Below are 115,343 nucleotides of genomic sequence, written 5' to 3' on the forward strand. Positions count from 1 at the left end.
GCTCGCGGGTCCCTGTCCTGATGCTCACCGCGCGGGGCGAGGACGTCGACCGCATCGTCGGCCTCGAGATGGGCGCCGACGACTACCTGCCGAAGCCGTTCAACCCGCGCGAGCTGGTCGCCCGCGTGCGGGCGCTCCACCGGCGCGCCTCTCACGCTGGCGCGGCGGCTGGGCCGGGCGCGGCGGCCGGTCCTTCCGCCGCCGAGGCGCAGGGCGCGCTGACGGTCGACGATCTCGAGGTGCTCCCCGCCGCGCGGCGCGTCCGTGTCCGCGGCGAGGAGGTCCGGCTCACCACGGCCGAATTCGACCTGCTCGAGGTCCTGGCGCGGCAGGCGGGGACGGTGGTCTCGCGCGAGGATCTCGCGCGGCGCGTCCTCGGACGCCGGCTCGCGGCGTACGACCGCGGCATCGACATGCACGTCTCGAACCTCCGCCGCAAGCTCGGGCCCGGGCCTGGCGGCGGCGAGCGCATCAAGACGGTCCGCAACGCGGGCTACATCCTCGCGCGGGAGCGCGCGTGAAGCGCTTCCTCCCCGGAGGGCGGCCGTGAAGAGCCTCTTTTTGCGCCTCCTCGTCTCGCTGTGGCTCGCCATGGCGCTGCTCGTCGGCCTGCTCGCGGTGATCCACGGCTGGGCGTTCTCCGCCGAGCCGAGCGGGCTGCGCCGCCGGCTGAACACGCGCAGCGTCGAGCTCCGGGCGGAGGGCGCGCTCGCCTGCGCGCGGGAAGGGCTCCCCGGCTGCGAGCAGCGCCTCGCGCCGCTCGATCCGCGGGATCAGCGCGTCGCTGTCTACCGGGCCGGCGCGCTCGTCATGGGCGAGCCCGTCGAGGGCGCGCCGCTCGCCGAGGACAGGGCGAGGCGCTCGGCCGACGGCATCGCCATCGAGGTCGGCGAGGAGCGGGAGCTCGTCGCGGTCGTCCTGCGCCGCGACCCTGCTCTCGCCGCGGTCGCGGCCGGTCCGGTCCGGTCGCCGTGGATGTTCTTCATCGTGCCGGAGACGTTGCCCCAGCGGCTCCTCGCGATCGTCGCCGTCACCGGGCTCGTCGCGGTGCTCCTCGCGCGGTACCTGTCCCGTCCGATCCGCATCCTGCGCGGCGCCACCCAGCGGATGGCCGCGGGCGATCTCTCGGTGCGCGTCGCGCAGAAGCTCGCGGGCGCGGACGGCGAGACGCTGGCGCTCGGGCGCGACATGGACCGGATGGCCGAGCGCATCGACGAGCTCCTGGAGACGCAGCGCCGGCTCCTTCGCGACGTCTCTCACGAGCTCCGGTCGCCGCTCGCGCGGCTCAACATCGCGCTCGAGCTCGTCCGCCGGCGCTCGCCGCCGGACGTGGAGCCTGCGTTCGACCGGATCGAGCGGGAGACGGAGCGGCTCAACGGGATGATCGGCGAGCTGCTCACGCTGAGCCGCCTGGAGTCGGGCCGGGGCATGGAGCGCACCGAGCGGGTCGATCTCGCGGCGCTCCTGGAGCAGCTGGTCGAGGACGCCGCGTTCGAGGCCGAGCAGCGGGGTTGCTCGGTCGAGCTCGGGGCGCGCGACGCGTGCTCGCTGGACGGGAACGAGGAGCTCCTCCGGCGCGCCATCGAGAACGTCGTGCGCAACGCGGTGCGCTTCACCGAGCCGGGCACCGCGGTCCGCGTCGATCTCGAGTGCTCCGGCGGGACGGCCGAGGTGCGCGTCCGCGATCGCGGCCCGGGCGTCCCGGAGGGCGCGCTCGCGGACATCTGGAGGCCGTTCTACCGGGTCGACGACCACAGGGCGCGCGGCGCGGGCGGCACGGGGATCGGGCTGGCCATCACGCAGCGGGCGGTGCGGATCCACGGCGGCGAAGTCGAGGCGAGGAACGCGGACGGCGGCGGGCTCGAGGTCGCGCTGCGGCTGCCGGTCGGCGCGGGGGGCTGAGCGGGGGGCTGGCGGGCAGGATCGACCCGCCCCCCCCTCCGAGGCCGTCCTTTTCGATCCCAGATCGATCGGCCCCCCTCCCGAGCCGGCCCCGCCACGTCGCGACCTCTCCGCGCCGCCTTCCGAGGCCTCCTCTCTCGGTCCCGCCCCAACCCGCCCCCCTGCCGAGGCGACGCCGCCACGTCGCGACCTCTCCGCGCCGCCTTCCGAAGCCACCTCTCTCGGTCCCACACCGACCCGCCCGCCTTCCAAGGCGATATCCCGCACGAGACGCCCCCTCCAGGCCCGCTCCCCTACCCTCCCTCCATTCCGGACGATTCAAACCGCATGCAAGAGCCCAGCTCCCGTGCGAACACCGCACGAAACCGGCGCAACACCGCCCTTGACGGACGACACGACAGGACTTCCCTTGCCTGTTCGTCAGCAATGCGCCCTCAGGCATTGCCCTTATCACCCCATCAGGAGGTGTCTCTCATGCTGAAGCATCTGAATATCGACGAGATGGTCGCGCTCCTCTCCCCGTGGGTCGAGGACCCGGAGCAACGCCGGCTGTTCCTGGCGATCCCCGAGATCGCGGCGCTCCACCCGCGGGTCGTGGAGGCCCACGAGGCTGTGCTCGCGGTCCAGCCGAGCAGCGGCGGAGACCGCATGTCGTCGAAGCTGCGCGCCATCATCGACGAGACCAGCGAGGTCGATCGGCGCCACGACCATCTCGCGCGGGCCGTATCCTACGGTATCGACGCGCACCGCGAGCTCTGCCTCGCCGAAGCGCCCTCGGACGCCTCCCGCGCCGCGCAGTGCGATGCCGTCCAGAAGCAGCTCTTCCCGGGCGGCCTGTCCATCGTCAACGCCTCGACGCTCGCCGAGGCGGGCAACACAACGCGCATCGCTCGCCTCCTCGAGGACGAGCCCGGGATCGCCGGCTTCCTCAGGTCCGTCCCCGCCCACGGCAAGGCGTCGCTGCTCGATGTCGTGAAGCGCTGGCTCGCCAAGGGCCGGGAGCTCCAGACGCTCGAGCGCGCCCGCGCGGAGATCGAGGCCACCGAGACCACCGCCCCCGCCAGCAAGACCACGATCCAGGCCGCGCGCAGCCAGTGGTTCAAGATCGTGGCGCTCGTGCTCTCCAACCTCGAGCTCTCGCGCGCTCCGGCGCGCGATATCGAGATCATCCGCGGGCCCGTGCTCCGGGCCTCGAGCCGCGCGGGCAAGCGCTACGCGAACAGCAAGCCGGCGCAGGCTCCGCAAGAGGAGGACGACGCGGGCATCCCCGCCACCGAGCCGAGCGGAGCCCCGCCGGGGGAGCCTGGTGAAGGCGTGCGCGGCGACGCGAGCGCGCTGGTCTCTCTCGGCGGGACGCGGTAGGAGGGCGCCATGCTCAAGCACAACAGCTACTTCAACGGCAACGTCCAGAGCGTCGGCTTCGAGCGCCATGGGCGCCGGCAGACGGTGGGTGTCATCGACACCGGCGAGTTCCACTTCTCGACCGAGGCGCCGGAGCGGATGACGGTCGTCGCCGGGGAGCTCGCGATCCGCATCGACGGCTCCACGGAATGGCGTGCCTATCCGGCAGGGACGTCGTTCGAGGTGGCAGGCAAGAGCGGCTTCGACGTCAGGGCCACCCAGCCCACCGGCTACTTCTGCGAGTTCCTCTGAGCGCGCCGGCGGCGTAGAGCGGGCTAGGCGTCCAGCCAGCGCCGCTCCAGCTCCAGCGTGGCCACGTTGTCCGGCACATTGCCGAGGAACTTCCCGCGCCACACCGGATCGCCGATCTTTCGCGCCCGCTCGAGCAGGCGCTCCCGCGCCGAGGCGATCGCCATCACCGCCTCCCGCCGGTGGCCGCAGGCCGAGAGCGCCTCGGCGTGCGAGAGGCGCACCAGCGACTCGCCCACCTCGGCCCCCATCGACTCCAGCAGGCAGAGCGCCTCGGTCGTCGCCGCGAGCGCGTCCACCGCCTGCCCCGCGTCGAGCAGCGCCCGCCCGAGCACCGCGTACGCGAAGGCCCGCAAGGGCGGCGCGCCGTACAGGATCGCGACCGCGGCGCGCGCCTCGCGCTCGGCCCCCCCGAGATCGCCCGCCTGGAGCACGATCCTCGCGAGGCACGCCCGCCCGGCGCCCTCCCCGCGCGCGTCGCCGAGGCGCTGGGACGTCGCGATCGCCTCCTCCGCCGTCCGCCGCGCTTCCTCGACGAGGCCCTGCTGCGCGAGCACCGGACCGAGGTTGAGGAGCGCGCCGAGCCGGACGTCCGACAGGCCCATCCGCTCCGCGTCCGCGAGCGACGCGCGCAGCGCCGCGTCGGCGCCCTCGAAATCGCCGAGCTCCGCGTAGCAGGAGCCCAGGTTGTTCCTCGCCCAGCAGGCGTTGCGGCGATCCCCCGCGTGCTCGAACGCCGCGAGCGCCGCCTCGAAGCCCGCGAGGCACGCGCCGGGATCGCCGACCGCCATCGCCCGGTACGCGCGCGCCTCGTGGAGCCGCGCCAGCACCTCGACCTCCTGCTCGGTCTCCTCGGCGTCCTGCTCGATCCCGTCGAGCAGCTCGTCCGCGAGCTGGTACCGCCCTCCGAACACGAGCCGCCCGGCGCCCGCGCACAGGCACACGCTGCGCGCGGGGCGCGCCGAGCGCCGCGCCTCGGTGCCCTGCGCCAGGCGCAGCAGGCCCTCGACCTGGTCGTGGTTGCCGCGCTTCGAGGCCGCGAGGATCACCTGCGTGAGCGCCGAGAACCACGGCGCCGACCCGGGCGCGAGCCGCTCCAGGGCCTCGGTCCCCCGCCGCTCCGCAAGCGCGAACTCGCCCCGCCAGAGGTGCGCCTCCGCCTGGCAGAGCCGCAGCGCCCCGGCCGTCGCCTTCGAGGCGCCGCGCGCGATGCCGCGCTCGACGCGCTCGATCGCCGCGCCCAGGTCGCTCCCGAGCAGCGCCTGCTCGGCCGCGCGCAGGGTCGCCGCCGCGGCCCGCGCCGGCTCGCCGCCGCGCTCGAAATGCTCGGCCAGGGCCATCGGATCCGCCACGCCCGTCCGCTCGAGCCACTCGCCGGCGAGCCGGTGGCCGAGGCGGCGATCGTGATCGGTCAGCATCCCGTACGCCGCCTCGCGCACGAGCGCGTGCCGGAACCGGTACTCGGCCGCCTCCGGCGCGCCTTCCACCGAACGCCGGACGATGAGCTCCCGCACCTCGAGCTCGGCGAGCAGCGGCTCGACCTCCGCCCGGCCGACCAGCGCGGCGACCCCGCTCCGCGAGAAGGTCTCGCCGAAGATCGCCCCGGCCCGCAGCGCGCGCCGCGCGCCCACGTCGAGCGCGTCGAGCTCCGCCTGCACCATCGCCAGCACCGTCTCGGGCAGGTCCACGCCCTTGCCCGCCGCCGCCGCGCGGATCTGCTCCTCGAGGTAGAAGGCGTTGCCGTCCGCGCGCTCGACCAGCGTCGCCACGAGCGCCGGGCTCTCGCGCTCGCCGAGCACCTGGCGCACGAGCCGCTCGCTCGACCGGCGCGAGATCCCCGCGAGGCGGAGCTTGTGCCCGCGCCGCTCGTCCCACAGCTTCGGGAAGAGCTCGTGCACCTCGGGCCGGCCGAGCGCCATGACCATGAACGGCCGGTCCTTCAGGTTCCGGAGCGCGGCGTCGACCATCGTGACCGTGGGCAGATCGCCCCAGTGCAGGTCCTCGAGCACGAGGAGGACCGGCTGCACCGCGCACTCGGCGCGCAGGAAGTCCTCCCAGGCGAGGCGCAGCTGATCGCCCATGAGCATCGGGTTGCGCCGCGCCGCCCGGAGCTGCACGTCATCGTCCGGGAACGGCGCGCCGACGAGCTCGCCGAGGAACGTCGCGACCCGCGCGGCGTCGAGCGCCGCGTGCCGCTCGACCCGCGCCCGCACCTTGCGCCGCCGCTCCTCGACGGGATCGGCGTCCGTGAGGCCGATCGCCCGCCGGAGCGCGTGCGCGAGCAGGCCGAAGGCCGACCCGGCGCTCATCGGATCCACCTGGCCGAGCCACACCTCGACCGGCTCGCCGTCCTCCCGGATCGCGCGGACGAGCTCGTGGCGGAGCCGCGACTTGCCGATGCCCGCCGGCCCCGTGACGAGCACGACGCTCGGGGTCGACTCCTCGATGCAGCGGGCGAGCTCGTCCCGGATCAGCGCGAGCTCCCGCTCGCGCCCGACGCACGACGTGGCCTTGCCGAGCACGTGGGGCGGCGCCTCCGGCTCCTCGCGCGCGCCGTGGAGCCAGGGGCCACCCCCGTCGGACGTGATCTCGAACCGCGCGCCGAGCAGGCCCGCCGTCACCTCGTCGATGCGGATCGCCGGCGCGCGGGACGTCGCTCGGCCCTCGGGGAGCAGCTGGACCACGCGGTCGATGAGGTCGCCGATCGGCATGCGCGAGGCGATCTCCGCCCTGCCCGTGACGACCGCGACCGGCGCGCCGCCGAGGAGCGCCTGGACGGCGAGCGCGCAGCGGGCGGCCCGGGCCGCGAGGTCGGTCGTCGCGCCGGCGCCGGACAGCACGACGAGCGGCAGCCGCGCGTCGACGAGCTCGAGCTGACCCTTGTAGCGCGCCGCCGTGGTCGAGAGCGCCTGCGCGCGCGCCTGCTCGTCGACCTCGGGGGGAGACGGATCGGCGGCGGAGAGGCCGTCGCGCGCGAGGACGAGGCACATCACCTTGCGCTCGCCGGTCGTGAGCTCCGGCGGGCGGACGGACATCGCGGGCGGGCGGACGGAGATCGCCGCGGGATCCATGAGCCCGGCGAGCTCGATCGCGACCGCGTTGCCGTCGCTCGGCCGCCCCTCGGGCGACTTCGACAGCATCCGCTGGACCAGCGCGTCGAGCGCCTCGGGCACGTCGTCGCGGAGCCACCGGAGCGACGGCGGCTCCTCGATCAGCACCTTGACGAGCACGGCGAGCCCGCGCGCGCCGCGGAACGGGGCGCGCCCCGAGATGCACTTGTAGAGCAGGCAGCCGAGCGCGAAGACGTCGGCGCGCGCGTCGACATGCGCCTCGCCGCGGGCCTGCTCCGGCGCCATGTAGCCGGGGGTGCCGAGGATGGCGCCGGGCATGGTGAGCTGCTGGTCGATGCCGGACATCCGGACGACACCGAAATCGATGAGCGTGATGCGGTCGATGGTGCCGCCGACGAGGAGCAGGTTGCTCGGCTTGAGATCGCGGTGAACGACGCCGAGCCGGTGCACGGAGCCGAGGGTGGTCGCGACGCGCCGGGCGAGCTTGAGGCTCTCCTCCAGGGTGAACGTCTGCCGGGCAAGGCGCTGGGAGAGGGTCTCGCCGGTGAGCCACTCCATGGCGAGGTAGGGGTGGCCGTGCTCCGTGCGGCCGTGCGAGATGTACCGCACCACCCCCGGCACCCGCAGCGTGGCGAGCGCCTGCGCCTCGCGCGCGAGGCGGTTCGAGTCCTGGGAGGCGGCGTTCTGGAGGACCTTGAGGGCGATGGTCTCGCCGGTCTTGAGGTCGCGCGAGCGAAAGACGTGGCCCATGCCGCCGGCGCCCGCGAGCTCCATGATCTCGAACCGGCCGTCGATGACGTCTCCCGCTCGCATTGCCTGCCGTCGCTCCGGATCGTCCGCCCTGTGTGGAGCTACGCGAAGTTCACCTGAATGGCCAGCGGTTCGGGGTTACTGGCGTGTCCCCGGAAGCGGGCGCCGCGAGGCGCCGCCGCCGTCATGCAATCACCACCGATTGCCGCGCTCCGGTGCGCATCGTCACCAGAGAGCGCGGCCAGGGGCAACTCTGCAGCGTCGAAGCGCCGGCGGCCCCCGGCCACGAGGGCAGTCCGGTGCTCCACCGCCGTCCACCGGAGCGCGCTCCGACGAGGCACCCGCTCGGCGCTCCGGCGGCGCGCGACGAGGGCAATGCGGCACACCGGCGCGGCCCAGCCGCTGAGACCGGCGCGGCCGCGGCGACCCAGGCGCTGGCCGCTCCCGCCGCGGCGACGCGCCTCGGCCGGCGGCCCGCGCCCCGGACCGCCTTCGCCCCGTTGTCCCGCGGCCGCGCCCCATTTTTCCCCGTCCCGTGCCCCGCGGCTTTTTCGTCCAGGCGACCTCGGGTGCGACGGGCGGCCGATGTGAAGCGGCGCGCGCCGGAAAACAAAAAAACAAGGCGCGGGAGCCCTTCGTCGTGTGACGCTGCGCGCGGCGCTTCCTCTGTCGCGTCTGCGTGATAAATGAGCTTGTCTGGGGAGAGGGGGGAGGCGACCGGAACGCGCTGGACCCCCTTTGTCAAGCGAAGGAGGCCGCTCTTGTCAATCGTGCCCGGAACCGTTCTGCTCCAGCGCTACCACGTGGTACGTCATCTCCGCCGCGAAGGCCTCGGTGAGGTGTTCAGCGCCGAGGACGCGAGCACCGGCCGGCGCGTCGCGGTCAAGGTGCTCGGGGAGCCCCCGGTGCGCCAGGAGCCGGGAGGCGTGCTCAACACGCCAGAGCGCATGCCCCAGCAGGAGGCCGAGGCGCGCTTCCGGCGAGAGGCGGTGGCGTGCGAGCGGCTGCGGGGCCCGCACACACTGCCGTCGCTCGACGGCGGCAAGGACCCGGCGCACGGTCCTCTCCTCGTGTTCGAGCTGCGCGAGGGGGAGCTCCTCAGCGAGCGCATCTCCCGGCAGGGGCCACTCCCGTTCAGCGCCGTTCACCCGCTGGGCGGGCAGCTCTGGTCGGCGATCGCCGAGCTGCACGAGATTGGCATCATCCACCGCGACATCAGCTCCGCGAACGTGCTGCTCGACCAGGGTCCTGACGGCGAGCGGCTGACGCTCCTGGATCTCGGCTCGTGCAAGCTCCCTCCCGGGCTCTCCGACGCGGCGCCGACGTTACCGAGCCGGTGTCTCGGCGATTTCAGGTTCGCGCCGCCCGAGCAGCTCACGAAGGGGAAGACGGTGGATCACCGGGCCGACCTCTATGCGGCCATGACGGTGATCTTTCACGCGCTTACCGGCGAGCTCCCCTACGCCGCGCGCAATCTGATGATGCTCGCCGATCTCAAGACGAGGACGCCGCCGCGCCGCCTGGGCAGCCTGATGCCTCCGCCGGTCGACCGGGAGATCGAGGTGTTCGTGAACAGGGGTCTGGCGCACAGCCCGGACCGCCGCTTCGCGAGCATCGCCGAGGTGATCCAGGGCTGGCAGGCGCTGAGCCCCGCCACCTGAACGTCTCGACGGCTCTCGCGCGGCCCCACCGCCGCTGAAGGCTGGACACCCGGCCTCCCGATTCCACCGCAGCGTCCCCGCACCGACAGGAAGGCGCCCGGACAGCGCCGCGCGCTTCCTGCCTTCCTGCTCCCCCGCCCGATTTCTCCGCGAGGCCAGGCGCCCCTGCCCGGCCGAGGCCGCCGGTCCGCCGGCGAGCTCAGCTGGGCGGCGGAATCCCCTGCCGCCGGCCGCGCCCCCAGGCCCCGTCGCTCCGCGGCGTATGCGTCCGACAGCGCGCGCCGGCCTGGGCGGCGCTTCACCAGCGCTGCCCCGGCGTTCCGGAGCAGGGCTCCCCCGTCGACGCTCCGTTCGACCAGCAGCCGTCACCGACCATTGCGACAACGTCCCTCTTTTTCTCACCATCATCGCTTCCGAACAGCGTTTACCGCACAGGCCGGTTCCTCTGCGATGCGAGGACGGTTGCCGTCGGGTGCTTTACCCGAACGAGCCGCGTTATCCCGGAGCAAGCGGCGATTTCGCGCGCTTCGTCGTCACGGGAAAAGGGCGGGCCTTACCGCCTGGCGTCTGACGAGGAATACGCACCTTCGATCAAGAAACTGCATCTCACAGCATTGCAGAGGGTGAGCACGCATGTTAATCCCGGGTGCGCTCGTCGCCGCGCCCTCTCGCGCGGCGCCAGGGCAACTGGATCGGCGTGCCGCTCGTTTTGAGCATGTTGCGCATGTTGCGCACGTTGCGCACGTTGCGCAGGTGTCCGCGAGGCGTCTTTCGCCTCTCCGGGGCCGCCGCGGTGTACCTCGGGACCGGCGCATTCCGGGCCGGCACGCCGTCTGGGATCTCTCAACCCTTGCCGCCACCACGCTATGACGACAACTACCTACCGCTATGTCTTCCTGGGGCTCTCCATCACGTCTTCGTGGGGCAACGGCCACGCCACGACGTACAGAGCGCTCCTCCGGGCGCTCGCGTCGCGCGGCCACCGGATGCTCTTTCTGGAGCGGAACCTCCCCATCTACGATCAGCACCGCGACCTGCCCAACCCGCCTTACGGCACGACCGAGCAGTACTCGAGCATTACCGAGCTCCGCGATAGATTCTCACGCGCCGTGCGCGAAGCCGATCTCGTGATCGTCGGCTCCTTCGTACCGGAAGGGGCGACGGTCGGGGCATGGATCACGGAAGAGGCCCGCGGAAAGGCCGCGTTCTACGATCTGGACACCCCCGTCACGCTGGGCCGGCTGGCGCACGGGGATCATGCGTACCTGACGCCGGCGCTGATCCCGCGGTATGATCTCTATCTGTCGGCGACGGGGGGCCCGACGCTGGAGCGGCTGGAGCGCAGCCACGGCGCGGTGCGCGCGCGGGCGCTCTACTGCTCGGCGGACACGGACGTGTACCATCCCCAGCCGGCGCCGATGCGCTGGGATCTCGGCTACCTCGGGACCTACAGCGACGACCGGCAGGCGGCCGTCGAGCGGCTCCTCCTCGAGCCGGCGCGGCGCATGCGCCGCGGGCGCTTCGCGGTGGCGGGCGCGCAGTACCCGGCGTCGCTCACGTGGCCGGAGAACGTCTCCCGGACGGAGCACCTCCCGCCGGACGAGCACCGCATCTTCTACAACTCGCAGCGTTTCACGCTGAACCTGACCCGCCGTGCGATGGTCGAGTCCGGGTGGTCGCCGAGCGCGCGCCTGTTCGAGGCGGCCGCGTGCGGGACCCCTGTCCTGAGCGACGCCTGGCCGGGTATCGAGACGTTCTTCCAGCCCGGCGAGGAGATCCTGCTCGTGCGCTCGCCGGAGGACGTGCTCCGGAAGCTCAGGGAGATGAAGGAGGACAAGCGCCTCACGCTGGGCCAGCGGGCGAGGCAGCGCGTCTTTGCCGAGCACACCGCGATGCACCGGGCCGAGGCGTTCGAGCGCTACACCCGCGAGGTGCTCGAGGCCGCCAGCCGGACGCGCGCGCGCCGCGAGCGCGACGGGCAGCTCACGGCGTCACAGGTCGAGAGCCAGAGCGGCTGACGCTTTGGCCTGGCCGCCCGCCTGCTCCCCTTGCCGCTGGGGGCGGCGCGCAGTAGGCCAGGCAGGTGCGCTCCACGCCGCTTCACCCCGTCGCCCGGCTGCCTGAAGAGTGGTCGGTCTCGCTGGCTGCCCGCGGAGAGCGGTCGTTCACGGCGAAGCAGGTATTCCAGTGGATCCATCGCCGCGGCGTCCTCGATCCGGCCGCGATGACGAACCTCCCGGCGCGGCTGCGCGAGCACCTCGCCGCGGAGGGGCTGGGTGAGGTGCTGACGCCCGAGCGGGTTCATCGCTCCGAGGACGGCACGCGCAAGCTGCTCCTGCGCCTCCGCGACGGCGCGACCATCGAGACGGTCCTGCTCCCGTCGGTGTCGGGCCCCGGCTCGCACGCGCAGCTCGACGCCGACGCGGCGGCGGCCGACGACGAGGACGACGATGCGGCCGCGGAGGCGGACGCCGCGCCGCGCGTCCGCGTCACCCAGTGCATCTCGACGCAGGTCGGCTGCGCCATGGGGTGCGGCTTCTGCGCGAGCGGCGTGGCGGGGCTCAAGCGCCACCTCGGGGCCGAGGAGATCGCGGGCCAGGTGCTCCTCGGGCGGGCGATGCTCGAGGAGGGCGAGGAGCTCCGCAACGTCGTGTACATGGGCATGGGCGAGCCGCTCCACAACTACGAAGCGACCGCTCGCTCGCTGCGCCTGCTCACGCACCCGGAAGGGATCAACCTCTCGACGCGGCGGGTCACGGTGTCCACGTCGGGCCTCGTGCCCGAGATCGCGCGGCTCGGAGCGGATTTTGGCGGGCAGATCGCGCTGGCGATCTCGCTGCACGCCGCGGACGACGAGACGCGCTCGGCGCTGATGCCCATCAACCGCAAGCACCCGCTCGACGAGCTGCTCGCGGCGCTGCGCGCTTACCCGCTGCCGCGGCGCCGGCGCATCACCATCGAATACACGCTCGTCGCCGGGCAGAACGACGATCCCGCCGAGGCGCGGCGGCTGGCGAAGCTCCTGCGCGGGCTCCCGGTGAAGATCAACCTCATCCCGATGAACCCGATCGAGGCCTCCTCGCTGGGTCCGCCGGCCCAGGAGCGCGTGGCGGCGTTCCAGGAGGTGCTCACCCAGGCGGGATACTCCTGCTTCGTTCGCCGCCGGCGCGGCGATGACGTCTCGGCGGCCTGCGGGCAGCTCGTGCTGCTCGGGGCCAAGCCGAAGGTGCGGCGGGCGCTCGGCTGACGCTCGCGCGCGCCGCCCCCCCGGGAGCGCGCGAGCGAGCGCCGCCTGCAGCGGGCGTCTTGACGCGCCGCCGCGCGGGGGCGTAGCTGTCGGCCGTGTTGAAGAAGATCCTCGTCGCCAACCGTGGAGAGATCGCCTGCCGCGTCCTCCGGACCTGCAAACGGCTCGGGATCGCGACGGTCGCCGTGTACTCCGACGCGGACGCGAGCGCGCCGCACGTCGCGATGGCCGACGAGGCGGTGCGCATCGGGCCGCCGCCGGTCCGGGACAGCTACCTGGTCATCCATGCGATCGTCGAGGCGGCCCGCGCGACGGGCGCCGACGGCATCCACCCCGGGTACGGGCTGCTCAGCGAGAACCAGGCCTTCGCCGAGGCCGTCGTCGAGGCCGGCGTCACGTTCATCGGCCCGCCGCCCGCGGTGCTCCACGCCTTCGGCGACAAGATCCTCGCGCGGGATCACGCGCGCGCGGCCGACGTCTTCCCGCCGCCGGGCACGGGCGGTCCGGTCGACCCCGCCGACGTCGAGGCCGCCCAGCGCGCCGCCGAGAGCATCGGCTTCCCGCTGCTCGTCAAGGCCGCGGGCGGCGGCGGCGGCATCGGCATGCAGATCGTCACCGATCCGGGCAAGCTGTCGCGCGCCCTCACCGCGTGCTCCGACCGCGGCCGCGCGGCGTTCGGGGACCCGCGCGTGTACATGGAGCGGTACATCGAGCGCCCGCGCCACATCGAGGTGCAGGTGCTCTGCGACGGGCAGGGCGGCGCCGTCGCGCTCGGCGAGCGCGAGTGCAGCGCGCAGCGCCGGCACCAGAAGATCGTCGAGGAGACCCCGTCGCCGGCCGCGTTCTTCCAGGGAGCGGCGGGCGAGGTCCGCCGGAAGGAGCTGCACGACAGCGCCCTCCGGGTCGTGACGGCCGCCGGCTACGTGGGCGCGGGTACCGTCGAGTTCGTCGCGGCGGAGAGCGGCGAGCTCTTCTTCCTGGAGGTCAACGCGCGGCTCCAGGTCGAGCACTGCATCACGGAGATGTGCACCGGGCTCGACCTGGTCGAGCACCAGATCCGCATCGCGTCGGGCGAGCCGCTCGCGCCGGAGGTCCGGAGCCACACCTACCGCGGCCACGCCATCGAGGCGCGCCTCTACGCGGAGGATCCGGCGAAGAAGTTCGCCCCCCAGCCCGGCCGCATCACCGCGCTCCGCTGGCCGGCCGCCGGCGACGACCTGCGGATCGAGACCGGCGTCGCCGAGGGGCTCGAGGTGACGCCGTTCTACGACCCGCTGCTCGCCAAGATCGTCGCCCACGGCCCGACCCGCGACGAGGCGATCGCTCGCCTCGACCGGGCGCTCGCGGAGACGACGATCGAGCTCACCGGTCCGGCCGGGCCCGCCGCGACCAACCTCGCGTTCCTCCGCCAGATCCTGCAGGACGGTGATTTCCGCGGCGGGCAGTACGACACGCGCTTCGCCGAGGCGCTCGCCGCCGGCAAGAAGGTGGGCTGACGCTCGGCCGAGCGGACTGAGCGGTCCGAGCTGGCCGGGAGCCGCCGGCAACGTAGGCGCCGGGCCGGCGGGCCAGCGCGCGGCGGTCGCCGCCCACGCTGCCGCCGCGCGGAATCGCGCGCTCGTGGTGCAAACCACGGCCGGCATGAACTAAATACCAGGCGTGAGCCACGACTTCGTCCTCGAGCCCGCCGAACGCTGGCTTTCCCACGACCCCGATCCGGAGACCCAGAGCGAGCTGCGCCGGCTCATCGACGCGGCCAGGGCAGGCGAGGACGGCGTCCGCGCCGAGCTCGCCGAGCGCTTCGCCGGCCCGCTGGAGTTCGGCACCGCGGGCATCCGCGGCGTCCTCGGGGCCGGCGAGAGCCGGATGAACCGCGCCGTCATCCTCCGCACGACCGCGGGGCTCGCCCGTCACCTCCTCGAAGCGCTCGGCGACAAGGCGCGGAGCGCCGGCGTCGTCATCGGCTACGACGGCCGCCGGATGAGCCGAGAGTTCGCGGAGGACACCGCCTGCGCCCTCGCCGCCGCGGGCATCCCGAGCCACCTCTCGCCCGTCCCCTGCCCCACGCCCGTCGCGGCGTTCGCGGTCGGCCACCTCGGCGCGGCCGCGGGCGTGATGGTGACGGCGAGCCACAACCCGCCCGAGTACAACGGCTTCAAGGTGTACTGGGACAACGCCGCGCAGATCATCCCACCCCATGACACCGGCATCGCGACGGCGATCGACGCCTCGCCGCCGGCGGATCAGGTCCCCCGCATGCCTCTCGACGAGGCGAGGAGGCTCGGGCTGGTGCGCGACTTCCCCGAGGAGCTGGAGCGGAGCTACCTCGGCGCGATCCGCGGCCTCGCGGTGCGGAGCGACGGGGATCGCGACCTCTGCATCGTGTACACGCCGCTTCACGGCGTCGGCAATCGCCTGGTCCGCCAGGCGCTCGGCGAAGCCGGCTTCACGCGCGTGGCGAGCGTGCCCGAGCAGGCCGAGCCGGATGGCGGGTTCCCCACGGTCGCGTTCCCGAACCCCGAGGAGAAGGGCGCCATGGACCTGGCGTTCGCCCTCGCGAAGCGGGAGGGCGCCGACCTCGTCCTCGCCAACGATCCCGACGTCGACCGGCTCGCCGTGGCGGTGAGGCGCCCTGACGGCGAGTACGTGCAGCTCACGGGCAACCAGGTCGGCGTGCTCCTCGGCAATTACCTGCTCACCGAGGGCCGCGCGCAGGGCGCGGACGAGCGCCGGCTCGTGCTGGCGTCCTGCGTCTCGACTCCGATGCTGGGCGTCATCGCCGCGGCGCTCGGGGTTCACTACGAGGAGACCCTGACCGGGTTCAAGTGGATCGCCAACCGGGCGATGGACATCGAGCGCTCGACCGGGGCCCGCTTCGTGTTCGGCTTCGAGGAGGCGCTCGGCTACACCGTCGGCCCGGTCGTGCGCGACAAGGACGGCATCAGCGCCGCGGCGCTGGTCGCCGAGCTCGCGGCGGTGCGCAAGGCCGAGGGCAGGACCCTGCTGGACGAGCTCCAGGCGATCACCCGCAAGTACGGCCTCTACATGAGCGGGCAGCGCTCGTACACCCTGCGCGGCGTCGACGGCCTCGACAAGATCGCCGCGATCATGGCCGCGCTAAGGAAGAGCCCGCCGGCCGCGATCGGGGGCGTCCCCGTGGTGGCGTGGCGCGATTTCGAGGCGCGCACGCGCACCACGAGCGACGGCCTGGTCGAGCCGCTCGTGCTGCCTCCGAGCAACGTGCTCGTGTACGAGCTCGACGACGGGAGCCGGCTCATCGCCCGCCCGAGCGGGACGGAGCCGAAGATCAAGTTCTACTTCGACGTGCGCGAGGAGGTCGCCGCGGACGAGCCGCTGGCCGACGCCGAGGCCCGCGCGGCGGCGCGGCTCGACGCCCTGGCCCTGGCGTTCTCGGGCCTCGCCGGCATCGGCTGAGGGGGAGCGGCCCCGTCAGCCGCCCGGGCTGCGGAAGGCGGCGCGGCCGACGAAGAACGGGCCCATCTGGCTGATGAACTCCGAGGTCTGGCGGGTCTTCCGCATCGTCTGCACGATGTGGGAGAGCGGGTGGAGCTCCTTGCCGACGAGCCCGATCACGAACTCGTTGTCGCGGGCGTCGAGGCCGTGGCACGCGAGGCGGATGTCGTGGGCGAGGTCCTGGGCGCCATAGGCCCTGCCGATGGTGCCGTGCTCGCGCAGGATGCTCCCTTGCTCGCGCCCCTCGAGCTTCGAGAACGCGCCGCTGCGGCGGAGCGGATACCACACCGCCCACGGCCAGGCGGGGTTCAAGACGGTCTCCGCCGGGCGCCGGAGCAGCCAGAAGTCGAGATCCTGCTCGTAGCCGGTCGAGTACGTGCGCCCCAGCATCGTGAAATCGGGGCGAAGCTCCAGGGCCCGGAGCTCGCTGCGGTTGAGCGCCGGGCGGACGGTCTGGACGAAGACGGCGGGGTCCTCCGCCCACGTGAGCACGGCGATCCCGCGCGGATCGTTGATGTCCTCGTAGACGACCGCGCCGACGCGCTGCGACGCGAGCGCCTGGCCGGCTGCGCGGGTCAGCTCCGCCGGATCGGCGTCGCCGGGGCAACGGAACACGAGCAGCTGCATGAACAGCCGGCCGTCGATTACCTGCGGCCGGCCGTCGCGCGGCGCCCCCCGCTCGGCGACGTCGATGTGCGGCAGCTCGGGCTCCGCGTGGCCGGCGGCGGGCCGGCCCGTGGTGGGTTCGCTCATGGGCGTAGGGGTACCGAGGTTCGGGGAGGACGGCAACTGCCAGGCGCAGCCACCTCCGCAGGCGACGCGCAGCCCCCGCCGTGAGCGCCCGTCGCCGCTGCGAGCCCCCGTCGCCGCGACGAGCGCCCGTCGACGGCCACGACGACCGACGAGCGCGGCGCGAAATCACGTAATGCGCATCACACCATTGCGCGCGCAGACGTCTGCGGCGGTCGCGGGGGGTCTGGCGTCTCGGGTCGAAAGGAGAGCTGGACAACCGGCGTGATCTTGCGCAGGGCCACGTCGGCTCGTGTCGCACGGCTGCTCCCACGTAATCATCTCTTGCCATCGAGCCCGACTCACGCTCCCCTGCAAGGTACAACCACGACTCCTGGAGTTGCCCCGACGATGTGCTCCCGGGCAGGGTTTCCCGTCCGAGGGTACGTGCGCCGCGCCCTCGATCGGGCTCAGCTTCGCCGGGGCCTTCCCGCCGTAGGTTCGCCGCGATGAAGACGCACGAGACGAAGACCAAGACCTCGATCCCCGCCGGTAGATGCAAAGGAACGTTGCTGGTCAACCTCCGGTCGTTCGTCACGACGACCCGCGACGCCGGTGCATGGGAGCGCCTGGTGACGTCGCTGCCCAAGTCAGACCGGGACGTACTCTCTCAGCCGCTGCTCGCGAGCAGCTGGTATCCGATCGGCGTCTGGAACCGCGCCTTGCGAACGCACGCGCGGACTGCGAGCGACCAAACCGCTGAGCTCAAGCGGTTTGCCCGCTACGTCGCGGATCGCGACCTCAATACGGTGTTGAAGTTCGCGCTCTCGATCGCCATGCCCGACACGATCGTCGCCCGGACTGGAATGTTCTGGTCGCGCTACTTCGACTCCGGGAAGGTCTTCCCGCGCATGGTGAAGCCGCGGGAGTGGGTGCTGACCATCACAGGCCCGACCGGGGACGACGAGGGGCCTTCCGCGATGAACTGCGGAGAAGGCGTCTGCGGCTGGGTCGAGCAGGCGCTCCTCCTGTGCGGTGCATCCACCCCCAAGGTAACCCACCAGCGGTGCCGGTTCCGCGGCGCGACGGAGTGCCTCTCCGAGGTCGTATGGTGAGCGACCTGAGCGAGATCGGCCCTCTTGTCGTTGCGGCGGCGCCCTCGTTTGCCTATTGACTTGCTCCTTCACCTTGATCCAGACTGGATGCAGGCAGGACACATGTACACGAAGCCTCCCATGGTGAGGTCCTCGCGCTGCCCCTCTCGTCCTTCGTGCTCGGGGTCAGCATCGTGCCTGCTCTGCGGATTGTCTCCTGACGGCCGCTGACCGGTCGGCGTGCGGAGATTCGGTGGGGTAGAGACCGGCGGGCAGCCACGAGGCAGATTGACCCAGCAACCCTACAGGTAATTTCATGCTGTCACCTCGCTCGCAGCGGCATAAGGAAGTCAAGGACAGCCTTCAGGCGACGCCGCACCCGGTCTGGGTCGAGGACATGCTCGAATCTCTGGCCGACCAGTGGAAGGCCGCGGTCTACACGCCGCCGATCGCGCAGACGATGACGGAGCCGGTCGATCAGGAGATGTGGAAGGGGCTCCTCCGGGAGTTCTTCTGCGTGGTCGAGGCGTTCCCGAAGTACATGGGGCTCAGCCTCGCCAAGACGACCTATGGCCAGTCGCCGCGCGACTCCCTGGTGCGAGACTGGCTCATCGGCAACATCCGGGTCGAGGCGCTGCACGTGCGCTGGTACCTCGACTGGGCGGCGTGGCACGGGCACAGCACCTCGGACATCACGAGCCACCGCCCGAGCCCGGAGATCGCGTCGCTCTTCGAGTGGCTCTGGTCGGTGTCCTACCGCGGCTCCCTCGCGGAGGCGGTCGGCGCGGTGAACTATGCGATCGAGGGGGTCATCGGCGAGTGTTCTCGCGTTGTGCTGCCGAGCTTTACGAAGCTCTATGGCGAGGGGAGCAAGTCGCTGACGTGGCTCGCCGCGCATGCGAACTACGATGATGCCCACCCGCGCGAGGCGCTCGAGATCGTGAAGCTCGCGACCACCTCCGCCGAGGAGATCCGCCGGGTGCATTCGAGCATCTCCCGCTCGCTCGAGCTGTTCGAGAAAGCGTTCAGGGCCTGCAGCGTCCCGCACCGCGGCGGCAGCTGACGCGGGCACCTCCTGGCAGCGCCGCGCACGACCGGCGCCGAGCCCCAGCGGAGATACGAGATCTCCGAAGAAACCTCATAGAACACAAGGCGAGCGCCCCGCGGTGCCGGCGCGTGACGGCGGTAGAAATCGCCGGGATTCCTGCCCTGCGGCACCACGCAGCACGCGAGAGACGGACCGGCTCGAGGCGAGAAACCTCGGAGATGCCAAGATCGCCAGTCGGCCTTCTCCCCTTCTCCTAGCCTCTTCGCCGTTCGACTCATCGACCAGCGCCGCCCCCGCGAAGCGCCGGCCAGGCCCGCCCCCTGCTGCGGTTTCCCCCCGCCCCCTGCTGCGGTTTCCCCCCACCGCCCCGCTGTCCGCCGGGGCAGAGCGGCGGTCTCTCGCACAGGAGACGGGCCCAGATCGGCGTTTTCGGCGCGCAAGCGCACTCCTGTGCGCTGAGCACCGAAAACGCCGAGGTGGGCCCGTATCCGAAGCGAGTGACCGCCGCTCTAGCGGCCGTAGACGGCTTTGCGGACCTTCTTCTTGAGATCGTCGAGCACGAAGGGCTTCGTGATGTAATGGCGTGCGCCCGCCTGGATGCCGGCGATGACGTCCATCGGATCCGACTTGGCGGTCAGGAAGATGATCGGCACCCGGCGCGTCGGCTCGTGCTCGCGGAGCCGCTTCGTCATGCTCACGCCGTCGAGCTTCGGCATCATGATGTCCACGATCACCAGATCGGGCCGCGGCTCCTGCTGGGCCAGCGCGAGCCCATCGACCCCGTTTGTCGCGACCACGGTGTCGAACTCGTCGCCGAGGAACCGGGCGATCATCGCCGCCGTGTCCTGCTCGTCCTCCACCACCAGGATTCTCTTCTTCGTCACGGTCACCATCGGCGCCGAGAAAGATAGCGCGGAGCGGACGATGCGGGCGGTGTGCCGGGATTTTTTTCCGAAGAACGTTGGAAACACATCGATTTTATTCACCGACAGCGCAAGCGCCGTCTGCGCCGGAGGCGTTCAGCGAGGAGGGCGTGCGGCGCCGACGCACGGATTTCGCCCGGAGCAGGGCTGTCTCAGGCACACCGCTCGGCGTCCGAGGGTCAGGTCGCGCGGGCGGCCGCGCGCTCGAGGAGCGAGGCGAGGCGATCGAGCGGCATCGGCTCCACGAACGTGCTGCCGATGTCCCGCATCAGCACCGTCCGGACCGACGAGCCCCGGCGCTTCTTGTCGAGCGACAGGAAGCGCAGCGCGGCGGAGACCGGCTCGTCCTCGATCCGGGTGGGCAGACCGAGCCGCGCGAGCAAGCGGGTCGCCCGGTCGGCCGCCGCGCGATCGGTCACGCCCAGCGCGCAGCCGACGCGGAACATGGCGACCATGCCGAGCGCCACCGCCTCGCCGTGCGTCAGCCGGACGAACCCCCCCTCGGCCTCGAGGGCGTGCCCCAGCGTGTGGCCGAGGTTCAGGAGGGCGCGGTCGCCCGACTCGCGCTCGTCGCGGGCGACGATGGCCGCCTTCACGGCGATCGAGCGGCGGATGATCTCGGCGAGCAGGCCGGGGTCGCGCGCGAGGACGCGGTCGGCCTCGCGCTCGAGCAGCGTGAGCAGCTCCGGATCGCCGATGCAGGCCGACTTCACCACCTCCGCGAGCCCGCTCCGGTAGGCGCGGTCGGTCTCGGTGGCGAGCGCCGCCGGGCTCGCGACGACCGCGGACGGCTGGTGGAACGTTCCGACGGCGTTCTTCGCGGGGCCGAGGTCGACCCCCGTCTTGCCGCCTACCGAGGCGTCGACCATCGCGAGGAGCGTGGTCGGCGCCGCGACCCAGCGGACGCCCCGCAGCAGCGTGGACGCAGCGAACCCGCCGATGTCGGTCACCACACCCCCGCCCTGCGCGAGCACCACCGCCCCGCGATCGGCGCCCGCGTCGATCATCGCCGTCAGCGCCGCCTCGACGGCCGCGAGCCGCTTGTGCTCCTCGCCGGGCTTGAGCACCGTGACGGCCGCGGCCGGCGTCCCCTGCGCCGCGAGCGCGGCGAGCAGCGGCGCGCCCCAGAGGCGGCTCACGTTCTCGTCCGTGACGACGAAGACGGACGTCGGCGCCAGCGCAGCGATGGCGTCCGCCGTGGACGCCGCCCCGTCGGAGGCGATGCGCACCGCGTAGCTCTTGTCGCCGAGCGGCACGAAGAGCGGGCGATCCGCGTAGGCGCGGAGGACCCGCGCCGCGACGTCCGCGGGGGAGACGCCGTCGGTCACGACGCGCGCGTGGGCCTCGGCATAGACGGGGGCGCGCGCGGCCAGGAGCTCTCGGATGCGCGCCTCGCGATCCGGCGCGCCATCGAGGAGCGGGCGGTTGCCGTTCGGCGTGCGCGCGGCGATCGTGCGCGGGGTGGCGGTGAGCGCGACGACGCAGCCGCGCTCGAGCGCCTCGGCGCGCAGCGCGGGATCGACCAGGGCGCCGCCGCCGAGGGCGATGATGCGCGGGCCGCGCGCCGCGAGGAGCCGGCGCAGGGTCGCCGCCTCCAGCGCGCGGAAGCCAGCCTCGCCGCGCTTGGCGAAGAGCGACGGGACGCTCTCGCCGGCCTCCTGCACGATGGCGTCGTCGAGATCGAGGAACGGGAGCCCGGTGCGCGCGGCGGCGATGCGGCCCACGGTGGACTTGCCTGCCCCCATGAAGCCGGTGAGCAGGAGCGGAGGTGCGTCGGGAAGGAATTCCATGGCCTTCAGTAAGAGCGGACTTGCTGGAGGTAGCCGTCGACGTTGCGCGAGAGCTCCGTGAGGCTGTCGCCGCCGAATTTCTCGAGCAGGGCGGCGGCGAGCGTGATCGCCACCATCGCCTCGCCGACGACCGAGGCGGCCGCGACGGCGCAGACGTCGCTGCGCTCGAAGGCGGCGTCGAACTGCTCCTTGGTGCGCACGTCGACCGACGGGAGCGCGCGCTTGAGCGTCGCGATCGGCTTCATGGCGGCGCGGCAGATGAGCGGCATGCCGTTCGTGATGCCGCCCTCGAGGCCGCCGGCGCGGTTCGACGGGCGGGTGAACGCGTGCGCCCCCTGATCGTAGGCGATGGGGTCGTGCACCTCGGAGCCCGAGATGCGCGCGGCCTCGAAGCCGATGCCGATCTCGACGCCCTTGATCGCCTGGACGCTCATCAGCGCCTGCGCGAGCCGTCCGTCGAGCTTGCGGTCCCACTGCACGTGGCTCCCGAGCCCGGGCGGCAGGCCCGTGGCGATCACCTCGAAGACGCCGCCGAGCGTGTCGCCCCGGTGCGCGGCCTCGCGGATGGCGTCGCGCATCGCCTGCGCGGCAGCGGCGTCGACGCACGCGAGATCCGAGGCGCGGGCGCGCTCCCGGAGCTCGGCGAGCGGGAGCTCACCCCCGCCCGAGGCGGCGGAGGTCGGCGACGCCACCGGGCCGATCGACAGGACGTGGGCGAAGACCTCGACGCCGACAGACCGGAGGAGCTTGCGGCAAACGCCGCCCACCGCGACCCGCGCCGCGGTCTCGCGCGCGCTCGCCCGCTCGAGCACGTCGCGCAGGTCCCGCCGGGCGTACTTCAGGCCGCCGGCCAGATCCGCGTGGCCAGGGCGCGGGCGGGTCAGCGCCTCGGGCGGCTCGGGGAACGGCTCGGGGCCCATCCGCCCTGCCCAGCTCGCGTGATCGCGGTTCTCGATCACCATGGCGATGGGGCCGCCGAGCGTCTCGCCGCCGCGCACGCCGGCGACGAGGCGGACGCGATCGGTCTCGATCTTCATCCGCCCGCCGCGCCCGTAGCCGCGCTGGCGACGCGCCAGATCCTCGTCGATGTCCTCCGCGAGGAGCGGCATGCCCGCCGGAATACCCTCGACGGTCGCCACGAGCTCCGGCCCGTGCGACTCGCCGGCCGAAAGCCACCTGAGCTGCGTCATCGTGTGGAAAACCTCCTCCGCGCCCGGAGCCCCGGGCGAAGCTTGCTGCGTATTACAGGTCGATCTGCTCCACGTCGACGCCTTGGGCGGAAAATGGGGAAGAATGGCCAGCGGCGTCTCCGCCAACCTGGGTCGGAGAGCGGACAGCGGAGCCAGCCTGGGTCGGGGAGCGCACGGCGCCGTCCGCGACGACCGGCTCCCCGAGGAACCTGGCCGCCACGGTGGCGAAGCTCTTCGGTAGATCCGTGACGAGGAGCGAGAGGCCGCCCGGCGTGCTCCGGGAGGTCGCGAGCCCCCGCTCGGCGAGGAACGAGGCCACCTCCTCCGCGGTCGCCGACGCGCTGTCCACGATCGGGAGGGGGCCGCCGGCGAGCGACGCCGTCTCGGCCTCGATCGCGGCGCGGAGGAGCGGGAAGTGCGTGCACCCGAGCACGATCGAGCGGGCGCCCGCGCCGATGAGCGGCTCCAGGTACCGCCGCGCGACGAGCCGCGGGACCTCGCCCTCGATCCATCCCTCCTCCGCCAGCGAGACGAGCAGCGGAGCCGCCTGGCCGGCGACCTCGGTGCGGGTGCTGAGCGACGCCACGGCGCGGGGATAGGCGCCGGACGCGATGGTCCCGGCCGTCCCGAGCACGCCGATCGTCGCGCCGCGCGACGCCGCGACGGCAGCGCGGGCGCCGGGCAGGATGACCCCGAGGACGGGCAGGTCGAGCTCGACCCGGAGCATGTCGATCGCGACGGCGCTCACCGTGTTGCACGCGACCACGATCGCCTTGACGCCGCGGCCGATGAGCACGCGCGCGCAGCCGAGCGCGTAGCGGACCACCGTCTCCGGCGACCGCGTGCCGTACGGGACCCGCGCCGTGTCGCCCAGGTAGACGATGTCCTCCGCCGGGCAGCGCCTGCGCAGCGCGCGCACGACCGTGAGGCCGCCGAGGCCCGAGTCGAACACGCCGAGCGGCGCGTCGCTGTGGGAGGTCACGGCTCCTCGATGCGGAACAGGTGCACCGGCTCGCGGAGGAACTGCTCGCGCGCGATCGCGTCGAGCGCGCTCCGCACGAGCCCCTCCCGCGCGTCATGCGTGATGAGCACGACGTCCACCGCGGGCTGACGAGCGGCCGCCCCGCCCGCGGGCGCCGCGCCCGAGCCCGAGTTCGTCGGCCCCTGCTGCACGATCTGCTCGATGCTGACGCCCGCGTCGCCGAGCGCGCCGGCGAGGCGCCCCATGACGCCGGGCCGGTCCTCGACCGCGAAGCGCAGGTAGTACCGGGAGACGATCTCGCCGAGCGGGCGGACCGCGCGGGGCTTGATCGACATGCCGCGGCCCTGCATGCCCGCGACGCCCGACGCGATCGAGCGCGCGACGTCGAGGATGTCGGAGACGACGCTGACCGCGGTCGGCAGGTCGCCGGCGCCGCGGCCGTAGACCAGCGACGGGCCGACGGCGCGCCCCTCGAGCAGCACGGCGTTGAGCACGCCGGAGACGTTGGCGAGCACGCTCTGCTTCGGGATCAGCGTGGGGTGCACGCGCAGCTCGATGGAATCGCCGAGGTCGCGGCCGATCGCCAGGTGCTTGATGGTGTAGCCGAACCGATCGGCGTAGCGGTGATCGGCCTCCTCGATGCTCCGGATCCCGGAGGTGTGCACGTCGGCGCTGTCGACCTGCGCCCCGAAGGCGAGCATCGCCAGGACGATCAGCTTGTGCGCGGCGTCGTGGCCGTCGACGTCGAGCGACGGGTCGGCCTCGGCGTAGCCGAGCGCCTGCGCCTCGCGCAGCGCGGCGTCGAACGACGCGCCCGTGTCGCGCATGCGCGTGAGGATGTAGTTGCAGGTGCCGTTCAGGATCGCGGTGACGCGCTCGACCCAGTCGCTCGCGAACGCGTCCCGGAGCGTCCGGATGATCGGGATGCCGCCGCCGACCGCCCCCTCGAACGCGAGGTCGACCTGGCGCGCCGAGGCCCGCGCGAGGAGCGCGGGGCCGTGGGCGGCGAGCAGCAGCTTGTTCGCGGTGACCACGCCCTTGCCGCGGTCGATGGCGCGCTCGATCAGCGCGCGCGCGGGCGTCTCGCCGCCCATCACCTCGACGACGACGTCGATCGAGGGGTCGTCGACGACCTCCTCGGGGTTCGTGGTGAGCACGCCGCGATCCAGGGCGGCGACGCGCTCCTTCTCGAGGTCGCGCACGACCACGCGCTTCACGACGAGGGGGACGCCCGCGCGCTCCGCCAGATAACCGGAGTTCTCGGCCAGGAGGCGCAGGACGCCGCCGCCGACCGTCCCGCAGCCGAGGAGCCCGATCTGGATCGGGGCGCCCCCGCGGAGGCGCCTGCGATCGCTGGCGGCGTGAGGTTCAGGGTTCAAGTTCAAGGGCGGACCGCCTTCCGTCTTCATGCGCGCGGAGCTTAGCGCTTCTCGCGCCGATAGGTGACGCCTATGCTGCGCTGGCCATGACGGAAAAGGGCGTTCTGGGCGACGAGTTCAGGTTCCACGTGGGCGAGGACGGGGGCGCCGTGGAGCGGGGGCCGCTGCTCCCGCTGCGCGTGCTCGTCGTCGCCGATCTCACCCCGCGCGATCCGCACAACGCCGGCGCGAGCCCGCCCGCGGGCGCGATCCGCGTCGACGCGAGCCGCTTCGATAACCTCTTCACGATGCTCCGGCCACGGCTCGCGATCGAGGTGCCGAGCGTGCTCGCGGCGGGCCGGGCGGTGCGCGTCGACCTCGCGCCCGCCGGGCTGAAGAGCTTCCGGCCCGACGCGCTGTGCGCCGAGGTGCCGCTGCTGCGCTCGTTGCTCGACGGCCGCCGGGTCCTGGATCGGCTGCGCGACGGCTCGGCCACGCTCGACCAAGCGCGCGCCGAGCTCGATCGGCTCTGGGGCGGCTCCCCGCTGGTGCGCGACATCCTGGGCCTCCTCCCGGAGCGCCGGGACGCCTCGCCCGACCGCTCCGCGCCCGCCGCGGAGCGGCCCGCGGCGCCGGCGCCCGCGCCCGGCTCGGACGTGGACGCGCTGCTCTCGATGGTCGACCTCGGCGGGGGCGAGGGCGCCGAGGCGGCGCCCCCACCCGCGACGCCGGGCAGCCTCGATCAGAAGCCGGCGGAGGCAGGGCGGTTCTCGGAGCTCATCGCGACCGTGGCGGCGAGCGCCCGCCCGCGCGCGGGCCAGCCCGCTCGGCCAGCGGAGGCGCTCGCGCAGATCGAGCGCGCGATCGGCGCGCAGCTCGGCGCGATCCTGCAGCACCCCGAGGTGCGGCGCCTCGAGGAGGCGTGGCGCGGGCTGAGCCTGCTCGTGGAGCGCGCGAAGGCGGCGGAGGGCGTCCGGTTCGACGTCGTCAGCGCGCGCCCGGACGAGGCGGCCGGGGCGCTCGCGCGGGTGCTCGCGCAGACGGCGAGCTCCGAGCCGCCGGCGTCGGTCGCCATCGTGGACGTCGCGATCGACGGCAGCGCCGCGTCGCTCGCGCGGCTCGAGGAGATCGCGCGCGTCGCCGAGGCGCACGCGCTCCCCGCCGTCGTGAACGGCGACGCGCGCCTGCTCGGGGTCGACGATCTCGGCGGCGTCGAGCGGCTCGACAACAAGGCCGCGCTGTTCCGGGCGCCACACCGAGCGCCGTGGCGCTCCGCTGCAGCGCGGCATGGCGCGCGGTGGGTCGCGATCGCGATGAACCGCGTGCTCGGCCGGATGCCATACGACCGGACGACCTCCCGGATCCGGGAAGCGGCGATCGCCGAGCAGCCCGGCGATGAGGGCGGCCGCGTCTGGATCTCGCCGGCGTACGTCGTCGGCGCGCTGATCGCGGGGAGCTTCCGCGAGACGGCGTGGCCCTGCCGCGTCACGGGCGCGAAGGGCGGCGGCACGCTCGGGGACCTGCCGGTGCACGAGGTCAAGGGCGCGTACGAGGGCGACGAGGGCGTCGCGATCCCGACCGAGGCGTTCGTGTCCACGGACACCCAGCGCGAGCTCTCGAAGAGCGGCGTGCTCCTGCTCGCGTCGGCCCCGAACAGCGACGCGGTGTACGTCCTCGCCGCGCCGACGGCCTACGTCCCGCCGGAGAAGCTCACGTACGACAGCCCGACGGCCGAGCCGGACGAGCGCCTCGAGCGCGTCTCGCTCGTCGATCAGCTCTTCGTCGCGCGCGTCGTCCAGTTCCTGCGCGCGCTCTGCTCGAAGCTGCCCCCGGACAGCGATCCGGCGGAGGTCCAGCCGGTCGTCGAGGGTGCCCTCTGGGCGCTGTTCGAGAACGCGCCGCCCGCCAGCATCGAGCTCACCGTCAAGGCGGGCCGCGGCGAGGGCGGCGCGCAGATCGCGGTCACGGTGCGCCCGCGCCGCTTCCTGGGCGTCGGGCTCGACGAGGTGTCGCTGGAGATGCCGCTCGGCTGAGCCCACGGCCCCGGATTGACGCCGCCCGGCGCGCGGGGGAGGATCACCGGCATGCGGCTCCGCGTCGCGATCCTCCTCGCTGTCCTGAGCACCCTCGTGACCACGTGCCAGCGGCCTGCGGCGCCGCAAGCGCCGACGTCCGACTGCGGCTGCCGCAAGAAGTAGCCCGGCGCCCATCGCGGGACGACGGGTCACGTCGCGCGGTTCCGGACGCGCGGCATTGCCATGCACGTCGAGCGTCTCTCACGAAGACGCGAGGACCGGATCGTGAGCGGTGCTCTTTCTCACACCCGCGGCGGAGCGGCCACCCGCCAGCGGGCGGCGGCGCCTCGATACGGCCTCTCCGCGCCTGTCGCGCCGGAGGTCCATCTTTGATGGCGACGAAGAGCGCAGGAGTGATGGTCGCTTTCATCTCGACGGAGCGCGTGGAGTTGCGTAGTTGCGCAGCTGCTCAGTCGGGCCTCGGCGGGTCGCGCGCGATGTGCGCAGCGCGCGCAACGCAGGTTGAGCGCCTCATCACGAAGCGAGCATTGCGCCGGCCTTGCAGTCCTCAGGGGCGGCCCGAGGATTGCAATCCAGGCGGCTCCATGAAGCCTTGCACCCAGGAGGACATCCGCTCCAATCGCCCGTTCGCCGGCCGCAGGGCGGTGGTGATCGGTGGGAGCATCGCGGGCCTGGTCGCAGCCCGCGTGCTCGCCGACCATTTCGGCGAGGTGGCCGTCGTCGAGCGTGACGCCATCCCGGATGACCTCCGCGAGGCCCGCAAGGGGGTGCCCCAGGCTCGCCAGCTCCACGGGCTGCTCGCCCAGGGAGAGCGGATCCTGAACGACCTGTTCCCCGGCTTCACCGGGGATTTGCTCCAGGACGGAGCCATCGCGTACGACTTCGGGCTCGGCCTGGCGTGGCACCACCACGGCGCCTGGAAGCCGCGCTTCGAGACGGGGGTGCGGACCGTGTGCATGACCCGTCCGCTGCTCGAGGCGCACGTGCGCCGCCGCGCGTTCGCGCTGCCCAGGGTGCGGCGCCTGGACCAGCGCGAGGTGGTGGAGCTCTCGGCGTCTCGCGATCGCTCCCGGATCACGGGCGTCGTGCTCCGGCAACGCGACGAAGGCGGCCGGATCGAGCGGCTGCCGGCGGAGCTCGTGGTGGACGCCAGCGGGCGCGGCTCGCGCGCGCCGGCGTGGCTCGAGGCGCTCGGCTACCGGCGGCCCGACGAGTCGACCATCCAGGTCCGGGTGGGGTACGCCAGCCGGCAGTACCGGCCACGGGATCCGGCGCAGCTCCCGTGGAAGTCGCTGTACGTCCTCGGCTCGCCGTCCGACAGCCGGCGCTTCGGCTGCATCGCGCCGATCGAGGGCGGGCGCTGGATCGTGGTGCTGGCGGGCCTGTTCGGCGATCACCCGCCCGCCGATCCCGAGGGCTTCCTGGAGTTCGCCCGGGGCCTGCCCAACGACGCGCTCTACCGGGCGCTGCTCGGGGCCGAGCCGGTGACGGACGTCGCCGTCTCCAAGTTCCCGGCGCACCTCCGGCGGCACTACGAGCGCATGGCGCGGATGCCCGAGGGGCTCGCCGTGCTGGGCGACGCGCTCGCCAGCTTCAACCCCGTTTACGGCCAGGGGATGACGTCGGCCTGCCTCCAGGCGCTGGCGCTCGACGCCGCGCTCAAGGAGCACCGCCGCCGCGCGGGGCGCGGCGCGATCGCGGGCCTCACCCGCCGCTACCACGCGGCCGCGGCGAGGGCGGTCGACCTGCCGTGGCGGATGTCCACGGGGGAAGACCTCGCCTACCCCGAGACCAGGGGCCGGCGGCCGTTCCTCCAGCCGATCATGCGCTGGTACACCGGGATGCTGCACCGGGCCGCGCAGGTCGATCGCGAGGTCTACGTGCGCTTCGTGCGCGCGTTGCACATGCTCGACGGGCCGGAGGCGCTCCTGGATCCTCGCTTGATCCTGCGCGTGCTTCGCGCGGGGCGGTCAGGGTCACTTCCGGAGGTGGCCGCGGCCGGCGCGGCCCACCGAGGGAAGCCCGAATGACGCATGAATAGCTGAGCCCGCCGCCTCGCTCCGGTCGCGTGATGATGGCGACGGCTCCGCGCCGCGCGAGGCCCGTGTCGGCGGGACAAACGCGCCGTGGTGCCGTGTCGACAGGCATCCTCCGGCGGGGGGCCGCCCCGCGCGGCTGCAGAGCGTTGCCTGGCCGTCGTGTTCTGGTAAGACGTGCGCGCCTTTACCCACGACGGATCGGCTCGCGAGGCGGCTCCTCGCGGAGGCAGGACATGACCGACTCGATGAATGCGCTCCTGGAGCTCGTCGCCCGCGATCGAGAGCACGACTGCGATGGGGTTGGCCACGTGAACGTCTGCGTGCGGGTGGTCGGCGTCGCAGAGCTGCCGACGCGCGCCGGCCACTTCCGCATCGTGGCGTTCTGGAACAACCGAGACGCCAAGGAGCACATCGCGATGGTGCACGGCGACGTCATCGGCGCCTCGAACGTACCGACGCGGCTGCACTCCGAGTGCGTGACAGGCGACGTCATGGGCTCGCTGCGCTGCGACTGCCGCGATCAGCTCCTCGAAGGGTTGAAGAAGATCCAGAGCATGGATCGGGGCATCCTGCTCTATCTGCGCCAGGAGGGCCGAGGGATCGGGCTCATCAACAAGATCCGGGCCTACGCGCTGCAGGACCAGGGGCTCGACACGGTCGAGGCCAACCTGGCGCTCGGTTTCAGGGACGATGAGCGCGACTATGCCGTCGCGGCGCACATGCTGCGCAGCCTGAACGTGAGATCGATCGAGCTCATCACGAACAACCCCAACAAGGTCCAGCAGCTGACGCAATACGGAGTCTCCGTGGCCGGGCGCATCCCGCACGTGATACCGCCGAACGATCACAACCGCTTCTACCTGGAGACCAAGGCGAAGCGGTCGGGGCATTTCATCGACACGTGGGGCAAGCCGCACCTGGTCGAGCAGAGCGATCCGGTCGTGGTCGACGGGATGGCCCCCCCGGAATCCGAGCCGGCGCCCGCGGGCTGAGTCCCTGCGGGCGCGGGGGCCCAGGCTCAGCCGCCGTTGCGGCCGCGAGCCTCCATCGATGCCCGTCCGGCGCTACGGCGGCGCCGCGCGGCGGTGTCGAGATCGTCTCATGGCGCGGCGCCGGTCAGGCGGCGAACCCGGTCCGCGTGGGGGCTCGCCGGGAAATGCGAGAGGAAATCCCCGGCGCGGGCGCGCGCCTGGTCGGCGCGCCCGCTGCGCAGCAGCGCGTCGATCGCGACGATCTCCCGCTCGGCCGCGAGGCGCCCCTCCGGGAACTCGGCCCGGTGCTCGTCGAGCAGGGCGAGCGGCGCCTCCGGCGATCGCGCGAGCACCGCCCTGATCTCCGCGAGCCGCCCGGCCTCCCGGAGCAGCTCGTCGCGCTCCAGCAGCGCGGCCGCCGTCGCGGCGGGCCGAAGCGTGGGCTCGCCCTGAACGGCGCTCCCCTGGGGCAGCTCCCGGCCCACGCCGGGCGCGGACCGAGGCGGCAGCTCGGCGCCGAGCGCCGGCACGGGCGCCCCGAGCGCTTGATCGCTGCAACCTGCGAGGAGGGCGAGGAGCGGGGCGGCGAGGCCTCCCGCGATCCACCGGGTGTGTGACGAATGGTGAACGACATGCATGTCGTCGACTCCTTCATGGGGCCGAGCTGGCGGAACCCCGCCGAGACGGGCCCGCGAAAACGCGCGTGCCCATCGCGGGACCGCAGCTCGCCGTCGCCATGGCCGCCAGCGCGGCACGGCGTATTCGACGTAATGAGCTAGCGCTCCAGCAACGACGGCCCGAGCACCAGCATTCCTAGCTGACAGGCGTATTGTAAAAATGAACTATCGCTTTGTCAACACTGCTTACTTACGCCGTCCGAAAGCAGCGCTGCCGCTTGCCGATGGCCGAAATCGCCCTACTCGGCTCAGAAGGCGCCGGCGACGCCCACGCCCGCGCCCACCGGCGCGAGCGAGAGGCGAAAACGCCGGGTGCCAGAGCTGGCAACGCCCGGGCGCGGGGCATGAAACAGAGCCGGGATCAGCACGCCGGAGGCGGCGCCGAATACGGCGCCCGTGAGCACATCGGTGAAATAATGGCGATCGCCGGCGATGCGCAGGTAGCCGGAGAGCGCGGCGATCGCCATTCCGTTCGCCCATACCCACGGCGCAGCGCGATAGCCGCGCATCGACGCCACGGTGCCGCTCGCGGCGGCGAGCGAGAAGACGGCCGTGGAATGGCCGGAGAAGAACGAGAGATCGTCGTCGTGCGGGAGCGGACCCGATGTGCCCTCGCCGCGGAGCACATCCGGGTTGTCATGATGGGCATAGGGCCGCTGGCGGCCGACGATGTACTTGGTGATCTGGTTCATGTTCATCGCCACCACCATCGCTTCGGTGACGATCACGAGATCGGCGGCGATGTTGTCGGAGCGGCCGTCGTACCACGCGGCGAGCGCCGTGAGGCCCAGCGCTGCAGCGGGCGCGACGCCGAGGACCGTCACGTTGCTGAGATCATGAGCGGTGTTCGGGTTGCCTCCCCAGACCAGCGCGTCGCGGATCGACGTGTCGAGGGCGTTGGTCGTGCACCAGCGGCACGATTCGGGGGCGAGGCCCTTCTTCGCGAGCTCGGACGCGATCCATGCGGCGCCGCCGACGACGGTGATGGGCAGATCGATCTCGGGCCGGTACGTGAGCTCGGGGGACGGGTCGGCGGCAGCGGCCGGCGAGGACGAGACGGCGACGAGGAAGGCGGACAGCGCGAGCGCGGCGGTAGCACGCATGAGGGGCGCAAGCGTAGCCGGGGCGGAGGGGCACGGGAATCCGTCGCGGGCGTCAGGCGCGCGACGGCCCCGGCGTGGCGAGGAGCAGCCCGTCGAGCAGGCGCGCGTGGGCGTCGTCGACCAGGTTCCGGAGCGCCGTCGGCCCGGCCTTGGAAAGGGCTCCCGACGCAGCGAGGGTCGCGAGGCCGTGGTGCATCGCCCAGATCGGGACCGCGAGCGCCCACGGATCGCCGGGCGGGAACGCGCCGGCGCGCTGCGCCTCCTCGATGAACCCGAGGAGCACCCCCAGGTTCTGCGAGGTGGCCGCCGCGACCCGCGGGTCGTCCACGTCCACCTCGCCGGAGTACATCACGTGGAAGGGCGCGGGGTGCTCCAGCGCGAAGGCGACGTAGGCGAAGCCGGCGGCCAGGAACCGCGCCCGAAGGTCGCCCCCGGCGCCCTCGAGGGCGGCCGAGATCCGCGCGCCGAGCGCCGCGCTCGCCTGGACCGAGAGCTCGGTCATCAAGGCGCGCTTGTCCGCGAAGTGGCGGTAAGGCGCGGCGTGCGAGACGCCGATGCGCCGCGCGACCTCGCGCAGCGTGAAGCTCGCGTTCCCTTGCTCCTCGATCAGCGAGAGCGCCTCCTCCAGCACGGCGCGCCGGAGGTCGCCGTGGTGGTAGGGCCGGTCGACGGGGCGCGGCGCAGGCGCGGGTGAAGGACGCGACGCGGGCGCGGGTGAAGGGCGCGACGCGGTTGCGGGTGAGGTGCGCGCGCTCGGACGGCGGCGCCTTGCAGGGGAAGCCACAGCGCAGGCGCACGATACCACGAAGGCCGCGGTCCCACCGAGCCGCGGGGCCCGGGATCGCGGATGCAGGGCCGCGAGCTCAGGAGCTGCAGGCAACCGCGAAGAAAATGTAGGCAGTGGAAACTTTCTCTATGTTGTCAGTGTCATCATCGGGCGCGCGGGCGGCCGGTGGCCGGCGCGCTGCACCTGATCCAGGAAAGGAGCCCCGTATGTCCGAGCCCCGTCGATCCCCCGAGCGCGAACGCCTCCTTGCCGCCGTGGAGCGCGTCCGCGGCGTCGCCACCGCCCACGCCGAGGCGTCCGAGCGGCTGCGCACGCTCGCGCCCGCGGTCGTCGACGCCCTGCAATCGAGCGGCCTGCTCGCGATGGCCGCGCCGCGCGCGCTCGGCGGCGTCGAGAGCGACCCGCTGACGCAGGTCGAGGTCTTCGAGGCGATGGCGCGCGCGGACGCGTCGGCGGGGTGGTCGCTGATGATCAGCGCGCTGCTCGCCGCGCTCGCCGGGGGCACCCTGCCGGACGAGGGGGCCCGCCAGGTGTTCGCAGGGCCGTTCCCGACGTTCGCGGGGCTCCAGATTCCGACCGGCCTCGCGCGGCGCGTCTCCGGGGGGTACGCGCTCGAGGGCCGCTGGGCCTTCGGCAGCGGCGTGCGGCACGCGTCGTGGGTGTTCACCTGCGCCATCGTGGCCCCGGAGGGCGGGGCCCCTCCGGCGGGGCCGCCCGAGATGATCAGCCTCGCTGTCCCGCGCGAGCAGGTGGTGATCGAGGACACGTGGGACGTGGCCGGCCTGCGCGGCACGGGGAGCGACCACTACCGGATCGAGGGCGCGCTCGTGCCCGAGGCGCGGACGTGCCCCTTCCCCGCGGCGCCTCGGCGGCGCGGCGGCGCGCTGGTCTCGCTGCCGTTGCTTGCCCTGCTCGCGGCCGGTCACGTCGGCTTTGCGCTCGGCGTCGGGCAGCGCGCGCTCGACGAGATCGCCGCGGTCGCCCCGCGCCGCGTGAAGGCGTGGCCGCAGCTCGCGCTGGGCAGCCACGCGGCCTTCCACATGGACCTCGGGCGCGCGGAGGCGAAGCTCGCGGCGGCGCGGGCCTATGCGTTCGACGTGCTCGGGCGGATGTGGGACCAGGCGCGCGCTGGAGAGGCGCTCTCGATCGAGGACTGGGCGGCGATCCGGCTCGTCCAGACGTATGTGACCGACGTCGCCGCGGAGGTCACGGGCTTCGCCTATCGGGCCGGCGGCGGGGGCGCGCTCTACGCGGCGAGCCCGCTGCAGCGGTGCTTCCGGGACATCCACGCGGCGACGCAGCACATCGCCGCGACCGACGACGCCTACGAGTTCGCGGGGCGCGCGCGGCTGGGGATCGCCGAGCTGCACCCGATGCTCGCGCCGCGACCGCCCTCGGGCGGCGGGTTAGCTCGACAGGGCGGCTGAGCGACGCGCTCTCAGCCAGCCTCCGGCCACGCCGGCTGATCGCCGAGGATGCGCGGCTTGTGGCGCTCCAGATAAGCGCGACACCAGGCGTCCGGCGCCTCGCGCCGGCTGACCCGGCGGATCGCCGTGTAGAGCACGAGCTCGCGCAGCTTCATGAACCGATCCATCTCCGCCAGCCACCGCGCGGAGAGCGCGTTCTCCCGGGCGTAGCCGTCCAGGAACCTGTCGCGGAACATCCGGAGGAGCTCGGGCGGCCGCCCGGGGCCGAGCGGGTCGATCGCGACATAGAAGAGGACGATCCCGAGATCGCTCGCGAACCACTCGTAGGCGCAGTCGTCGAAATCGATCAGCGTCAGCGCGCCGCCGTCCTTGAGCACGTTCCCGAAGTGGGCGTCGGTGTGCACAAGGCCGAAGGCGTCGCGGTCCGTCGGCAAGGCCCGGAGCTCCGCGATGAGCCGCTCCAGCCGACCGCCGATCGGGTCGCGCTCGTCCTCCGGCAAGAGCTCCCGCGCGCCGGTGAAGTCGCCGTCCTCATGCCACGCATGACGCCGCCTCGCCGACGGCGGAACATACACCTTGGTCGCGGCGTGCAGTCGCCCCAGGAGCCGCCCCCACGCGGTCGCCACGTCCGGCGTCAGATCGTCGGCAGAGAGCCGAGCGCCTGGCGCCTTCGCGTACGCGCGCACGCAGACGGCCTGGCCGGGCCCGCCGAGCAACGCCGCGTAGCTGCCGTCAGCGGCCCGGATCGCCGGGGCGGCGCGGACGCCATTGGCTGTCAGGTACTCCAGCCATTCACACTCCGCCTCGACGGCGTCCAGGGACCTGCGCCCGGGATCCCCGAGCTTCAGGACGAAGGTACCGTCGCCCCGCCGTGCTTCGAAGACGTGGCTCTCGAAGCCGCCGATGTGCCGGCAGGTCGCCGGATCGAGCCCGTAGAGCGCAAGAGCGCGATCGAGGAGGGCGGGATCTACGGGAGTCGTATCGTCCGCTCCAGAGGGCAGCCCTGCGGTCAGGGCTGGCTGCCTTCCGGCGGGCACGCGACCCTCTGGGGCGGCGGTGGGTTGCACATGACGACCACGGGAGGGCCGCCGTCGCGAGAGGGCTGAGGCGGCGGGCAGGTGTTCGGGAGAAACTGCCTGCACGTGCCGTCCGGACCCCGGACCACCCTTCCCCCCTGCGCGGGCTGCGGAAGCGGTCGCTCCTCGCCCTGCGCCGCCGTCGCCCCTGCGCCATGGGATGCACCGGACGCGGCCGGCGCCGACGTCGTTCCGGCGTCCCGCGACGTCTCCGGTGCCGCCGCGTCCTGCGTCTCGGTCGTCCCGGCGTCGCTGGACGTGGCCGCATCCCCCACGCCAGACGAATACGTCAGCGGGGAATCCAGGCGCGGCGGGTTGGCGATCAGCTCCGGCGGATCGGGCGGCGGCTGGGCTGTGCCACAAGCCGTCGCGCCGCCGGCCACCGTGATGACGAACGAGGACGCGAGCACGCGGCGGCGCCGGCGTGACGGGAGCTTCATGGCGACCATCCTAGACCGATGGCCCAATCCACGTCACCCGAACGGCGATCGCTGCGGCGCGCTCCGCGCGCGATCGAGCTCGCTCATGCCGCAGGCGGATGGCGTGCCGTGCGCCTGAGCTGCACGGACAGGAGCCGCGGCGGGTCGCTCCTGGCGGCCTCCGCGTCGCGCCACTCGCCCAGGTGAACGAGCTCGAACCCGGCCCCCAGGCCACCGTTCACGTACTGTGACACGTCATGCAGGAACGCGGTCACACGCTCCGGCTGGCCGGTCTCCGGGTTGACGAAATTGGCCTGCCCCCCGCGCATCTGTCGCACGGGGTGCAGCTCGCACAGGAAGAGCTCTCCTCCCGCGCGCAAGACGCGGGCAGCCTCGGCGAAGACCTCGTCGATGTGCTCGATGTGCTCCAGCACGAGCATGGCAATCACGACGTCCGACGAGCCCTCCGCAAGAGGCCAGGAATCGCGGATGTCGTGCTGTACGAACCGGACGCGGGGAGAAGACACGCGGGCCCTCGCGCGACGCAACATCCCCTCGGAGAAATCCAGCGCGAGGACGCTCCTCGCGTGCTCGTCGAGCCACTGCGTGTTGCGCCCGGTGCCGCAGCCGATCTCGAGCACGTCCCGGCCAGCCAGCGCCAGGCCGCGCTGCCGGACGACCTCGGCCGCCAGCTCGCGGGTCCGGTTGAAATCGTCATCGTACGTCGCGGCCCAGCGATCGTAGGCCGTGGCGATCTCGGGCTTGTCTGGAGAGCTGGACATGAGCTCGCTCGGCATCCTGTGTCGTTCACCCGCCCAAGGACACGCCGTCGACCAGGATCGCGAAGGCCTCCCGGTCTGCCGAACGCCCTCGACGCTGGGGAGTCTATCGGGGGGACGGCGGCCGTGTCAACAGCACATCACCGGAGCATTCCAGTGGCGAGACCCACCGCAGAGGCAGTCTCGGACCGGCGCAGCGACAGCCGCTGCAACTACAAGCTGAGCTCGCTCAGCCCCGGATGCTCGTCGGGTCGCCGCCCGAGCGGCCAGTGGAACTTCCGCTCCTCCGCCGCGATCCGCACGTCATTGATGCTCGCCTCGCGCCGCCGCATCAGCCCCTGCGCATCGAACTCCCACTGCTCGTTGCCATGGGACCGGTACCAGTTGCCGCTGTCGTCGTGCCATTCATAAGCGAAGCGCACCGCGATCCGGTCCCCGGTGAACGCCCAGACCTCCTTGATCAGGCGGTAGTCCAGCTCCCGCTGCCATTTGCGGTGCAGAAACGCCTCGATCGCCGCGCGCCCCTGGAAGAACTCCGCCCGGTTCCGCCAGCGGCTATCGACCGTGTAGGCCTGAGCCACGCGCGCGGGATCCCGACTGTTCCAGGCGTCCTCCGCCAGCCGCGCTTTCCGGGCGGCGGTCTCTGCAGTGAAGGGCGGCAGCGGCGGGCGCGACACGACAGGATCTTCGCTCAAGGTGCACCTGAACGAACCTTCCTCGAATCTCCCATCCCCGGCAACCCCTTTTCACGCGAAGCTCCCCAGGGCCGTACCGCGGACCGGCCGCTCCCGTCCCGCCATCGGCGCGCGTCCGTCGCTCGAGCGCGCCGCCCCGCGGGACCCCCCTGCCCGCTCCGGTGCAGGCGCCGTGGGAGCGGCCACGACGCTTGGCGCTCGCGCCGGCGGCGAGAGCTCGTTAGAGTCGCTCCACGCTCCGAGGAGCCTGTGCGCTCGAGAGGGATCCGATGACCATTCCGTTGACGTGCGTCTTCATCTCACTTCTCTTGATCTACGTGGCCCGCCTGTTCGTCGCCAGGGCGCAGTCACAGCAGCCCGAGGGCCTGGACAACCGCAACCCGCGCGACCAGCAGGCCAAGCTCACCGGCGTCGGGCGCCGCGCCCTCGCCGCCCACCAGAACGCCTTCGAGGGGTTTGCGCCCTTCGCCGCCGCCGTCTTCACGGCCCACCTCGCGGGCGCCGACGCTCGCTGGAGCGCCACCCTCGCCGTCACCCACGTCGCCGCGCGCGTTCTCTATCTGGTCATGTACATCGGCGACAAGGCCTCTGCCCGGACCGCTGTCTGGATCATCGGCTTCGCCGCCACCGTGGGCCTCTTCCTCCTGAAGTGGCTGGTCTGAACGCCGCAGCGCCGGCGCGGCGGGGGCGCCGTGGCAGGCTCAGCGCGGCAGGGGCATCCACGCGCCGTCCGTCGGGACGTGGACCTGCGCGGGCAGGTTCTTCGAGGCGGCGCGCTGGGTGAACGCCGTCACGGGCTCGCGGTAATGGGCGAACGTGGTGTGGTGGATGGGGATCACGTGGCGGGCGCGGAGCAGCGCGGCGGCGGCGACCGCCTCCTCCGCGTCCATCGTGCGGAGGCCGCGCGCGCCGTCGACGCCGACCGCGCCGAGGTGCGGGAGCCAGAGATCGATGGGCGCGAAGCGGGCCGCCACCGCGCGCATCGGCTCGGTGAAGACCGAATCGCCGGTCCAGTAGATCGAATAGGGCGCCGCGCCCTCCCAGCGGAGCACATAGCCGTTGCCCTTGCCGAGCGTCGCGTCGAGCGCCGCATCGTGGGAGTGGTTCGCCGGGACGGCGAGGATCCTCAGGCGGCCGGCGCGGGTCGGGAGCACGGCCTCGTTGTCCCAATCGAGCGGCGTCAGCTTCGTGAATCCGGCGGCGCGCGCCGCGCCGACCGCGTCGGGAGGGAGGACGAAGGTGACGTCCTTCGGGAGCGTCTCCCTCGCGACGGCGTCGAAATGGTCAGCATGGTTGTGGCTGAGGAGGATGACGTCGAGGTGCCCGAGCGGCTCCGCCGGAGGATCGGTATAGCGGGCGACCGGCGCGTTCTCGACGCCGGTCGACGGGTGTTTGGGGAGCACGAACGCCGCTGGGCCGCGCGGGCCAAGGACGGGATCGGTGAGCAGCCGGAGGCCGTCGCGCTCGAGGATCGCCGTCGGGCCGCCGCGCCACTGGAGGCGCCCGCTCGAGGCCTCGGCCGCGGCGGCTTCGCCGGCCGGCGGCGCGATCGCGGCGGCCGCGCCGGCCGGCGGCGCGCTGGCTCCGCCGCGGTCCGGCGAAGCACAGGCCGTCAGGGAGAGCGCGAGCAGCGCGGCGACCACCGAGCCCACGGGCGCCCGCGGCCTGCGCGGGCGACCCATCGAGGGCGCGCCTGCGCCGGGCTCGGCCCCGGCGGGCTGCGGGAGCTGCTCGGCACGTCCATTCCACCTGCTCGGGACACCCGTGATGCGGTTCATCGTCGTCGCCTTCCTGGCCGCGCTGTTGCAATGAGGTTCTCGGCGAGGGACCGCGCGCGCGCGGCGGCGCCCGGCCCCCCTTCGCGGACGGCGGTCACGATCGCGCCGTCGATCAGCAGCAGGATCTGCGGCGCCAGCGCGCTGGCCGAAGGCACGCCGGCCTCGCGCAAGAGCCGCTCGAAATAGTCGATGAGCCGCTGCTTGTGGCGCTGCGCGGCTTCGTGCGCTGGGTGGCTCCGGCTCGCGACCTCGACCATCGTGTTGAGGAACGCGCAGCCGCGAAAGTCGTCCGCGGCGAACAGCTCGGCGAGCGCGTCGAAGACCGCGAGCGGCCGGTCCCGCGGATCGTCCGCGACCGCCTCGACTCGCCCGGCCAGCCACTCGCGAAAGCGCGCGTCGCGCGCGTCCAGCACCGCCACGAGCAGTTCGTCCTTCGTCGGGAAGTGGCGGTAGAAGGTGGCCTTGGCGACGTCCGCCTCGGCGATCAAACGATCGACGCCGACGGCGCGATACCCCTCGGCGTAGAAGAGGCGCTCCGCGACCTCGAGGATGTGGCTACGCGCGTCCCGCACGACCCTGCTTTAGACAGACAGGTCTGTCTTGTCAAGGGCCGCCGGCGCGCGGTCCGCCGAGAAGGCCGCGGCAAGGTCGTCGTCCGGGTGCTCGCCGGGAACTTCACCACCGGCTTCGAGGCCGCGCTGCGCGGCCTGGAGCGCGTCGTCGCGCGCCAGCAGACTCCTCCCGAGCGCCGCCGGAAGGCATTACAATGCCCGCGATCCGCGCAATCCAGCCGATCATTGCCTGCCCGGCTCAAGCCGTCACACGGCCATGCTCGCGCCAGAACGGCGCCTCGGGCCAGCGCTGCTCGTCGGCATAGTGCGCGATCAGGCGCTGGCGATAGAGCCGGCGCATTTCCAGGAGACGCGCAGCGTAGGCCCGCAGCGGCCCGAGCTCCCCGCGCATCGCCGCGGGGATCGCGCGCGCCACTTCCGTGCCGCCGTGCAGCGCCGCGAGGATGCCCTGCGCGGCGGCCGGATCGAAGCTGAGCGCCGCATCGCCGCAAGCCACCCAGCCGGGTCCGTAGACCGGCTCTAGCCAAGCGCCGCAGGCGTCATGGCCGCTCAGCGGCGCGTCGAACACCGCGCCGGGGAAAGCAGCCGCCACATGGCGCGTATCGGCCAGCGCTGCGCGCCATTCCTCGGGCCGCGCCAGCAGCCGCGCCGCCTCGTGGGGCCGGGAATGCAGCATGAAGACCGGCGCACCATCGGGCAGCAGCGCCGCGTACCACCAGCCCTGCGGCACCGTCTCCACGAGCGTGCGGTTCAGGCGATAGGCCGGATCCGGACGGGCGCGGCCGACCACCGCGACGAGCGCCTCGTCGCGCCGCCTCGTCGCGCCGAGCCGGCGCGCGAGCGACGCGGCTCGCCCGCTGGCGTCGACCAGGAAGGACACGCGCCATTCGGCGCCGCCTCGGCTCCAGAGCCGCCAGCGCGTATCGTCCCGCGCTACCCGCGCCAGATTCAGCGGCAATGCCCGAGCGCCGGCAGCCAGCGCGGCGGACACCAGCTCGGCTTCGAAGGCGGCACGATCGAGGCGCCAACCAGGTCCATCTGGCTCGCTCAAAAAATCGCGGTAAATCGGCTCAGGCCAACCCCAGACCGAGATGTTGCCGCCGACATGCGTGTGCCGGCCGCTGTCGCCGGGCAGCGGCAGACCGCATGCGCGCAGCAGACGCACCGCCGCGCCGGGCAGGGCCTCGCCGGGCTTGGCCGGGGCGGCGCCGTCAACAAGCCTCGAGTCGCAGAGCAGCACCGACAGGCCGGCGCGGGCGAGCAGACAGGCCGCCACCGCGCCGGCCGGGCCGGCGCCGGCCACCGCTACGTCGCAGGAGGCGGCCGATCCGCTCATCGGCGGAAGCGGATCCGGACGGCGGCGAAGGCGTTCATATGTTCCTCGTCCTCCCAGCCCGCCCGCTGTGCCGGGCTGGGCGGCCCCACTGGCATCCCCTCGGCCTTCTCGCGCAGCACGTGCGCGCGTTGTTGGGAGATGCTCTCCACATAGATCACCTGTGGGAAATCCGGATCGTCGGGGATGCCCGGCCGCGCCTCCACAACGCCCATGTCTGCGAAATGCGCCACCATCTGCATCATCGCCGCCACCGGATCGCGCGCCGTGCCGCGGGTCCAGAAGGCGCGGTAGTTGAAAGCGGCGAGGCGCTCCTCGCGGCTCCTCGTGGTGTCCACCACGACCTTGTATTCCTCCTCGGTCAGCACCTGATTCGGTACCCGGGCCGGCCAGAAGGAGGGGATGTAGGGGTCGAAGCCCGGCGGATACCCCGAGCGGCAGAAGGTGGTGTCGCCCTGCCAGGGAAGCGCCATCCAGCGACTGATGGTGCCGGCAGTCTGGTCGTAGAGCGGACCGCCCGGAGCCATCGCGCTCTCCGGCGTCAGCTCGCTGCCGAAATCAAGCGGCACCGTCCCCTCGGGCGCCAGGCGGAACCGGAAAGGCGCCTCGTACATGCTGGTATGGCGCAGCGGCCAGGTCATCTCGCAGCCCGGATGAAACGCATCGGCGAGGCAGAAGTGCAGCGCCGCCTTGTCGAGCATCGCCGGCTGCTCGGCCAGCGGCACGTCATCGATGCTCTGCGGCGGCACCGCGCCGCGGTGCCAGTCGGCGATGAAGTCCCCGTCCACCCAGCGCTGCAGGTGCACCTGCTGCACCCAGGGTAGATCCAGCAAATTGCGCGGCGAATTCTCGGTGGAGGAGCCGAAGGCGTCACCGTACAGATAGGGCCACATGCGCGGCTGGTAGTCCGACGTCTCGTGGGGCCGGAACGAGTTCATGATGACACGCCGCAGCTCGCTCCAGGTGTCGTTCGGACCGCCGGCGTCCGCCTCCGAAGGCGCCTGCGCGAGCTTGTCGACGAAAGCGAGATCTTCGAAATCCATCGGCCCCCCCTTGCCGAACATCGCGGCGAAGCCCTTGTTCACCCATTGCAGGCTCGACAGCCGCCGCAGGAATGGCAAGATGTCTCTGGCGAACGACGTGGTCTGCGGCATCGACATCCAGCCGCAGGCGATGTAGCAATCCACGAGCATGTCGTGCATGGTTCGCCAGCCGACCACGTTGGTGCCGTAGTTCGGCGGCGCACAGACCACCCAGGCATGCTGCACCGGCACGGCGCGGCCGTTGATCGACACCGTGGCGGTCACCGGACCGTCGGAGATGTCGTCGTACCATTGATCGGCGTTGTTGAAGCTCTTCTTGTCGGCCGGCACGTAGACCGGTGCGTTGGTGGGCGAGCCGGACTTGCCATGCCCGCCCAGCACGAGGAGGCGTCCGCTGTCGTCGGTGCGGATCTCGCCCAGCGGCACGTTCACGCCCATGAACTGGCCGGTATCGAAGCTGTGCTCGCCGCCGCCCGACACGGATTTGCCGCTGATGCTCCGCGGCCCAGGATCGATCGCCAGCGCGGCGCGGTCTCCCCCTTTCACCTTCGGGTTACGCAGGGGCACGCTGGTGCCGGCGGCGTCCGGGATATCGAGCGCCATGTCGAATTGGTACCATTGCGCCTTGCGGTTGGCCAGACGCACGGTCCACTCGATAGTTGCGTTGTCAGCCGTGAGCTCCCTCACGACCTCACCAGCGGCGTTGTAGCCGTAGATGCGGAACTGCGCCGCCTCGCGCTTCAGCGCGCCGGCGGCGTCGCGGTGAAAGCCTGGGGCGAAGGGGGAAGGCTCGGTCACCTGGGGACCGATATAGTACTCGCTCAGGCTGTCGCCGACGCGGCAGATGCCGATCGCGGGGTGGATCGCGGCGCGCACGATCACGCTGTCCTTGGCCGGCGGCCAGTCGCCGCTCGGCTTGGGTCGGTCCGGCTCGCCGGTGGGCACGCCGTTGGCGTCGCGCCGCACCTGCGCGGAAGCCGCATAGACGTCGCGCCGCGCCTCGGCGATGGACCCCTGCGGGCGGTGCTCCTCCGTGACGCGCCAGATGTTCCACGACAGGTTCTCGCCATACTCCGGTTGGCTTCGCACCGTGATGTCCTGCTGCTCCAGGATCAGATCGGCGAGGTGCACCGGCGGGCTGGCCTCCTCGGTCCAGGGGATCATTGCGTCGTCGAGCGGTTGGGTGTCTGGATTCGTGCGGAGCTGGGCGCAGAATTTGAACGTCACCGGCCCGGCCTTCAGCCGCGCCTCGAGATCGGCGGCCAGATACGTGGGATCGGCCGGCGGGGTCTCGGGCGCGGGCACCTCGATGGTGGGCTCCAGCTTGTACTTCACATAGTCGTTCGGGCCGAAGGAGAAAGGCAGGCCGCTCCAGTACGACGTGCCGAGCACGCTGCCCACCGGCTTGGCCATCTCATCGAGGATCTTCTTCGTCTCGGGATGGTCCTTGAGATAGCTGTCGTAATCGTGGTTCACCACGCCGGCGCGTGTGAACTCGCACATGTCCTTGGCGGTCGCGACGAAGAACACGCTCATGTTCTGCATGATGAAGTCGAACGTGGTGTCCTCCGGCTCGCCGAATATCTTCGCGCCCGGCACACCGAACAGCTTGATGGCGATGCCCAGCGTGGTCTTGTAATCGTTGCCGGTGGGCAGCGTGTCGGAGGAGAAGCGCAGCCACGCCTTGTATTCGCGACCGGCGAACAGGCCAACACGGTATGTCTCGGGCAGATCCTGCTTGATACGGAAGGTGGCGTGCACCACGCCATGCGGCTTCAAAAAGACCGGCCGCAGAGCCGGGCATTGTCCGGCCTTGATACGGCCCGTCTGTACCATGTCGACGAACATTTGTACGAGCGAGCCGACCGGATCGGCGGCGCAATCGATGGTGGGCGCGGCGACGACCTTCGAGCTGCTGGACGCGGAGTCGACTGCTTCGAGGCGGAGGCGGTGGGTCATGCCTGGCTCCTTGGCAATGAAGGCAATGCAGGAGACAGTACCGCGATCTCGACGTCAAGCTGCTGGACGGCGAGCTCGGGGCGTCCCCTTTCTCCACCATCGCTGCGCGCATGACACGGCTGTTCCTTCGCACAGCCGCCGGACCGACCAGGACCAGGACACGCCGTGCTCCAGCAGCGGATAGCCGTGGACAGGATCAGCGTCCGAGCAGGCCGCCATGGCGCGCCGGCAGCCCCGCTCGGTACCCCGCGCGGCCGAGCGCCGGTGCGCGGCGGACAACCTCACTCACACCGGCGCCGCGCCGTCAGGGGACGTTCATCTCGAACGCGACGCTGTAGTTCGGCTGGGCCTTGCCCGTCGTCGAGCCGACGAAAGGATCGGAGTCGCGCAGCTGACCCCAGCGGATCGTGCCGCCCGTCATCGACGTCCCGTCGGTCGTCATCGCATAGCCGACCATCACGCCGGACGCGGGGAGGTTCCGCGCGGTGATCTGCACCGAATCGCCGGAGATCTCCACGCCGCTGATCGGGATCCGGGAGTTGCCGCTCCAGAGCTCGAAGCCGCGGCCCTGCGCCCACTCCGTGAACGCGGTCTGGTGGGGAGACGGCAGCGCGCTGTCCCAGGCGAGCGGCGGCACAGGGACATGGAAGTGCACGGTGACGACGTCGCCGCTGCGCTCGACGCGCGTCGGCTGGAGCGGCTGCCAGTCCTTCCCGAGGACGACCTTCTCGAAGTAGATCTGGCCGAATTTCTCGCCGAGCTGCTGGTAGCCGTTCGCGTTCAGGTGGATGTGATCGTTCGCATACGGATACTGGTACTTCGGACCCGAGCAGACGATATCGCCCGGGTGATCGACGCCCACGCGCCACTGCGCCTGCGTCGACGTCGACCGCGTGCCGGCGTCGGTGTGCACCGAGTTCTGCTGGGACACGAGCAGGGGGATGCTCCGCGACTGGCCGGTGATCCGGAGGAGATCCTGGTTGTAGTCGGACCACAGCTTTACCAGTTCATCCTCGTAGGTCGCGCTGCCGGCGTCGGACTCGCCGTGCGTGATCACGATGGCGCCGACGCCGTACGTCTTGCCGGCCTCCCTGGCGAGGCGCGCGATGGCCTCCGCCTCGAACAGCGTCGCCGCGTAGGCGCGGCCCATCGACGTGTCGCCCGTGGCCGTCTGGGTGGCGCCCTTCCGGAGGACGCTCATCGGCTGCCCGCTCTCGCCGACGACGGTGTGCACCGTGACGTGGTCGCCGCCGGCGGATGCCTCCGCGAGGGACGAGATCTGGTCGGCCATGGCCGTGTGCGGCGTCTCGCCATAGATGTTCTTCGGGTAAGCGCTGGGGTAGGTCGTCGCGAACCCGCGGATCGGCTCGACGAGCGGCACCAGGGAGAGGGCCGTGCTCGCCGCATCGAAGGGGGGAACGCTCGCGTTCCCGAGGGACAGCTTGAGGTTGTGAAAGCGCTGCGTCGTGGTGCGGGGCGGCGTGCCCTCCGCGCCGACCGAGAGGCTCTGTCCCGTGCCGACGATGCCGCTCCAGTCCCAGAGCGGCGCCGGCGGCGCGCCGCCGCCTCCCTCTCCAGCGCCGCCAGCGCCGCCGGTGCCTGCCGCGCCGCCGCCCCCTTCGCCGGCGCCGCCGGTGCCCGCCGCGCCGCCGGTGCCGCTCGCGCTGCCCGTCGCGCCCTGACCGCCAGCGCCGCCGGAGCCGCTCGCGCTGCTCGTCGCGCCCTGACCGCCGGCGCCGTGACCGCCGGCGCCAGAGGACGTCCCGTCCGACGAGTCGCATCCGAACGCCGCGAGGAGGAGAGCGAGAGTGCCTGACGAACCGAGGCTCAAGAACGAAGATTGTCGCATGTTGGCTCCTTGCCGCTGCACGAGCGGGCCGGGTGATCGCGCGGCCCGGAGCGTTGATCGTCAGGCCGCGTGGTGGAAACCACGACCGGCCATAGCACGGAGGCGCAGAAAAACTGAACCGATTCAGTTGATGAGGACCTCAACCTCGGTCGGAAGCTCCTCCGGGGCGTCGAGCCCGGGGGGCAACCTCCTCGCGAGCGCCTCTTCGTGCCGGCGCGATGCCTCGATCTCTGCGCGTCCCGGCGGCGCGTCGCCGTCAGCCGTCGGCGCGCACCGCGGGGAGCGGGCGGCGCCGGCAGCTCACCTCGATGAGGATGTCGCCGGGCGCCTTGAAATAGAACATCACGCCGCGGCCGTTCTCGCTCACGGGGCCGCTGTCGACGCCCGCCGCGACGATCGCCGCGTGCTTGTCGTACACGGTGGCCACGTCGCCGACGATGAAGCCGATGTGGAAGCCCTCCGGATAAGGGGCGTCCGCCTCGCGCCGCCGCTGTAGGACGAGCGTGAAGTCGCCGGGCCCCGTGAGGATGGCGATCGCCGGCGAGTGCCGGTTGCCGTGGACCTCGAACTGGAAGTGCCGCTCGAAGAACGCGGCCGTTTCGAGGACGTCGGGGACCTGGAGATCGATGTGATTGAGCTGCATGGGAGCCTCCACGGAGGACGCACGTGCGTCCAAGTGCCGTGGGACCTCACTCCGTGGTGGAGGGGACATGGGCTCCCGTCATGGGAGTGGCCGGGGCTCGCCTGAACCGGCCTACCTCTTTCGGCGACGGAGAAGATAGCGAAGCGATCGCGACCTGGCAACGTCCCGCGAGACGTCGACGCGCCAGCGTGGCGGTCGAGGGGAGCGCCGCGCGCGCTCGGCGAGGCGAGGGGTGGGCGAGCCAGCTCGGCGCGCGAGCGTTGCCGCGCAGGAGGCGCCGCTCGGCAAGCCGGGCACGGCGCCGTGCTCTTGCCCACAGGATCGCTCGTCGATCGATCGGTTGACGACCCCCCCGAGGAGGAGCGTTCCGCTACCAACGTACCCGCCGGCACTCGGCATCCGTGGTGTTTCCAAGGAGCATCAGCGGCACAACTCGGCTGGCGCAAATGTCGCAAGCGGGAGCAGCCATGTGCGGCAAGCATTTGATCGCCAGTTTTGCCCTGCTCTCACTCTCATCCTGCGTAGGTGACTTGAGTGAGGACGCGGCCGACGAGACGAGCGAGGAACCGAACGCTGCTACTGCAAGCGAGGGAGCGGACGAGGCCAAACCGCGAGATACCTTCGAGCTTACGCTGTGCAACGCCATCGCCGCAGACAGGGTGGCGGTCAAGGAAGCATTCTGTCGCTCGCTCACGGAAAGCGACCAACGGGGACGTTGTTGGTCGCATCGCTTCGACAAGCCCATCAAGTGGATCAACTGGTGCGTCTACGAATATTAGCTACCCTGCGTGGGTGGCTCGACAAAAATACAAGGTCATAGCCGTTCGTCGGTACAGCGTCGAAGATGAACCAGGTCGGGAGATCGTCCTGAAGATCGGCGAACCAATACAACCTGCCTCGCCCAGCGGCTCGTGGACGTGCCCTGTGTTTCTTGATGGGCTGGATCCGGACATCCAGTATGCCGAAGGGGTCGACGCCGTTCAGGCAATCCAAAGTGCCATGCGGTATGCGCGTCACGCGCTCGATAGATGCGGGCTGCCGATCACATGGCTGGGTCAGGAGCCCGGGGACATCGGGCTGCCGCTTCCTATAGATGGTCCATTTGGGCTCTGGTTTCAGCGCAGACTAGAGAAGCTCGTAGATGATGAAACGGAGCGCGTGGGCGAGATCGTGGCTGCGGTTGTCAAGGAGCGCGCATGGAAGAAGCGCGGGCGTTGAGGCTCGCTCGGTCTGGTGCTCCCCGCTTCCGCGGACACCTCCGACGGCACCAGAACGTAGGGAGGGCAGTCAAGCCCGAGTTCAGGGCGGGGGCGGTACGGCTGGCGAAGGCGGGCGGCCGGCGCATCGACAGGCGGCGAAGGACCTCGACCTGACCGAGACGGCGGAACCTCAACCTCGGTGGGTGGCGGCGGTGGCGGTGCCTCAACCTGGGTCGGATTCAATCCTACGACGCACGGTCGCGTTGGCGATGTGCGTGCAATTCTACGTGAGGAGATGGAGCGTGCCGGTCTCTGACGGTAGACTCGGAGCATGCCCGAGCCTCTGAACTGTCCCGCCGAGGAGCGGGACGACTGCCCCTACGACGAGAACGGCGTGGACCGCTCCCTCGTCCGCTGGATGCTCAGCCTTTCCCCTACGGAGCGTCTGGCGCAGGTGCAGAGCTCGATCGATCTGATCATGAGCGTGCGTGAGCCACCCGCGCGCTGACCTGACCTCCGGATCGGGGGCATCAAGCAGCGGACTCGTGTTGAAGGCCGACGAGCATGCGCCCGAAGTCGCAGAGCGCCGAGGCGCCGCCGAGGCGCAGGATGAGCTGGAGGACGGCGTCGGCGTGGAGGTAGTGCTCCGACGGCAGGTAGGCGAACAGGGCGGGATCGCTGATGTCGATGGTGCGTCGCCACGCGTCGGCGCGTGCGCGCGCCGACCAGATCGCCCGGAGCGCGGCGTCGGGCAGGCTCGCCAGGGTGTCGCAGAGCACGCCGTCCTTCGCGTCCGGCTGCGCGAGAACGGCGCGCACGGCGGCGTCGATCTCCGGCGCGAGGGCCGCGCGCTCGGCCTCGGACAGCGACACCGCCTCGCTGGCTTACCAGCGGAGCCGCTGCTCGGGCGACAGCTCTCTTCCCGCGCCTCCGGCATCGGGTTCGGCGGCGCTCGGCGAGGCGTCGTATCCGCCCTCACATGCGGGCGACGACGCGCTGGCATACACCTCGAGCAAGGCGTGGACCTCCCATGGCAAGGTCTTCTGCCGCCAGGATGTCCAATCGAAGAACTCCGCCCCTTCCTCCAGCGCCCAGCGCGCTGCCGGCTCCCGCCGGGATGCCGGCAGCGCGGCCCAAACCGGATCCGGAATAGCCATCAGCCGATGGCTTGCCTGCGTCCTGCCGATCTGCCCTTCCGCGACCGCGTGGAGCACCCGCCCGGCGAGCTCCACGGCGCGCGCCGCCGGGACCAGCGGCATCACCGCGGCGATCGCCTCGACACGATCCTCCTCGCTGAGGTGGTCGCACGTCTCCACCTCCGCCAGCACCTCGTCCACGAGCGCCGCGCGATGTTCGCCCTCGGCGAGCGACGCCGCGGTGGTGAAGAGCCCCCTCAGCCGCACGCGCCCGCCGCGCTCCCGCACCTCGTCGAGGTAGAGCGAGAGGAGGACGCCGCGGGGCGCTCCGGTGGCGAGCTGCGTGGCGCGCCCCAGCGTGTGGAGGATCTCCAGGTCGGCCGGCCGCTCCCGGCGCGCGAGCGCCTCCCGCAGGTGCCCGCGCTGCTCCTCGGGGGAGAACAGCTCGGCGAATGCAGGGGAGTCGTAGAGCTCCTCGCCGCTCTGGAGCAGCGCCCGGGCGAGCCGGGCGCGCCGCTCGCCCTCGAGCGGGCGCGCGAACTCCATCACGAGCGCCAGGTAGTCGCCGGTGGCGTGGTGCTCGGCGAACTCCAGCACCGATTCGAAGCCTCGATCCGTGCGAATCCTGTCGGCGTGCGTCGGGCCGAACAGCAGCCGTCCGAGCCGCGACTCCGCCGTTTCGACGGGGGGTGTCGCCCGGCGCACCTCGGCCTCCCTCACCGCCTGCGCCACGCGCTCGCCCAGCACCGCGCGCTCGCGCTCGGTGAGCGACGGCCCATGATCCGCGGCCCAGTCCGCGATCCATTCGAGCGCATCCGAGGCGGCGTCGCCGAGCGGCTCGATCCGGCGAAACGCCTCGTGAAACAGCGCCGGCGCCCGCGGCTCTCCGAGGCGCGCCGCGACGCGCAGGAGGGCGCTTGCCGCCGTGACCGGGTTGGCCTCGCCGCGCGCGCACGCGAGCGCCTCGTCCGCGAGCGCCGGGCACACCGCCACCACCTTCCCGAGCGCCGCAGGCACGTACCGGCTCGTTCGAGCGCGCTCCAGCGCGATCCGCGCGATCCGCGCGCGCGACTCGACCGGATGCTGGCGCGCCACGGACAGCAGATCATCGACGTTGACGAGCCCCTGGGACTCGGCCTCCGACGCCTCGAGCATCCCCGCGACCGCGAACGCTTCTGCAGCGCGTTTGCGCGCCGAGAACCCGTAGAACGACCCGCCTTCCGCCTCCCGGGCCTCCAGGGCCGCGCGCAGCCGGACGATCTCGCCGCGCGCCCGCTCGCGATCTCGGGCCGGCACGAGCGGGAGGAAATCGCACCCCACGAGGAACGCCACGACAGGCTCCGCCCCGAGGAGCCACGCCTCGAGCTCCGAGAAGGCGCGCGCGATCGCCGCCTCGGAGAGATACGGCGCGCACGAGCGCAGCGCCTCGCCGCGGCGCGCGCTCAGAGCGCGGATCGCGCCGAGCGCCGCGTCGGGCTGCCCGGCGCGCGCGAGGCGCACCGCGACCGCGGCCAGCGCCGCCTCGTCGGCGAACCACTCCGCGCCATCGCCGGGCTGCGGCTGCCGTACGAGCGCGAGCACGGCGCAAAGCGAGGCATCGGGAAACACCCGAAGGTGGTGAAGGACGAACACGTGACGGCCCACGAAGTCGATGCGCCGGAGCCCGTCGATCGCCTCCTCCGCGCTCCACAGCCCGGTCTCCACCGCTTTCACGCGCAGGCTGAACGGGACATCGTTTTCGGCCCAGTAGGTGCGCTCCACGATCTCCCTCGCCTGGAGCTGCCGCAGCATCGCCCCGGCGCGCGCTCGCTCGGAGTCGGCCTCTTCGAAGGACAGATCCGCGAGGCGCCACTCGTCGAGCGAGCGTGCCAGAGCATCTTTCCCGGGCGAGATCTCCATCAGCGATTCCGTCGCGTGCAGCGCGGCACGAGCATCCTTCCCCGCGCTCCTGCTGCCGCACCGGCAGTTCCACCATGAAGGGTGCCCACGGCCTGCCGGCCCCCGCATGCTAGGCTCGGAGCATGCCCGAGCCTCTGAACCCTCCCGCCGAGGAGCTGGACGACAGCCCCTACGACGAGAACGGCGTGGACCGCTCCCTCGTCCGCTGGATGCTCAGCCTGTCCCCCACGGAGCGGCTGGCGCAGGTGCAGAGCTCGATCGATTTGATCATGAGCGTGCGTGAGCCCCCCGATGGCGCTCGCTGACATCCTTCGCGCGCTTGTGCACCGCAATGTCGAGTTCATCGTTGTGGGCGGGATGGCTGCAGCGTTGCAGGGCGCCCCGGTGACTACCATCGACATCGACATCGTGTACTCCCGCTCGGACGACAACATCGTCCGGCTCATGGCCGCCCAGGCAGACCTTGAAGCCGTCTTCCGCACCGACCCACGACGGCTCGTCCCGAACGAGTCGCACCTCCGCTCGACCGCACACAAGCTGCTCCAGACGAAGCACGGGGTCCTCGACGTGCTGGCAACGATCGAGGAATCGACGTGCTACGAAGATCTCCTGCCCGATTCCACGGTACTCGAGGTAGCCGGCGTGCTGGTCCGCGTCCTGTCGCTGGAACGGCTGATCGAGGTCAAGGCGAAGCTGACCCGGCCCAAGGATCGGGCGATGCTCCTGCTGCTACAGGCGACCCTCGACGAGAAGCGTCGAGCGCACTGACCTCACATCCAGCAACACCATCACCCCTCATCCACCTTCTACTGCCTCACCGGCAGCTCCACCACGAAGCTCGCCCCCTCCCCCTGCGCGCTCTCCACCGTCACCACCCCGCCGTGCGCCTCGACGACGCTCTTCACGATCGCCAGCCCGAGCCCCGTCCCGTCGCGGCCCTCGTCGGTCGTGAAGAACCTGTCGAAGATCCTCGGCAGGTGCTGCGGCGGCACCCCCGGCCCGCGGTCACGCACCGAGATCCTCGCCGTCCTCTCCCCTTCCCGCCCCTCCCCGCCCTCCACGGTCACCACCACCGCCTCTCCCGGCGGCGAGAACTTCACCGCGTTGTCGACGAGGTTCAAGAGCGCCGTCTCCAGGTCCGTCTGCCGCGCCCGGAGCAGCCGTGTCCGCATCTCGTACCGCAGCTCCACCGGCTGCCCCGGGCTCGCGCGCCGCTCCACAACGCGCGCCACGAGCGCCTCCAGATCGAGCACCGTCATCGCCTCGCTCGAGGCCTCGATCCGGCTCAGCTCCAGCAGCCGCGACACGAGCCGGTCGAGCCGCGCCACGTCGAGCTCGATGTTCCGCAAAAAGCGCCGCCGCGCCTCCAGATCGTCCGCCGCCCCCTCGTCGAGCAGCTCGGCGGCGCCCCGGATCGACGTCAGCGGCGACTTGAACTCGTGCGCCACATCGGCCGCAAAATCCGAGATGTAGCGCAGCCGCGCCCCCAGCCGCTCGTTCATCGCAGCGAACGACGCGCCGAGCTCGCGGATCTCGCCGGTCCCCGACACGGGCACCACGACGTCGCGCTCGCCGGCCGCGATGCGCTTCGCCGCGCGCGACAGCTTGCCGAGCGGCCTCGAGATCGACCACGCGAGCGCCAGCGTGACGAGGCCCGTGAACAGGCTCGCGACCACGAGGACCCGGATGAGCCCGGAGCGGATCCGGTGCAGCTCGACCAGCACCGGCTGCGTCGAGCGGACCACGTAGACCGCGCCGACCACCTCGCCGCCCCGCCGGATCGGCTCGGCCAGGAACAGGAACACCGCCGGCTGCCGCTCCCGCACGCGCGTCCATGCGCCGCGGCGCCCGGCGAGCGCCTCGCGCACCTCCGGGCGGTCCCCGACCTCGGGCCAGCTCTCGCGCGCGTTCTCGCCGAAGCGGCGCACCCCGTTGGCGAAATCCGCGAGGCCCGACGAGCCCTGTCCACGGCCGCTCGTCGAGAGAAGACGTGGAACCGCCGGCTCGGGCCCCTCGGGCGGGCCGTTCTCGTGCGAGTCCACGACGACCCCGCCCGCCCTGTCGAGGATCCGGACACGCGTGCGCGTGTGCCTCGCGGCCAGGGTCAAGACGTAGCGGTGATCGAGCGCGCCAAGCTCGACACCCCGGTCGAGATCCGATCCGAGCATCGCCGCGACAAGGACCGCCTGGTTCGCCATGTCGCGCTCCAGTGAGCCGAGCAGCTGCCGCTCGTAGAGGCGCGCGAACTCGAGCCCCGCCACCGGCACGAGCAGCACCACCAGGTTCACGACCAGCAGCCGGACGCGGATCCGGCCGAGCTCCCAGCGCAGGCGCTCGATCATCGTGGGGCCCGGCATCGCGGCCCGGCTACGCCCCCTGCAGCTTGTAACCGACGCCGTGGACGGTCGCGATCGGATCGCCGCCAAGCACGCGGAACTTCGCACGAATCCGGCGAACATGCGTGTCGATGGTGCGCTCCGTGATCAGGTTGTCGTAGCGGTAGGCGCGCTGCATGAGCTGCCCGCGCGAGAGCACCACCCCGGGCCGCTCCAGCAGCGCGCCGAGCACGCCGAGCTCCGTCGCCGTGAGCGACACCGGCTGGCCGAGGTACCGCGCCTCGTGACGCTCGGTGTCGACCTCGATCGGGCCGTGGCGGAGGACCGCGGCGCGCGCGCCGGTGGGCGCCGGCGCGGGCGGGGGCGCCTCGGTCCGGCGGAGCAGCGCGCGCACCCGCGCCACGAGCTCCCGCGGCGAGAACGGCTTCGTGAGGTAGTCGTCGCCGCCGAGCTCCAGGCCGACGATCCGGTCGACCTCGTCGGCGCGCGCCGACAGGAACAGGATCGGCGTCCTGCTCCCGGCGCGCAGCCGCCGGCACACCTCGAGGCCGTCGAGCTCGGGGAGCATCACGTCCAGCACCACGAGGTCCACCGTGCCCGCCCCCGCCGCCTCGACGGCGGCGCGCCCGTCGGCCACCGCCGTCACGGCGTACCCCTCCTTTTGCAGGGCGTAGAGCAGCACCTCGCGGATGCGCGCCTCATCGTCGACGACCAGGATGTGCTTGCTCACGTCGCGATCGGTCCCTCTGTTCCGGCGTCGTGCGCGTCGATCGCCGCGCCGAGGCCCTCCACGCGCGCCCAGACCTCGGACACGATACCACCGACGCCCTCGACCGAGGATCCGGCGAAGCGCGCCAGCACGAGCTGCGTGCGCAGCGCCTGGACGAGATCCGCGAGCTCCTCGAGGGCGCGGGCGTCGCGGTCGCGCATCGCCCGCAGCCGCCGGATGTTCTCGAGGTGGAGGTGCGCCGTCGCCAGCGACCGCGCGCCCGCGCCGCCGCCGCCCCGCTCGATCTCCGCGACGCGCGCCGCGGCGGCGCCCTCGTCGAAGCCGCTCTGGCGCAGCAGCGCGTCGAGCTCCGCGTGGCGGGCGGCGGCGCGCGCCACCTCGGCCTCGATCCGCGATGCCGCCTCGCGCGACAGGAGCGCCTCGAACGAGGTGCCAGCGCACGCGCTGACCCCCTCGCGCAGCGCGCCCAGGACGCGCGCGGCGGCATCGCCCGCGGCGCCGCCCGCGCGCCCGCCGCCCTCCCCGCGGCCCGCCGTGAGCGCGACGGGCGCCCAGATGGGCCAGAGCGGCACGCAGAGCGCCGCGGAGAGGGCGGCGCGGCGGCGCGCGCCGTGGCCGTCAGGGCGCGCGGCGCGGTAGACCGCCACGGCGCACGCGAGCCCCGCGATCAGGTACAGGACCGCCAGGTCGCGCAGGCTCATTGCTCGCTCCCCGTCAGGCCGTCGCGCGCGTCGCCGTCCTCGTTTTCGTACGGGTAGGGGTAGCCGTGCGGGTAGTCGTCTGGATCGGGCGGATGCCCGTGGTCGTCATAGATCCCGCGCGCAGATCGGAAGCTCCGGAAGAGCGCGTCGTAGAAGCTCCCCTCGCTGGCGCGCAGGAAGGGGACCGCCTTCTCGCTCGGCCGCCCGAGGTAGGGCCGGAGGATCCACGCGGCCTGACCGCCGACGGCGAAGAAGACGGCCATGAAGGCGACCGCAGTGAGCCAGCGGCCCCGGCCCGCGCCGATGCCCCGCACGAGCACGCTGAACGCCGCGAGGCCCGCGACGGCGTAGGCGAGCCAGGCGGCGACCGAGGACGCGTGGTAGCCGAGCCCCACGTCGATGGCCAGCCAGAGCACGGGCGCGAACGCGAGCAGCACGAGCGACGAGCGGCCCGCCGAGGCGAGGGCGAGCGCGATGACGGACCGCATGGGCCACGGGCGGCCGAGCACGGCCGAGAACGCGTGAAACGCCGGGGCCGAGAGCGCGAGCGTGATCAACATCGCCAGCGGCACCTTGATGGCCGCATAGACGATCTGCTCCCTGCCGCGGAAGCTGCCGATCACGCCGCCGAACACGGCCGAGCCGAGGGCGATGGCGCCGAGCGACGCGAGCGCGATGGCGCGGATGTCCCTGTCTTCACGGCAGCTTGCGGCCACCTCGGCGGGCGCCCGGAGGAGACGGCTCACGACGGAGGCGCTCACGAGACACCCCCGTTCAGGATCGGGAGCGTCTCCGCCCACACGCGCAGGGCGAGCACCACGGCGAACACCGCGAACCCGACGAGCGCCGCGGTCGCCCCGGAGAGCCTGACGAGACCGCCGTCGCGCCGGAGCGCCGCGCCGAGGTCGCGCAGCAAGAAGCCGACGCCGACCACGCCGCCCACCGCGAGGCCGAGCAGCCCCATGAGGGCCGCCGTCACGTCCGACCCGCTCGTGACAACGAAGAGCGCCGAGGCGGGCGCAAGGCCGCCGAGCACGAGGCCCGTCGAGGCGGCGGCGCGCGCCGTCGCCGACAGCGCGCGGGGCGGATCGAGCGGCGCATCGAAGAGGGTCAGCACGATCGTGAGCGCCGGCACGCCGACGCAGGCGACGGCGACCATGGCCGCAGGGACACCGGCGGCGTGGTGGGCGAACGACGCGCCGCCCTGCCGCGCGCCGAGCGCCAGGCCGTACAGCGAGGCGAGGCCGACGCCGACGCCGAACCTGGACAGGTCGCCGCGGAGGTCCGAGGCCGGCCGCTCCGCGAGGAGGGCGGCCGTCCAGCTGCGGTGTCCGGCGCCTGCGGTGGGCTCCGCGGCGGTGCCGGGCACAGGGGCCGCGGGGGCGTCGTCTCGACGCTCCGCGGGATCTTTTGCGCCGGCGTCCGTGCCGGCCTCGGGCGATGACGTTACGGGGAGACAGGTAGCTTGCGCCTGCACAAGGACCTCCATGGGGGTGAGCGCTGCGCGGCCTGGTCACGGCCGCCGCAGACCTCCCTGGGCGTACCCCCCGGGTGAGGCGCACCCGCGCGCCCGACGAGGAACAGACGCGGAGAGGTTGTGGCGAAGACGTGGCGATGGCGCGCGCCCTCCGGAGCGCCCCGGGGCCGGGACCGCCGGCACCCGAGGAGCCCTCCACGGGAGGTCTCCCGCAACGGTCCACACGCACATCACAGCCTCTGAGCGCCCGACTCCGGCGATCCATCGACATGTAGATTGGTGTGCGCCAAACCACACATTGCCGTTTTGTACGCGACGGATCGATGCTTGGCGCGCGGCACTCGCGAGGGAGGAAGTAATGAAGATCGACCTGTTCACAGAGATGCAGAGTCCCCGTCCGTGGTCGGAGGACCACGAGCACAGGGTCATCATGAACACCCTCGAGCAGGCGAAGCTCGCCGATCGGCTCGGGTACGGCTGCTGGTGGCAGGTCGAGCACCATACGGCCGAGGAGTTCAGCTACTCGTCGGCGCCGGAGGTGATGCTCGCGGCGATCTCGCAGCACACGACGTCGATCCGGCTCGGGCACTCCTCGGTGCTGTCGCCGTTCCGGTTCAACCACCCCATCCGCGTCGCCGAGCGCGCGGCCATGCTCGATCACCTGAGCGGCGGGCGCCTGGAGCTCGGCCTGGCCCGCTCGACCATCCCGGAGTGGCGCACGTTCAACATCCCTCCGGACCGGACGCGCGATCAGATGCAGCAGGCGTTCGAGATGATCCCGAAGATGTGGACGCAGGAGCGGTTCTCCTGGAAGAGCGAGGACGCCGAGATCAACAACGTGCCCATCATCCCGAAGCCGTACCAGAAGCCCCACCCGCCCCTCTGGCAGGCCTGCTCGAGCCTGGCCTCGTTCGAGCAGGCCGGGCGCAACGGGGTCGGCGCGCTCGGCGTCACGCTGTGGGCGCCGCCCGACCAGGTGAAGGAGTGGATCGGCATCTACCGTGAGGCCATCCGCCGGTGTGAGCGCCCCGTCGGCGCGTTCATCAACAACCAGGTCGGGTTCTTCACGTTCGCTCATTGCGCCGAGACGGACCAGCAGGCCATGGAGAACGGCGCCGCCTCCGCGGCCGCGTGGTACACGAACGGGTCCTTCACGTTCTTCGAGGCGAAGGAGCACTTCCTGCGGACCCACGCCGAGGAGCAGGCGCTGGCCAAGGACCCGGCGGGCGGCGGCCTCGTGGGCCAGCTCCTGCGCGACCGCGCGGGGAAGACGCCGGCCGAGACCAAGGCCAACGCGGTCCTCGCCCGCATCATGCAGAACGAAGAGGTCCCGAACGAGGAGGTGTTCGACGCCCTGAAGGAGCAGAACTCGCTCATCGTCGGCAGCCCGGAGACGTGCCGGCAGAAGATCAAATTCTACCAGGACCTCGGCATCGATCGCCTGCTGAGCTTCCAGCAGGTCGGGCGCCTGTCGCACGAGCAGGTCATGAGCAGCATTCGCCAGATCGGCAAGCTCATCCCCGAGTTCGACAAGCCCTAGTTCCGTGAATCAGAAATCCCGTCTCGACGCCGTGGCCGCGCCGCATCACGGACACGGAGCGAGATCGGGCGGATATCCACTACGGAGAGGGCGCGGAAACAGCCAATCATCGCTGTTTTATGCATCATCGAGCTCTCCCACTTTTTGTTCCAGATGGGTGGATTGAGGGTTCCGCCGCCCGCCTTTCTCGACCTTGTCGTTGATCCTCCAGGCGCGGAAGTGGGCACCGTCCACGACGGCGACGAGCGAGCGCTTCCGTGCGCTGCGGCATGAGAGGTCGGTCGAGCGGTGGGCGGCGACGACGTTCACGAGCCAGCATGCGGGGCAGGTCCTGCCACGATATCATCGACAGCGAGGCGCCGGTGTGGGGTGCGGCGCGCGCTGGGGATCTACGGCGGAAGATGGATGATGTCCGGCGCCTCTTCCGCTCAAAGCGATGGGCGCCCATCATGGCAGCATCTGTCGCACATCATCCACAGTGGGGCTCCTGTGCACACCACCATTCCCGTCTGCTCCGATCCAGGGGCTTCGTCCCGTTACGCCATCATTGAGGTCCTCTACGAGGGGTCAGACACCCTTCTTTACCGGGGTGTGCGCGAAGACGACGGCCTTCCCGTGGTGCTCAAGGTCCTCCGGCGCGATCACGCGAGCCCCCGTGCCCTCGAGCGGCTGCGTCACGAGTACGATGTCGCCCGGGCGCTCGAGACCACGGCCATCGTCAAGCCCTATGCGCTCGAGATGCTCGGCGATCAGCCGGCGCTGGTCCTGGAGGATTTCGGCGGCGTGTCGCTCGATCGGCTCCAGGAAGGGCCGATGCCGCTCGAGCGCTTCTTCCCCCTCGCCGTCCGCCTGGTGGAGGCGCTCGCCGAGGTGCATCGACACGGCGTCGTTCACAAGGATATCAAGCCTCAGAACCTGCTCCTCCACCCCGCCACCGGCGAGGTGAAGATCACCGATCTGGGGATTGCGTCCCGGATCCCCCGCGAGCTCCAGCACCTCGAGCACGCCGGGCTCATCGAGGGGACCCTGGCGTACATGGCCCCGGAGCAGACAGGCCGGATGAACCGCTGGATCGACGAGCGGACCGATCTCTACTCCCTCGGCGTCGTCTTCCACGAGATGCTGACGGGCACCCTGCCGTTCCGGGCCAGCGATCCCGTCGCGTGGGTCTATTGCCACATTGCCCAGAGGCCGCTCCCGCCGCACACGCTCGTCCCTTCGATTCCCCCGCTCCTGTCGGAGGTCGTGCTCAAGCTGCTCTCCAAGGCCGCCGAGGAGCGTTACCAGAGCGCGGCCGGCCTGCGGCACGATCTGGCCGAGTGCTTCGCGAGGTGGCGGACGAGCGGCGCCATTCCGCCCTTCGCGCTCGGGGAGCGCGACGTCTCCGACCGGTTCCAGGTGCCGCAGCGGCTGTACAGCCGCGAGCGCGAGGTGGAGGCGCTGCTCGGCGCGTTCGAGCGGGTGGTGGCGCAGAGCCGGCCAGAGCTCGTGCTCGTATCGGGCTATGCGGGCATCGGGAAATCGTCGCTCGTCGCCGAGCTGCACCGGCCGATCGTGAGGGAGCGGGGGTTCTTCCTCTCCGGCAAGTTCGATCAAACCGCGAAGGACGTCCCCTACCGCGCCTTCCTTCAGGCGTTCCAGGCGCTTTTTCAGGAGATCCTCGGCGCGAGCGAGGAGCAGGTCGAGCGCTGGAGGCAGCGTTTCCGGGAGGCCCTCGGCGAAAGCGGCAGGCTGCTCGCCGACGTGCTCCCCGAGCTCACGCTGCTCCTCGGCCCCCAGCCGCCCGTGCCCGAGCTGCCGCCCGCCGAGGCCCAGAGCCGGCTGCTCGCGACGCTCCAGCGCTTCGTCGCGGCGTGCGCCCGGAAGGAGCACCCCGTGGCGCTCTTCCTCGACGATCTGCAGTGGGCCGACGCGGCCAGTCTCCAGCTGCTCGAGCAGCTCGCCACCTACGCCGGGCCCGCGCACCTGCTGCTGATCGGCGCATACCGCGACAACGAGGTCGGCCCCGCGCACCCGCTGCGGCTCACGCTGGCCGAGGTGCGGCAGCACGGCGCCGCTGTCTCCGAGCTCGTCCTCGAACCGCTCTCCACCGCCCACGTCGGGGCGCTCGTCGCCGAGACGGTCCACGCGCCCGAAGGCCAGGTCGAGCCGCTCTCGCAGCTGGTCTACGAGAAGACCGGCGGTAATCCGTTCTTCGTGCTCCAGTTCCTGATCGCGCTGCACCAGGAGGGGCTCATCGCCTTCGACGCGGACGCGGGCAGGTGGCGGTGGGACATCGCCGCGATCCGCGACAAGGGGTTCACCGACAACGTCGTCGAGCTGATGGCGGGCAAGCTGAAGCGGCTCTCGGTCCCGACGCGGGACGCGCTCAAGCTCGCCGCGTGCCTCGGCAGCAGCTTGGATCTCGACACCCTCGCGCTGGTCGCGGGCCGGAAAGCGGCGGAGCTCCGCGACGCGCTCGAGGAGGCCGTGCGGGAGGGGCTGCTCCTCCGCCGAGGCGACGCCTATCGATTTCTTCACGACCGGGTGCAGCAAGCCGCTTACTCGCTCATCCCGGCGGGACAGCTCGCCGAGATGCACCTTTGGATCGGCCGGCTGCTCCTCAGGGCGCAGCGCGCGGAGGAGCGCGACGAGGCGCTCTTCGACGTCGTCGGCCACCTCAACCGCGGCGCCGCGCTCATCCGTTCTCGGGCGGAGCGGCACGAGGTCGCGGCGCTGAACCTCCGCGCCGGCAGGAAGGCCAAGGCCGCCGCGGCCTTCCAGTCCGCCGCCGCGCTCTTCGCCGCGGGCCTTTCCCTGCTCGCGCCGGACTCTTGGGAGACGCAACACGAGCTGACCTACGACCTGACGCTCGAGCGCGCGCACGTCGCGTACATCACCGGCGGCTTCGACGAGGCCGAGCGGCTCCTGGAAGAGCTCCGCGCTCGCGCGAGGACCCGGCGCGAGACGGCCGCCGTCGTCGAGCTCGTCCTTGCCTTCTATCAGACCCGCGGGCAATACGCCCGCGCGGTGGAGATCGGCCTCTCGTGGCTCCGCGCCTGCGACATCGATCTGCCGCTGCATCCCTCAGGCGCACAGATTGACGAGGAGACCGAGAGGGTCTGGCAGGCCCTGGGCGACCGGGCCATCGAGGACCTGATCCATCTGCCCCCCATGACGAACCCGGAGATCGAGATCACGATGGGCGTGCTGCAGCGCATAGTCCTCCCAGCGGTCTTCGTGGACCCGGACCTGCACGTTCTCGTCGTCCTGCGCATGGTCCAGCTCAGCCTGCGCCACGGCAGCGCCGAGAGCTCCGCGTATGCGTACACTGCCTTCGCGAGGGTGATCGGCCCGACGTTCGGGCGATACCAGGAGGCCTATCGGTTCGGCAAGCTCGGCTGCGACCTGGCGGACAGGAGCGGCCTCCTCACCACGAAATCGGTGGTGATCAACCTCTTCGGACAGCATGTCGTCTTCTGGACACGCCACTACCGAGAGACGTATCCGTACACGCGCGCCGGCTTCAGCGCCGCGGTCGAGTCCGGCGATCTGAACAACGCGTGCTTCAGCTGCCTCTGGGCCGCGGTGTTCCGGCTGCTCTCTGGCGAGCCGCTGGAGGACGTGCTCCGCGAGGTCGACGAGCGTCTCGGCTTCGTGCGCAGCGCCGGTTACGCGTTCGCGCACATCGCCCTCCTCAGCGACCACGCCATGCTCCAGACGCTGCGCGGGAGGCCGGTCCGCTTCTCGATGCTGGACGGGTCCGATCTGGATCCGCCGGCCTTCGAGGCGCAGCTGGAGGAGGGGGATCTGCAGGGCGTTCGCGCTCTCTATTACAGCTTGAAGGCGCAGGCGCTCTTCGTGCTTGGCTCTCCCAGGGAGGCGTCCGCGGCGGCGACCCGCGTGATGGTCGAGAACCCCTTCAGGATCGCGCCGTACCCGCTCATCGCCGAGAACTTCTACTATCTCGCGCTCTCGCTCGCGGCCCTCTTCGACGAGGCGCACGAGGCGGGGCCCTCCCCGCCGCGGGCGCTCCCCGAGCGGCTCCTCGAGTGCGAGCGGCAGCTCGGCGAGTGGGCCAGGAGCGGCCCCGATAACTTCCTCCACAAGCACGCCCTGGTCCGCGCCGAGATCGCCCGGCTCCGGGGGCACGAGCCGGAGGCCATCCGGCACTACGAGCAGGCCATCGCGTCGGCGCGGGAGGGCGGTTTCATCCAGCACGAGGCCATCGCCAGCGAGCTCGCCGCGGGGTTCTACCGCGCGCGCGACCTCGCGACGCCCGCCGACTGCTACCTGCGCAAGGCCCGCGCCGGCTACTTCACGTGGGGCGCCCACGCCAAGGTGGAGCAGCTCGACCAGCGCTACCCCCATCTCGCCCCGCGCAAGCCGATCGCGCCCACCGTCACCTTCGCCGTCCGGGCCGAGCAGTTCGACGTCCTGTCGGTGGTGAAGGCGTCGCAGAGCATCTCCGGCGAGCTCAAGCTCCCGCGGCTGCTCGAGACGCTGCTGCGCATCGTGGTCGAGCACGCGGGCGCCGAGAAGGGACATGTGCTCCTGCTCCGGGAGGATCGCCTGTCGACCGCGGCGGCGATCGAGACACCTGGGGGCGCGGTGCGGCTGCTCGACGCGGGCGAGGCGCCTTCGGCCGCGCTGCCGCGGTCCGTCCTCAACTACGTTCGCCGAAGCCACGAGCGCGTGCTGCTCGACGACGCCGCCGCCCGGCACCCGTTCATGGAGGACGAGTATTTCAGTCACAAGCGCCCGAAATCGGTGCTGTGCCTGCCGATCGTGCACCAGGCCCGGCTCATCGGCCTGCTCTACCTGGAGAACAACCTCGTCACCGGCGCCTTCACTCCCGGGCGGCTCAGCGTCGTCGAGCTGCTCGCCTCGCAGTCGGCCATCTCGCTGGAGAACGCCCTGCTCTATGCCGAGGTGGAGCAGGAGAACGCCGAGCGGCGGCGCGCGGAACAGGCGCTCAAGGCCAATCAGGAGATGCTCCAGGCCATCGTCGACAACTCGGCGGCGGCCGTCTACATCAAGGATCGCGACGGCCGACATCTGCTCGCCAACCGGCACGTGGGCAACCTCCTGGGCGTGCCGAGCGAGCAGCTCCTTGGGAGGACCAATGCCGAGCTCTTCCCTGCTCCCATCGCCGAAATGGTCCGCGAGCACGACCGGAAGGTGCTCGACGCGGGCGTGCCGATGGAGTGGGAGGAGGAGATCCCGCTGGAGGACGGGCTCCACACCTTCCTGTCGGTCAAATTCCCTCTCGGCGAGGGGCCCGCGCCCCGCGCGCTCGGCGGCATCTCCACCGACATCACCGAGCGCAAGCGGACCGAGCAGGCCGTGCGCTTCCTGGCCGAGGCGAGCTGCAAGCTGATGGCCCTCGGCTACGGCGCGACGTTCGAGAGCGTGGCGCAGCTCCCGGTGCCCGAGCTCTCGGATCAGTGCGTCGTCGAGGTGCTCTTCGAGGGCAGGACGCCGGACTGGACGGTCACGGCAGGGGTGCCCGGCGAGCAGCTGGAAGCGCTGAAGGACGCGCTGCGCCTGCTGGCAGAGGCGTCGCCGGCCGGAGCCGAGGGCGAAGCCGGCCGCGTCACGCCGCTGCTCCAGCAGGTGGGTTCGCTCGACCCGCGGGTCAGGCCTCTCTGGGAGCAGCTCGGCGTTCATGCGTTCCTGCGGGTCCCGATGGCCGCGCGGGACCGGTACTTCGGCGTCATGACCCTGCTGGCGACCGCTCCCGAGCGCCGTTATGGCCCCGCCGAGCTGCGGCTGGCCGAGGAGCTGGGGTGCCGCGCGGCGCTCGTGCTCGACAACACCCGACTGTATACCGAGGCCCAGGAGGCGATCCAGCGGCGGGACGAGTTCCTCGTCGTCGCCTCTCACGAGCTCAAGACCCCGCTGACCTCGCTGCAGATGCAGGTGCAGGCGGTCGAGCGCCTGCTGCGCCGCCGTTCGCTCGCGGAGCTCCCCGCGGAGCGGATCGAGTCGATGTTCCAGATCCTCGGCCGCCAGACGTCGCGGCTCGGGCGCCTGGTCGACGAGTTGCTCGACGTCACGCGGCTGAACGCCGGGCGGCTGACGCTCGCGCGCGCGGAGGTCGATCTGGCGGCGCTGGCGCACGAGGTCGTCGAGCGGATGCGGCCGCAGCTCGCGGCGTCCCACTGCCGGACGCAGCTCGATCTGGAAGGGCCCGTGGTCGGGCAGTGGGATCCGGCTCGCTTGGATCAGGTCGTCATCAACCTCCTGTCGAACGCGATGAAGTACGGCGCAGGCAGCCCCATCCTCGTCGGCGTGCGGCGGCAGGCCGATCGCGCGCTGCTCGTCGTCCGCGATGAGGGGATCGGGATCGCGGAGGCCGATCAGAGCAGGATCTTCGAGCGCTTCGAGCGCGCGGTGTCGGTGCGCAACTTCGGCGGCCTCGGGCTCGGGCTCTACATCGCACGCGCGATCGTGGCGTCGCACGGCGGATCCATCCGGGTGGAGAGCAAGCCGGGCGCGGGCGCGACGTTCGTGGTGGAGCTCCCGCTGAACCCGCCGGAGGCGGACGAACGCGGCGTCGAGCCAGCCTAGCCCGAGTTTCGCAAACATGAAGGGCTGAGCGGCGCGGAACGCACGGAGGCGAAGCTGAGCGTGGCCGCCGTCACGCCGCCGCCGGTCCCGGCGATGAACTTCGGGATCGGGTGCGCCCAGAAGGGGAACCGGATCTGTCCCCGCTCGTACGCCTGCTCGATCGTCTGCACGTTGCCTTCGAGCTGGCCGGTGAAGCCCCGGGGCCTTCCCCGGCGGGTCGACGATCTGCCGAGGGATAGCTCCCGTCTTGCCGGAGAGGTCGCTCGATCAAAATCGACCGACGAGGCCGAGCCCGGCGCTGCTCGGTCCGAGCGCCATCGGCGTCGGGAGCACGAACGGCTGGTTGACGTCGTCGCGGACCAGCACCCTTCGCGGCACGACGAGGCCTGGCACGAGCAGGGCGGCTCCCGTGATCTGGACGAGCCCGTCGAGGACGAGCGCCATGGTCTCGAGGTCGTCCTGCCGGGTCGTGGCCAGGGTGATGAAGGGGCCCGCGCACGGCACGAACAGCGCCGCGTAACCCGGGGAGCCGCGGTATACCGCATCGCCGCCGCCGATCGCGGTGAACAGGTAGACGGTTCCGAAGACGATCGCGCCGCTGATCACGAGCCCCTTGCGGACGCGCGTCTCCGGATGATAGCCGGGCAGCACCGGCTCGCCCTCCCTCCAGGGGAGCACCTTCGGGCCCGCGGGCGGGGCGCCGTAAAGGCCCGGAGGCGGAGGAGCCTGCAGCGCAGGCAGGGATTGTGTCTGCATGGCCGGCGCAGCAGGCGGTGCGTCGTCGTCCGCGCGCGCCTGCCCGGAGCCGGAGGCAGAGACGACAACCCCGGTCGCGACAGCGAGCGACCATCGTTCAAGCGATCGTCGATTCCACATATCAACCCACCCTCGCATGCGCCGTGATCTCGCGCCCGGAGCGACCGACAGACGATGATACACGAGGAGGCTTTGATCATAGCCTTAACATTCACACTGGCATCCGCGCCCCGCGCGTCGCAGCACGAGTGTGCGCGCGCACGCACATGCACCGTCCATGTCCGTCGCGCCGCTACGTACCGGTGGAGCGCGCGATCTCACCCTTCGCGATCGCGCGCAGGCAGGCACCGCGGCGCCTCACGGATCACCAGCCTCCGGCGGCGGAGCAGCCATATCTGAAGGAATCGTCGAGCTATCGTCGAACTCCTCGAAGGAGCGCGGAGACGTCGAGCTATGGTCGTCGAACTCGTCGCGGAGGAGCGCGGAAAGGGAATTCCTTCTGACCGGCTCATAGAACGGATCGCTTTCACCGAGGCGGATCATGGAACGCAGGTAAGGATCGAGCTCACCGGGCTCGAACCGACAGAGCCCGATCGCATGCCAGAAGGCGCGCCATCGATGCTCGCTCCAGGCATCGTCATCGACACTACCGTACAGTTTTGTCGCGCCAACCGGCATCGCCGTGATCCCCCCGTTGCGCGCCAGCCGAACGCCGGGCAACGGCTGCGCAATCACACAGCACGCGACGTGCCCGCCCCCTCACGTCGCGGGGCTGGACAGGCGCGCGAATGTTCGCTAGGCTGCACCTCGATGTCCGTCCCTCGCGCGCGCTCCCTACGCCCCTGCCTAGGCCTACGGCCCGGGGGCCTTTGCGCGCGCTGCTGACGACGTCGCTCCTCGCAGTACGGCCCCCCTCGGTTTCCTTGGTCCCGATGGGGGTCCTCCGCCGCGTCGTCGTGTCGTGACGACTCCCATCGCCAGCTTTCAGGGAGTCCTGTCATGTCCACGATGCCTGTCCACAAGTACAAGCCCTTTCAGCCCATCCATCTGCCCGATCGCCGCTGGCCCAGCCGCGTGATCGAGAGCGCGCCGCGCTGGTGCAGCGTGGACCTGCGCGACGGCAACCAGGCCCTGGTCGAGCCCATGGGCCTCGAGCGCAAGCTCCGCATGTGGCACGAGCTCCTGCGCATGGGGTTCAAGGAGATCGAGGTGGGCTTCCCCAGCGCATCGCAGCCCGACTTCGACTTCGTGCGCTGGATCATCGACCAGGGGCTCATCCCGGACGACGTGACGATCCAGGTGCTCACCCAGGCGCGCGCCGAGCTGATCGAGCGCACCTTCGAGGCCATCCGCGGGGCGCGCCGCGCCATCGTCCACCTCTACAACTCCACCTCCACGCTCCAGCGGCGCGTGGTGTTCGGCCTGGATCGCGCGGGCATCGTCGAGATCGCCGTGCGCGGGGCCCGGCTCGTGAAGGAGCTCGCGGCGCGGTCGCCCGGGACCGAGGTCGCGCTGGAGTACTCCCCCGAGAGCTTCACGGGCACCGAGCTCGATTTCGCGAAGGAGATCTGCGAGGCCGTGATGGACGTCTGGGAGCCCACGCCATCACGGAAGATCATCCTGAACCTGCCCGCCACCGTCGAGATGTCGACGCCCAACGTGTACGCGGATCAGATCGAGTGGATGCACAGGAACCTGAAGCAGCGCGACAGCATCGTGCTGAGCGTGCACCCGCACAACGACCGCGGCACCGCCGTGGCCGCGGCGGAGCTGGCCGTGATGGCGGGCGCCGATCGCGTCGAGGGCACGCTGTTCGGGAACGGCGAGCGCACGGGCAACGTCGACGTCGTGACGCTGGCGCTCAACCTGATGTCCCAGGGCGTGGATCCCGAGCTCGAGATCCATGACGTCCAGTCGATCAAGGAGACGGTCGAGCACTGCAACCGCCTGCCGGTCCACCCGCGCCACCCGTACGTCGGCGAGCTCGTGTACACGGCCTTCTCCGGGTCGCACCAGGACGCGATCAAGAAGGGGTTCAAGGCGCTGCGCGAGGGCGGGAGCCCGCTCTGGGAGGTGCCGTACCTGCCCATCGATCCGCAGGACGTCGGCCGCAGCTACGAGGCGGTGATCCGCGTGAACAGCCAGTCGGGCAAGGGCGGCGTGGCCTACGTGCTCGAGCACGACCACGGCTACACGCTGCCGAGGGGGCTCGCCGTCGAGGTGAGCCAGGCCGTGCAGCGCAGGGCGGAGCGGACCGAGGGCGAGGTGCAGAAGGCCGAGATCCTGGCGATCTTCGAGCGGGAGTACGTGAACCGCGCAGGGCCGCTCCGCGTCACCCGGTACAGGCGCGTCGGCCAGAGCGCGGACGAACGACACGAGTTCCATGTGCAGATCCGAGGCGCCGCCCACGTACTGAGCGCCGCCGGCGGCAGTCCCGTCGAGGCGCTCGCGAGCGCGCTCTCGCGCCACGCGGGGATCGCGATCGCGGTGGAAGAGCACGCGGCGCACGCGCTCCCGAGGAGCGCCGGCGACGAGACGGCGGCTTACGTGGCCATCTCGGTCGGGCGCAAGCGCAGCTTCGGGGCGGGGACGCACGGGGACGCCGACATGGCGTCGCTCGCCGCCGTGGCGTCCGCGTGGAACCGCGCGCGGCCGGCGGATGCGGCGCAGCTCGCGGCGGCAGCGGAGTGAGCGGGCGCGCGGTCGCTCAACCTCGCCGGAGGCGCCCGCGCAGCGCGACGAAGCGCCTGGACGCGCGCGCGCGCGGTGCTACCCTCGCGCGCCGACGGCGGAGCTCCTCCGGCGGGTCCGGCAGCGCGGCCACAGACGGCAGACGCGGGAACCAGCAGGGGCGACGTTGCAGACGCCACGTTCCCTTATGACGCCTTCTCCCCCACGCCGCATCCCGAGCTGCCTGTGGACACGCACCTCCGGTGCCTCACTCCAGCGCGCGAGCGGGGGGACCTGGGCAGGGTGCGCCTGCGGTGCCGGGCGTATCCGTCGAGCTCTGGAAGCAGGACTGGCTGCGCTGGAACACAACGAGACAATCAAGGTGAGTGAATGAGCAAGGTGGAAAATCCGGCACTGAGAGGGTTCAACCCCGATCCGTCGATCGTTCGCGTGGGCGACGATTACTACATCGCGACCTCGACGTTCGAGTGGTACCCGGGCGTCCAGATCTCCCACTCGAAAGACCTCGTCAACTGGCGGGTGGTCGCGCGGCCGCTGGAGCGGTACTCGCAGCTGGACATGCGCGGCAACCCCAACTCCGGCGGGATCTGGGCGCCGTGCCTGACCTACGCGGACGGCTTGTTTCACCTCATCTACACGAATTCGCGACGCTGGGCGGGGTCGTTCAAGGACGTCCACAACTACCTGGTCACCGCGCCTTCCATCACCGGGCCGTGGTCGGAGCCCGTGTACCTGAACAGCTCGGGGTTCGATCCTTCGCTGTTCCACGACGACGACGGCCGCAAGTGGCTTGTGAACATGGTGTGGGATCACCGGCCGGGCAACAACCCGTTCGGTGGGATCTTGCTCCAGGAGTACAGCCCGAAGGAGAAGAAGCTCGTCGGTCCGGTGGAGAACATCTTCCGAGGCACGGCGCTCGGGCTCGTGGAGGGGCCGCACCTCTACAAGCGAGACGGCTACTACTACCTGCTCACCGCGGAGGGTGGCACGTTCATCACGCACGCCGCGACGGTGGCCCGCTCTCGCTCGATCCACGGCCCTTACGAGGTCATGCCCAACAATCCGCTCATCTCCAGCGCGTCCCACCCCGAGCTGCAGCTCCAGAGCGCCGGTCACGGTAGCTTCGTGGAGAACAAGGACGGCTCGTGGGTGTTCGCGCACCTGTGCCGTCGCCCGCTGAAGAATGGCCGGTCGACGCTGGGACGCGAGACGGCGCTCCAGGGGATCACCTGGGTCGAGGGGTGGCCGCGGCTGACTTCGGGCGGGCAGGTTCCGCTGGACGTCTACGAGGGGCCGAACCTGGCTCGCCACGAATGGCCGAAGACACCCGAGCGCGACGACTTCGACAAGCCCGCGCTGGGGATCGAGTGGCAGTCGCCGCGCGTGCGGCCGGCAGACGTGAGCAGCCTCGCCGCCCGACCCGGGTACCTGCGCCTGATCGGGCGCGAGAGCATCACCTCGAACTTCGAGCAGAGCCTCGTCGCGAAGCGCCAGCAGGCCAAGCACGTGCAAGCGACGACGTGCATGCAATTCGCCCCTCAGCACTTCCAGCAGATGGCGGGCATCGTTGCGTTCTACAGCACGGACTCGTTCTACTATCTCTACGTCTCGCGGGCGGAGCACGCCGAGAAGGCCCTTTCGCTCATGAAGTGCGAGCGGGGGAACCTGACGTTCCCGGTCGAGAAGGAGTACGTGCTGGACGGGGCGGAGAACATCTTCCTGCGGCTCGAGATCAAGGACGATCGGATATCGTTCTTCTACTCGCGGGATGGCGTCACCTACCACACGGTGGGGTGGGAGCACGACGCGTCGATCCTGTCGGACGAGCACGCGGTGCCCTGTGGGTTCACGGGCAATTTCGTCGGGATGGCGTGCCAGGACCTGGCCGGCACACGCCTGCACGCGGACTTCGACTGGTTCGACTACCGCGAGATCGGGTGACGTCCACACAGGCGACAGCCTAAGGAATCCCCTTAAATTCTTCGGCAAATTCACAGGGAGGCGAGGAGACGGGGAGGGAAATTTTCAAATACTCCCTGACTCCCCACCTCCCTGTTCAATTTCTCCGCTGAAAAGGGCTGCTAATAGGCCGGCTCCGGCGCGCGCTCCTTGCCACGGAGGTGGATCTGGAGCGTCAGCATCCACGCAGTCGGCGCCGCGACGAGCACGTGCGGCGACGGCGGCGGGGGCGCGCTGTCCTTCACGAAGCTCGAGGCGTAGACGTACTGCGCGTCGTAATACTGCAGGCCGAGGAGGTTCGTGCCGTTCAGGGCGAGCTCCATGCCGCGCCACCCGACCGCCGCGACGGCATCGAGGCTGACAGCGTCCTTGCCGTCCCGCCCGCCCGGGAGGGAGCGACCCGCCATGCCCTCGACGCCGGCGCCCACGCGGACCGTCACCTCCTTGCCGGAGAGCCGGCCGACGACCCCCGAGGCGAACACGTCGTCGCGCAGGACGAACGCCGGCGCATAGGGCACCGGGTCGCCCTCCGCGAAGCGCGCGTCGGACCCGGTGAAGCGAGCGTGGGTGTACGTCCCGCTCAGGTGCGCGCCGAACGGGCCGGAGCGCGCGCTCATCACGACCTGCGCGCCTGCGCGCACCGACGGCGGGGCCTCGACGTGCTGCCGGGACGCCGCGTCGAACACGCGGTCATTGCCGAGCCACGAGCCGAACCCCACGGCCGAGCCCTGGAAGGTCTTGCCAGCCTTGAGCCGGACGCCCGCCTCGACGCTGCGCACCTTGGTGAACGGCACGCGCTCGCCCTCGTCGAGGTCGCGCGCCTGCGGGGAACGGAACCCCTCGCCGTAGCTCGCCACGAGGTGCACACCGCCGCTGACCGCGATGTCGGCCATGGCCTTGCTCGACACGACGAAGCCCTGCGCGGTGCGCTCGAGCCCGGCGTTGCTCGTGCGATCCCGCACGCCGTACGAGAGCGAGTCGAGGCGCGCGCCGCCACGGACGACCACGCGCTTGATCGGGTAGAGCGAGAGATCGGCATAGGCGGCCACGTTCGTGGCGTCGATCGTTGCGTCGACGAGCGCGGCGTTCTTCGTGCCGTCCTCGAACAGGCGCGCGTCGGTCTGGTCGACCGTGTCCACGCGCGCGTAGGCGCCCATCTCGATGGAATCGCGCTTCGAGGTGATCTCGACGCCATGGCGGTAAAGCACCGTGAGGCCGAAGGTCGAGGCGTCGTTCACCATCTCGCTGTCGTCGCTCCGGACGATCGGCTCGCCGGCGAGCTGGTCGAGCGCGTACCCGGTGAGGTTCTGGTGAAACGTCGTCTTGGTCTTGCCCGCGAAGCCGCCGATGCCCATCGTGCCCTCGCCGAGGCTCCACAGGACATCGGAGCCGACGAGCGCCTGCGATGTCCTATCGCGGCCGAGCGGCCGCTGCGCCGCGTAGGGGTCGGCGCCCCGCTCCACGGGGCCCTGCGGCAGGTAGCCGGGAAAGTCGAAGCGCGCCGAGCCGATGGCCACCGTCGCGCGGAACTGGACCTGGTTTTCGCCCCCGCCGAGCTGCCCGACGAAGGAGCTGCGCTCGCCGCCGCGCACGCCGCCCGGCCCGTCCGTGGCGTCGGTCTCGAAGGCCGCGAACGTGTCCATCATCTCGTCGTGCTCGGGCGCAAACGCGATGAGGACACGCCTCGTCCCGAACGAGCCGACTCCCCCCTTCAACCAGAAGCCCGGCGCCTCCAGGCCGAGATCCATGCGGAGCGAGCCGGCGACACCGAAATCGCCTTGCCTCGGGTCGTGAGGGCCGCTGGCGATCCGGACGGAACGGACCACCTCCGGCATGATGAGGCGCATGTCGGCATATCCAGGAGCACGGATGTGCGAGACCTGGTTCATCGGGATGTTGCCGGCGAAGATCTCGACGTCTTGACCCGAGGTGCCGTCGAAGCCGCGCAGCGACAGGTGCGGCGCGCGACCGGGCAGGCCGCGATCGCTCATGAAGACGCCCGGGAGGACCCGCAGCACGTCGGCGACCGAGCCGTGCGGCGCCGCGGCGAGGACCTGCGCGTCCGCCTCGACGTCGGAGGCGCTCCGGGCCGGCGACTTCGCCCGCACCCTCACCTCGAGGGGCTCGTCCTTGGGGGCACAGGCGTCGATCTCGGCCTGGGTCGCCGCCTCGCGGACGCACCGCTCGTAGCTGTCGGCGCGGGCCACCGACGGCCACAGCGAGGCACAGAGGAGCGGGACGGCGACGGCCAGCGCTCCTGTCGGCCCGAGCCGCCGTGATGGCCATCCCCTCGAGCCCCGTCCCCCGCGGTGCCTCATGAGGCGATGATACAGACAACGAGGCCGGAGCTTGGGTGAGAAGCGTGGGAAGCGTGGGAAGCGCGGGAGGCGCGCGTCATGACCTTGCGACCTCGCGCCTCGCCCGACGTCGCCGGGTAAGCGTGCCGCGATCGATTGGATTTCGATTCCAGCCAACGGCCCGCGCGGGCCGCGCGGCGGAGACGTGGCCGGATTGACGGCCGTGTGGAGCGCGTTTATCCGTGCGCTGATGGCCCCGAGCTCTCCCTTGCCCGCGCAGCCGCGGACGATCGCCGAGGACGCGCGGCGGGGATCCCCGGGCGCCGCTCCGCCGAGCCCGGAGGCCGCGCTCATCGCGCGGGCGGTGGCGGGAGAGCCGGCCGCGGTGAGGGCGCTCGTCGACCTGCTGACGCCCACCATCCAGGAGCGGGTGATGCGGCCGCTGCTCCGCCGCCGGCGGGCCGCGGGGCACCGCGACGTCCGGCAGGAGGTCGAGGACCTGACCCAGAGCGTGTTCCTCTCGCTCTTCGCGGACGGCGGGCGCACGCTGCGCCAGTGGGACGCCGGCCGGGGGCTGCCGCTCACGAGCTTCGTGGGGCTCGTGGCCGAGCGCGAGGCGTGCTCGATCCTGCGCAGCCGCCGCAGGAACCCCTGGACCGAGCAGCCCACCGAGGACGACGCGCTCGAGCGCGCGGACGGCGCCTCCGTGTCGCCGGAGCCCGCGGCGATCTCGCGGGAGCTGCTCGCGGCGATCGCGCGAACGCTCCGCGATCGGCTGAGCGAGCGCGGGATGGAGCTCTTCTACCTGCTGCTCGTCGACGAGCGATCCACCGAGGAAGCGTGCACCATCACGGGCATGACGGCGGACGCCGTGTATGCGTGGCGGAGCCGCATCGCCCGGCTCGTCCGGCAGATCGCCGCGGAGCTCGCGGCCGAAGCAGAGCCGAGAGGGCGCGGCGCCTCGCCGAGCGCGGCGAGCCCGGGAGGGGGACGATGAACGGCGACGATCTGCTGAAGGCGCTGGCGCGCGCCGCGCGCGAGCACGACCGGGCGAGCGATCCGCGCTGGTCAGCGAGGGCGCTGGGGACGCTCGAGGCCGGCGAGCGCGATGCGCTGGAGGCCGAGGCGCAGCGCTCTCCGGAGGACCGCGAGGCGTGGGAGGCGTCACGCCCGCTGGACGGCGAGGCGCGGGCGAGGATCGCAGACCGGATCCTGGCCGGGCTGCAGGCGAGCGCGGGCGAGCGAGGCGCGGAGACGGGAGGCGCCGCCGCGGCGGCAGGCCCGTCACCTCCGGGACAGCGCGCGGCGGCGGCGCGCGGCGGCCAGGTGCTCCCGCTCCCGCGAAAGCCGGGCCGAGCGCCCTGGCGGATCGCGGCGACGGCCCTGGCGGCGGCCGCCGCGGCGGTCCTCGTCGTGCGGCTCTCGCTGGAGGGCGACAGGCACCATCCGCGCGGCCTGCTCGACGATCCGGGCGCGGTGGCCATGCTCCCGGTGCCCGCCTACGCCATGACGCTCGCAGGCGGCGAGGTCCGCGAGCGCTCCGCCTCCAGCGGCGCCGACGCGACCGCGCGGCTCGGGCCCGGATCGAGGCTCGAGATCACCCTGCGGCCCGCAACCCGGGTCGACGGCCCCGTCGCGGTGCGCGCCTTCCTGATCCAGGGCGAAACGGCGCGCCCCTGGGACGTGCACGCCGACCTCTCGGAGCAGGGCGCTGCGCGCATCGAAGGCGACACGGAGACGCTCTTCCCTGGAGTGCCCGAGGGCGAGTGGGAGATCGCGATCGCGATCGGACGGCCGGCGGCGCTGCCAGACAGCGCGGCCGGACTGGCGCACGCGCGGCCGTCCGAAGAAGAAAAAGATAATAAATTCAGAATCTTGCGATTCAACGTGCTCCTCCTGCCGCGCGCAGCGCCGCCCCCCCTCCCCACCGCCCGACCCGCCGCGCCCTCGAAGGACCCATGACGCGCTGGCGAGCGCTCCGGCCCGCGCTGGGCGCAGCGATCCTCGGCGCGGCGGCGCTGGCGCCGGGATGCGACGCGCGCCGCCCGACGGGGACCGCGGCCGCGGCGACCTCCGGGGCGTCCGCGGCCCTGGCGACCGCCGCGGCGCCCGCGCCGCCCCTCGAGGTGGAGTTCGCCGGCTGCAGCGCCGTGCACGCCGGACCCGCCTGCGCGCTTCCAGACGACCGGACCCTCCGCATCTGGGTGAAGGCCCCCGCGGACGCCCGCGTCGCGATCGCCGCCGACGCGGCCGCCGCGGCGGACACCCCGCTCTCCGCGCTCGATGGGGCACGCGTCCAGGGAGGCGTGCTGGCGCGCGTCCCCGTCCCGGAGGGCGCCCGCGCCCTCTCGGTGACCGCCGAGCGGGGCGGCGGGCGCGCGTCGTTCCGCCTGGAGCTCCGCCCGGCCATCGACGCGCCCCGGCTGAAGGAAGCCGAGGCGCTGCGCCGGAGCGGCGACCTCGACGCGGCGTCCTCGGCGCTCGACGCGCTGGCGTCCGGCGCGGACCCCGCCGTCCAGGCCCTGGCGATCGGCAAGCGCGCGCGCGTGGACCTCGCGCGCGGCAGGATCCCGGAGGCGATCGCGGGCTTCGAGGCGTCGATCCGGGCGCACCGGGCGGCGGGGCGGATCTCCGACGAGTTCCTCGACCGCTTCGCGCTCTCGTACGCGCTCCTCTTCAACGGGCGCAGGTTCGCGGAGGCGCGGGCGGCGCTCGACGCGCTCGGGCCGCTCGAGGCGAGCCATCCGGAAGGGCGCGCGGTGAAGCCGTACTACGCGGCGCTGCTCGCGTCCGAGGCGGGCGACCTGCGCGCGGCGCTCCGGCAGCTGGACGCGTCGGCGGCGGGCGCGGAGCGCCTCGGCCTGAGCGACCACCGGCTGCACGTGCTTCAGGAGCGCGCCGACGTGCTCCAGACCCTGGGCCGACCGCTGGAGGCGCGGGCGCTGCTGCGCGACGTGCAGGCGTCCTCCCCCGCCGGGAGGGCCCCGTGCGAGCGCGCCTCCCTGCTGAACGACCTCGGCTGGAACGCCCTGCAGGTCGCCTGGGCGAGCGGCGGGTCCAGCGGGCCGCCCGAGGGCGCCGAGCGGCCTCGAGCCCTCGCGGACGCCGAGTCGCCGCTCACGGCCGCGCTCGATCTGTACGGGGCCGCGTGCCCGAAGCCGGCGAAGCGCGCGAACGCGCTGACGAACCTGGCCCTCGCCAAGCTGGAAGCCGGCCAGACGGACGCGGCGCGCGCCCTCCTCGACGAGGCCCGGCGGACGGACGCGCGCCCCGACGCCGGCGTGGCGATGTACTGGCTCGAGATCGAGGGGCGCGTCGCGCTGGGCAGCGGCGATCCAGCGAGCGCGCTGGAGATCTACGGCCGGCTCGCGCGGCTCGCGGACGCGAGCGAGCTGCCGGAGGGCCGCTACCGCGCGGCGCTCGGCCGCGGGCGCGCGCTCGAGGCGATGGGGCGGCTCGACATGGCCGCCGTGGCCTACGAGCAAGCGGAGGAGCTGCGGGGCGACCTCGGCGCGCTCGTGCCGCTCGGGCAGGGCCGGGGCGGTTACCTCGGCCGCCTCGAGGAGAGCGCGCGGCGGCTCGTCGACCTCCTGCTCCGGCGCGATCCGCGCCGCGCCGCGCGCGCCGCGCGGCGATCACGCGCGCGGGCGCTCGCGGCGCTCCGCTGGATCGACCGCATCGAGGCGCTCGGCGGCGAGGAGCGGGCGCGCTGGGAGCGCGCCCTCGCGGCGTACCACGACGCGCGGGCGGCCTTCGACGAGGAGGGGCGCGACGACTGGCGGCTCTCGTCCGACGAGCTCGAGGCGGTCCGTGTCGCCCGGGCTGCGCACGGGCGGTCGATCCGCGCGCGGCTGGAGGAGGCGCTGCTCCTGGTGCGACAGGGGGAGCCCGCGGCGGTGGAGGTCGAGGCGGCGCCGGCGCTGGACGAGGGCGAGCTGATGCTCGTGGTCCATCCGATCCGCGAAGGATGGGCCGGCTTCGCCGTCACCGGCGGCGGCGTCGTGGCCAGGCGGCTGCCGGCGCTCGACGCCTCGGCCCCCGCCGCGGCGCTGGCCCCGCGGCTGCTCGCGCCGTTCGATGCGCAGCTGCGCGCCGCGACGCGCCTCCGCGTCGCCGCCCATGGCGAGCTCGCTCGCGTCGACTTCCACGCCCTGCCCTGGGACGGCGCGCCGCTCGTCGCGCGCATGCCGGTGACGTACGGCCTGGATCTGCCCCGGGGCGGCCCGCGGCCCGCGGAGGGCGCCGGCGCGGGGCGAGCGCCGGAGCGCGCGCTCGTCGTCGCGGATCCGCGGCGCGATCTGCCGGCCGCGCGGCGCGAGGCGGACGCGGTCGCGGCGGCGCTCACCGGCAAGGGGCTGCGCGTCGAGCGGCTGTCGGGCGGGCTCGCCACGCGCCGCGCGGTGGCCGGCGCGCTGGAGGAGCCCGGGCTCGCGCTCTTCCACTACGCGGGCCACGGCGTCTTCGGGGGCCTCGACGGCTGGGACAGCAGCCTCGCCCTCTCCGGCGGGAGCGAGCTCGCCGTGGGCGACATCCTGGCGCTGCGCCGAGCGCCCGCGCGGGCGGTCCTGTCCGGCTGCGACACGGCGCGCACGGAGGCGGCGCCCGGGGCGCGGGGGCTCGGGCTCGGCCTGGCCCAGGCGCTGCTGATCGCCGGGGCGCGCTCGGTGATCGCGGCGTCGCGCCCGGTCGACGACGCGCTGGCTGAGCGGGTGATGGCCGCGCTCTACGCCGGCGAGCGGGGAGAGCCGGGCGAGCAGCTCCGCGAGGCGACCCTCGCGGCGCTGCGCGCGGATCCGTCGAGCGACTGGGCGAGCTTCCGGGCGCTGGTCCCCTGACAGCCCCGGAGAACGCTCGAGATCTGTCAGAGGCCGGGAGGCGACGGCGAAGAACAGCTCGACCCCGGAGACGGCCTACGGAGGATGTGAACGATGCGTACCTCGATTTTCGGTCTGAGCGCCCTTGTCCTCACCGCGTGCGGTCCATCGATGGACGCCACGCCCGTCGAGTCGGCCACGGAGACCGGCCAGGCGGCGCAGGCGCTGTCATTCGGTACGCGGCCGCAGCCGCAACGCCGGATCAAGGACGAGCCCATGCAACCGGCAGATCCTCAGTGCGGCGCGTGCGCGGCGTACGTCCTGAGCGCTCGGACGCTGTACCTGTTCATCGCGCAGAGGGAGTCGATGCCCAACGTCTCGATGACGCTTTACTCGACGAGGGGTGTGCCGCTCGCGACCTACAAGGTCGCTCCGAAGCCCGACGGCTCCGCGAAGGCCCTCTACGCCCTGAACCAGGGGCTCGTCAAAGACGTGGGATGGGCCACCGTGCGATGGCTGGACGAGGGCGTGACGCATGAGCTCCGCGCAGGCGTGCAGACGACGTGGGGCGGGTGGGCCGTCCTGGGCCAGCAATGACGGTCGGAGGCTGAAGAGAGGTCGCGCGCAGGGCCGTCGGAGCGAAGAGCGACGGCCCGCGCCGCACAGGCGCTGCGCGAGAGACCGCGACGGCGCCTGCCAGGGTTGGCGGGCGCCGTCGCTCGAGGTGGCCAGCGATGACGCCGCTCGTCAGCGCCGCGGCGTCACCTCGAGAACCGCCCCCTTCATGGATGGAAGTTCACCGGCACCTTGTTGCTCGCGCCGCTCCCGTTGCGCACGCGGATGTACCCGGGGCCGACGCCGCTCGGGACCTGCACCGTGAGGCTCGTCGCGCCGATGCTGGTCGGGCTGGCGAGGGCGGTGTGCGTGGCGTCCACGAACTCGACCTGCGCGCCGGGCCCGAAGCCCGAGCCGGTCAGGCCCACCGTCGTGTTCCAGTGCATGACGTCGGCGTTGTTGAAGTCGAGCCAGAGCCCGCCGCGCACGAACACGCCGGACGAGAGCATCGGGCTCTCCTGGAGGATCATCTGCTCGTGATCGAGGAAGTCGGTCGTCGGATAGTCGCCGTGCCACGCCATGATCGTCGTGCCCGAGTAGCCGTCCGGGTGGTGCAGGCCGAACGAGTGCCCGAGCTCGTGGGCGACGGTCCCCTTCGGCACGCCGCCGCTGCACTGCCACGTGGCGTATCCGCAGTGGAGCGCGAGCGGCTCCCGCACGCCGGAGAGGGGCTCCAGCACCCAGTCGCCCACGAGGGCGAACCCGGTGTAGTCGCCATAGAGGTTGGCGCCCGCCCAGCCGCCGCCGCCCTGCGCGAAGACCAGCGTGGACTGCCGCGCCGGGAAGCCGCCGACGGCCTGTGACACCGCGTTGAGCCAGTTCGGGAGCTCCTGCGGGTTGCTCTGGCAGGCGCTCGTCGGCGTCGGGCCGCAGCGCATGGTCAGGTAGTTCTGGGACGAGCGCACCGGCTGGACGAAGCCCACCAGGTGGAACGAGCCGCCCGACTCCTCGCGGTACCAGCCGCGCAGCTCGTCGAGGTACGTGTTGATGGCGTCGACGTACTCCTGGTGATACGGCTGGTCGCTCGGATAGACGTAATACGCCCTCACCGGGTAGACCTCGCCCCCCGCGAGCTGCGCCACCTGCGCGTCGCTCAGGGCCTGCTGGTAGAGGCGGACCTCGTCGATCAGGCCATTGTAGGCGTTCCAGCTGGGGTGTCCGCCGATGACGATCGGCCGCGTCGATTGCTGAAGCGCGCCCGACGCGGGCGTCGACGCGCGGAGCACGCCGTTGACGTAGAGCTTGAGCGCCGCGCCGTCGTACACGCCGGCGACGTGCGCCCACGCGTTGGCGACGGCCGGGGCATGGACGATCGCGCGCCGGCCGGCGCCTCCGTCGGGGAAGGCCACGGAGAAGAAGTACTTGCCGTTGTCGATGCCGAGCAGGAACGAGTCCGCGGCGTACCACTGGTTGACGATGGTGCGGCTGCCCGTCACGCTCCGCGGGTTGACCCAGGCCGCCGCCGTGATCCGGTCCTGGAAGTGGAGGTAGCTCCTCCCCTCGCTGCTGATCTCCACACGATCCCCTGCCCCGTCGAAATCACCGGCCGACAGGGACCATCCGGGGCTGCAAAGGCGGCGGCCGGACATCACGCCGAACGCCCCCCGGCCCGAGTCCTCGCGAACGCGCGTGATCGCGCCGGCCGCGCAGGTGTCGAAGCTCCAGTAGGCCGCCGGCGTCGGCAAGCTGGCCCGGTCCGCGACGAGCGGGCCAGAGGCCGCGGCTATCGTCTCGTCTTCAGGCTCATCGGCAGGACCGGCCGCGACGCAGCCCGCGAGGCTCGCCGCCAGGGTGAGGACGATCGATCGAGATACCGTGAGCATGGGGGTCCGCATGGGAAGGGATGCCTTTCTCGCCTGGAGCGCGCGCTCTCCTCGTCGGAGCGCGCGGCGCGCCGGCGGCGCCAGTGCCGTGAAAGAAGGCAGCGCTCAGGGGTTCGTCCCGAGCCGTCCGCCTGCCTGCCTGTTACTTCGCCGCGGCTCCCCGGGGCCTGACATGGACCGAGAAAAAAATGATGGCCGGGGCTCCACCCGAGAGAAGAGGCCGGGCGGTCGCGCCGCCGGCCAGGTGCGCCGAGCCCAGGCCCTCAGGCCCGGGCGCTGTACGGGCAGCCGTGAGCTCGCATGGCGGCCGCCGCGGGCTCCGTCACCGCAGGCTCCGCCGCCGCGGGCTCCTCCCGCCCTGCCGGCGCCGCGCGTACGGCGCTCGACGGCTCCCGCCGTTTCAGGATCATGCGCATCCCGTTCACCGGCTGCAGCGAGATGAAGCCGCGGCAACGCGGGTCGAAGCCGGGGACCAGCCGGAGCCGATAACGCTGCAGCGCCATCGCGACCATGATCTTGCCCTCCAGCTGCCCCATGAACTCCCCCAGGCAGATCCGCTGGCCGGCGCCGAAGGGGATGAAGGCGAGCTTGTCGTCCGCGCTCCGCCGGTGGTTCGCGAAGCGCTCGGGCTTGAACTCCAGCGGATCGCTCCAGAACTCCGGGTGCCGGTGCGTGACCCACGGGACGATGGCCACCGTCGATCCCGCGGCGACCTGGTAACCGCCGAGGGCGTCGTCCTCCCGCGGGCTGCGGAGGATGAACGGCACGGAGGGCAGGAGCCGGAGGCACTCGTTGAAGACCATGGTGAGGTAAGGCATCGACTCGATGTCCCTGGCCGTCGGAGACCGGCCGCCGAGGACGCGATCGATCTCGTCGGTGAGGCGGGCGCACACCTCGGGGTGCTGCGCGATCTGGTACAGCGCCCACGAGGCGGTGACGCTCGATGTCTCGTGCCCGACCATCAGGATGGTCTTGATCTCGTCCCGCAGCTGCGCGCGGTCCATCTTGGCGCCGGTCTCGGGGTCGACGGAGTTCATGAGGCGGACGAGCACGTTGTCCTCGCCGCCCGCGCCGCGCTGGTAGCCGTCGATGATGCCGTCGATCACGGTGTGCACGCGGTCCATGGCCCGGCGGAAGCGCAGGTGGCTGGGCAGCGGCCAGGACAGGGGCGGGTTGACCAGCGAGTACATCCGCTTGAGCGCGATCGAGAGCGCATATTTGAACGCCTCGCGGACGGTGTCCGTGTGGGCCTCCAGCGCGGCGCCGAAGAACGCCTCGCCCGCGATGCCGAACGTCACGTCCATCATGTCGTCGTTGATGTCCCGCTCGAACTCGCCCGGCTGGGCGTCCCAGCGCCGCAGCACGGCGTCCATGTGGTCGACGATGAGGGGGACGAACTTGAGCGTGTTGGCGTGGTTGAACTGGGGCTGCACGTGCCTGCGCTGGCGCCGCCAGAGCTCGCCTTCGCTGTTCACGAGGCCCCAGCCCAGCACGGGCGCGAGCTCGTGGTAGCGCTTCCCCTTGGGGTAGTTCCGGGCGTTCGTGCGAAGGACGTGCGCGATGTCGTTCGGATGAAACGCCATGACGAAGTCCTCGGCCCCGGGCGCCCGCAGGCGCACGACGTCGCCATAGCGCGCGAAGAGGTCCTCGTAATGACGCATGTTACCGGTCCTGAAATTCGCCAGGTACCGCAGGCTGGCGAGCGGGCCAGGGCCCGGGGGCTGCCGATCGAGCGTGGCACTCATGATTCCTCCTTCTTCGCGAGCTCCAAGGAAGCTGACGTGAGCTGTTCCGCGCGGACCGGCGCCGGGCGCACCCCGGCGCCGGTCACCGTCATCGCCGCGGTCAGATGCACAGCGAGCCTCCGCCGTCGACGGTGAGCGTCGCGCCGTTGATCCTCCGCGCCCCGTCCGAGAGCAGCAGCAGGACGGCCTCGGCGACGTCGTCCTCGGTGCAGAGCCGGCCGCCCGGCGTGCGCGACTCCCAGTACGGGAGGATCCGCTCGTGATCCGGGTAGTTGCTCGTCACATGGCCGTAGATCGGCCCGGCGGAGACGCAGTTGACCTGCACGTTGCGCGGGGCGAGCTCGACGGCGAGCGCGCGCGTGAGCGACTCCACCGCCGCCTTCACGGCGCCCATGGCGCCGAAGTGCTCGAGGTACCTCGACGAGCCGTTCGACGAGAGCGCGACGATCCGCCCGCCGCCGTGGCGCTCCATCAGGCGCGCCGCGCGCATGGCGCACAGGTGGTAGCCGATGACGTTCGTGCGGAAGGCCAGCTCCCAGTGCTCCGGGGTCGTCTGCTCGAGGGGGCCGAAGCGGCCGTTCGACGCGTTGCTGACGAAGTGGTCCAGCTCGCCGACGTCGCGCGCGATCGCGTCGAAGAGCCTGTCGATGTGCGCGGGGTTGGCGACCGAGCCCCAGACGTGCACCGCGTCGCCGCCGGCCCCGCGGATCTCGTCGGCGACCGCCTCGCCGTCGTCCCGCGAGTGGAAGCTGTTGACGACGACCCGCGCGCCGGCGCGCCCGAGCTTCGCGGCGATGGCGCGGCCCAGCCCGCGGCTCGATCCGGTCACGAGGACCGTCTTGCCCGCGAGCGCCACCCCGGGGGCAGGGAGCGCCCGCTGCGCCGCGGGGGCCAGAGGGGCGCGCGCCGCGGTGACCGGCGCGGGCGGCGCGGATTCGACGAGGCGCGCGAGATCGCCGACCGTGCGGGCCTCGTCGAGCGCCACTTCGAGCGCGCCCGGCTGGGCGCCGCGCTGCCAGAGGAGCGCGCGGAGCTCGTCGCGGCGGCGGCGGTCGACCCCGAGGTCCTCCTCGAGCCGCGCGTCGGGGACGAGCAGATCGACCGGGTGGCGGGTCGCGTCCGCGAGCGCCTGGACCACGACGTGGAGCGCCTCGCCCGCGTGGCCATTGGCGTGCCTTCCGGCCTCCATATGGCCATTGGCGTGCCTTCCGGCCTCCACGTGGCCATTGGCGTGCCTTCCGGCCTCCACGTGGCCATTGGCGTGCCTTCCGGCTTCCACATGACCATTGGCGTGCCCTTCAGCTTCCACGTGGCCATTGGCATGCGCTCTGGCCTCGACATGGCCATTGGCGTGGTTTCCGGTCTCCACGTGACCCTCGGCGTGCTCTCCGGCCTCCGCGCTCGCCGCGATCGTTCGCGACAGGAACTCGCTGACGCGGGCCACCGTGCGCAGCTCGTCGGGCGCCGCCTTGAGGGCGTTCGGGAGACCGAAATCCGCGCGCAGCGTCGCGAGGATCTCGCCGCGCTTCACGGAGTCGATGCCGAGGTCCTGCTCCAGATCGGCGTCGGCGACGACGACCGCGTCGGGGTAGCGCGTCATGCGCACGAAGACGGAGCGAACATGGTCGAGGAGATCATGAGATTGCATCGTCGAAACCTCGTATTTGGTAAGTGCCATTCATCCGAGAGCGGCGACCGGCGGGACCGGGACGGCCGCGACGAGCGCGAACGCACCGGTCAGCACGGCCCGGCCGAAGAACTGCCCGCCCCGCGCGCCCAGCGCGAAGGAGCGGACCGAGGGCTGCGCGAGGCGCGCGCCCCCCGGCGGGAACGCGACGTCGATGTCCTGGAACGAGAACCGCGCCGGCAGCGCGAGCGCCCCCGTCTTGTAGAGCGCCTCCTTGGCGCTCCAGAGCAACGTCTCGAGGGCGGCGCGCGGGGCGCCCGCCGCGGCGCCCCGCGCGAGGCCCTCGCGCTCGCGCGGGGTGAAGTGCTCGTCGGCGAAGCTCGCCGCGCGCGCCTCGACCCGCTCGACGTCGACGCCGACCGCGCGCGCGGTGGTGACCGCGGCCGCCGCGAGCTCGCCCGCGTGCGAGAGCGACAGCGCGAACGCGCCGTCCTCGAAGCGCGGGCGACGGCCGCACGGCCCCGTCACCGCGCAGGCGAGGTAGTCGGCGCGCGGGTGCGCCTCGAGCGAGGCCGCGTCCAGCGCGACCAGCGGCGCGCCGCGGCCGGCGGCGAGCTCGAGGCGCAGCCACTTCGCCGCGACGCGCGCGCACGCGGACTGCGCCCGCCGGGCCGCGACGCGCTGCGCGGCGCACGCGCGGCGCTCGCCGGCCGTCAGGTAGGGCTCGAGGCGCGCCGCGGCCTCGGCGTCCGCCCGCGCGACCGCGATCGCGAGCGGCGGCGTCACGGCGCCCCCAGCGTCAGCGTCGCCTGCGCCGCCGGGCGGGCGTCCGCGGCCACGCGCCCCACGGCGCGCCCCTCGAGCCCCTCGACCTCCAGAAGCACGCCGCCCGAGGGGTCGAGCGCCTGCGCCCACGCGCCGAGGACGCGGTCGCCCGCCGCGGTCGGGACCGTGGCGACGAGCCGGATGGGGACGCCCGCGTCGCGGAGCGCGAGGTCGTTGGCCGCCGTCCCGAAGCGGATCCGGTCGACGCCGCCCGCGGCGCACACCGGGAACGCGCCCGCCTCGTCGCGGCGCAGGGTGCCCAGCGACAGGAGCGCGTCGAGCAGCAGGAACGGCGTGGCGGCCCCGCGCTGCCCTGCGAGGGCGCCGTCGGTCGTGAGGCGGAACCGGGCCTCCTTGAGCGCGGCCCCGAGCACGAAGGTGCCGAGGTGATCGAACCAGCCCGCGTGCCGGACAGGCGAGCCAGGGTTCGCGTAGGGGTCGCGCACCAGGGGCCCGTCGACCCGGCCGACGTGCCGCGGAGCCAGGCCGTCGCGGTCGACGTGGATCGGGCCGAGCTCGACCACGCAGGTCGCGAAGACCACGCCGGCGCGGAGGGTCACGCCCGACCGGTGGACGAAGTCGCCGCGCACCTCGACGGCGCACGCGACGCGGCCGCCGGCGAGGCGCTCGCGGCGGATCGTCACCGCGCGCACGTCGCGCGGCGCGTCGTCGGCGAGGCGCAGGAACTCGAGGAAGCGCACGTCGCGGACCTCGCGGACGAGCGCGCCGCCGCCCGAGGTCGCGAGCGCGTGCCGGACGGCCAGGTCGACGAGGAACGCCCCGGCAGCGACGGCGCTCGAGCGCGCCCGGTGGTCGGAGAGCCACGGATCGACGCGTGGATCGAGCGTCCACGCGCTCGCGGACGCGCCGTCCGCCGCGACCACCACATCCGACGCATCCGCCTCGACGATGCGGGGGGCGAAGCGCTCGATCTCGCCGTCGCTGAGCAGGACCTGGGCCGCGCCGGCGGGCGGCTCGGCGACGACGTCGAGGAAGATCTGCCTCCCCTCCTCCGGCTCGACGCCCCGGAGCCCGCGCGCCGCGCCGAGCGCGCTGTACTCGGACCCGGCGGTCATACCGACGCCGTTCCAGCCGAGCCACGCGATGCTCGACCACGGGCCCGCGCCCGCCTCGGCGGCGAAGTACGCCGCCGCGCGGTTCATCGCCTCGTTCGCCGCGCCGTAGTCCGGCTGCCCGTCGTTGCCGAGCACGCTGAACGCCGAGGTGACGAGGTGGACGTGCGGGCGCGCGTCGGGCAGGTGGCGCGCGAGGGCGCGGCGGAGGTGGGCGAGGCCGGCGAGCTTCGTGTCGACGATCCGCTCGAACAGATCGAGCGGCTTCGACGTGAGCCGGCTCGACACCTGGATGCCGGCGCCGTGCACGACCAGATCGACCCGGCCGTACGCCGCCGCGACCGCCGCGACGGCGCGGTCGACGTCCTCGCCGCGCGTCACGTCGACGGCGTGGTAGTCGACGACGCGACCACCGGCGCCACCGGCGCGCAGCTGGGCGAGGACCCGGTGCGCCTCGCGCGCCGCGCGGAGGCGCGCGTAGCGGTCGCGCAGGACGCCCATCCGCAGGCCCGGGCTCTCGCGCAGGGCCTCGGCATAGAAGTCCCGCTCGTACGCGTCGAACGCCGCGTCGGTCATCGCGAGCGCGCGGGCCGGAGCGTCCTCCAGCCGCGAGCGGCCGAGGAGCACGGCGCGGCAGCCGAAGCGGTCGAGCAGGCCCTCGACGAGCTCCGCCGTGATGCCGCGCGCGCCGCCCGTGACGAGCACGACCGAATCGGCGCCGAGCTGCGGCACGGCGCGCGCGCGCGGCCTCGCGGAGGCGCGGGCGAGCTGCACGGCGTGCCGCGCGCCGCCGAGATCGACCACCTCCTCGGGAACGGCGGGCCGGGCGCGCCGCCACTCCTCGGAGAGCGCGCCGAGCGCGGCCGCGGCGTCGCGCGCGTCGGTGTGGACGACGCGCACGTCGCCGCCCGGGAGCTCGCGCGCCAGGGACTTCACGAAGCCGCCGACCGCGCCGCTCACCGGCGCGAGCCGCCCGTGGAGGTCCACGGCGGAGGCGACGACGGCGGCGAAGGCCACCTCGCCGCGCGAGATGGCGCCGTAATAGCGGCGCGCAGCGCCGAACAGCGCGCGCAGCGCCGGCCTGTACGAGCCCGGCGCGCCGTCGACGAACGCGAGCGCGTCGGTGGCGCGGGTGAGCACGACGACCGCATCGACGTCATCGGGGGCCAGGGCCGCGAACGACGCGCCGAGCCGCGCCTCGTCGCGGGCGTCGAGCGAGGGCGCACCGCCGGACGCCTCGGCCCCAGGCGCCGCGAGGTCGCGCGGGATCCCGGGCTCCGCGGCGCCGGACGCCTCCTCGACGGCGAGCGCGAGGACGCGCGCGCGCTCCTCGTCGGAGCGGGCGGCGCGCCGCACCTCCGCGGCGAGCGCCGCGTCGGTGCAGACGTAGAGGACGCGGGACGGGACGCGCGCCGCCGGCCCCGTCGCCGGCGCGGGGGCGATCTCGGGGACGAAGCCGTGGATCGGCGTGCCCGTCGCGAAGCCCGAGGCCGCTCGCGCCGGCGCGACCGTCGCGGCCTCGGGAGGCGTGACCTGGACGGCGCGGGGATCGGACGGCCAGCGCACCAGCGCGGCGCCGTGCGCGCGCGCGCCGCGGATCGCCGCGTGGAGCTCGACGGCGCCCTCGGCCCCGCGCAGCCGCGCGCTCGATCCGCCGACCGCGAGCTCGCGGGCCGAGGGGCCGCGCCCCGCCGCGCCGGCGGCGCCCTCCGCCGCGCCGGCGACGAGGTGCAGGCGAGCGAGCACCGGCCAGGCGTGGCGCGCGGCGGTGTCCTCGGTGCACAGCGCGACGAGCAGCGCCGCCTCGCCGACCGGCCGCGGGTCACAGCTAGCGGACGCGCCCCGCGCGACGTCGTCGCTGAAGGCGTTGACGGCCCCCGCGAGCACGACGTCGCAGTCCTCGTCGAGCACGAGATCGGCGGCCGCGAGCGCGTCGAGCAGCGAGGTCGCCGAGGTGTCGACGACGAAGTTCGGCCCGCGCAGGCCGAAGACGTTGGCGACGCGCCCGGAGATGACGTTGGGCATGTTGCCCGGCTGCGTGTACGGCCCCGTCGCGGGCGATCCCGCGCGGAGCGCGTCGGCCGTCGCGGAGGCCAGCGCGGGGCTGACGCCGCGCGCCCGGAGCGCCCGCGCGACGCGGTCGGCGAAGATGCGCTCGTTGGCGCGCGCGCCGCGGCGCGTCTTGCCCTCGTGGCCGACGACGACGCCGATGCGCTCGCAGAGCTCGCGCGCGGGCAGCGCCGAGAGCGCCTCCTCCGCGGCCATCGCCGCGAGCAGCTGCGTCGGGTCCATCGCCTCGAGGGCGTCCGGGAGGACCGGCGCGCGGGCCGGCAGCCGGAGCGCGCCCTCGTCGAACGCGAGGGCGTCCGACGGGGCGCCCGCGGTCGCGCCGCCTGTGGCTGGGAACACGGACCCGAGCCCGACGACGCACAGCGCGCGGCTTCCTCCGCGCGGGCGCGCGCGCGGAGGGTGGCGCTCGGGGCGGTGCTCCTCGACGACGAGGTGCGCGTTGGTGCCGCCGAAGCCGAAGCTGTCGAGCGCGGCGCGCAGCGGGGCTCCGCCCTCGGCGATCCAGGGGGCGGCCGCCGTCGGGATGGCGAACGGCGAGCGCGCCAGATCGATGCGCGCGCTCGGCGCCTGGAACCCGTGCTGCGGGAAGAGCGTGCGCTCCCGGATCGCGAGCACGACCTTGATGAGCGACGCGACGCCAGCGGTCCAGCCCGTGTGGCCGAGCAGCGACTTGACGCTGCCCAGGGTGATGCGCGGGGCGCCGGCGTCGCTCGCGAACACCTCGGCGAGCGCCTGGAACTCGGTGGCGTCACCGACGGGCGTCGCCGTGGCGTGCGCCTCGACGTACTGGACGCTCCGCGCCTCGACGCCGGCCCGCGCGTGGGCGCGCCGCATCGCCAGGGCCTGCCCGCGGCGCTGCGGCACCGTCACCGACGGGCTCGGGCCGTCGCTCGACAGGCCGCTGCCCAGGAGCACGGCGTCGACGCGATCGCCCCGCGATCGGGCGTCGTCGAGCCGCTCGAGCACGACGACCGCGGCGCCCTCGCCGAACACGACGCCGTCGGCGGACGCGTCGAAGGGGCGGCTGCCGGTCGCGGAGAGCCCGCCGAACTGCGAGAACTGGCACGCGTTCGTCGGGCCGGGCTGGTAGGCGCCGCCGGCGATCACGACGTCCGCGAGGCCGCGGCGAAGCATCGCGGCGCCCAGATGCACCGCGTGCATCGACGACGCGCAGGCCGCGTCGACGAGGACGGTGCGCGCGCCCTCTCCCACCACGTCGCGCACGACGCGCGCGAGCGGCTCGAGGTGGCCGCGGCACGCCGCGCGCCGACCGGCGTCGAGCCCGAGCTCGGCCGCCAGCGCGCCCGCCACGGCGGCGCGGGCCGCCTCGTCCGCGGCGGCGCCGTCGAGCGCGCGCTCGACGCCGAGCAGCAGCGTGGCCTCGTCGTGCTCGATCGAGCCGTCGGCCGTGGACCCGAGGAGGCACACGATCCGCAGGGGCGCGTCGCCGCGGAGCGCGGCCGCGTGCGATCGGGCCTCGGCGAGCGCGCACGCCAGCATGCGGGCCGTCTTGGGCAGCCGCTCGAGCGCGCGCGTGTCGTAACCGGTCTGCTCGGCGTACGGGCCGAGGGCGTCGACCGTGCCGACCAGCAGGCTGTAGGTCTTGTCGGCGGCGCGGCCGCGGTTCAGGAAGTCGGTCGCGAGCTCCGGGTGTCGCTCGCCGGTGTCGGCGATCCCGCACGTGCCCGCGAGCAGCTGCGCGAGGTAGGCGTCGACGCCGCCGGCCCCCGGCAGCACCGCGCCCATGCCCACGATCGCGATCGGCGTCGCATCCGCAGCGGCGGCGGCGGCCTCACGCGGGCTCCCGGCGGCGGGGCTCGCGGAGCTCGCGGCGGCGGCGGGGCTCGCGGCCTCGCGCGGGCGGCGGCCGTCCGGCTCCTCCTCCGGGCGCGGCGCGACCGCCGTGAGCGCGCGCCCCGCGGCGCGCAGCGCGTCGATCACGCGCCGGTGCTCGGCCACGACGTCTTCTCCGGCGCGGAACGCCGAGATCACGCGCAGATCGGGCCCGGACGGCGCGCTCCGCCGCGCGAGCGCGGTCAGGGCGCCGCCGCCGCCGCACTCGACGAAGGTGCGGACCCCCGCCGCGTGGAGGTCGCGCACGGCCGCCTCGAAGTCGAGCGGCGTCACGAGGTGCATCGGGAGCAGGCGCGCGGGCGCGAGCGGGCCGTCGCCGTAGTGGACGCGATCGATCGGCGAGTACGTGGCCAGCGCGGGCCGCGCCGCGCCGGCGCGCGCGAGGGCGCTCGCGAACGGACCGACCGCCGGCGCGAGCAGCGGCGAGTGGAAGGCGTAGCGGCTCGCGAGCACCGTCGCGCGAACGCCGGCGCCGGTGAGCCGCCGCTCGAGCGCCGCGATGCCGTCCGCCGTGCCCGACGCGACCGCCTGATCGGCCGCGTTCACCACCGCGACGAACACGTCGTCCCGGCCGAGCGCACGCACCTCGTCGCGCAGGCGCTCCGCGCCGGTGTGGGCGGCGAGCATGCGGCCGGGCGGCGCGCCGCGGAGGGCGAGCACCCGGCGGCACACGACCTCGGCGGCCGTCGCGAGGGGAAACGCGCCGCCCGCGGCCAGCGCGGCGATCTCCCCGAGGCTGTGCCCCGCCACGACGTCCGGCTCGAGCCCGGCGGACCGGAGCAACGCGACGGCGACGTGGTCCTGGACGAGGATCCCGAGCTGATCGAGATCGACGCACGCCTCCAGGGCGGCCCGCGCCTCCGCCTCGCCCGCGGTCACGAGCGCCGCGAGCGAGGCGCCGAGCAGCTCGCGCGCCGCGGGCTCGGCCGCGGCGACGGCCTCGCGCGCGGCGTCAAAGCGCGCGTGGAGCGCTCGCAGGAGCCGGAGGTCGAACGAGCCTTGGCCCGGCAGGAGCAGCGCGATCTTGCCGGCGACGCCGCCGCCCTCCCGCGCGGCCTCCCCGGAGCGCCCCTGCGCGGCTTCCCCGCCCGCCGCGGCCTCCGCATCCCACCGCGCCCTGTGCGGGCGCGCCTCGTGGAGCGGCCCCCGCGCGACCTCGGCCGCGTGCCGGAGCAGGCGCTCGGGGAAGAGCTCGCGCAGCGCGGAGCCGCCGCGCAGGCAGAGCTCGACGAAGCGCTGGTGCGGCACGCGCTCGTCGAGGGCCCCGACGTGCGCCGTCACCGACCTGGGCAGCGGCGCGAGCTCGTCGCTCGCCGCGGAGACGGCGACGATGCGCTGGTAGCCGCACGCCACGGGCTCACCGTCGAAGCGGACCGTGCGGAAGTAGCCGTACGCGCTCGAGCGCGTCACGGCGCCGAGGCTCATGAAGATCGCGACGCGCTCGCCGACGCGCACCGGCGCGAGGTTCCGGCTGTATCCCTCGGTGGTGAGCAGCCGGATCGCGGCGCGATCCTCCTCGTGCGGGAGCGTGCCGTCCGCGGCCTCGGCGAAGTAGAGCGTCTCGCGCGCGATGCACTGGAAGCGGAAGTTCGTGAGGTAGTGATGGCTGCCGTAAGCCATGCTGTCCTCGAACTTCACGCAGTACGGAACGACGAAGAACTCGCCCATAGATCCTCTCCACGCAGCCCGCCCACGCGCGGCGTCGACGCACGCCTGGCACCGCGTGCCAGCCGATGGTTCGTGCGCTCCTCACCGCTGCGCCGCTCGGGCCGTTCTAATAAGTGTACCTACACGTAAATGCTCGGAGCGCGCCGCGGGCCCATGGCCCGGCCGCGCGGGTGATGCCGCGATGCTCGCCTCGGCGCCGCCATGGCCCTGGCGACTGCTGACCGATCGATCGAGGGATCGGCCAGCGCGCGCCGGGGCCGCCAGGACCGCCGACGCCGAGCAGGCGTCGTGCGGACGAGGCGGATCCACGCCGTCGAGGACGAGATAGGTGTAGCTACACCTGAACGGATGTCAAGCCGCGATCCTGGCCGCGATTTGACGGACCCGGTTGAAACAGTGTAGATACACTGGTGACCGATTTTGCCCGCGCCGCCCAGATCATCGCGAGCCAGTGCGCCCTCGTGCGCGTCCGCCGCGCGTCGCGCGCGCTGACGCGGCTCTACGACGACAGCCTGCGCGCCGCGGGGCTCCAGGCGACGCAGCTCACGATGCTCGCCGCGGTCGCGACGTGCGGCGACGAGGGCGTGCAGCTCAGCGCGCTCGCGGACGGGCTCGTCATGGATCGCACGACGCTCACGAGGAACCTCGTGCCGCTCGAGAAGGCGGGCCTGCTCCGCGTGGCGCGGGCGCCCGGCGACGCGCGCGTCCGCATCATCTCCCTGACGCGCCAGGGAGAGCGCGCGATCGAGGCAGCGTTCCCGCTGTGGGAGCGGACGCAGAAGCATGTCCGCGAGCAGCTCGGCGAGAGCAGGGCCGACGCGCTCCGCGAGGAGCTCGGGCGCGTCGTGGCCCTGGCCACGCGGCCCGAGAAGGCGGCGCCACCCGAGCGGACGAAGCCGAGGGCGCCGACGCAGCGGAAGGCGCGGACGGGCAAGCGCAGAGCGAAGTGAGATGGAGCGCGCGGTCGGGCTCGTCGGCGCGGCCACTTGGTGTACGCTCCGGCCTGATCGAGGCGCACCCCCATGAACGCGAGCGACCGACGCGCCCCCGGACCGAGCGCCGGCGAGGCCATCACGGGCCTCCTGCACGCCGCCCAGGAGGGCCAGAGGGACGCCACGGACGCCCTCCTCCGCGCCGTCTATGCCGAGCTCAAGACGATCGCCCTGGCCCGCGTCCGCCACCTCCGCGCCGGGCAGACCCTCGGCCCCACCGCGCTCGTCCACGAGGCGTACGAGAAGCTCTTCCGGGACGGCGAGGCCCGCTTCCAGAGCCGCGCCCATTTCTTCGGCGCCGCCTCCCAGGCCATGCGCGATCTCCTCGTCGATTACGCGCGCCACAAGGCCGCTCGGAAGCGGGGCGGCGATCAGGTGCGCGTCCCCGAGGAGGACCTCCACGAGCTGCCCCTCTCGCTCGATCTCCCCGTCGAGGACCTCCTCGCCCTCGACGAGGCCCTGCGCAAGTTGAGCCAGGAGCACCCGCGCAAGGCCGAGATCGTGATGCTGCGCTACTTCGCGGGCCTGACCGAGGACGAGATCGCCGAGCTCTCGGGCGTGACGACGCGCACGGTCGAGCGCGACTGGCGCTTCGCCAAGGCGTGGCTCTACCGGGCGCTCCACGGCGGAGATGAGCCCGCCCCTTGATCCGAGCGAGGTAGAGGCGCTCTTCGAGGCGGCGCTCGATGAGCGCCACGAGCACCGCCGGGCGTTCCTGGAGGCGCGGTGCGCGGGCCGCCCGGAGCTCCTCCGGGAGGTGTGGAGCCTGCTCCGGAGCGACGGCGAGCAGCCGGACGGGTTCTTGAAGGGCGCCGCCGTCGCCCTCCCCGGCCGCGACGAATCGCTGAGCCCCGGCGCGCGCATCGGGCGGTTCACGGTGCTCGCCAAGGCCGGCCAGGGCGGGATGGGCGTCGTCTATGCGGCCTACGACGCGGAGCTCGACCGCCGCGTCGCCCTCAAGCTCATCGCGCCGGGGAGGTTCGAGCCCGACGACCGGGCCCGCCTCGTGCGCGAGGCGCAGGTGATGGCCAGGCTCTCACACCCGAACGTCGTCCCCATCTACGAGATCGGCGAGCACGAGCGGGGCGTGTTCGTGGCGATGGAGTTCGTCGACGGCCGGACGCTCCGCGACCTGCGCGGCGAGCAGCCCCGCGCGTGGGAGGCCGCGCTCGCCGCGGGGATCCAGGCGGGCCGCGGCCTCGCGGCGGCGCACCAGGAGGGGCTCGTCCACCGCGACGTCAAGCCGGACAACATCCTGATCGGCAAGGACGGCCGGGCGCGCATCGCCGATTTCGGGCTCGCGCGCCTCCACGTCGAGGAGGACCGGCCCCTCTCCAGCGGGGGCCCCGAAGCCGAGATCGCCGGGGAGGACGCGCTCCACGCGCCGCTCACGGCCGGGAGCGCGTTCATGGGGACGCCGGCGTACATGGCCCCCGAGCAGGCCGAGCGAAAGCCGGCGACGGCGAGGAGCGATCAGTGGAGCTTCTGCGCCACGCTCTACGAGGCGCTCTACGGGGAGCCGCCGTTCGAGGGCGAGGACGTCCGAGCGCGGCTCGACGGGGCGCGGCGCGATCTCCTGAGGCCGGCGCCGGCCGGCTCGAAGGTGCCCGCGCGGGTCCGGGGCGCGCTCGCGCGCGGGCTCCGCGCGCGGCCCGAGGAGCGGTGGCCGAGGCTCGACGATCTGCTGGGCGTCCTCGCCGACGAGCTGGCGAGGAGCTCCGAGTTCGATCTCACGGTCTCCAGGCGCGAGCGCATCCGCTTCGGCCTCCTGATCGGCGCCCTCGGCGTCGTGATGGCGACGGTGGGTATCGGCCGCGTCGTCCCGGTGGTCCGCCCCGTGGACCTCTTCGCCATGGGCTGCGTCACGGCGCTCGCGGGGCTCACGCTGCTCCGGGTCTTCCGCCGCCCTCTCTCGAAGAGCGCGGTGAACCGGCGGATCGGCCACGTGGTGAAGGTGCTGCTCGTCGCGATGCTCCTTCACCGGGCGCTCGCCGTGATCACGGACGAGCCCGTGGAGCGCGCGCTCGCGACGAACCTGCTCCTCTTCGCGGCCGTCCACGCGACCGCCGCGCCGAGCCTGCCGAGGGCGAGCTGGCTAGCCGCCGCGCTCTGCGCGGCGTGCGCGGCGGCCGCCGCGGTCTTCCCGGAGCACGCCGCCGCGATCTACGTCACGGGCGTGCTGGGCTCGCTGACGATCGCCATCGTGGTGTGGCACCTCGAGTAGCGCGCTGTCGCCTGTCGCTGATCGATTCACGGCGTCCGGCGCGCGCTGGAATCCAACGAGACGATCGTCGGCCGAGCGCCTGACCCGGCTAGGGGCCCGCGATGAAGCTGTCCTGGTAGCCCGGGTCCTCCACCGCGAGCGCGGCCGCGGTGGCCGAGAGCGGGCGGATCGTGTCGAGCATGACCGCGAGCTCGCTCGTCTCGCGCGCCCCGAGGCTCGCCTCGTACGCGCCCGGGTGCGGCCCGTGCGGGACGCCGGCCGGATGGTGCGAGATGCTGCCGGGGCCGACGCCGCGGCGCGAGGTGAAGTTGCCGCGGCAATAGAACAGGAACTCGTCGCAATCGACCGACGCGTGGGGGTACGGGCAGGGGATCGCCTCCGGGTGGAAGTCGGTCGGGCGCGGCACGAAGCTGCAGACGAGGGCGCCCCGCGCGGCGAATGTCCCGTGCCAGTCCGGAGGCAGGTGCACGAGCCCGACGCGCGCCTGGAAGCGCTGGATCGGGAACGCGAACGGGTACACCGCCCCGTCCCAGCCGACGACGTCGAGCGGCGAGCGCTCGAGGGCGAAGCCGTGGAAGGCGCCGCCGCGCTTCACGACGAGCGCGCGGATGCCCTCGTCGAGGGGGCCGACGAACGTGGGCCGCCGGAAATCGCGGTGCGAGTACGGCGCGTCCATCCGCAGCTGGCCGACCTCGTTGCGCCACTTGCGCGGGAGGTGGATGTCCGCGGCCTCGATCGAGAGCCACCGCTGGGGCGCGGCGTCCGGGAGGAAGCGGTAGAAGAGCCCCTTCGGGATGACGACGTAATCGTCCTGCTCGAAGCGGAGATCGCCGAGCATCGTGCGCAGGACGCCGCCCCCGTGGAAGATGAAGAACAGCTCGTCGGCGTCCGCGTTCGCGAAGTACACCGGATCGGCCGCGTCCGGCTGGACGAGCCCGATCACCACGTCGTCGTTGAAGAGCAGCGGCACGCGGCAGTCGACGGCGGGCCCGCCCCGCCGCGGCAGATCCTGCGACCGGTAGTGCCGCTTCGCCAGCGGGCGCGCCGGCGCGGCGACCGGCAGCGTGAAGCCGTGCGCGGCCTCCGCGACCCGGTGCTCGTGCGGCCGGCGCTCGTGGTAGGCGATCGTGTAGGGGCCGTCGAAGCCCGCCCGCGTCAGGCACTCCTCGTAGCGGAGATCCCCCGCCTCGCTGCGCAGGGCGATGTGGTGCTTGGGCGGCACGATCCCGGCGACGACGCGATCGAGCATCAGCCGCTCCCCCCTGCCTTCTGCTGCCGCTCGATGCTCTCGAACAGCGCCCGGAAATTGCCGGCGCCGAAGCCGCGATCCCCCTTGCGCTGGATGAGCTCGAAGAAGAACGGCCCGGCGTCGGGATCGCGGTGCGTACCCGACGACTCCTTGAGGAAGATCTGGAGGAGGTACGACCTCGCGCCGTCGCCGTCGACGAGCACCTCGAGCTCGCGCAGCGCCGCCGCGTCCTCGTCGATCTGCCCGATGCCGAGCCGCTGCAGGCGCTCGGGCAGCATGTCGTAATAGGCGGCCGGGGTCGGCATGAACTCCACGCCCCGGCCGCGCATCGCGCGCACCGCGGCGAGGATGTCCTCCACGGCGAGCGCCACGTGCTGCACCCCGTCGCCGCGGTGCTCCTCGTTGAAGACGTTGATCTGCGAGCTCTTGAAGTGCGGCCGGTAAGGCTCGTTGTTCGCGAACTTCACGCCCGAGGCCGGGTCCCACATCACGGCCGAGCGCAGGCCCGAGCCGTGGTCCGTGTCCTTCGCGACGTCGTTCGTGTGGAACGCGATCTGCCAGAACGGCTCGAGCCCGAGCACGTGCTCCATCCAGAGCAGGGCGGGCGCCATCGTCTGGAAGTTCGAGGTGATGTGATCGAACCGGGCGATCCCGAAGCGGTTCTCGCCGCCGCGCGGCGCGTCGTAGGCCACGCAGCCGGGGAACAGCGCCCGGTATCCGCGCCGCTCCACGAAGCGAAAGGTGGTGTCGCCGAACGGCGTCGTGATCGAGAACGAGGCGAAGGTGCCGCCCTCGTCCGTCGCCCGGTGGATCTCGTCGATCGGCGTGCCCCCGCGGCCGTCGAGCAGCCGGAAGGCGCGGTCGATGTCCTCCACCTCGAAGATGACCGTGCCCACCCCGTCGGGGTGCTTGCGCAGGTAGCGCCACGCCCGCCCCCCCTCGCCGATCGGCTGCGAGCAGACGACGACGCACTCGCCGGCCTGGAAGACGACCGACTGCTGCGCCGCCGCCGCGGTGAGCTCCGGCGAGCTCGCGGCGATCTCCTGGAAATCGAGCTTCTCCGTGTAGAACCTGCGGCTCCGCTCCAGGTCGCGCACGTAGTAGTGCAGCGCCTCCACGCGCTTGATGCCGATCGACTCCACCTTGGCGCTCATCCGGGTACCACCCGCTGCGCGATGCGCCCGAACAGGCTCTCTCCCGCGCGATTCAGCATCTCGATCATGATCGTGTCTCCTGGCTTCATGAAAGGCGTCGTGGCCGCGCCGCGCGCGAGGATCTCGAGCATGCGCTTCTCGGCCAGGCACGACACGCCGCGCGCCGGATCCCGGTTCGAGACGGTGCCGCTGCCGAGGAGCGTCCCCGCCATGAAGCCGCGGGTCCGGGCGATGTGCTCGATGAGCTCGAAGAACGAGAAATGCATCTCCGGGCCGGCCTCGGGATCACCGATGAGCGCGCCGTTGTAGGTCGAGCGCAGCCGCAGGTGGACGCGCCCGTCGCGGAGCGCGTCCCCGAGCTCGTCGGGCGTGATCGCGAACGGCGAGAACGCGGTGGCGGGCTTGGAGCAGAAGAACCCGAAGCCCTTCGCGAGCTCGGCGGGCACGAGGTTGCGCAGCGTCACGTCGTTGGCCAGCAGGAAGAGGCGGATGTGCCGGTGGGCCTCTTCGCGGCGCGTGCCCTGCGGGGTGTCGCCGAGGACGGCGCAGACCTCGGCCTCGAAATCGAGGCCCCAGGCCTCGTCGTGCAGGACGATGTCGTCGGTCGGGCCGAGGAGGACGCCGGAGCCGCCCTGGTACACAAGCGGATCGGTCGTCAGCGTCTCGGGAGGCTCGGCGCCGCGCGCCTTGCGCACCAGCACGATGTGGTGGATGTACGCCGAGCCGTCGACCCACTCGTACGCGCGGGGCAGCGGCGCCGCGAGATCTTCCACGGCGAGCGGGATCACCGCCGCGTCGCCCCGCTCGATATCGTCGGCGATGCGGCGGAGCGCGGGCTCGGCGCGCTCCCAGTCGTCCAGCGCGGCCTGGAGCGTGGGGAGGGCGGCGCCGGCGGGCGCGTAGGCGAGGCCGTCGCGGCGGACGACGACGAGCGTGCCATCGCGGCCGGGGCCGCGGAGAGAGGCGAGCTTCATGCGCGTGCGAGCTCCATGGAGGTGATTGCGATGATTTCGTACCCGATCCCACTGGCTCGCGGCATAGGCATACGCGCCTATGCCGCGGATCGTGGGCGCGAAACCCCATCGTCTTGAGGATCACTTTTGCAGCTGGACGCCGAGAAACAGGGCGTTCCCTTTCGCCCCCGACAGATCGCTTCTTTGATAGCCGAGCGCGACACGCGCGGCGTGCCCCTCGATGATGTAGCCCATCTGGGCATCGATGAGCAGATAGGAGTCGGCGTTCTTCGGCTTCGCTTGTTGCAGCCGGACCAGAGGCTGCAATTTCCCGACGCCGACGTTGCTCGGCGTGAGGTAGCTCGCGAGCGCAAAATAGGAATAATCGAACCTCTCGAAGTCGCCGAAGTACTTGTAGAATGCGCCCTCGAGCGTGATGGTGCCCGCCGCGCCGAGGTTCTTCTCGAACAGGAGGTCGGCGTTGACCTCGCCGTAGGTGTCCTTGCGTGGGATGCCTGCGGGCTCGCCCGGCGCAGGGGGCGGCAGCGATTCGACAGAACCTTCCTTCTGCACCTCACCCGCCACGCCGAGCGCGAGGATGCTCTTCTCCCCGAGGTACGTGGCCTTCTGGTAATAGGCTGGCTCCGGGTCGAGCAAGCTCAAGTTGAGCCTCGCCGTGTAAAGCGGGCTCACCGAAGAGTCATGCAGGTTGAAAGCCCCCACATAATACTTGAACAGGCCGCCCGCCGCCTTGCCCCAGGTGGTCACCCCATCGTTGCGCCCGAAAGGCCCCTGTCTCGGCCCGATCGGCGGCGCATAAGGCTCGAAGAATCCGGGATAGTTCCACGGCCCCATCGACCACGGCCCGGAGAAGGCGGAGCGATCCGACGGCACGATCATTCGACCGATCCAGACGTTCAGCAGATCATGAAACTGGAACTTGGCGATGGCGTCACGGATGGTCGCGCTGCCCGTGATGTTGCCCCCGGTCGGGGTCGGCCCGAACTGAGCGACGATCGCGCCCTGCAGGCCGATGAATCGGTTGATCTCGCCTGAAAACGACAGATCCAGCTCTCCGTCCCCGAGCAGCCGGTCCATCTTCTCGCGCGCGCCGGGGTTCTGTAAGCGACCTCCGACGCGGACCCAGGCCGCGACGCTGACCGGCTTCTTCCATGGCTCCTTCTCCGCCGGCGGTGCCGTCGAAGCTGGACCAGGCCCGGCAGCGCTCTGCGGCGCCGGCGCGCCGGCGGGGGCTTCCGCAGGCGGCGCTGGCGCCGCGCTCGCGTCTGCAGCGGGGGCCGCATTCGGCGGAGCCTCGCCCGTGGGCGCCGGCGGCGCCTCGGGCGGCGGTTGTGCCCGTGCCGAGCGATGGAAGGAAGTGATGCCGAGGATGACGGCCAAGAACCCTGCGCCGACATCGCCCCGGCGTCTCGCCGCTCTCGTCTGTGTGCTCATGCGTTCTCCGTGTCAGGCCATCCGAGGCCTTGAAGATCTCAGCCGCGCTCGCGCCCCCTAGCCGATCTCGTACACCGTGAGCCGCACCCGGTCGGCCAGCCGCTCGCCCACGGACAGGGCCAGCACGGCGTTCAGCCGCAGGAGCCCCGGCGCCGAGGTGCGCATACGGATGGCGGTGCGGAAGTAGTAGAGCCCGGGGTCCACGGCCTCGCCGCGCCCGAGCGCCGCCAGCACCTCCGGCGGCCCGGCGCGGACGCCTTCGGAGAGGATCTCCACCGTCCCATGGCCGGCGATGTCGAGGATGTAGTGGGCGGAGATGTCCATCCGCCCGTCGGCCCAGATCGTCTGCCAGTCGCCGCCCGGCAGCACCCGCCCCTCGAGGCCGCCAGCCACCGTGCCGCCGACAATCGGGATGAAGCGCCGGCCGGGCGAGCTCGGATTGACGGTGACCGGCGGGTCCACCGCCACCTCGAGCGTCATCAGAGGGATGAGGGGAGGGCTCACGCGCGGGGCTCCGAGGCGCGCTTCAGGCCGGTCAGCACCTTGTAGCGGGCGGCGATGGCCTCCAGCTCGCCCGGGGCGAAGACGTCCTCGATACGGTCGAATCCGTCGGGCGCGCGGTCCTGGGTGATCTGCATGCACTGCTCCGGACCGTTGCCGCGATTGGCCGCGACGATGGCGGCGGTGGCGGGAAGGCGCTCGGCCTCGTAAGCGGCCAGCGCTTCCACGGGATCGGCATGGGCGGCGAGCGCGCGGACCAGGGCGCGGGCGTCCAGGATGGCCTGGCTCGCCCCGTTGGAGCCGATCGGATACATCGGATGGGCGGCGTCCCCCAGCAGCGTCATGCGCCCATGGCTCCAGCGAGGCAGCGGATCGCGGTCGACCAGCGGGAACTCGTAGATCGCCTCGGCGTTCCGGATCAGGCCGGGCACATCGAGCCAGTCGAAGCGCCAGGCCTCGAACCTGGGCAGGAAGTCGGCGGGCTCGCCCCGCCGGTTCCAGTCCTCCCGTCGCAGGCTCTCGGCGATGGCGAGCTCGGCGATCCAGTTGATCGTCTGGCGGCCGTCCGGCCCCGGTGGGGAGATGGGATAAGCGACGAACTTCTGGTCCTGATGCCCGGCCATGATCATGCTGGCGCCGGTGAGGAAGGGCATCGCCAGGCTGGTCGCCCGCCACAGGATGCGGCCGCCATAGACCGGCGGCCCCTCGTCCGGATAGAGGCCGGCGCGCGCCGCCGAATGGATGCCGTCGGCGCAGATCAGGAGATCGGCTGGAACCGTCCAGGCCACGCCCTCGCGGTTGAGGAAGCGCGCCACGATGCGGCCCTCGCCCTCTTCGTGGGCCAGGAGGCGCCGGTCGCAGATCACCCGGTCGGCACCCAGCCGCTCGACGGCGGCGTCGAACAGCACGCCTTGCAGGGCGCCGCGGTGCAGGGAGATCTGCGGCGCGGCGTGACCCGCGAAGCGGCCGCGCGGCTCGCCCCAGATGCGCTGGCCGAAGCGGTTGAAATACACAAGCTCCCGGGTCGCCACCCCATGAGCCATCAAGGCCTCGACCAGGCCCAGCTCATCCAGCACCTCGGCGGCGTGGGGCAGGAGGTTGATGCCGACCCCGAGCGGCAGGATGGTGGGCACGGCCTCGAACACCGTCACCTCATGGCCCGAGGCGTGTAACGCCAGAGCCGCGGCCAGGCCGCCGATCCCGGCGCCCGCGACGATTACCTGCATGAGTCCTCCCGCAGACATGCGGCTCGACGCCGCACCTCGTTGAAGCCGCCGCCAAGCGGGCGAAGCGCGCGACGAACAGCACCGCCAGCGCCAGCAGCAGCCAGTCCTCTCGAACGATCCAGCGGGCGGCGCCCCTCGGGACCGCGCGGGCCGAAGGCCCCGCCGCCCGGATGGCGCCCGGCGCGCGGCCGGGCGCGGATCGCCTCCGCCCTTTCCTCATTCACCGGCATAACGTCCACGAATGGTCATCACCGCCGCCGCAACCCCGGCCGACAGGACCACTGGCACCATGGCCATGGCCACGCCCGCGGGACCCCAGCCCTGCCCCAGCAGGTGGCCCGCCACCAGCGGCCCGCCGATGGAACCCAGCCGGCCGGCGGCGATGGAGGCGCCGGTGGCCAGCCCACGCGCCCGCGCCGGGTAATAGAGCGGGATGACGCCATAGAGCGAATATTGCGCGCCCAGCAAGAAGAAGCCGGCCAGGCCGGCCAGCACCAGCACCGGCGGCAGGCTGTCGGCCCCCGCCAGGCCGAACAGCGACAGGGCCAGGGCGGGATAGGCCGCGATGATGGGAAGGCGCGGCCCGAGCCGATCCACCAGCATGCCGATGACCCAGCAGCCGATGACGCTGCCGACATTGAAGGCGAAGGCGGCGCCAGCACCCCCGACTCCGCCCAGGCCCTTGGCGGCGACCAGCGACGGCAGCCAGTTCAGCAGCAGATACAGCACCAGCAGCGTCAGGCCGAAGGTGAACCAGGCCAGCAGCGTGACCAGCAGCCGGCCATCGCCGAACAGCGCCTGTCCCCCGCCCGGCGGCTGGGCGCCGCTGGCCGCTGCGGTGCGGCTGTCGGGCATCAGCCGCGCCATGACCGGCAGCAGCAGCAGCGGCAGCACGCCGCCGGCCAGGAAGATGCTCTGCCAGCCGAACCGCGCCAGAAAGCCGGCCGCGAACAGCGCCGCCAGCGCGCCTCCGGCCGGCATGCCGCTGAACATCAACGTGGTGGTGCGGGTCCGCCGGTCGGGCGGGGCGATCTCCAGGGCGACGGCCACCAGGGTGGGCATCGCCGCCCCCAGCCCTGTCCCGGCCAGGAGCCGGTAGAGGCCCAGCGACACGGGCCCTCCCGCCACCACGGTGGCCAGCGTGAACAGGCCGAAAACGCCGACGGCCAGCATCAGCAGCGGCTTCCGGCCCATGCGGTCGGCCATCCAGCCGCCGGCCAGCGCGCCGCAGACCAGCCCGGCCATACCGGCCCCGAACACGACGCCCGCCTGCCCTGGCGTCAGGCCCAGGGCGGGGATCAGCAGGGGGGCGGCCACGCCGACCGCCTGGATGTCGAACCCTTCCAGCAGCGCGATCAGGAAGCACAGCGACAGCGTGACGGCGCCGCGCGGCGCGTGAGGGGGCGATGCGCCCATGGGGAAACCTCCCGTTTCGTTCCCGTTGCCCGGGATGGTTGCAGCCGGCGGCAGCCGAACCGATGCGGTGTTTGACGTAGCTGGTGGAGCGTGACGGACCCGGTGATGCAACGACTTCGTACCCGAGCCCTCGGGCTCGAGGCATAGGCATACCCGCCTATGCCTCGAGGCGAGCCGCTGTCAGGCGACAGGATTTTTGCTGCCGCGATGGGGGTCGGGGCGGAGGCGGGCGCGGTGGCTGCAGGAGTGTTGACGCACATCCTCGTCGAGAGCGTGGAGCGGTGCTCTCTCGATCCGCTCTCGCTCTTGCGCCGACGCGCGGCCAACGTCCCGCTCTGGCCGATGGCCTTCATGGTGAGGAAAACAGCGCAAGTGACCTGACGAGCTCGGCGACGAGGAAAGGAACAGAGGGACGAATCACACAGTGTGCGGGTGCATGGGCGGGCAATGCCAGGACGCCTGCCGCGTGTGCCACGGCGCGCGGTGGTCCAGGTGGCGCAGCGCCGGCAGCGGCCGTTGTCCGGCGGTTCACGGAACCGCGCCCGGGCTGAGCTCGACCAGCGGCTCCGCTGCCTGTGGATGCGTCATGGGGTCACCGAGGCCGCCACCCTGAGGAGCTCTTGATCTACGCTCCTCCCGATGCCAAGCGACGCCCCTGCTGATCTCTGCTCGCTCGCCTTCACCTGCAGCGTCGACCCGCTGCTCTTGCTCGATGAAAGCGGTCGGATCCTGGCGCTGAACCCCGCCGCCGAGCGCCTCTCCTCCACTCCCGCGTCGGCGGCGCGGGGGAGGCCCGTCGATGAGATCCTGCGGCCCGATGCGCCCCTCGGCGCGCTGCTCGATCAGGTGCTCCGCGATCGCGCCCCGCGCGCCCTGCCGCCCGACTTCACGCTCCACCTCGCGAACGAGCGCGTCGTCCTCGCCGAAGGCAGCCTCAGCCCGCTCGTCGACCCTGCGGGCGCGTGCGCCGCCGTGCTCCTCGCGCTGCGCGACGTGACCGAGCAACGCCGGGCCGAGCGGGCGGCGTGCGACCAAGGAGCGCGCCTGCGCGCGGCCGTCGAGGCGCTCGACGTCGGCTTCGTCATCTACGATGCCGAGGAGCGGCTCCGCTTCTTCAACGCGGCGTACAAATCGCTCTACCCCGAATGTGCCGCCGCCATTCAGATGGGCAATACGTTCGAAGATGTCGTCCGCGAGGGCTGCCGGCACGGGATCCACCTCCACAGCGGCCTCGGCGAAGAGGAGTGGGTCGCCGCTCGCCTCGCGGAGCATCGCCGCCCCGGGGACGTCTTCGTGCGGCGGTTCGGGGACCGCTGGATCACCCTCAAGAGCGGGCGCCTCCCCGACGGCAGCTTCGTCGGCCTGCGGATCGACACCACCGCGCTCAAGGAGGCAGAGCTCGCCCTCGAGCGCGAGCGGCAGTTCATCCGCCTCGTGCTCGACACCATCCCGATCGTCGTCACGGTCAAGGATCGGGACGGCAAGATGAAGCTCGTCAGCAAGAGCTACGCCGAGCTGTACAACACCACGGTGGAGGGCGCGGTGGGAAAGACCGTTGACGATCTGCCGCGCTCCCACGCCGAGCTCTCCGTCATCGGCGAGATGGACCGGGAGGTGCTCGCGCGCATGCAGCCGGTCTCGAGGGTTCACCCCGTCACGCGCCCGAACAGCAAGACGCGGTGGATGTCCGTCGTCAAGGTGCCTCTCGTCGAGCAGGACGGCACGGCGCACATCCTCGCCATTGGAACGGACATCACGGCGCAGCGGGAGCACGAGGAGCACATGACGGCGACCATCGCCGAGCTCGAGCGGCAGAAGCACGCCATCGCCGGTCAGCTCGCGGTCATCCAGCGCCAGCAGGCGCTCATCCGCGCCCTGTCCACGCCCATCCTCCAGGTCGCCCACGGCGTGCTCGCCGTGCCCCTCATCGGCGCGCTCGACGACGCCCGCGCGGCCGACGTCACCAGCAAGCTCCTCGACGAGGTCGTGCGCACAGGCGCTCGCTTCGCCATCATCGACGTCACCGGCATCGAGAGCGTCGACGCCGCGACGGCCGACCACCTCGTCCGCATCGTCCGCGCGATCCGCCTGCTCGGCGCGAGCGGCGTCCTCACCGGCATCGGGCCCGCCGTCGCCCAATCCATGTGTGGCATCGGGGTCGACCTCTCCGGCGTCACCACACACGGCAACCTCCGCGCCGGCATCGAGGTCTGCCTCCGCGCGCTGCCCGGCCTTCGCTGAGCGATGCAGGCGTTTCCCGTCCTCCGCGAGGGCGACGCGGAACGGAGCGCGGAACGGAGCGCGGAACGGAGATGGAAGGCGTGGTGATTCGACTCAAGACCCTTGACGACCGGCTCGATTCGATGCACCCTTCCGCCGTCGCTATGGTCGTCGTTGCCGCCTCCCCTTCCTCGCTCACGGCCCATCCCGCGAGCGAGCCCCGCTGACGGGCGACGGAGCGCGCGACGCGTTCAAGAGGCCGCCCCGGGGATCCGGAGGCGGCCTCTTTCATTCTGGCGTCGTCAAACCGACCTGCGACTCGACTGGAGGAGCTCGATGAAGAACACCCTCGTCCTCTGCGCGTGACGTTGTCACGCGGAGGCATCGTCACGCGCTAGCCCGGTACCCCGTATCCGGGTGTGCTCGGGGACGCTGCGCCCGGTCGAGATGAGCCGCGGGCGCCGTCCCCGGCCGCCTACTCCGCGAGATCCCTGAAGCGGCGTTGGGTGGTCCCATGAGTAAGAAGAAGAAGTCTGAGGCCAAGCGGCATCGGAGGGCGGCGAAGCGCGCGCGCAAGGCCGCCGAGAGAGCGAAGTACGAAGCATGGAAGGCGGCGGGGCAGAACACGAAGAGCCGGCGCGCGAAGCTCCGAGCGAGGCGGCTGCGGAAGGCGACCGTCCGCACCAGGCAACATGCGGCGGGCCCCTGCGGCAATATCGGGTGCAAGCGCTGTAACCCGATCCCAGCGAACCTGGTCTCGGTTCGTCTCCTGCATCGCACGGCGCAATGAGACCGAAAGGGGCGCTCGGAGGCCGAGCGCCCCTTTCTCCTGGTGCGCCGGCGCGAGCATCGACGGAGATCACGGCGCGCCCGGCGCGTTCCCGCTGAAGGGGCTCCCCCTGGGGAGCGCCCGCCGTTGCATCCTCTACTGCAAGAAGATGGTGACCGAACCGTCGTAGGCGATCGTGCCGCTCGGGAACTGACCGGACGCGCTTCGCGCGTGATCGCGGCACTTCTCGAAGCTCCCATCGCTGCGCGGCTTGTCGCACGCGTCGCCGCAATTTCCGACGACCGTGACGACGCAGTCGTCCAGCGATGGCCCGCACACCCGCTGGATCGAGGTCTGCTCGGGTGACACGCAAGCAAAGTAAAGAGGCGGATTGGCGAAGATATTGCCATAGTATGCCCCTTCGCGCGTCGCGTACGCGGTGCGCTCCGCCGAGTCGGAGGACAGCTCGCATCTGTTCCCTCGCATCGAGATGGGGGTCGGGATCCCGAGGTAATTGACCCTGGAAAGTACGCATGCGGACACCCATGCCTTGCACGCATTGTCGCAGGAGCCGCCCGCATCGCCCCAATTCTTGTGAAGACCGATCCCGCCATCGAATCCATAGACCACGCCGTCGACATCGATATCGAAGTGTGCCCCCCTCGGCAGGGCGCAGCTCACCACGTACCTGAGCAGCTGGCGCGCGAGCGGATCCCGGAGCGCGCTCCTGGTGAGCGCGTTCGACGTCAGCGCGTTCGATGTCAGCGCGTTCGACGTCAGCGCGTTCGATGTCAGCGCGTTCGACGTCAGCGCGTTCGACGTCAGCGCGTTGTCGACGACAGCCGCCTGCTCCGCGGCGTCGACATCGTAGTCCTCCCCCTCCGGCGGGCCCACGCAAGCGGCCAGCGACGTCACCATGGCAGGACACAGAACTAGCACGCTTCGACACATCATAAACACCCCCCTTGATCATCTTATGTCCTCATGAACCTCCATGGAATTGACTTGTTGGACTAACCACGTATCCGGGCAAAGTTGGAACGAACACCAGGGCGCGCCTGAGCAACGCATCGCGGACGGCTCACCGAGCCGTCCCAGACAGCGTGGGACTCCTCCTGCCCCTGAACGGCGCGGCGCTCGGTGAGCGCTGGTTCACGGCGGCACGAGCACCGCTGCCCCGGACATGCGGCCGTTCCGCAGATCGTCGAGCGCCTCGTTGGCCGCAGCCAGCGGATAGACGTTCACCTCCGTCCGCACCGGCACCCGCGGCGCGAGCGCGAGGAACGCCTCGCCGTCGCGGCGCGTCAGGTTCGCCACCGACCGCAGCACCCGCTCGCCCCACAGGATCGAATAAGGGAACGAGGGGATGTCGCTCATGTGGATTCCCCCGCAGACCACGGCGCCGCCCTTGCGTACGGCGCGCAGCGCGGCCGGCACCAGCTCGCCGGCCGGGGCGAAGATCAGCGCCGCGTCGAGCTCCTCGGGGGGCGCGTCGAAGGAAGCGCCCGCCCACTCGGCCCCCATCGACAGCGCGAACGCGCGCGCAGCGTCGTCTCCCGGCCGGACGAACCCGAAGACGCGCCGGCCCTCGAAGCGGGCGACCTGCGCCACGAGGTGGGCGGCGGCGCCGAACCCGTAGATGCCAATCCGCTCCGCGTCCCCCGCCAGACGCAGCGTCCTGTACCCGATGAGCCCGGCGCAGAGCAGCGGCGCGGCCGAGAGGTCCGGGAAGCCGTCGGGGATCGGGAAGCAGAAGCGCGCGTCCGCGACCGCGAGCTCCGCATACCCGCCGTCGATCTGGTATCCGGTAAAGCGCGCCCGATCGCAGAGGTTTTCCCGTCCTGCGCGGCAATACGCGCACACGCCGCAGGTCCAGCCGAGCCAGGGCACGCCAACGCGCGCGCCCCTCGCGAACCGCGGCCCGTTTCCGGGCGCGGGCACCTCCTCGAGGACCTCGCCCACGATCTGGTGCCCGGGCACGAGCGGCAGCCTGGGGTCCGGCAGTTCACCGTCGACCACGTGCAGATCGGTGCGGCACACGGCGCAGGCGCGCACGCGGAGCAGCACCTCGCCGGGCCCAGGCCGCGGAGCGGGCCGATCCTCCAGCACGAGCGGGCTCTTCGGGGCTCTCAGGACGAGGGCGCGCATGGCTCCGCGCCGAGTGTATTGCGGCCCGCGCCTCCCGTCCTGCGCGTGAGCCCAGGAGATCGCCTCCCCGCGAAGAGGGTGTCGCCGTCCACGGCGGGACCGCTGTACGGGCCGGGATCTCCCACCCCTTCTCGCGGATGGTCTCGAGCATGTCCAGCCTGGCTGCCTCGTTTCGATAGCAATGCACGCCGAGCCTCGCCCCTCGGACCGGCGCTCCGGAGGAGCCCCGCCAGCCGTGCCCTCCGTCGCGCTCGAGGATACCCGCGGTCCCTCCGATAGGAGTTGACACTGCCCGTGTGAGCGTTCACAATCTGCGCCAGCGGGTATCCTTTCGCTCCCCCGCTGGAGGGGTCGCCACGCGCGCCGAGACCTTGATGTCCGATCGACGTCGGCATCGATTCGCTCGGTCGTCGCGGATGCGAGTAACGGTCAGCTCAATCAAATTGCCCGCGGCTGGAATCGCAGTCCTGGCCAGTAGCAACCTTTGTACAGCAGCGATCACAGCTGCGGTTCATGTGTTGACATAACATCGCTTTGTCAGAGATGTCTCCCTCTCGCCGCCCCTCACGCGCGGCGCTGTCATGTTGAAATCCGGGTCGTCTGAGAGGGCCATCCATGCCGCACTCTCGAGAGGTCGAGCCAGGAACGGGGGGAGATGTTCCTTGCGGATCGCAACTCCTCTCGAAGGGCGAGCTCGGAGCAGTAGATTCGGACGAGCGAGCCCCGCAAGGGGAAGGCGGCACCCTTCCGTGCATGGATAGGTTTTTGGCATCCGGGAGACTCGCATAGAATGGACTTCTACGGCGGCGACCCAAAGACCGATCCGTTCGCGTACCTCGACGCCGCCTTCGCCGCATGCGACGGCCGCCGCGTCGATCTCATCGCGGCGCGCTTGCATGCTTGTGGCTGGCCGGCCCTCGCGTGGGGTAGGGTATCTTGGCGAGCTCCGATGCTACCAGCGGCGAGGTGCAGCCCGTGACGGCCCGCGCGGCGGTCGCTCCGTCGACGCCCCCGCCCGCCGACGCGGTGCGCGCCGTCCCCGCGGCCGGCGCGCAGGCCGCGCCGCTCGACTTCGCCGAGGTGTACGAGGAGCTCTTTCCCTTGGTCTTTCGGACCGTGCGCCGCCTCGTCGTGGACGCCTCCGCGCACGAGGACGTGTGTCAGGAGGTGTTCGCCGTCGTGCACCGGCGGCTACCGGAGTTCCGGGGCCGCTCGTCGCTGAAGACGTGGGTTTTCGGGATCGTGGTCAACGTCGTGCAGGCGCACCGGAGGTCGCAGCGCCGCCAGAGCCCGGCCCACCGCGGGACAGGAGAGATCGTGGATCCCGAGCAGCTCGCGGGGCCGAGCGACCTCAGCCCCTACGAGGCCATGAAGAGGGCGGAGGCCGCGCGCGTGGTGCACGACCTCCTGGCGTCGCTCGACGAGGAGAAGCGCGTGGTGCTGCTCCTCGCCGAGCTGGAAGAACTTCCGGCGTCGGAGATCGCGCAGGGGATCGGGGTGAACATCAACACCGTGTATGCGCGGCTGAGGGCCGCTCGACAGGCGTTCTCCGACGCGGTGCAGCGCCACCACGCCAGGATCCGAGGAGGCCGCCATGGATGAGCCGGGGGCTGGCGAGCAGGCGCTCGCCCGACGCCGCTCGCCGCCAACCCTGGATTCATACGACCTACCGCGATCTTCACGGCCATGCCCGGACCCGGTCGATTTGATCACGAAAATCGCGGGCTCCGGTCACAAGACGAGACCTGCCGATTTCACACGCGGGAGCCGACAATGATATTCACACTGGACCGAGTGTTCAAGAGTCCCTGGATCGCTGCCGGGGGATGCCTCCTGAGCATCTCGTGCACTGGCACCCTCGGGGACGATAGCTCTCCGGAGCAGACTCCGGAGCAGGACGCCGCCATCGCCATAGACGGGATGCCTCTGCACCACATGACAGCGTCGGAGTACAACTCCACCGTCGCCCACCTCCTGGGGACGAACCTGAGGCCCGCAGACGGCTTCCCGGCCTTCGGCGCGAAGGGCTTCGACGCGAACGTGAGCGCGCTCTCGAACCTCTCGCAGGTCCTGGTGCAGGGGTATTACGACGCCGCCAGGACGCTCGCCGAAGACGCGTTCTCGGACGAGGCGCAGCGCGCCAAGATCCTCGTGTGCGACCCGGCAGAGGGCGCGGACGACGGGTGCGCGCGCGAGATCATCGAGCGCTTCGGGCTGCGCGCGTTCCGGCGCCCGCTCGACGCGGCGGAGGTCGACCGGTACGCGGCGCAGTACGACGACGCGCGGACCGCCCTCGAGATGTCCCCCGTCGAGGCGGTGCAGCACGTCGTCCGGACCGTGCTCACGTCGCCGCATTTCCTCCTCCGGATCGAGCTGGGCCCCGACTCGGCGAGATCGCCGGGCGCCCTCAATGGTTACGAGGTCGCGTCGCGCCTCTCGTACCTGCTCTGGAGCTCGCTCCCGGACGAGGATCTCTTCGACGCGGCGGAGGACGATCTGCTGGCCACCGAGGACGAGCTCGAGCAGCAGGTGGACCGCATGCTGGCCGACCCGAAGAGCGCCGCCTTCTTCCAGAACTTCTACGGCCAGTGGCTCGGCACGCGCACGCTCCCCAGCCACAACGCCGACACGACCCAGTTCCCGAGCTGGAACGATGAGATGAAGGGCGCGATGCTCGACCAGGTCAACGACTACTTCGCCAGCTTCACGACCGGCGGGCGGCCGTGGTCCGAGTTCCTCACGGCGCCCCACCCGGAGAGCCGGCTGATCGAGCCGCTCTATGCCAACGACCCCGAGGGCGTGCGCGAGGGGTTCCTCACGATCCCAGCGTTCCTGACGCTGTCGTCCCGCGCCGACCGGACCTCTCCCACGTCCCGCGCGAAGACGATCCTGGAGCAGCTCTTCTGCGCGCCCATGGTGCCGCCCGCCAACGTGGATATCCCGGAGCTCGGCGCCGCGGACGGGGAGGCGGGCGGCGTCACCAACGTGCGCAAGGAGCTCGAGAAGCACCGCGCGTCGCCCGACTGCGCGGGCTGCCACGACGTGCTCGACCCGATCGGGCTGAGCCTGGAGAACTTCGACCCGATCGGCGCCTACCGGACCCAGTACCCGAACGGCGACCCGATCGACGCGACGGGGGTGTACGAGGGCGCGGCGTTCGAGGACATCTCCGGCCTCGTGCCGGCGCTCGTCGAGGCCGCCCGGTCGGGGACCTGCCCCTCCGAGCAGCTCTTCAGCTATGCCCTGCGCCGGCGCCCGAGCGCCGGGGACAGGACCAGGATCAAGGAGATCGCCGCGCGCTGGGGCGGCGGCACGATCGCGGATCTGGTGAAGCAGGTGGTGACCAGCGAGGCGTTCCGCCTTCGAGCGAAGGACAAGGCGCGGTGAGGCCACTCGCGTTGTTTCTGCACAAGACGAGGCACGAAGGAGCGATGCGCACATGAAACGCTTGATGACACGCAGAAATTTGTTGCGCGGCGCGGGCGTCTGCCTGGCGCTGCCGTTTCTCGAGAGCCTCGCGCCGCGCAGCGCGCGCGGCGGGGAGCCCGGCACCCCGAAGCGCTTCGTGCTCTGCACCTTCCCGAACGGGGCGCCCCATCACTGGTGGGAGACGGCCCCGGCGTTCGGAAAGACGCTGAAGGGCGCCGATTTCAAGCTGCCGAGGGTGCTCGAGCACTTCGCGCCGGTGAAGTCGAAGATGCTCATGATAAGCCGCCTCGGCAACTACACGTGGAGCACGGAGCAGCACCCCTACATCGAGCCTTCCCACTCGCGCCTCGGCGCGGCGCTCTCGACCTGCGTGGACGCCGATCAGCTGGGGAGGGAGGCGCGCCAGGACCTCGGCGAGTGGGTGGGCAACGGCGTCTCGGTCGACCAGCTCATCGTCCAGAAGGCAGGCCCGGAGCAGGCGACCCGCATCCCGTCGCTGCAGACGGGGCTCGGCGTCAAGCCCGGCTTCTTCGACCAGCGCAGCTACGCCTACAATCAGGTCCTCTCCTGGAAGAGCCCGCGCGAGCCGCTGAAGCGCTCGGTCAACCCGAAGGCGGTGTTCGACGCGCTCGTCGGCGCGGGCGCGTTGGGGTCCGTTCCAGGGCAGAGCGACGAGGAGGCCAGGATCGAGGCGGAGCGCCGCGCGGCGACCGAGAAGAGCGTCATCGACGGCGTGCTGGCGGACGCGAACTCGCTCATGAACCGGGTCGGCTCCGACGATCGCAAGATCGTCCAGCAGTACCTGGACTCGCTGCGCGAGATCGAGAAGAACGCGACCCGCGTCCAGTCGACGATGACCCCGCAGACGGGCCTGGGCTGCAACCCGATCAGCCAGCCCGGCGTGGTCCCCGAGCCGCCGGGCCAGGCGGAGGGGCTCAACGAGAACGACAACACGGGAGCCGGCCCGTACAAGCACGAAGATCACGCGAAGGTCATGATCGACCTCATCGTCATGGCCATTCAATGCGACGTGACGCGCGTGATCACCCACATGCACGACGACATGCGCTCCGAGTTCGAGTATCGGTGCATCCCGGAGGACGTCCGCGCCAAGGTGGGACTCGCGTACAGGAGAGAGGCCAGCCTGCACTACCACTCCTCCCAGCACGCCGCCGGCAACCTCGACCGCGCGACCCAGGACGGCCAGTACAAGATCATCGCGCAGAGCAACCTCGACTACGCGGCGATCAACTGCTGGCTCAACCAGAAGAGCGCGCAGCTCGCGCAGCGGCTCGACGCGATCCCCGAGGGCGACGGCACGGTGCTCGATCACTGCGTCATGGTGCACATGAGCGAGATGCGGTCGCACGACCACGACGGGTACGACCTGCCCATCGTGCTCCTCGGCGGCGACGGCGTCTTCTTGAACGACGCGCACATCGCCTACGGCGCCCTCGGCAGCGATCGCCAGCTCCGCGATCTCTGGTTCACCATCATGAACCAGTACTACGGCCTGGGCGTCTCGTCGTTCGGCGAGGATCGCCGCGGCGTGCCGAACGCGCTCCTCGAGGAGATCCTGCGGTAGCCGAGCCCGCAGGATCGCGTCGCTGACTGTCGAGCAGGCTAGAGCCGCGCGCCCCTCGCGAACATCGCGAGGATCTCCGCCCCGTCCCCCGCCACCGTGACGTACGCCCCCTCGACGCCGAGCACGTCGCCCTTCTGCGCGAGCGCCTGCACGGCGCTCGCCGCCTTCTGGAGCTGCACGCCCACCGCGCCGCCTCCGATCCGCACCGGCATCCCGCGCTTGAGCTCGATCACGTAGGATCGCCGCCGCGCCGCCCAGGGGCTCGACATGTCGACGGCCAGGAAGTCGCCGCAGGAGGCGCGCTGGTTGGAGCGGAAGAGCCAGAGCTCGGTCCGGCGGAACATGAGCTCGCGCGCGAACTCATCCTCATCGGCCTTGAACGCGAACGCATGGAAGGCAAAGGCGGCGTCGGCCTGAGACGGCCGGACGGCCCTTTGCACCAGCTCGCAGAAGAGGTCTCGTCGCGCGACGGCGCGACGGGTGAGCTTGATGGAAAGCGGAAGACGGGGCGCCATGACGCACGCTCTCCGGGCGGCGCTCGGCTCGTACGAGCGTCGCCCGATGGCTGGAGGTCGAAGGTCGAACACACGCCGCCCCGCCGCCGCGAGGCGAGCGGAGAACGGACGGCGACGGGGCGCCGGAGCGCGAGCAACGCGGGCAGCGGGGAGAACCCGCCCGGCGGAAGCGACCGCGTTGCTACCGGAAGACCTTCATGGCGCTACCTCTGCGAGGTCGAAGATACACGATCGCCCGAGCCGCGCCAGGGCGATCGGGGCAGCGTCGCTCGGTTCGTACGGTTCGCACGGTTCGTACGGTTCGCACGTATTGCTCGTATCCGTCGTGCGCGCGAGGCGCCCCTCCGCACATGACTCTCGGACCGCAGATCCTCCGCGCTCGCTCCTACGGCCCATAACCAGGCAGCAGATGAGCCCGCGCCGACGCAGCGACCCGCGCCTCGAGGAAGGCCGGAAAGAGCCCGGCGAGCCGCAAGAGAAGCCGATAGACGGGGCTCCCCGCATATTGCCGGGGCGCCCGATCGACGGCGCGGAGCAGCTCCTTCGCCGTGTACTCGACAGGCAAGCTCACCACGCCGTCGAAGCGGGTGGCGCGGCCGCACGCCGTGTCGGTGTGGGGCGCCACGAACACGACGACCTTGATGCCGAAGCGGCCCACCTCGCCTCGGAGCGCGTGCGACCACGCGCCGAGCGCCGCCTTCGTCGCCGAATAATTGGCCGCCGTCGGCGAAGCGATGACCCCGAGCAACGACGAGACGTTCACGATGACGCCCGAGCGGCGCACCAGCATCGACGGCAGCAGCGCGCGCGTCACCCGCACCGCACCCCAGTAATTGAGATCCATCTCGGCGCGTCGCGTGCTCATGTCCTGCGCCATGAAATCCGTCTGGTCGCAGGAACCTGCGTTGTTGATCACGACGTCGCACGGCCCCGCCTCGAGGAGCCGCGCGATCCCGCGCTCGACGCTCCCGTCGTCCGTGACATCCATGGGGACGACCTCGGCCCGCCCGCCCGCGCCAGCGATCTCACGGGCGAGCGACCTCAGCGCGTGCTCGTCGCGCGCGGCGAGCACCACCGTGTGTCCCTGCTCGCCGAGCGCGAGCGCGGCCGCGCGTCCGATCCCGCGCGACGCGCCGGTGACCAGGATTCGTTTGGAAGTGCTCAGTGTGCCCATGGTGTCCCCTACCATCCTCTCCAAGGTGGACCGGGCCGTCCGGTCACCAAACACCGTACGGCGGGTGCGACCTGCGCCGCATCTCCGGGGCTGCGGATGAGTTCTCCTGGCTTGCTGTGGGCTCTTTGCGGAAGTTCATCAAGGAGGACGGCGGCGTTGCGTAGGCAAGCCGACGACCGCGATGAGGACGTCCAGCCTGGCTTTCCAGCAGATCGAGGACCGTTCTCTCGCTTGCTCCGCACCAGCGATCGAGCTGTCATCATGCCGCTCGTCGGCGGCGTCGCGCGCGACCCGGCACGCCATCCCGCGCCGCGGGTGACGATTTCTGAAAGGTGAGCAGGGGCTGGATCAACTCCGGGCACATGAAGACCTGGGCGCGATGCCCGCCAGGCCGGGCGAGCATCTCTTGGCTGTCACTTTGTGCTCTGGGTGCGGCCGCGTGGGCGTGTTCTGGGGCCCCGCACGACGGCTCCGGGGGCGGCGGAGCTCCCTCGATGGATCCTGTTGGCACGGGCGGAGAGGCGCCGGGCGGAGAGGCATCGGGCAGCGACGCCGTCTCCGGGGTGACGACGGGAGCTGGAGGGACCGGCGGTGCGCCAAGCCCGGGCGCGGGCGGCGGCGCACCGAGCGCGGGCGTGGGCGGCGGCCCTGGGACGGGCGGGTCGGGCGCCGTCGAGTTCGGGGCCTTCCCCGGCGCCGAGGGATTCGGGCGGATGGCCACCGGCGCGCGCGGCGGCGACATCTACCATGTCACCAACCTGAACGATGCGGGGCCCGGCTCCCTGCGGGATGCCATCAGCCAGCCGAATCGCACCGTGGTCTTCGACGTCGGCGGCGTCATCAAGATCGACTCCCGCCTGGTGTTCAAGAATAACCAGACGATCGCCGGGCAAACCGCGCCGGGCGGGGGCATCACCGTCTACGGGAACGGCACCTCCTTCTCCGGCGCCTCGAACACGATCGTTCGCTACGTGCGGTTTCGTATGGGCAAGATCGGCGACTCCGGCAAGGACACCGTCACCATGGCCAACGGGCACGACGTGATCTGGGACCATTGCTCGCTGAGCTGGGGGCGCGACGGCACCTTCGATCTGAACCGGGAGAGCGGGGCGGAGCTCTACAACATCACGCTTCAAGATTCGATCGTCGCACAGGGGCTCCAGACCCACAGCACGGGCGGCATCGTCAACACGACCGGCACGTCGATCATCCGGTCCTTGTACATCGACAACAATTCCCGTAACCCCAAGGCCCGCGGGACGCTGCAGTTCGTCAACAACGTCGTCTACAACTGGGTCACCTCGGGGTACATCCTGGGTGATACGAGCGGTCGCTCGGACGGGGTGATGGTCGGCAACACGCTGATCCCCGGCCCGGAGACGAAAGGCGGCACCCTGGACAGCCCAACGCCCGAGTACCACCTCTATGCCGTCGACAACTGGTACGACAGCAACAAGGACGGTGTCCTGAACGGCCGCCTGCTCGGCCAGGGGGACTTCGGCTCGGTGACCTGGGAGGCGGCGCCGAGCGTCGAGGTTCCCGACGTGCCCGCGATGAGCGCAGAGGACGCCTTCGACCACGTGATGAAGCGCGCCGGGGCGTCTCTCTGGCGTGACCCGGTCGACGACTTCTTGATGGAAGAGCTCGCGTCCCTCGGGGCCGAGGGCGCCACGATCAGCGACGAGAAGAGCCTCGGCCTCCCCAACACCGTTGGAGACATCCCGGGGGGCTCTGCGCCCGCGGACACGGATCAGGACGGGATGCCCGATGCGTGGGAGGTCTCCGCCTCGCTCGATCCTCACGACCCGGAGGATCGCAATGGCGACCGCAACGGGGACGGCTGGACGAACCTCGAGGAGTACATCAACTCCCTTGTCCCGTGACGCCTCGAGGACGCGCGCGCGCCTCGCCATGCTCCCTCAGAACGAGACCCCCAGGCTGAGCGTGCCCAGGGCTTGAGCGATGAGCGGAGCGGCGCGCTCCTCATCGACGGCGATGATGGGGCGCGGCAGGAGCGTGAGACAGGTGAGCTCGAGACCGAGGCCCACGCTCGGATGAAAGAAGTACTGGACGCTCAGCCCTGCGTCCGCGGCGAAGCTGAAGAACTCCTCGCTGCGCCCCACGAGCGGCGGCTCGACATGGCCGGTGGCCTGGAGGTGGTAGGCGCCGATGCCAAGGAGCGGCCCCCATTCCCAGTGAAGACCGGCACCTGTTTGCCCGAGGTTCCAGCTGGCCCGGAGGAGCGCGAGCTCCTGGCGCACCCGGGCGGCCCCGCTTGCTGCGCGGAACTCGGCGCCAAAGAGGGGACCACCGAGGAGCAGGCCGAGACGGAAGCGCTCGTCGAGGCGGGTGTGCGCGCCGATCTGCGCGCCGACGCCGCCGCCCACCGGAGGCGTGAAGAGGACGAGCCCTCCCGTGCGCACGTGAAAGCGGGGCGGCTCCCGGGAGAAGCGGAGCACCTCGGGGGCGGGCGGCTGGGCCTCGACGCCGAGCACGTCCCGAGCGGGAGCCTGGCCCGGGCCCAGCTCGAGGAGGCTTGCGCGCAGGAGATCGACGGCGCGCACCGCGAGGAGCATCGGGCCATCGCTGGAGGGATCGATGAGGAGCTTTCGCGTGGTCGTCTTGCCGGTCACGCGATCCACGATGCACACCTCGGCGGCCGTGCCGCTTCCGTCGCGCCGCAGCGCGACAGCCGCAAAGGCCTCGCTCTCCTGCGCCTCTCGCTCGAGCTCCTCGGCCCCGGGCGATCGCGCGGCGCTCCCGAGCACGATGACCTCGAAGGACTGCAGCTCCAGCTCGGCAGAGAGCCGCCCGAAGGCCTCGAAGAGCGTGGCGTCGCGCGGGTCCGGTCGGACGACGAGCACGCGCTGCGCCCACGCCGCTCGAGGGCA

At 72.0% G+C, this 115,343-nt stretch carries 86 protein-coding genes (2 of these 86 running past the window's edge); 37 read left to right on the forward strand and 49 right to left on the reverse strand.

Going from position 1 to position 115,343, the window contains the following annotated elements; translation table 11 throughout:
- The 4 genes from WME82_RS26375 to WME82_RS26390 form a co-directional block, all read left to right on the forward strand.
- Positions 1-521 carry the 3' portion of a response regulator transcription factor gene (locus WME82_RS26375; RefSeq protein WP_437739234.1) on the forward strand. The gene continues 226 nt to the left of window position 1, outside the view, so only the last 521 of its 747 coding nucleotides appear in the window; its start codon lies off the left edge, out of view; the stop codon is at positions 519-521.
- Between the two features lie 25 nt (positions 522-546).
- Positions 547-1,902, forward strand: a complete 1,356-nt coding sequence (locus WME82_RS26380) for an ATP-binding protein (protein ID WP_437739235.1) — start codon at positions 547-549, stop codon at positions 1,900-1,902.
- A 474-nt stretch (positions 1,903-2,376) separates the two neighbouring features.
- On the forward strand, positions 2,377-3,264 hold the full coding sequence (locus WME82_RS26385) for a hypothetical protein (protein WP_438037554.1): 888 nt from the start codon (positions 2,377-2,379) through the stop codon (positions 3,262-3,264).
- A 9-nt stretch (positions 3,265-3,273) separates the two neighbouring features.
- Positions 3,274-3,555 (forward strand): pyrimidine/purine nucleoside phosphorylase, encoded by a 282-nt coding sequence (locus WME82_RS26390; protein ID WP_272093724.1) that lies wholly within the window; start codon positions 3,274-3,276, stop codon positions 3,553-3,555.
- A gap of 23 nt (positions 3,556-3,578) precedes the next feature.
- Here WME82_RS26390 and WME82_RS26395 read toward each other — a convergent pair whose 3' ends face one another.
- Positions 3,579-7,436: a serine/threonine-protein kinase gene (locus WME82_RS26395; RefSeq protein WP_438037555.1), complete on the reverse strand. Its 3,858-nt coding sequence runs from the start codon at positions 7,434-7,436 to the stop codon at positions 3,579-3,581.
- Between the two features lie 707 nt (positions 7,437-8,143).
- Between WME82_RS26395 and WME82_RS26400 the strand changes: the two genes are divergently transcribed.
- The 5 genes from WME82_RS26400 (at position 8,144) to WME82_RS26420 (ending at position 15,716) form a co-directional block, all read left to right on the forward strand.
- Positions 8,144-9,034, forward strand: coding sequence for a serine/threonine-protein kinase (locus WME82_RS26400; protein WP_438044934.1), 891 nt, complete (start codon positions 8,144-8,146; stop codon positions 9,032-9,034).
- 866 nt (positions 9,035-9,900) lie between these two features.
- Positions 9,901-11,052, forward strand: a complete 1,152-nt coding sequence (locus WME82_RS26405) for a CgeB family protein (RefSeq protein WP_437739240.1) — start codon at positions 9,901-9,903, stop codon at positions 11,050-11,052.
- Positions 11,053-11,117: 65 nt separating this feature from the next.
- Positions 11,118-12,281: a 23S rRNA (adenine(2503)-C(2))-methyltransferase RlmN gene (rlmN, locus tag WME82_RS26410; protein WP_438037556.1), complete on the forward strand. Its 1,164-nt coding sequence runs from the start codon at positions 11,118-11,120 to the stop codon at positions 12,279-12,281.
- A gap of 95 nt (positions 12,282-12,376) precedes the next feature.
- The gene (locus tag WME82_RS26415) at positions 12,377-13,777 is read left to right on the forward strand and encodes an acetyl-CoA carboxylase biotin carboxylase subunit (RefSeq protein WP_438037557.1); all 1,401 of its coding nucleotides are present in this window, start codon (positions 12,377-12,379) and stop codon (positions 13,775-13,777) included.
- 163 nt (positions 13,778-13,940) lie between these two features.
- Positions 13,941-15,716, forward strand: coding sequence for a phospho-sugar mutase (locus WME82_RS26420; protein WP_437739243.1), 1,776 nt, complete (start codon positions 13,941-13,943; stop codon positions 15,714-15,716).
- Positions 15,717-15,731: 15 nt separating this feature from the next.
- Here the strand turns inward: WME82_RS26420 and WME82_RS26425 are convergent, their stop codons facing one another.
- Positions 15,732-16,508: a chlorite dismutase family protein gene (locus WME82_RS26425; protein WP_437739244.1), complete on the reverse strand. Its 777-nt coding sequence runs from the start codon at positions 16,506-16,508 to the stop codon at positions 15,732-15,734.
- Between the two features lie 485 nt (positions 16,509-16,993).
- On the opposite strand from WME82_RS26425, the gene WME82_RS26430 reads away from it, so the two are divergent.
- Both WME82_RS26430 and WME82_RS26435 read left to right on the forward strand, forming a co-directional pair.
- Complete coding sequence (locus WME82_RS26430; RefSeq protein WP_012237471.1) at positions 16,994-17,599, forward strand: hypothetical protein; 606 nt, start codon at positions 16,994-16,996, stop codon at positions 17,597-17,599.
- Between the two features lie 295 nt (positions 17,600-17,894).
- Positions 17,895-18,641 (forward strand): TenA family transcriptional regulator, encoded by a 747-nt coding sequence (locus tag WME82_RS26435; RefSeq protein ID WP_437739245.1) that lies wholly within the window; start codon positions 17,895-17,897, stop codon positions 18,639-18,641.
- Positions 18,642-19,135: 494 nt separating this feature from the next.
- Here the strand turns inward: WME82_RS26435 and WME82_RS26440 are convergent, their stop codons facing one another.
- From WME82_RS26440 to WME82_RS26460, 5 genes are all read right to left on the reverse strand, one after another.
- Positions 19,136-19,519, reverse strand: a complete 384-nt coding sequence (locus tag WME82_RS26440) for a response regulator transcription factor (protein WP_438037558.1) — start codon at positions 19,517-19,519, stop codon at positions 19,136-19,138.
- Positions 19,520-19,728: 209 nt separating this feature from the next.
- Positions 19,729-21,339: a 3-dehydroquinate synthase gene (gene aroB, locus WME82_RS26445; protein ID WP_438037559.1), complete on the reverse strand. Its 1,611-nt coding sequence runs from the start codon at positions 21,337-21,339 to the stop codon at positions 19,729-19,731.
- Positions 21,340-21,344: 5 nt separating this feature from the next.
- Positions 21,345-22,529, reverse strand: coding sequence for a chorismate synthase (gene aroC / locus WME82_RS26450; protein ID WP_438037560.1), 1,185 nt, complete (start codon positions 22,527-22,529; stop codon positions 21,345-21,347).
- Between the two features lie 52 nt (positions 22,530-22,581).
- Entirely contained in the window at positions 22,582-23,511 is a 930-nt protein-coding gene (murI, locus tag WME82_RS26455; RefSeq protein WP_437739249.1) for a glutamate racemase, read from the reverse strand.
- Positions 23,508-24,890: a homoserine dehydrogenase gene (locus WME82_RS26460; protein WP_437739250.1), complete on the reverse strand. Its 1,383-nt coding sequence runs from the start codon at positions 24,888-24,890 to the stop codon at positions 23,508-23,510. The genes murI and WME82_RS26460 overlap by 4 nt, the downstream gene beginning before the upstream one ends.
- A gap of 86 nt (positions 24,891-24,976) precedes the next feature.
- Between WME82_RS26460 and WME82_RS26465 the strand changes: the two genes are divergently transcribed.
- From WME82_RS26465 to ribA, 3 genes are all read left to right on the forward strand, one after another.
- On the forward strand, positions 24,977-26,902 hold the full coding sequence (locus WME82_RS26465; RefSeq protein ID WP_438037561.1) for a type VI secretion system contractile sheath domain-containing protein: 1,926 nt from the start codon (positions 24,977-24,979) through the stop codon (positions 26,900-26,902).
- 587 nt (positions 26,903-27,489) lie between these two features.
- Complete coding sequence (locus tag WME82_RS26470) at positions 27,490-28,935, forward strand: NAD(P)/FAD-dependent oxidoreductase (RefSeq protein ID WP_438037562.1); 1,446 nt, start codon at positions 27,490-27,492, stop codon at positions 28,933-28,935.
- Between the two features lie 242 nt (positions 28,936-29,177).
- The gene (gene ribA / locus WME82_RS26475) at positions 29,178-29,936 is read left to right on the forward strand and encodes a GTP cyclohydrolase II (protein WP_437739253.1); all 759 of its coding nucleotides are present in this window, start codon (positions 29,178-29,180) and stop codon (positions 29,934-29,936) included.
- Positions 29,937-30,043: 107 nt separating this feature from the next.
- Here the strand turns inward: ribA and WME82_RS26480 are convergent, their stop codons facing one another.
- From WME82_RS26480 to WME82_RS26490, 3 genes are all read right to left on the reverse strand, one after another.
- Positions 30,044-30,553, reverse strand: coding sequence for a hypothetical protein (locus WME82_RS26480; RefSeq protein ID WP_438037563.1), 510 nt, complete (start codon positions 30,551-30,553; stop codon positions 30,044-30,046).
- Between the two features lie 287 nt (positions 30,554-30,840).
- The gene (locus WME82_RS26485) at positions 30,841-31,695 is read right to left on the reverse strand and encodes a phosphatase PAP2 family protein (RefSeq protein ID WP_438037564.1); all 855 of its coding nucleotides are present in this window, start codon (positions 31,693-31,695) and stop codon (positions 30,841-30,843) included.
- A 52-nt stretch (positions 31,696-31,747) separates the two neighbouring features.
- Positions 31,748-32,326: a TetR/AcrR family transcriptional regulator gene (locus WME82_RS26490; protein ID WP_437849744.1), complete on the reverse strand. Its 579-nt coding sequence runs from the start codon at positions 32,324-32,326 to the stop codon at positions 31,748-31,750.
- 362 nt (positions 32,327-32,688) lie between these two features.
- Here WME82_RS26490 and WME82_RS26495 point away from each other — a divergent pair, with 362 nt between their 5' ends.
- Complete coding sequence (locus WME82_RS26495; protein ID WP_438037565.1) at positions 32,689-33,909, forward strand: acyl-CoA dehydrogenase family protein; 1,221 nt, start codon at positions 32,689-32,691, stop codon at positions 33,907-33,909.
- Positions 33,910-33,920: 11 nt separating this feature from the next.
- Here WME82_RS26495 and WME82_RS26500 read toward each other — a convergent pair whose 3' ends face one another.
- The 4 genes from WME82_RS26500 to WME82_RS26515 all read right to left on the reverse strand — a co-directional run bounded on the left by WME82_RS26500 (position 33,921) and on the right by WME82_RS26515 (position 36,878).
- Positions 33,921-34,946 carry a phosphotransferase enzyme family protein gene (locus WME82_RS26500; RefSeq protein ID WP_438037566.1) on the reverse strand — a complete coding sequence of 342 codons (1,026 nt, stop codon included), beginning with the start codon at positions 34,944-34,946 and terminating at the stop codon, positions 33,921-33,923.
- The gene (locus tag WME82_RS26505) at positions 34,919-35,425 is read right to left on the reverse strand and encodes a hypothetical protein (protein WP_438037567.1); all 507 of its coding nucleotides are present in this window, start codon (positions 35,423-35,425) and stop codon (positions 34,919-34,921) included. The genes WME82_RS26500 and WME82_RS26505 overlap by 28 nt, the downstream gene beginning before the upstream one ends.
- Positions 35,426-35,508: 83 nt before the next feature.
- Positions 35,509-36,186, reverse strand: a complete 678-nt coding sequence (locus WME82_RS26510) for a class I SAM-dependent methyltransferase (RefSeq protein WP_438037568.1) — start codon at positions 36,184-36,186, stop codon at positions 35,509-35,511.
- 209 nt (positions 36,187-36,395) lie between these two features.
- The gene (locus tag WME82_RS26515; protein WP_437520520.1) at positions 36,396-36,878 is read right to left on the reverse strand and encodes a DUF1348 family protein; all 483 of its coding nucleotides are present in this window, start codon (positions 36,876-36,878) and stop codon (positions 36,396-36,398) included.
- 269 nt (positions 36,879-37,147) lie between these two features.
- Here WME82_RS26515 and WME82_RS26520 point away from each other — a divergent pair, with 269 nt between their 5' ends.
- Positions 37,148-37,540 (forward strand): MAPEG family protein, encoded by a 393-nt coding sequence (locus tag WME82_RS26520; RefSeq protein ID WP_438037569.1) that lies wholly within the window; start codon positions 37,148-37,150, stop codon positions 37,538-37,540.
- A 39-nt stretch (positions 37,541-37,579) separates the two neighbouring features.
- On the opposite strand, the gene WME82_RS26525 is transcribed toward WME82_RS26520, so the two are convergent.
- The 6 genes from WME82_RS26525 to WME82_RS26550 all read right to left on the reverse strand — a co-directional run bounded on the left by WME82_RS26525 (position 37,580) and on the right by WME82_RS26550 (position 46,055).
- Entirely contained in the window at positions 37,580-38,656 is a 1,077-nt protein-coding gene (locus WME82_RS26525; RefSeq protein WP_438037570.1) for an MBL fold metallo-hydrolase, read from the reverse strand.
- On the reverse strand, positions 38,653-39,228 hold the full coding sequence (locus WME82_RS26530) for a TetR/AcrR family transcriptional regulator (protein ID WP_438037571.1): 576 nt from the start codon (positions 39,226-39,228) through the stop codon (positions 38,653-38,655). Before WME82_RS26530 ends, WME82_RS26525 begins: the two co-directional genes overlap by 4 nt.
- 238 nt (positions 39,229-39,466) lie before the next feature.
- Positions 39,467-40,564, reverse strand: coding sequence for an FAD-dependent monooxygenase (locus tag WME82_RS26535; RefSeq protein WP_438037572.1), 1,098 nt, complete (start codon positions 40,562-40,564; stop codon positions 39,467-39,469).
- Positions 40,561-43,452 carry a LodA/GoxA family CTQ-dependent oxidase gene (locus WME82_RS26540; protein WP_438044935.1) on the reverse strand — a complete coding sequence of 964 codons (2,892 nt, stop codon included), beginning with the start codon at positions 43,450-43,452 and terminating at the stop codon, positions 40,561-40,563. The genes WME82_RS26535 and WME82_RS26540 overlap by 4 nt, the downstream gene beginning before the upstream one ends.
- Positions 43,453-43,867: 415 nt before the next feature.
- Positions 43,868-45,412, reverse strand: a complete 1,545-nt coding sequence (locus WME82_RS26545) for a sialate O-acetylesterase (protein ID WP_438037573.1) — start codon at positions 45,410-45,412, stop codon at positions 43,868-43,870.
- Between the two features lie 256 nt (positions 45,413-45,668).
- Positions 45,669-46,055, reverse strand: a complete 387-nt coding sequence (locus WME82_RS26550) for a VOC family protein (protein WP_438037574.1) — start codon at positions 46,053-46,055, stop codon at positions 45,669-45,671.
- Between the two features lie 446 nt (positions 46,056-46,501).
- On the opposite strand from WME82_RS26550, the gene WME82_RS26555 reads away from it, so the two are divergent.
- The 3 genes from WME82_RS26555 (at position 46,502) to WME82_RS26565 (ending at position 47,762) form a co-directional block, all read left to right on the forward strand.
- Positions 46,502-46,834 carry a hypothetical protein gene (locus WME82_RS26555; protein WP_438037575.1) on the forward strand — a complete coding sequence of 111 codons (333 nt, stop codon included), beginning with the start codon at positions 46,502-46,504 and terminating at the stop codon, positions 46,832-46,834.
- 13 nt (positions 46,835-46,847) lie between these two features.
- Positions 46,848-47,273 carry a DUF6968 family protein gene (locus tag WME82_RS26560; RefSeq protein ID WP_438037576.1) on the forward strand — a complete coding sequence of 142 codons (426 nt, stop codon included), beginning with the start codon at positions 46,848-46,850 and terminating at the stop codon, positions 47,271-47,273.
- Positions 47,274-47,585: 312 nt separating this feature from the next.
- Entirely contained in the window at positions 47,586-47,762 is a 177-nt protein-coding gene (locus tag WME82_RS26565; protein ID WP_438037577.1) for a hypothetical protein, read from the forward strand.
- Positions 47,763-47,784: 22 nt separating this feature from the next.
- Here the strand turns inward: WME82_RS26565 and WME82_RS26570 are convergent, their stop codons facing one another.
- Complete coding sequence (locus tag WME82_RS26570) at positions 47,785-48,126, reverse strand: hypothetical protein (protein WP_438037578.1); 342 nt, start codon at positions 48,124-48,126, stop codon at positions 47,785-47,787.
- A gap of 12 nt (positions 48,127-48,138) precedes the next feature.
- Positions 48,139-50,289: a hypothetical protein gene (locus tag WME82_RS26575; protein ID WP_438037579.1), complete on the reverse strand. Its 2,151-nt coding sequence runs from the start codon at positions 50,287-50,289 to the stop codon at positions 48,139-48,141.
- Between the two features lie 122 nt (positions 50,290-50,411).
- On the opposite strand from WME82_RS26575, the gene WME82_RS26580 reads away from it, so the two are divergent.
- Complete coding sequence (locus WME82_RS26580; protein WP_438037580.1) at positions 50,412-50,594, forward strand: hypothetical protein; 183 nt, start codon at positions 50,412-50,414, stop codon at positions 50,592-50,594.
- Positions 50,581-51,057, forward strand: coding sequence for a nucleotidyltransferase domain-containing protein (locus WME82_RS26585; RefSeq protein WP_438037581.1), 477 nt, complete (start codon positions 50,581-50,583; stop codon positions 51,055-51,057). The genes WME82_RS26580 and WME82_RS26585 overlap by 14 nt, the downstream gene beginning before the upstream one ends.
- Positions 51,058-51,095: 38 nt before the next feature.
- On the opposite strand, the gene WME82_RS26590 is transcribed toward WME82_RS26585, so the two are convergent.
- The 5 genes from WME82_RS26590 to WME82_RS26610 are packed head-to-tail and all read right to left on the reverse strand — an operon-like array spanning position 51,096 to position 55,533.
- Entirely contained in the window at positions 51,096-52,646 is a 1,551-nt protein-coding gene (locus WME82_RS26590; RefSeq protein ID WP_438037582.1) for an ATP-binding protein, read from the reverse strand.
- Between the two features lie 10 nt (positions 52,647-52,656).
- Positions 52,657-53,355 carry a response regulator gene (locus tag WME82_RS26595; protein ID WP_438037583.1) on the reverse strand — a complete coding sequence of 233 codons (699 nt, stop codon included), beginning with the start codon at positions 53,353-53,355 and terminating at the stop codon, positions 52,657-52,659.
- Positions 53,352-54,056: a hypothetical protein gene (locus tag WME82_RS26600; RefSeq protein WP_438037584.1), complete on the reverse strand. Its 705-nt coding sequence runs from the start codon at positions 54,054-54,056 to the stop codon at positions 53,352-53,354. The genes WME82_RS26595 and WME82_RS26600 overlap by 4 nt, the downstream gene beginning before the upstream one ends.
- Positions 54,053-54,817, reverse strand: coding sequence for a hypothetical protein (locus WME82_RS26605; RefSeq protein WP_438037585.1), 765 nt, complete (start codon positions 54,815-54,817; stop codon positions 54,053-54,055). Before WME82_RS26605 ends, WME82_RS26600 begins: the two co-directional genes overlap by 4 nt.
- Positions 54,814-55,533, reverse strand: a complete 720-nt coding sequence (locus WME82_RS26610; protein ID WP_438037586.1) for a hypothetical protein — start codon at positions 55,531-55,533, stop codon at positions 54,814-54,816. Before WME82_RS26610 ends, WME82_RS26605 begins: the two co-directional genes overlap by 4 nt.
- A gap of 358 nt (positions 55,534-55,891) precedes the next feature.
- On the opposite strand from WME82_RS26610, the gene WME82_RS26615 reads away from it, so the two are divergent.
- Complete coding sequence (locus WME82_RS26615) at positions 55,892-57,073, forward strand: LLM class flavin-dependent oxidoreductase (RefSeq protein ID WP_437911406.1); 1,182 nt, start codon at positions 55,892-55,894, stop codon at positions 57,071-57,073.
- A 117-nt stretch (positions 57,074-57,190) separates the two neighbouring features.
- Here the strand turns inward: WME82_RS26615 and WME82_RS26620 are convergent, their stop codons facing one another.
- Positions 57,191-57,382 (reverse strand): hypothetical protein, encoded by a 192-nt coding sequence (locus WME82_RS26620; protein WP_438037587.1) that lies wholly within the window; start codon positions 57,380-57,382, stop codon positions 57,191-57,193.
- 180 nt (positions 57,383-57,562) lie between these two features.
- Between WME82_RS26620 and WME82_RS26625 the strand changes: the two genes are divergently transcribed.
- Positions 57,563-63,625, forward strand: a complete 6,063-nt coding sequence (locus tag WME82_RS26625; RefSeq protein WP_438037588.1) for an AAA family ATPase — start codon at positions 57,563-57,565, stop codon at positions 63,623-63,625.
- On the opposite strand, the gene WME82_RS26630 is transcribed toward WME82_RS26625, so the two are convergent.
- From WME82_RS26630 to WME82_RS26640, 3 genes are all read right to left on the reverse strand, one after another.
- The gene (locus WME82_RS26630) at positions 63,622-63,795 is read right to left on the reverse strand and encodes a hypothetical protein (RefSeq protein ID WP_437739290.1); all 174 of its coding nucleotides are present in this window, start codon (positions 63,793-63,795) and stop codon (positions 63,622-63,624) included. The two genes, WME82_RS26625 and WME82_RS26630, sit on opposite strands and share 4 nt — an antisense overlap.
- Before the next feature lie 97 nt (positions 63,796-63,892).
- Positions 63,893-64,381 carry a hypothetical protein gene (locus WME82_RS26635; protein WP_438037589.1) on the reverse strand — a complete coding sequence of 163 codons (489 nt, stop codon included), beginning with the start codon at positions 64,379-64,381 and terminating at the stop codon, positions 63,893-63,895.
- Positions 64,382-64,738: 357 nt separating this feature from the next.
- Positions 64,739-65,116 (reverse strand): hypothetical protein, encoded by a 378-nt coding sequence (locus WME82_RS26640; RefSeq protein ID WP_438037590.1) that lies wholly within the window; start codon positions 65,114-65,116, stop codon positions 64,739-64,741.
- Positions 65,117-65,380: 264 nt separating this feature from the next.
- Here WME82_RS26640 and leuA point away from each other — a divergent pair, with 264 nt between their 5' ends.
- Both leuA and WME82_RS26650 read left to right on the forward strand, forming a co-directional pair.
- On the forward strand, positions 65,381-67,072 hold the full coding sequence (leuA, locus tag WME82_RS26645; protein WP_438037591.1) for a 2-isopropylmalate synthase: 1,692 nt from the start codon (positions 65,381-65,383) through the stop codon (positions 67,070-67,072).
- Positions 67,073-67,441: 369 nt separating this feature from the next.
- Positions 67,442-69,013 (forward strand): glycoside hydrolase family 43 protein, encoded by a 1,572-nt coding sequence (locus WME82_RS26650; protein WP_438037592.1) that lies wholly within the window; start codon positions 67,442-67,444, stop codon positions 69,011-69,013.
- A 140-nt stretch (positions 69,014-69,153) separates the two neighbouring features.
- Here the strand turns inward: WME82_RS26650 and WME82_RS26655 are convergent, their stop codons facing one another.
- On the reverse strand, positions 69,154-71,238 hold the full coding sequence (locus WME82_RS26655; protein WP_438037593.1) for a TonB-dependent receptor: 2,085 nt from the start codon (positions 71,236-71,238) through the stop codon (positions 69,154-69,156).
- Positions 71,239-71,578: 340 nt separating this feature from the next.
- On the opposite strand from WME82_RS26655, the gene WME82_RS26660 reads away from it, so the two are divergent.
- The 4 genes from WME82_RS26660 (at position 71,579) to WME82_RS26675 (ending at position 76,739) form a co-directional block, all read left to right on the forward strand.
- Entirely contained in the window at positions 71,579-72,325 is a 747-nt protein-coding gene (locus WME82_RS26660) for an RNA polymerase sigma factor (RefSeq protein ID WP_438037594.1), read from the forward strand.
- Entirely contained in the window at positions 72,322-73,290 is a 969-nt protein-coding gene (locus WME82_RS26665; RefSeq protein ID WP_438037595.1) for a hypothetical protein, read from the forward strand. Before WME82_RS26660 ends, WME82_RS26665 begins: the two co-directional genes overlap by 4 nt.
- Positions 73,287-76,163, forward strand: a complete 2,877-nt coding sequence (locus WME82_RS26670; protein ID WP_438037596.1) for a CHAT domain-containing protein — start codon at positions 73,287-73,289, stop codon at positions 76,161-76,163. Before WME82_RS26665 ends, WME82_RS26670 begins: the two co-directional genes overlap by 4 nt.
- Positions 76,164-76,256: 93 nt before the next feature.
- Positions 76,257-76,739 carry a hypothetical protein gene (locus WME82_RS26675; protein WP_438037597.1) on the forward strand — a complete coding sequence of 161 codons (483 nt, stop codon included), beginning with the start codon at positions 76,257-76,259 and terminating at the stop codon, positions 76,737-76,739.
- 185 nt (positions 76,740-76,924) lie between these two features.
- Here WME82_RS26675 and WME82_RS26680 read toward each other — a convergent pair whose 3' ends face one another.
- The 5 genes from WME82_RS26680 to WME82_RS26700 form a co-directional block, all read right to left on the reverse strand.
- Positions 76,925-78,592 (reverse strand): LamG-like jellyroll fold domain-containing protein, encoded by a 1,668-nt coding sequence (locus tag WME82_RS26680; protein ID WP_438037598.1) that lies wholly within the window; start codon positions 78,590-78,592, stop codon positions 76,925-76,927.
- A gap of 251 nt (positions 78,593-78,843) precedes the next feature.
- The gene (locus tag WME82_RS26685) at positions 78,844-80,325 is read right to left on the reverse strand and encodes a cytochrome P450 (protein WP_438037599.1); all 1,482 of its coding nucleotides are present in this window, start codon (positions 80,323-80,325) and stop codon (positions 78,844-78,846) included.
- Between the two features lie 100 nt (positions 80,326-80,425).
- Positions 80,426-81,973, reverse strand: coding sequence for an SDR family oxidoreductase (locus WME82_RS26690; RefSeq protein WP_438037600.1), 1,548 nt, complete (start codon positions 81,971-81,973; stop codon positions 80,426-80,428).
- 30 nt (positions 81,974-82,003) lie between these two features.
- Positions 82,004-82,738 carry a 4'-phosphopantetheinyl transferase family protein gene (locus tag WME82_RS26695; protein ID WP_437911417.1) on the reverse strand — a complete coding sequence of 245 codons (735 nt, stop codon included), beginning with the start codon at positions 82,736-82,738 and terminating at the stop codon, positions 82,004-82,006.
- The gene (locus WME82_RS26700) at positions 82,735-89,442 is read right to left on the reverse strand and encodes an SDR family NAD(P)-dependent oxidoreductase (protein ID WP_438037601.1); all 6,708 of its coding nucleotides are present in this window, start codon (positions 89,440-89,442) and stop codon (positions 82,735-82,737) included. Before WME82_RS26700 ends, WME82_RS26695 begins: the two co-directional genes overlap by 4 nt.
- A 410-nt stretch (positions 89,443-89,852) precedes the next feature.
- On the opposite strand from WME82_RS26700, the gene WME82_RS26705 reads away from it, so the two are divergent.
- From WME82_RS26705 to WME82_RS26715, 3 genes are all read left to right on the forward strand, one after another.
- Entirely contained in the window at positions 89,853-90,392 is a 540-nt protein-coding gene (locus WME82_RS26705) for a MarR family winged helix-turn-helix transcriptional regulator (RefSeq protein ID WP_438037602.1), read from the forward strand.
- Positions 90,393-90,464: 72 nt separating this feature from the next.
- The gene (locus WME82_RS26710) at positions 90,465-91,082 is read left to right on the forward strand and encodes an ECF-type sigma factor (protein WP_438037603.1); all 618 of its coding nucleotides are present in this window, start codon (positions 90,465-90,467) and stop codon (positions 91,080-91,082) included.
- The gene (locus WME82_RS26715; RefSeq protein WP_438037604.1) at positions 91,066-92,658 is read left to right on the forward strand and encodes a serine/threonine-protein kinase; all 1,593 of its coding nucleotides are present in this window, start codon (positions 91,066-91,068) and stop codon (positions 92,656-92,658) included. Before WME82_RS26710 ends, WME82_RS26715 begins: the two co-directional genes overlap by 17 nt.
- Positions 92,659-92,746: 88 nt before the next feature.
- Here WME82_RS26715 and WME82_RS26720 read toward each other — a convergent pair whose 3' ends face one another.
- The 7 genes from WME82_RS26720 to WME82_RS26750 all read right to left on the reverse strand — a co-directional run bounded on the left by WME82_RS26720 (position 92,747) and on the right by WME82_RS26750 (position 100,612).
- Positions 92,747-93,907 (reverse strand): homogentisate 1,2-dioxygenase, encoded by a 1,161-nt coding sequence (locus WME82_RS26720; protein ID WP_437740362.1) that lies wholly within the window; start codon positions 93,905-93,907, stop codon positions 92,747-92,749.
- Complete coding sequence (locus tag WME82_RS26725) at positions 93,907-95,061, reverse strand: 4-hydroxyphenylpyruvate dioxygenase family protein (protein ID WP_438037605.1); 1,155 nt, start codon at positions 95,059-95,061, stop codon at positions 93,907-93,909. Before WME82_RS26725 ends, WME82_RS26720 begins: the two co-directional genes overlap by 1 nt.
- Positions 95,058-96,035 carry a fumarylacetoacetate hydrolase family protein gene (locus WME82_RS26730; RefSeq protein WP_438037606.1) on the reverse strand — a complete coding sequence of 326 codons (978 nt, stop codon included), beginning with the start codon at positions 96,033-96,035 and terminating at the stop codon, positions 95,058-95,060. Before WME82_RS26730 ends, WME82_RS26725 begins: the two co-directional genes overlap by 4 nt.
- A gap of 120 nt (positions 96,036-96,155) precedes the next feature.
- Positions 96,156-97,112, reverse strand: coding sequence for a hypothetical protein (locus tag WME82_RS26735; protein WP_438037607.1), 957 nt, complete (start codon positions 97,110-97,112; stop codon positions 96,156-96,158).
- 414 nt (positions 97,113-97,526) lie between these two features.
- Positions 97,527-97,973, reverse strand: a complete 447-nt coding sequence (locus WME82_RS26740; protein ID WP_437849822.1) for a DUF3237 family protein — start codon at positions 97,971-97,973, stop codon at positions 97,527-97,529.
- Positions 97,970-99,196: a flavin-dependent oxidoreductase gene (locus WME82_RS26745; protein ID WP_438037608.1), complete on the reverse strand. Its 1,227-nt coding sequence runs from the start codon at positions 99,194-99,196 to the stop codon at positions 97,970-97,972. The genes WME82_RS26740 and WME82_RS26745 overlap by 4 nt, the downstream gene beginning before the upstream one ends.
- 216 nt (positions 99,197-99,412) lie before the next feature.
- Positions 99,413-100,612, reverse strand: coding sequence for an MFS transporter (locus WME82_RS26750; protein WP_437739313.1), 1,200 nt, complete (start codon positions 100,610-100,612; stop codon positions 99,413-99,415).
- Positions 100,613-101,251: 639 nt separating this feature from the next.
- On the opposite strand from WME82_RS26750, the gene WME82_RS26755 reads away from it, so the two are divergent.
- Positions 101,252-102,853 carry a PAS domain-containing protein gene (locus WME82_RS26755; protein ID WP_438037609.1) on the forward strand — a complete coding sequence of 534 codons (1,602 nt, stop codon included), beginning with the start codon at positions 101,252-101,254 and terminating at the stop codon, positions 102,851-102,853.
- Between the two features lie 904 nt (positions 102,854-103,757).
- Here the strand turns inward: WME82_RS26755 and WME82_RS26760 are convergent.
- On the reverse strand, positions 103,758-104,540 hold the full coding sequence (locus tag WME82_RS26760) for a hypothetical protein (RefSeq protein ID WP_438037610.1): 783 nt from the start codon (positions 104,538-104,540) through the stop codon (positions 103,758-103,760).
- 213 nt (positions 104,541-104,753) lie between these two features.
- Positions 104,754-105,749 (reverse strand): zinc-dependent alcohol dehydrogenase family protein, encoded by a 996-nt coding sequence (locus tag WME82_RS26765; RefSeq protein WP_438037611.1) that lies wholly within the window; start codon positions 105,747-105,749, stop codon positions 104,754-104,756.
- A gap of 936 nt (positions 105,750-106,685) precedes the next feature.
- Here WME82_RS26765 and WME82_RS26770 point away from each other — a divergent pair.
- From WME82_RS26770 to WME82_RS26780, 3 genes are all read left to right on the forward strand, one after another.
- Positions 106,686-107,351, forward strand: coding sequence for an RNA polymerase sigma factor (locus WME82_RS26770; protein WP_438037612.1), 666 nt, complete (start codon positions 106,686-106,688; stop codon positions 107,349-107,351).
- Positions 107,352-107,684: 333 nt separating this feature from the next.
- Positions 107,685-109,136: a DUF1592 domain-containing protein gene (locus tag WME82_RS26775; protein ID WP_438037613.1), complete on the forward strand. Its 1,452-nt coding sequence runs from the start codon at positions 107,685-107,687 to the stop codon at positions 109,134-109,136.
- Between the two features lie 64 nt (positions 109,137-109,200).
- Positions 109,201-110,763 (forward strand): DUF1552 domain-containing protein, encoded by a 1,563-nt coding sequence (locus WME82_RS26780; protein ID WP_438037614.1) that lies wholly within the window; start codon positions 109,201-109,203, stop codon positions 110,761-110,763.
- 38 nt (positions 110,764-110,801) lie between these two features.
- Here WME82_RS26780 and WME82_RS26785 read toward each other — a convergent pair whose 3' ends face one another.
- Entirely contained in the window at positions 110,802-111,278 is a 477-nt protein-coding gene (locus WME82_RS26785; protein WP_437911429.1) for a hypothetical protein, read from the reverse strand.
- Between the two features lie 385 nt (positions 111,279-111,663).
- Positions 111,664-112,452 carry an SDR family NAD(P)-dependent oxidoreductase gene (locus WME82_RS26790; protein ID WP_437739320.1) on the reverse strand — a complete coding sequence of 263 codons (789 nt, stop codon included), beginning with the start codon at positions 112,450-112,452 and terminating at the stop codon, positions 111,664-111,666.
- 494 nt (positions 112,453-112,946) lie between these two features.
- On the opposite strand from WME82_RS26790, the gene WME82_RS26795 reads away from it, so the two are divergent.
- Positions 112,947-114,335: a pectate lyase gene (locus tag WME82_RS26795; protein ID WP_438037615.1), complete on the forward strand. Its 1,389-nt coding sequence runs from the start codon at positions 112,947-112,949 to the stop codon at positions 114,333-114,335.
- 36 nt (positions 114,336-114,371) lie between these two features.
- Here WME82_RS26795 and WME82_RS26800 read toward each other — a convergent pair whose 3' ends face one another.
- On the reverse strand, positions 114,372-115,343 hold the 3' portion of the coding sequence (locus WME82_RS26800) for a hypothetical protein (protein ID WP_438037616.1). 48 nt of this gene lie beyond the right edge of the window; only the last 972 of its 1,020 coding nucleotides appear in the window; its start codon lies beyond the right edge, outside the window; it ends in the stop codon at positions 114,372-114,374.

The organism is Sorangium sp. So ce128 (genome assembly GCF_051525245.1).
Lineage (GTDB): Bacteria > Myxococcota_A > Polyangia > Polyangiales > Polyangiaceae > Sorangium > Sorangium cellulosum_B.

Excerpts from the sequence above, each read along its gene's own strand:
- WME82_RS26580 (WP_438037580.1), top strand. The coding sequence starts at position 50,412 with ATGCCCGAGCCTCTGAACCCTCCCGCCGAGGAGCTGGACGACAGCCCC.
- WME82_RS26525 (WP_438037570.1), bottom strand. The coding sequence starts at position 38,656 with ATGAACCGCATCACGGGTGTCCCGAGCAGGTGGAATGGACGTGCCGAG.
- WME82_RS26735 (WP_438037607.1), bottom strand. The coding sequence starts at position 97,112 with ATGGACCGGCTGCTCGGGGACGGAGAGCTGGATCTGTCGTTTTCAGGC.
- WME82_RS26670 (WP_438037596.1), top strand. The coding sequence starts at position 73,287 with ATGACGCGCTGGCGAGCGCTCCGGCCCGCGCTGGGCGCAGCGATCCTC.
- WME82_RS26385 (WP_438037554.1), top strand. The coding sequence starts at position 2,377 with ATGCTGAAGCATCTGAATATCGACGAGATGGTCGCGCTCCTCTCCCCG.
- WME82_RS26660 (WP_438037594.1), top strand. The coding sequence starts at position 71,579 with ATGGCCCCGAGCTCTCCCTTGCCCGCGCAGCCGCGGACGATCGCCGAG.
- WME82_RS26520 (WP_438037569.1), top strand. The coding sequence starts at position 37,148 with ATGACCATTCCGTTGACGTGCGTCTTCATCTCACTTCTCTTGATCTAC.
- WME82_RS26755 (WP_438037609.1), top strand. The coding sequence starts at position 101,252 with ATGCCAAGCGACGCCCCTGCTGATCTCTGCTCGCTCGCCTTCACCTGC.
- WME82_RS26725 (WP_438037605.1), bottom strand. The coding sequence starts at position 95,061 with ATGAGCGCCAAGGTGGAGTCGATCGGCATCAAGCGCGTGGAGGCGCTG.
- WME82_RS26785 (WP_437911429.1), bottom strand. The coding sequence starts at position 111,278 with ATGGCGCCCCGTCTTCCGCTTTCCATCAAGCTCACCCGTCGCGCCGTC.
- WME82_RS26635 (WP_438037589.1), bottom strand. The coding sequence starts at position 64,381 with ATGCAGACACAATCCCTGCCTGCGCTGCAGGCTCCTCCGCCTCCGGGC.
- WME82_RS26555 (WP_438037575.1), top strand. The coding sequence starts at position 46,502 with ATGTCGCAAGCGGGAGCAGCCATGTGCGGCAAGCATTTGATCGCCAGT.
- WME82_RS26710 (WP_438037603.1), top strand. The coding sequence starts at position 90,465 with ATGAACGCGAGCGACCGACGCGCCCCCGGACCGAGCGCCGGCGAGGCC.
- WME82_RS26565 (WP_438037577.1), top strand. The coding sequence starts at position 47,586 with ATGCCCGAGCCTCTGAACTGTCCCGCCGAGGAGCGGGACGACTGCCCC.
- WME82_RS26485 (WP_438037564.1), bottom strand. The coding sequence starts at position 31,695 with ATGCGTGCTACCGCCGCGCTCGCGCTGTCCGCCTTCCTCGTCGCCGTC.
- WME82_RS26675 (WP_438037597.1), top strand. The coding sequence starts at position 76,257 with ATGCGTACCTCGATTTTCGGTCTGAGCGCCCTTGTCCTCACCGCGTGC.
- WME82_RS26600 (WP_438037584.1), bottom strand. The coding sequence starts at position 54,056 with ATGAGCCTGCGCGACCTGGCGGTCCTGTACCTGATCGCGGGGCTCGCG.
- WME82_RS26535 (WP_438037572.1), bottom strand. The coding sequence starts at position 40,564 with ATGAGCGGATCGGCCGCCTCCTGCGACGTAGCGGTGGCCGGCGCCGGC.
- WME82_RS26575 (WP_438037579.1), bottom strand. The coding sequence starts at position 50,289 with ATGGAGATCTCGCCCGGGAAAGATGCTCTGGCACGCTCGCTCGACGAG.
- aroC (WP_438037560.1), bottom strand. The coding sequence starts at position 22,529 with ATGACGCAGCTCAGGTGGCTTTCGGCCGGCGAGTCGCACGGGCCGGAG.
- WME82_RS26425 (WP_437739244.1), bottom strand. The coding sequence starts at position 16,508 with ATGAGCGAACCCACCACGGGCCGGCCCGCCGCCGGCCACGCGGAGCCC.
- WME82_RS26440 (WP_438037558.1), bottom strand. The coding sequence starts at position 19,519 with ATGGTGACCGTGACGAAGAAGAGAATCCTGGTGGTGGAGGACGAGCAG.
- WME82_RS26665 (WP_438037595.1), top strand. The coding sequence starts at position 72,322 with ATGAACGGCGACGATCTGCTGAAGGCGCTGGCGCGCGCCGCGCGCGAG.
- WME82_RS26505 (WP_438037567.1), bottom strand. The coding sequence starts at position 35,425 with ATGAAGCTCCCGTCACGCCGGCGCCGCCGCGTGCTCGCGTCCTCGTTC.
- WME82_RS26730 (WP_438037606.1), bottom strand. The coding sequence starts at position 96,035 with ATGAAGCTCGCCTCTCTCCGCGGCCCCGGCCGCGATGGCACGCTCGTC.
- WME82_RS26510 (WP_438037568.1), bottom strand. The coding sequence starts at position 36,186 with ATGTCCAGCTCTCCAGACAAGCCCGAGATCGCCACGGCCTACGATCGC.
- WME82_RS26585 (WP_438037581.1), top strand. The coding sequence starts at position 50,581 with ATGGCGCTCGCTGACATCCTTCGCGCGCTTGTGCACCGCAATGTCGAG.
- WME82_RS26715 (WP_438037604.1), top strand. The coding sequence starts at position 91,066 with ATGAGCCCGCCCCTTGATCCGAGCGAGGTAGAGGCGCTCTTCGAGGCG.
- WME82_RS26550 (WP_438037574.1), bottom strand. The coding sequence starts at position 46,055 with ATGCAGCTCAATCACATCGATCTCCAGGTCCCCGACGTCCTCGAAACG.
- WME82_RS26540 (WP_438044935.1), bottom strand. The coding sequence starts at position 43,452 with ATGTTCGTCGACATGGTACAGACGGGCCGTATCAAGGCCGGACAATGC.
- WME82_RS26685 (WP_438037599.1), bottom strand. The coding sequence starts at position 80,325 with ATGAGTGCCACGCTCGATCGGCAGCCCCCGGGCCCTGGCCCGCTCGCC.
- WME82_RS26700 (WP_438037601.1), bottom strand. The coding sequence starts at position 89,442 with ATGGGCGAGTTCTTCGTCGTTCCGTACTGCGTGAAGTTCGAGGACAGC.
- WME82_RS26795 (WP_438037615.1), top strand. The coding sequence starts at position 112,947 with ATGGATCCTGTTGGCACGGGCGGAGAGGCGCCGGGCGGAGAGGCATCG.
- WME82_RS26750 (WP_437739313.1), bottom strand. The coding sequence starts at position 100,612 with ATGGGCGCATCGCCCCCTCACGCGCCGCGCGGCGCCGTCACGCTGTCG.
- WME82_RS26480 (WP_438037563.1), bottom strand. The coding sequence starts at position 30,553 with ATGCATGTCGTTCACCATTCGTCACACACCCGGTGGATCGCGGGAGGC.
- WME82_RS26465 (WP_438037561.1), top strand. The coding sequence starts at position 24,977 with ATGACGGAAAAGGGCGTTCTGGGCGACGAGTTCAGGTTCCACGTGGGC.
- WME82_RS26650 (WP_438037592.1), top strand. The coding sequence starts at position 67,442 with ATGAGCAAGGTGGAAAATCCGGCACTGAGAGGGTTCAACCCCGATCCG.
- WME82_RS26775 (WP_438037613.1), top strand. The coding sequence starts at position 107,685 with ATGACAGCGTCGGAGTACAACTCCACCGTCGCCCACCTCCTGGGGACG.
- WME82_RS26680 (WP_438037598.1), bottom strand. The coding sequence starts at position 78,592 with ATGCGGACCCCCATGCTCACGGTATCTCGATCGATCGTCCTCACCCTG.
- WME82_RS26780 (WP_438037614.1), top strand. The coding sequence starts at position 109,201 with ATGACACGCAGAAATTTGTTGCGCGGCGCGGGCGTCTGCCTGGCGCTG.
- leuA (WP_438037591.1), top strand. The coding sequence starts at position 65,381 with ATGTCCACGATGCCTGTCCACAAGTACAAGCCCTTTCAGCCCATCCAT.
- WME82_RS26545 (WP_438037573.1), bottom strand. The coding sequence starts at position 45,412 with ATGCGACAATCTTCGTTCTTGAGCCTCGGTTCGTCAGGCACTCTCGCT.
- WME82_RS26745 (WP_438037608.1), bottom strand. The coding sequence starts at position 99,196 with ATGCAGGTAATCGTCGCGGGCGCCGGGATCGGCGGCCTGGCCGCGGCT.
- WME82_RS26390 (WP_272093724.1), top strand. The coding sequence starts at position 3,274 with ATGCTCAAGCACAACAGCTACTTCAACGGCAACGTCCAGAGCGTCGGC.
- WME82_RS26690 (WP_438037600.1), bottom strand. The coding sequence starts at position 81,973 with ATGCAATCTCATGATCTCCTCGACCATGTTCGCTCCGTCTTCGTGCGC.
- WME82_RS26590 (WP_438037582.1), bottom strand. The coding sequence starts at position 52,646 with ATGCCGGGCCCCACGATGATCGAGCGCCTGCGCTGGGAGCTCGGCCGG.
- WME82_RS26435 (WP_437739245.1), top strand. The coding sequence starts at position 17,895 with ATGCTGTCACCTCGCTCGCAGCGGCATAAGGAAGTCAAGGACAGCCTT.
- WME82_RS26615 (WP_437911406.1), top strand. The coding sequence starts at position 55,892 with ATGAAGATCGACCTGTTCACAGAGATGCAGAGTCCCCGTCCGTGGTCG.
- WME82_RS26470 (WP_438037562.1), top strand. The coding sequence starts at position 27,490 with ATGAAGCCTTGCACCCAGGAGGACATCCGCTCCAATCGCCCGTTCGCC.
- aroB (WP_438037559.1), bottom strand. The coding sequence starts at position 21,339 with ATGGAATTCCTTCCCGACGCACCTCCGCTCCTGCTCACCGGCTTCATG.
- WME82_RS26405 (WP_437739240.1), top strand. The coding sequence starts at position 9,901 with ATGACGACAACTACCTACCGCTATGTCTTCCTGGGGCTCTCCATCACG.
- ribA (WP_437739253.1), top strand. The coding sequence starts at position 29,178 with ATGACCGACTCGATGAATGCGCTCCTGGAGCTCGTCGCCCGCGATCGA.
- WME82_RS26765 (WP_438037611.1), bottom strand. The coding sequence starts at position 105,749 with ATGCGCGCCCTCGTCCTGAGAGCCCCGAAGAGCCCGCTCGTGCTGGAG.
- WME82_RS26720 (WP_437740362.1), bottom strand. The coding sequence starts at position 93,907 with ATGCTCGATCGCGTCGTCGCCGGGATCGTGCCGCCCAAGCACCACATC.
- WME82_RS26395 (WP_438037555.1), bottom strand. The coding sequence starts at position 7,436 with ATGCGAGCGGGAGACGTCATCGACGGCCGGTTCGAGATCATGGAGCTC.
- WME82_RS26790 (WP_437739320.1), bottom strand. The coding sequence starts at position 112,452 with ATGGGCACACTGAGCACTTCCAAACGAATCCTGGTCACCGGCGCGTCG.
- WME82_RS26430 (WP_012237471.1), top strand. The coding sequence starts at position 16,994 with ATGAAGACGCACGAGACGAAGACCAAGACCTCGATCCCCGCCGGTAGA.
- WME82_RS26495 (WP_438037565.1), top strand. The coding sequence starts at position 32,689 with ATGTCCGAGCCCCGTCGATCCCCCGAGCGCGAACGCCTCCTTGCCGCC.